Raw genomic sequence first — 114,412 nt, 5'->3', positions numbered from 1 at the left:
ACTACCCGTTATAGTGAATGAAGAAGCGTGCTTGCCTGTCAATTCGCCGCAATGGCCGGATTGGTTACAGCCGCCGGCAAAATTAGTGATATTTATTTTTTTCAACGCCTGTCACCAAAGGCCTGCATGCAACGAATACCTGTAAGCGAGCACCTGCATGGCACGGAATTGCGGCTGCATGGCTTGATGCTGCGCGGGCTCGACGGCGATGCGGCGGCGTATCGCAGTTTCTTGCAGGCCAGCAGCAGCCATTTGCGCGCATTCCTGCGGCGCCGCCTGCAGCGCTGGCCGGACGAGGTGGAAGACCTGGTGCAGGAGTGCCTGCTGGCCATCCACAACCAGCGGCTGACGTATGACACGGGCGTGCCGCTGACGTCGTGGATCCATGCGATCGCCCGCTATAAATTGATCGACTGGCTGCGCCGGCATGGACGGCGCGAAGCGCAGCACTTGCCGTACGACGAAGAAGATAGCGCGCAGGAACTGTTTTCCAGCGCCGATGCCGAGGCGGCCGAAGCCAGCCACGACCTGGGCAAATTGCTGGCCAGCTTGCCGGCGCAGCAGCGCGACGCCATCGTGCATACCAAGCTCGACGGCTGGTCCGTGCGCGACACGGCGGCGGCCATGCAGATTTCGGAAGCCAGCGTCAAAGTGGCCGTGCATCGCGGCTTGAAGGCACTGGCAGCCAACTTGAGGATAAGGACACGATGAAAACCGATGACTTGATCGCCATGCTGGCCAGCGGCCCCGACGTGGCCGCCGCGCCGCCCCCGGGCGCCCGCTGGCGCGCCGCAGGCACTTTGAGCGCCGGCGTACTGGGCAGCGTGGCGCTGATGGCCATGTTGCTGGGCGTGCGGCCCAACCTGGAACAGCTGGCCCGGCTGCCCGATTTCTGGATCAAGGTGGGTTTCGTCGCCTGCCTCTGCCTGGCGGCCTGGCATGTCGGCCGCCGCCTGTGCATGCCCGGTGCGCCGACGCGCGCGCTGCCCCTGCTGCTCGCCCTGCCCCTGCTGCTGATGTGGGCGCTGGGCGCCATCATCCTGCAGGCAGCCCCTCCCGGGCAACGCGCCGAGCTGTTCTGGGGCGCCACCTGGCGCAGTTGCCCATTGCTGATCGCCACCCTTTCCCTGCCCATTCTGGCCGCCGTGCTGCGCCTGATGCGCCAGCTGGCCCCCACGCGCCTGCGCTTGGCGGGCGCGGCCGCCGGCTTCGCGGCCGGCGCCATGGCGGCGCTCGTCTACTGCCTGCATTGCCCCGAGCTGGCGGCCAGCTTCGTCGGTTTCTGGTACGTGCTGGGCATGCTGGTGCCGACCGCCATCGGCGCGGCCCTTGGCCCCAAGGTGCTGGCCTGGTGAGCCAATGACCTCCTTTTCAAGGCAGTGAATCCGTTTTCGTTCCCCGTGCGTATAAGTCAGGCAGCCTGCAGTTTCTTGGACTTGTCTGTCAACGCTAACAAAAATCGGGAGAATCGAAATGTCCTTGTCACACTCGAAAACCGCGCTGGGCGCCGCCCTCATGGGCAACCTGCTCGCCGTATCCTTCACGTTGGCCATCGCGCCAGCGGCCCACGCTTCCAGCCACCGCGAAGCGCCATTCATCACGCAAAACCCCAAGGTCGACGCCACCGACTTCTATATGTTCCGCAGCTATGAAGCGGGCCGCGGCGCCTACACCACCCTGGTGGCCGACTACATTCCCCTGCAGGACGCCTACGGCGGCCCGAATTACTTCGCCATGGACCCCAACGCCCTGTACGAAATCCATATCGACAACAATGGCGACGGCAAGGAAGACCTCACCTTCCAGTTCCGCTTCACCAACACCATCAAGGATGGCCAGTTCACCGTGGGCGGCAAGAAAGTCTCGATTCCGCTCGTCATCAACGGCGGCGCCATCGATAGCGTCAACCCGGCCGGCCTGAACGTGCGCGAAACGTACAGCGTCACCGTGGTGCGGGGCGACCGCCGCACGGGTACCAGGAGCGCCGTCACCAACGCCAGCGGCGGCGGCACGACCTTCGACAAGCCCGTCGACAACATCGGCAACAAGGCCATCCCCAACTATGCCGCGTATGCTGCGCAACATGTGTATGCCGTCAATATTCCCGGCTGCGCCACGCCGGCGCGCATGTTCGTCGGCCAGCGCAAGGACCCGTTCGTCGTGAACCTGGGCGAAACGTTCGACTTGATCAATATCAAGGCGCCCGCTACGGAATTCGCCGCGAATGCGGAGTCGGCCGCCAAGGATGACCTGGCGCGGAAAAATGTCACGGCCATCGAGATGGAAGTGCCGACCGCCTGCCTGACGGCTGGCAGCGACCCCGTCATCGGCGGCTGGACCACGGCCAGCCTGCGCCAGGGACGCTTGCTGAACCCGGCGCCGGGCACGGCCACCACGGCTTCGAAGGAAGGCGGCGCATGGGTGCAAGTGTCGCGCCTGGGCATGCCGCTGGTGAATGAACTGGTCATCGGCCTGAAGGACAAGGACCGCTTCAACGCCAGCAAACCGTCGGGCGACGCGCAATTTGCCGACTACGTCACCAACCCGACGGCGCCGGCGCTGGTGGAAGTGCTGTTCGGCTCGGCTGGCGCCAAGGCGCCCACCAACTTCCCCCGCAACGACCTGGTGGCCACCTTTTTGACGGGCATCAAGGGCGTGAACCAGCCAGCGACGGTCGTCGCCTCTGAAATGTTGCGCCTGAACACCTCGATCGCCCCCACCGCCGTCGGCGCGCAAAAGCGCCTGGGTGTGATCGATGGCGATAACGCGGGCTTCCCGAACGGCCGCCGCCCCGGCGACGACGTGGTCGACGTGGTGCTGCGCGTGGCCATGGGCAAGCTGTGCACCCTGAACATCGGCTGCGCCCCGGCCGACGCCCCGGCCGGCGCCCTGCACTTCACGGACGGCGCTTTCCTCGATGAAACCTACTTCACGGCGGGTTTTCCCTACCTGAAAAACCCCATCGCCGGTTCGCCGCAACTGTAAGCCTACGAGGAGAATACGATGAAAAAGCTCCATGCATGCGGCGCCCTGGCGCTCACCTCCCTGCTGGCCGGCTGCGGTGGCGGCGGCAGCAGCCACGGCGGCGATAACGGCGACGGCGGCGTCACCCCTCCGCCCGTGGTCTTGCTCGACGCCTTCTATGTGGCCGTCAGCAACGTCATCCTGACCACCAGCGATGACAAGGACGGCGTCGCCATCGACGCCATCATGGCGACCTCTCCGGAAAATACGGAGCCGGTACCGTTGTAACGCGCGGTCACCGAGTGCGGGCGCCGGAGACAGCGTTCTCCGGCGCCCGCCCTTGCCGCCCTACTCCACCGTCGATGGCGTCCACGATGAAAACACCGATTTCCCTGCTGTGCGCCTGCCTGCCCGTGCTGGCGCTGGCCGCGCCCTACACGCCGAAAGACGGCAGCGCCGTCATCGAGCAATTGCCGCGCCGCGCCGACGCCACGCAGCTGGCCTTGCGCGGCCTGCGCCAGCAACTGAATGACACGCCGCAAGACCTTGCCCTGGCCACCAGCCTGGCCCAGCGCTACATTGCCCTGGCGCGCAGCGAAACAGACCCGCGCTACCTGGGCTACGCGCAAGCGGCGCTGGCGCCTTGGTGGCGGCAAGCGGCGCCGCCCCTCCCCGTGCGCCTCCTGCGCGCCACCATCCTGCAAAGCACCCACCATTTCGCTCCCGCCCTGCAAGACCTCGACGCCGTCATCGCCCAGCAGCCGCAAAACGGCCAGGCCTGGCTGACGCGCGCCACCGTCCTCACCGTGCAGGGCGACTACGCCCAGGCGACAGCGGCCTGCGCCCGGCTGTCCGCCTTGACGACGCAGCTCGTCACCGTCACCTGCCTTGCCAGTATCGCCAGCGTCACGGGCCGCGCCGCCAGCAGCGAGCGCTTGCTGGACCTGACCCTGCAACGCAGCGCCGGCGCGGCGCCCGAGCTCGACAGCTGGGCCGCAACCCTGCTGGCGGAAATGGCCACGCGGCGCGGAGAGGCGGCGCTGGCCGAGGCGCGCTACACGACGGCGCTGGCGCGGCAGCCGCGCGACAGCTATCTGCTGGGCGCCTACGCGGATTTCCTGCTCGACCGGCAGCGCCCGCAGGAAGTCGTCAAATTGCTGAAAGAGCAGCAGCGCATCGACGCCCTGCTGCTGCGCTACGCGCTGGCGCTGCAGGCGCTGCCCGGCCAGCAGACGGCCTTCCTGGCGGCAAAAGCGGAACTGGCGGCCCGTTTCAATGCCGCCATGCAACGCGGCGACACCGTGCACCAGCGGGAACAGGCCCGTTTCGCCCTGTTTTTGCAACAGGATGCGCCGGCCGCCCTGCAACTGGCGCAGAAAAACTGGGCCATCCAGAAGGAAGTGCCCGACATGCGCATCTTGCTGGAAGCATCCGTGGCCGCGCGCAACTACGCGGCGGCGCAACCGGTGCTGGCCTGGATCACGGCGCATGGCGTGGAAGACGTGGCCCTGCAGCGGCTCGTCAGGCAGCTGGGGCCGCAGGATGGGCAAAAACTTAGTGCCGCAAAGAAAGCAGGTGCGCTGTGAACGCCCGCATGCTCGCGTTGCTGCTCACCCTGTGCGCCTGGCTGGCCCCCGCGCAGGCGCACAAGCCCAGCGACAGCTACCTGAGCCTGGCCGTGCACGGCCAGCAGATCGACGGGCAATGGGATATCGCCCTGCGCGACCTCGATTTCGCCATCGGCCTCGATGGCAATGGCGACGGTGCGCTGACCTGGGATGAAATCCGCGCGCGCCACGCGGCCATCGCCGCCTACGCGCTGCAGCGCCTGCAGCTGGCCAGCGACCGGGGCGTGTGCCCCTTGAAGGCCGTCGAGCAGCTGATCGACCAGCATACGGACGGCGCCTACAGCGTGCTGCGCTTTGCGGCCACCTGCCCCGGCAACGCCGCGCCCGCCACCTTAAGCGTTGGCTACACCCTGTTCGCCGACCTCGACCCGCAGCACAAGGGCTTGCTCAAGATCGACAGCGGCGGCGCCACGCAAACGGCCATCTTCGACCCGGACAGCCCGCGCCAGACGCTGTCCCTGGCTGCACCCGACCGCTTGGCGCAGTTCGGCGCCTACGTCAAACACGGCATCTGGCATATCTGGATCGGCTACGACCATATCCTGTTCCTGCTGTCGCTGCTGCTGCCGGCCGTGCTGCTGCCGGGTTTGCGCGAACAGCGGCAAGGCTTGAAAACGGCTTTTTATGACGTGCTGAAGGTCGTCACGGCGTTCACGCTGGCCCATTCCATCACATTGACCCTGGCCAGCCTGTCGCTCGTTTCGCTGCCGTCGCGCTGGGTGGAATCGGCGATTGCCGCGTCCGTGATCCTGGCCGCGCTGAACAACCTGCTGCCCCTGTTCCGCGGCAAGCGCCCCGTGGCCGCCTTCATATTCGGGCTGATCCACGGTTTCGGCTTCGCCAGCGTGCTGCGCGACCTGGGCTTGCCGCAGGGTTCCCTGCTGGCCAGCCTGTTCGGCTTCAACGTGGGCGTGGAAATCGGCCAGCTGGCCATCGTCGCCGCCTTCCTGCCGCTCGCCTGGCTGCTGCGCAAGACGTGGCTGTACCGGCAAGTGCTGACCGTCGGCTCGCTGGCCATCGCCCTGGTCGCTTGCGTGTGGCTGGTGGAGCGGGTAGCCGATATCAAGCTGATTTCAACGTGATGGCCGCCCGATAGCGTTGCTGGACAGCCACTGCCGGGCCACAAGTCCCGGCAATCGGGCTACAATACGAACAATTCTCAATCGCATCAAGGCCTGTCTGTCCTGTGGACCGTGGCATGGAAAGGTTGCATGCTACGCCCCGAACTGGAACTGCATCGGCAAATCGAAGTCCTCTACAGCGACCACCATGGCTGGCTGCAGGGCTGGCTGCGCCGCAAGCTGGGCAACGCCTTCGACGCGGCCGACCTGGCGCACGACACGTATCTGCGCATCCTCGCGCGGGGCCGCGCGCCCGCTCCCGTCGAATCGCGCCAGCACCTGGCGCAGATCGCCAACGGCCTGGTGGTCGACCTGTTCCGCCGCCGGCATATCGAGTCAGCCTACGCGGACGCCATCGCCGCGCAGCCGGAAGCGCTCGTGCCGACGCCGGAAATGCGCGCGCTGATCGTCGAAGCGCTGATGGAAATCGACGCCATCCTGGCCAGCTTGCCGAACAAGGTGCGCGACGCCTTTTTGCTGTGCAAGCTCGAAGGCATGGCCTACGCCGACATCGCCGCGCGCCTCGACGTGTCCGTCTCCTCCGTGGAAAAATACATCGCCCGCGCGCTGCTGGCCTGCTGCATGGCGCAAGGCGCATGAACCACCATCTGGACAGTGCTCCCATCGCCCCCGCCGTGCTGCAGCGCGCCGCCGAGTGGATGGCGCGGCTGTGGGCGGAAGACGCCAGCGCGGCCGATGCCGACGCCTGCGCCGCCTGGCGCGCCGCCCATCCCGAGCACGAACGGGCCTGGGCCCGGCTGCAACGCTTCGCCCGGCAATTCGAGGCCCTGCCCCGCGAAGTGGCGCGCGGCGCGCTGGCGCCGGCCCAGCGCCATGCCGCCGGCCGCCGGCGCGCCTTGCAGCTGCTGGGATTGATCGCGGCGGGCGGCGGCACGGCCCTGCTGGCGCACGAATCGGGCCTGTGGCAGCGCGCCGCCAGCGATTACCGCACGGCTGTGGGCGAGACGCGCGCCATCGTGCTGGCCGACGGCACGCAAGTGGTGCTGGACACGGCCAGCGCCATCGATATGGCATACAGCGCCGGCGAACGGCGCATCGTGCTGCGCGCGGGCGCCATCCTCGTCACCAGCGCGCACGAAACGGCGCCTGTCTACCGTCCGCTGCTGGTGGCGACGCCGCAAGGCACGGCCACGGCGCTGGGCACGCGCTTTGGCGTGCGCCTCGATGCCGACGCCAGCAAGGTGGCCGTGTTCCAGGGCGCCGTCGCCCTGCAGCCGCGGCAGGACGGCGCCGCGCCCGTGCACCTGCAGGCGGGCCAGCAGGCCGGCTATACGCGCCGCGCAGTGCAAGACATCGGCAAGGTGGAAGACAGCGCCGCCGCCTGGGCCGATGGCCGCCTGGTGGCCGAACGCATGCCGCTGGGCGAACTGCTGGCCGAGCTGGGACGCTACCGTCACGGCGTGCTGCGCTGCGACGCCTCCATCGCCGGCCTGCGCGTGACGGGCGTGTATTCGCTGCGCGACACGGACCGCTCGCTGGCCAACCTGGCCCTGAGCCTGCCCGTGCAGCTGCGCTACCGCACGCGCTACTGGGTCAGCGTGGGGCCGCGCCAGGCGTCCTGAAAAATATAGGCAAAATAAATGAAAAAACGTTGAGGGTTTTGGCTTTTCGTTCGGAATACGGGAAGAACCGATTTTTTCCTTCCACTTTCCAAGGATCTGCACCATGCCCCCTCGCCCGACCGCCCCCAAGCTGCGTCCATTCCCCCTCGCCGTCGCCATCCAGGCCCTGTTCCTGGCTGGCGCCGCCATGGGCGCCCTGGCCGTCACGGCCCCTGCCGCCCACGCGCAAACGCTTGAGAATGCGCAAGCCAAGCGCCCCTACGCGATCCCCGCCGGGCCGCTGGAGCGGGCCTTGACCGCGTTCGCCAGCGCGGCCGGTGTGGAACTGTCGGCCGACGCGGCCCTCTTGCAGGGCAAGCGCAGCGGCGGCCTGGCGGGCAGCTATACCGTGCGCCAGGGCTTCGACGAACTGCTGCGCGGCCAGGGCGTGCGCGTCGTGGCGGGCGCCAACGGCGCCTATGCGCTGCGGGCGGACGCCTCGGCAACACCATTGCCGGCGCCTGCCAGCGCACAGGCAGCGCAGGCCAGCGCCACCCTGCCCGCCATCACCATCAATGCCACGGCCGAACGCGAAACGGCGACGGGCCCCGTGCGCGGCTACGTGGCGCGGCGCGCCGCCTCGGCCACCAAGACGGATACGGCCCTGAATGAAAACCCGCAATCCGTGTCCGTCGTCACGGCCGATGAAATCAGCGACCGCAACGCCGAATCGCTCGACGAGACCCTGCGCTACACGGCGAGCGTGACGCCGAACCAGCGCCCGCTGGGCAGCGACGATTCCTCGCTGCTGCGCGGCTTCACCATCGAAACGAACGGCATCCTGCAAGATGGCTTGCGCAATTCGGGCCGCACGTTTGGCGCCTCCATCGAGCCGTATGGCCTGGAACGCCTGGAAGTGCTGCGCGGCCCCGCGTCCGTGCTGTACGGGCAGATTCCGCCGGGCGGCATGGTCAACGCCGTCAGCAAGCGTCCCAGCGCGGACGCCGTGCGCGAAGTGGGGATCGAGTACGGCAGCTACCAGCGCCGCCAGCTGAAAGCCGACGTGGGCGGCACGCTCGACGCGCCAGGCGCCTGGACTTATCGGGTCGTCATGCTGGGCCGCGAAGCGGACACGCGGCTGGATCGCGACCGCGACAACCGCCTGTACTTCGCGCCGTCGCTCACTTGGCAGGCAGGACCGGCCACGCGTTTGACCCTGCTGGCCCGCTACGAGCAGGACAACCAGCAATACGCGTTTCCCAACCAGCTGCTGGCGCCAGGCTCGCGCGGCCAGGTCGCCCCCGGTGTCAACCTGATGGGCGACGACAACCGCTTCAAGCGCCGCAATACCATGCTCGGCTACGAGTTCGAGCATGCGTTCAACGATACGTGGTCGCTGCGCCAGAACCTGCGCTACACGCACCTGAAGAACGACCGCACGGACATGTTCCCCCTGGGCTTGAATGACGATGGCACGGTGAAGCGCTATTTCATGCCCGTCGATACGGCGTCGAAAAGCCTGTTCGCCGATACCCAGCTGCAGGCGCGCTTCGCCACGGGCAGCCTGGCGCACCAGGTGCTGCTGGGCGTCGATTACGCGAACATCCGCAACACGGACGAATACCGCCACCAGCAGGGCTTTATCGAGCCGATCGACCTGTACCAGCCCGTGTATGGCAAGCAGCCCCTGGTCCCGGCCAAGTCGCCGACCCGCGCGGACGCCCCGTCGCGCCAACTGGGCCTGTATGCGCAGGATCAAATCAAATGGGACCACTGGGTCGTGACGGCGGGCCTGCGCCGCGACAAGGCGACGCAATCGCGCGACGTCACCGACCTCCATGCCGGCAGCGTGAAAGCGGACTACCACCAGTCGCCGTCGGCCACCACGGGCCGCGTGGGCGCCGTCTACCTGTTCGATGGCGGCTGGGCGCCGTATGTCAGCTACGCCACCTCGTTCTCGCCCGAACTGGGCGTCACGGCCAACGGCGACGCCCTGAAGCCGTCGCGCGGCAAGCAATTCGAGGCTGGCGTGCGCTATGAACCCGTGGGCCAGCGCGCCAGCTACACGGCCGCCGTCTTCGACCTGGTGCGTGACAACGTCACCACCTCCGACATCGGCAACCCGGGCAGCCTGCTGCAAACGGGGCAAGTGGGCTCGCGCGGCCTGGAACTGGAAGCGCGCACGGAGTTCGCCAGCCGTCTGAGCCTGATCGCGCAATACACCTACCTCGATACGGAGGTCAGGAAAAGCAATAACGGCGACCTTGGCTTGCAGCAGTCGGGCGCGCCGCGCCACAGCGCCTCGGCCTGGGCGCGCCAGGCGTTCAACCTGGGCACGGCCTTGCCCGCGTATGCGGCGCTGGGCATGCGCTTCCTGGGCGCCATGCGCTCCAATTCGGACGGCGACAACCTGAACATCCGCAATGGCGGCCTGACGCAGTGGGATGCGGCGCTGGGCGTGTCGCGCGGGCCGTGGCAGTTTTCCCTCAACGTCAACAATGTGCTCGACAAGCAGACCCTGTATGACTGCGGCTACCTGCCGGGCCTGTGCTACCGCAATGCCGAACGCACGGCCAACGTCAGCGCGATGTACAGGTTCTGATGCCATCGCTGCACATGCGCCCCGCACTGGCGGCGCTGCACCGCTACGCCGGCCTGCTGATGGCCGGCTTCCTCATCGTGGCCGGCGCCACGGGCAGCGCGCTCGCATGGAAGGATGAGCTGGAAGCGGCCATGCTGCCCGCCGTCTTCCGCGCAGCGCCGCCAACGCCGGGCGCGGCGCCGCTCGACGCCCTGCTGCTGCGCGAGTCCATCGCCGCGCGCTTTCCCCAGGCGAGCGTCACGTACGCGCCGCTGTCCGCGCCGCCCGGCCACAGCATGGTGTTTTACCTGCGCCCGCCCGGCGACGCGCCGCTGGCCAGCGACGAAGTGTTTGTCGATCCTTATACGGGCGCCGTGCTGGGCCAGCGTCGCTGGGGCGCGATAAGCCAGGGCGCCATCAACCTGCTGCCCTTCATCGAGCGCCTGCATTACGCGCTGGCGCTGGGCGACACGGGCTTGTTCATCTTCGGCCTGGTCGCCATCGTGTGGACGGTCGATTGCTTCATCGGCGCCGCCCTGACCTTCCCCGCGCGCCTGAAAAAACGCTCGCCGGGCAGCAAGCCGTGGCTGCGGCGCTGGCGCCCGTCCTGGCTGCTGCGCCGCCATGGTGGCAGCTATAAACTGGTATTCGACCTGCACCGCGCGGGCGGCCTGTGGCTGTGGGCCATGCTGCTGGTGTTTGCCTGGAGCGGCGTCGCCTTCAACCTGTACGGCGTGTATGCGGCCGTGATGCAGCCGCTGTTCCCGCACCAGGGGGCCGAGGAAGCGGTGGCGCGGCACACGCCTTCGCCGGGCCCGCAGCTGGACTGGCCCGCTGCGCGCGCGCAGGGGCGTCTGTTGATGCACGCGCTGGCACAACGGCACGCGTTCGCCATCGTCGAGGAAAACGCGCTGTCCTACGAACGCGCGCTGGGCGTGTACAGCTACAACGTGCGCAGCAGCCGCGACGTGCGCGCCCACAAGGGATTGACCACCGTCTTCTTCGACGCGGCCAGCGGTCGGCAACTGGCCGCGTGGCTGCCCACGGGCGCGGCCAGCGGCGACACCATCCGCAGCTGGATCAGCGCCCTGCACATGGCCTCGATGTGGGGCTGGCCCTTTAAGATGTTCATCTGCGCCATGGGCTTGCTGGTGGCAGGCTTGAGCGTATCGGGCGTGCTGATCTGGCGCCGCAAGCGCCAGGGGCAAGCCAAAGCCAAAGCCTTCATTCATTAGCGCAGCTAATAAGAGCATGCCGATTCCAACGGCTTATCAATAGGTGGCAGACGCCGTAGAGTAGCTCCTGTTAATGACTGAAGGAGCTTGCGATGAACCGCGTCACCCTGAATAACGGCATCACCATGCCCGTCGCCGGCTACGGCGTCTTCCAGATTCCCGACCCCGCCGAATGCGAGCGCAGCGTCATCGACGCCATCGCCGCCGGCTACCGCCTGATCGACACGGCCGCTTCCTACCTGAACGAAGCGGCCGTCGGCCAGGGCATCGCCCGCAGCGGCGTCGCGCGCGAGGAACTGTTCGTCACCAGCAAGCTGTGGGTGCAGGACACGGGCTACGAGCGCACGGCACAGGCCATCGAGCAGTCGCTGCAGCGTTTGCAGCTCGATTACCTGGACTTGTTCCTGATCCACCAGCCGTTCGGCGACGTGCACGGTTCCTGGCGCGCCATGCAGGATGCATATCGCAGCGGCAAACTGCGGGCCATCGGCGTGAGCAATTTCCATGCGGACCGTTTGATGGACCTCATCGCCTTCAACGATATCGCGCCCGCCGTCAACCAGATCGAGATCAACCCCTTCCACCAGCAGGCGGACAGCGTGGCCTTCATGCTCGAGCACGGCGTGCAGCCGCAAGCGTGGGCGCCGTTCGCCGAGGGCCGCAACAACCTGTTCCACAATGAATCGCTGCTGGGCATCGCTGGCAAGCACGGCAAGTCCGTCGGCCAGGTGGTGCTGCGCTGGCTGACGCACCGCGGCATCGCCGTGCTGGCCAAGACCGTGCGCCGCGCGCGCATGGCGGAAAACCTGGAAATTGACGATTTCGACCTGGACGAAGCGGACATGGCCGCCATCGCCACCCTGGAAACGGGCAGCAGCAGCTTCTTTTCGCACCGCGACCCGGCCATCGTCCAGTGGATGGCCGAACGCACGCTCGATATCTGAAAGGAACGACAGCCATGCCGATGAAACAAGCAAACACGACGGGCCGCCGCGGCTTCCTGCTGGCGGCGGGCGGCCTGGCCGCCGCGCCGCTGATCGGCCAGGCGCAGGGCCGGACGGTGCAAGCAACGGTGGCGAACCGCCGCAAGCTGGGCCAGCTGGAAGTATCGAGCCTGGGCCTGGGCGTGCAAAACATGAGCCGCACCTACCAGACGACGATCCCCAGCCGCCCGGAGATGCACAGGATCATCCGCACGGCGTTCGAGCGGGGCGTCACCTTGTTTGACGCGGCCGAGGCGTATGGCCCGCACGAGGTGGAGAGGATACTGGGCGTAGGCGTGGCGCCGTTTCGCAACGACATCGTCATCGCTTCCAAATTCGGCTGGGACATCGACTTGCAGACGGGCGAGCGCCGCCCGGGCCGCAACAGCCGCCCGCCGCACATCAAGCTGGCCGTGGAAGGCATGCTCAAACGCCTGCGCACGGACCGCATCGACTTGCTGTACCAGCACCGGGTGGACCCGCAAGTGCCGATCGAGGACGTGGCCGGCGCCGTGCAAGACCTGATGCGGGAAGGAAAAGTGCTGCATTGGGGCTTGTCCGAGATGGGATTATCAACGCTGCGGCGCGCTCATGCCGCCCTGCCCGTTTCCGCCGTGCAAAGCGAATACTCGATGCTGTGGCGCGGGCCGGAAGATGGCGTGCTGGTCCTGTGCGAGGAACTGGGCATCGGCTTTGTGCCGTGGAGCCCGCTGGGCGTCGGCTTCCTGGTGGGCGCCATCGACGCGAAGACCCGCTTTGCCGACGGCGACATCCGCCAGCTCGAATCGCGTTTTTCACCGGAAAACCTGCCGCACAACTTGGCGCTGGTGGCCCTAGTGAATAGCTGGGCCACGCGCAAGCAGGTGACACCGGCGCAGATCGCCCTGGCCTGGCTGCTGGCGCAACGGCCATGGATCGTGCCCATTCCCGGCACCACGCAGATGGCGCATCTGCTCGACAATATCGGCGCGGCGGAGGTGCGGTTTACACCTGCGGAAGTGGCGGAATTGAACCAGGCCGTGGCCGCCATCCGGGTGCGAGGGGCCAGGCTGCCCGATGCCGTGCTGACCTACTCGGGCGTGGAAGCCGCAGTCCGGCCGACCCTCAGGGAAAAGTGATGAAGGCTACCGGCACGGCGTCCGCCAGCCACACGCCATTGGCCGACACGTAAAACACGTGGCCCTGCGCCTGCATGGCGGCTGCGTCCACCGTCAGCACGACGGGCTTGCCGTGGCGCGCGCCCACGGCGACGGCCGTTTCGCGGCTGGACGACAGGTGCACGTGGTTGCGCGATCCCGGCAGCAAACCGCCGGCACGAATCGCTTCGACAAAGCGGCTGGCCGTGCCGTGGTACAGCATGGCGGGCGGCGTGGCGGGCGGCAGAGCGATATCGACGGCGGCCAGGGAATGGCCCTGGTTGGCGCGGATGCGCAAGCCGTCGGCGCTGATGGCGTAGCGCGTCTTGCTGTCGCGCGCCACCACGTCATCCAATTGTTCACGGGAAAGGCGGCGGCCATGCTGGGCCGATTGCGCCAGCAACTGGCCGATGTCGGCCCAACCGTTGGTATCGAGCGCGAGGCCGATTTTTTCGGGGGCGTGGCGCAATATGAGGGAAAGAAATTTACTGGTATTTACTAAATGATCGGTCATGCCCCAGTCTACCGTTATCAGAACGCATATGACAAGGTCAGGCGTATGGAACGGGGTTCGACCGGATGGAAATGCCGGTCGTTCACCCCGTCCGCCGCCTCGCCAGGCAGGCGCGACGCATAGTAATAATCGATATCGCTGGCGCGCTTGTCAAACAGGTTGAACACGTCGAGCGACAACCGCGTCTTGCGGTTGAGCTGATACGCCAGGCGCGCATACGCCAGTGTAGTCGAAGCGGAGCGCACGCTATTGTCCTCGATCAAGGGACGGGGACCAAAATAGCGCAATTGAAAAGCGCCCGACCACGGGCCCTGGTCCGTCACCGTCACGCCGAACGAAGCCACCTTGTCGATGGCACCGGGGATATGGTTGCCCGCCGGATCGTCTTGCGTATAGCGCGAGCGCGAAGCGGCCAGGTCCAGGTCGAACAGCAGCCAGGGCGCGGCAATATAATGGTTGTTCCATTCGATGCCGTGGCGGCGGCTGGCGCGGCTCGCTTCCGTCTCGCCCGCGTCGCCGACGAACAGCAATTCCGACGCGATGTCGAGGCGCCACAGGGCCAGCGAACTTTGCAGTCCCGGCAGCCATTCCGTGCGCGCACCCAGTTCCATGCCTTTCGTCGGCACCATGGGCGTCACGGGCGTGGCAGCTTGCCCGTCAGGCAGGCGCGTCTGCGTCGTGCCCCGTGCATCGTTGCTATGAAAACCTTTTCCGTAGTTCACGAAGAATTCCGTCTTGCTCCACGGACCAAGAATCAGGGACAGCTTGGGCGACACCACGTGGTCGTTCGCCGTGCCGCTGTTGCCGTCGATACTACTATCGACTTTGAAACGGTAGGCGTCGTAGCGCAAGCCCGCCACCGAACGCAGCCACGGCAGCCATTGCACCGTGTTTTCGCCGTACAGGCCGATGCTGGCTTCGCGCACTCGGTCTTCGCGCACCGTACTCTGCCGTACTCGTTCCACCGTGTTGTACAGGCCCACGGGCGACAAGCGGTCGTAGCGGGCTTGCACGCCGACCTTGTTGCGCATGGGCAGTCCCGCCAACTCCGTGCTCCAGCTTTCGGCCGCGTTCACGCCCGCCACCGTGCGCCGCTCGCTTTGCTGGAACTGGTCGCCGGCGACCGGATTGGCGAGGAAATAGGTGAAATCGCTGTTCAATTCCAGTTGCGAGCGGATCAGGTAGGCATCCAGTTCGAACAGCCCCTTCTCCGTGCGCTTGCGCATGGCGTACGACAGGCTGTAGCGCGACGTGTCGCCGCCGTCACTGGGCGCCAGCGAGCCGAAACGGCCGATCTGGCCCGACGCCACGGCGCGCAACGGCACCTGGTCCGTGGCGTTCCAGCTGTTCTTGTACGCCATGCCCGTCACGCTGAAGCCGTCGTCCGGCGTGCCCTGGCTGTAGCGCAGCACGCCGCTATATTTGCGCACGTTTTCCGGCACGTCCCAGGGACCGTTGTTGCGGTTCACTTCCAGGCCGTACAGCAAGGTGCCAGGCCCGGCAGCGGCCGAATCGGCGACGACGCCGCGCACATAGCCGTGCTGGCCGACGGACACGCTGGCCTGGCCTTGCGACAATTTGTCGGCTAGGCGGATGCGGGCGCTGCCTGCCGAGGAAAAATCGCCTTCGCCGGCGAAATACGGCCCCTTCTTGTAATCGATGCGCTGCACCAGTTCGGGGATGAGGAAATTGAGGTCGGAATAGCCTTGCCCATGCGCATGCGTGCGCATGTTGACGGGCATGCCGTCGACGTGGGTGGCAAAATCCGTGCCATGGTCGAGGTTAAAGCCGCGCAAAAAATACTGGTTGGCCTTGCCGTCGCCGCTGTGTTGGGTGACGATCAGTCCCGGCACGAATTCCAGCAACTCGCCCGTGCGCAAGGCGGGCCGGTTGACGATCAGTTCATTGGTGATGACGCCCTGGCTGGCCGCGTCCGACGTGCCGACGGCGTTGTCATAGTGGCCCGTCACGCGCACGGTACGCGATGCCTCGGCCCCTGTGGCCCCGTCGGCCGGAACTTGCGCCGCCACTTGGCGCCCCATGCCAAACAATGCCAGTGCACAAGCTGCCACCAGTTTGCGTTTTCTCAATAGCATCGCGTCTCCCCTTTTTATGATGTCAGTACGGGCTCCTGCTGGCTATATATACGCGGCGGATGGGCGCCTGGATTCAGCCTTTTCAAGGAGCGAGCGTGAACCTGAACGACAGCACCGGCAAGGCAGGCAGTCCCCCTTCCGACGTGCGCAAGCGCGACGTGCTGCCGTATATCCTGCTGTTCATCCTGCTGGCGGGGCTGCTGGCCGTGCTGGCGGGCGCCCTGTTGCCGCCCTACTACCATGCCGTGCCGGCCCTGCTGTGGAGCCTGGGATTTTGCGTCAGCGGCATGCTGCTGGGATTCCTGTTCGGCATACCGCGCACCCTGCCCTCGGGCACCGTCAACATGGCGCCGCACGACGAGCGCAGCAATGGCAAGGACCGCGCCACGGACGAGCCGCCGGCCGCCGGGGCCGATGCGGCGACGGGCAACGCCAGCAATACCCTGTTCCTGGGCACGCCCACGCCCATGGAAATCAATTCGAATCTGGTGGAAGTGTCGGACTGGCTGACGAAAATCATCGTCGGCGTGGGCTTGATCGAGCTCAAAAGCCTGCCCGGCAGCGCGCGCAACATGGCCGCCTTCATCGCGCCGAGCCTGGACACGGACACGCCCACAGCCATGGCCGTCGTGGGCGGCATCATGCTGTTCTTTTCCGTGCATGGTTTTCTGATCGGCTACCTGCTCACGCGTATTTACCTGTCCATCATGATCAAGCGGGCCGACAGCATGGTCAAGAACGAATCCGTGCGCCTGCAAAGCGGCAAGGAAATCGAAGTGGCGGAACTGAGTCGCTTGCAGCAAAAATCGCTGGAGGACATGCAGGAAGCCGTGACGCAGCTGTTGCTGGCCCATCCGCCGTGCGAGGGCGCGGCCGTCACGGCCCTGGCCGGCATGCAGGCGGAGAAAAAACCCGCCAGCCTGGTGCTGTGGCTGGACGACCATCCGCGCAACAATACCTTGCTGGTGGAACAGCTGGAACGGGAAAACATCAAGGTAGACCAGGCGGTCTCGACGCGGCAAGCGCTGGCCATGCTGCAACAAAAGCCCTATGCGCTGCTCATCACGGACATGGCGCGGGTGGAAAACCGCCGGCGCATCAAGGATGCGGGCATACGCACGGTGCGCGAAGTGCAGCAAGCCCAGCCCGGACTGCCCATCATCGTGTATTGCAGCAAAGATACGATCGCCAGCTACGGCACGGAAGCGGAGGCGGCCGGCGCACGCTTCATCACCACCTCGGGCACCAGCCTGCTGGCCAGCGTCAACAAGCTATTGCATGAGGAACGGGGGGATGGCGCTCAATCTTCCACGCAGTAACGGTAACTGCCCACGTAATACAGCGAACTGCGCTGCGGGTGCGCCAGCTGATTCGGCGCAAACACGCACACGCTGGCATCGGCCAGCACGCCCTGCGCCTGCGCATCCGTGCATGCCTGCGCCAGCCAGCTGTCGCCATACGACGCGCCATCGAGCAGCTGCGCCAGCGGCGCGGCCGACGCCAGCATGGCGCTCTCGAAACAGGCCGGTTCATAGGACGTGAGGCCCGTTTCCAGAAAGAATGGCGACGGCACGGCATCGCCGTCTTCCGTGTACGTGGGCGACAGATAAGCCTGCAGCGCTTCCCAGCTGGGAAAGCGCCCGTTGCAGGCAAATACGTGGACGATGGGCTCGCTGTCGGACACGCTTACAGCTTTTCCATCTTTTGCCGCACGGCCGGCGCCGTCGAAGCCGTCGGCGCCAGTTCCAGATAGGTTTTATAGGCCGCTTTCGCCTTGGCGGCATCGCCGGCCTTGGCATACGCATCGCCCAGGTTCAGGTAGGCAATGGCGCGCGACGGGTCCATCTTGACCGTGTTTTCAAACCAGCGGGCCGCTTCGCGGTATTTTTCCTGCTTGTAGAAGACAAAGCCCAGGTTGTTCGCCGCCAGCGCAAAGTCGGGGCGCAATTTCAGCGCTTCCGTAAATTGCGCTTCCGCCGCCGCATACTGTTTCTCCTTGTACAGCTGCAAGCCCCGGTCGTTGGCCCGTTGCGCCAGCTGGCGCGTGGACGACGGCACGGCGCCAGGCGTGACGATCTTCTGTTCGCCGCCCTGCAAATCCTTCACCGTGACGCTGGCCGCTGCCGGTTTGGCGTCCAGCTTGCTGTTCAGGGCAATGGCTTCCGTCGACAGCTGCGTCGTGTTCGGGCTGAGGAATTCCGTCTCGCCCGGCAATTCAAAGACGAAATCGCCCCCTTCCGAGCCAGGCAGGCTGCCGAATGCGGGCGTCTGGTTCGAGACGCTGGACACGGCCGGCGCCACATAGGCGGCCAATTCCGTGGCCGTAATGAGGCCGTCGCCGTTCAAGTCGCCCTTGCCCGCCAAGCCTTGCAGCAAGGTCCACGTGAACACGGAGTGACCGTTCGGTCCGCCGTCGGCCACCAGCTGGTCGCCGCCGCCCGCCGTCAGCATTTGCCGGCCGATGCGCTTGGCGTTGTCGCGCAGGAAGGAACTGGAGCCGGCGCCGCGCGTCAGGCCCAGGCCGCTGTAGCAGGCATCCATGACGAAGAACGCGTGCTTGGCCGTCAGCGATTCCGCGATATTCTGGATTTCCGTCATCGGAATCGCATCCGTGGCGAACTGCGCCGGATCGGAATCGACGGGCACGATGTAGCCGAGGTCGCGTCCGGAACTGAGCTTGCGCGTGGCGCCATGGCCCGCGAAGAAGACGAAGATGCGGTCATTCTTTTGCACGCCGCCATGCGCCAGCTTGTCGTGGAAGGCCGCCAGGATATTGTTGCGCGTCGCTTCGCCATTTTTCAGGGTCACGACACGCTCGGGCGCAAAGGCGAATTTCTCGATCAGCGTCTCGCGGATGCCTTGCGCATCGCGCACCGCATATTGCAATTTCGGCCATTTCGCGTAATCGTCGATGCCGATCACCACGGCCCAGGAATTGGCGTAACCGGTGGTGACGGGCACCTTTTCCGGCGCCGGGGCCGTGCTTTTCGCGACCTGGAAGCTCGTGCCATCCCATCCCGCGAATTGATAGCCTTCGGCGATCAGCTTGTCGAGCACGGCCGGCAAGGCTTTCACCGTGCGCTCATGGATGTCGTGGAACAGGACGATGCCCCGTCCCGCCTTGTCGACGGATGCCAGCACGCGATTGGTGATCGAGCTGGGCACGGGGTCGGCCCAGTCCAGCGAATCGATATTCCACATCACGGATTTCAAGTGCGCATCGGCCAGCGCGGCCATGCCTTCGCTGTTGCGCGCGCCATACGGAAAGCGGAACAGCGCGGCCCGCTCGGGGCTGATGGCCTTCAACAGCGTATCGGTGCCGAGGATTTCGCCTTTCAGCTTGTCGCCCGTCTGTTTCGACAATTGTGCGTGGCTGAAACTGTGGTTGCCCACGGCATAGCCCTCTTTCATCAGCTTGCGGCTCACTTCCGCGCCCGCGCCCAGCTTGGCGTGGCCTTCCGCGTCCAGGCTGCCCAGGTTGCGGCCTACGTTGAAGAACACGGCCGGCACGCCATACTGTTTCAGGATGGCGCTGATTTCTTCCGTGTAGCGGCGGTGCGGGCCGTCGTCAAAGGTCAGCACGATGGTTTTCTTCGGCAAGCCGAGGCCGAAGATTTCCGCTTCGTCCTTCTTGGGTGCGGGCTTGGCTTCGGGCACGGAGCCAGCCGGCGGTGTTGCATACGGCACGACGATGCCGTTTTCCTTGAGAATCTGTTCGCGGCTGTAGAGTTTTTTCAGCTGCGCCACGTAATCGTCCCACCGTTCACGCTTGAGTTCGATGGCACGCTGGCCCAGGTTGCCGAAGATTTGCCGGATTTCCTTCTCGTAGTTGCGCTCGATCTCGCCCAGCGCGTCGAGGTCTTCCGAGATGCGCTTGTGCAGCTTGATCGCGGGCAGGGACGAATCCTTGGCCACGTCGGCCAGCATGCTTTGCAGCAGTTCGCGGAACGCCAGGCGGTCCGCGTCGTACAGGCCGGGATCGGATTCGATATAGGTCAATAAAATGTCGAGCGCCTCGAAGCGGCCCGGATTGGTGGGCGCCGTCAATTGATCCAGCACAAGATCGAGCCTGGCGATGCGCTCCTGGTTTTCATGGAACAGCGCCTGCCCCACTTTGCGGGCTTCGTCGCGCGCCCCTTCGGGCAGACTTTGCTCGTCGGCCAGCAGCACGATAATCTTGCGGAAATTGCCCAGCAAATCGCGGAATTGGGCGGCCACCGCGGCCGTGTCGACGGTCGATTGGGGCGCGGCGGCCGGATTGCCCGCGGCGGGAGCGCCCGGCGCGGCGGTGGCGGCGGGACGGGTGTACGTATAAATGCCGGCCCCAGCGGCGAGTGCCACGACAACGGTGGCGGCGATCTTGATCGGCTTGGAAGTCACAGGCTTGTCATTCCCTTCACATACTATGCATAGCATTCAGATGGCGCGGATGCGCAAGATGCATAATTGTAAAGCACGCCTGGCACAAGCTCAGCCCGCACACATGAATTTCGGCAATAATATGGCTGTAAATATGACAACCAAGCTCCATCGAGCATAAAAACGGAAAAGACGATGCACAAGAAACTCTGCGCAGCCGCGCTGATGCTGGGCGTGGCCCTGATGCTGCTGCAACTGCGCGCACATGCGGGCGACGACGTGATCAACGTGGCGGGACGCGTGTGCCTGCCCCATTGAGCCGCGTCCCGCGCTGACGCTACACCTTGGCCGGCTCCCAGTAATTGGCCAGCCCCAGCTTTTTCAAGCCGGCCGCGACGAAACGCGGCTCCAGCAATTCTTCCGCCGTCAACGGTTGCCGGATCAGCTTTTGTTCCTGCGCAAACGCCAGCACCCGGCGGTAATGGCGGTACACGGCGTCATCGTACAGGGGCGACCAGCGCTCCTTCCACTGCAAGCCCGGATCGTCGTAGCTGCGCCGCACCACGCTGTCGGGCGTGCCGTTGCGCGTGCCATCCTTGATGACGGCTTCGCGGTTGCCGTCGAGCGCCGCCCAGTGCTGGGCCCGCAGCCAGGCCGTGGCCACGAGTTCCGCGATGTCGGGATGGGCTTGCGTAAAATCGCGCCGCGCCCACAGTTCCGCCCGCATTTTACGCTCGGGTAAGCCCTTGCTGGACCAGATGATACGGCCGATGCCCTTGTCTTCCAGCGGATAGCCATTGATCATGAACAAGGCGTCGACGGCGCCCGTGGCCAGCGCGGCCGTGCCCGGTTTGAGGTCCATATTAATCAGGCGGAAATCCGTGGGCGACATGCGCTGGTCGGCGATCAGCTGGCGCAAGCCCAGTTCCCACGGCCGGCCCCGGTGCACGCTGATGCGCTTGCCTTTCAGCTCGGCCAGGGACGTGGCGCGCGAACCGGTGGGCACCAACAGGAACTGGTCCGTGCCCCGCCCCGCCGGCACGATCACCTGCGTGCGCACGCCGCCCGCGTTGAGTATGACGGACGGCAAGTCGCCATACGCGGCCATGTCGATGCGTCCGCTGGCGAACGCTTCATTCATCGTCGCGCCCGTGTCGCCCGTGACGGGCAGCCATTCCAGCCGCACGCCCCGCTGCTTCAGTTCGCGCGCCAGCCAGCCTTCCTGCTGCACCCGGTAGGCGATGCCGCCCAGTTCCGCCTTGCCATTCTCTGCAAAACCCGTCGAGGCGATGCGCAGGGCTGCCGGCGGCGCCCCCGCCTTCGCCGCCGACACTGCCTGTCCCGCCAGGGGCAGCAGCGCCAGCCCGCCCATCACCGTGCGTCGCCGCATCGCATTCTCCTCATCATCAAGCATGGCCACTGTTGACGTACTTCCCGCTCAAGCCGCCCGGCGCGCGAGCGCCAGCGCCGCTTCGAAAGGACGGGGGTCGATCCACGCGCGCACGTCGACCTTGCTGGGCAGGAAGTTCCAGCGGAACAGGAAATCGCTGAAATCCTGCAAGCCCGCGATCGACGTTTCCGCCAGGTCCGTGTCCAGGCGCAAATGCGCATCCTTGCCGTAAGCCACTTGCACCCAGTGCTCGCTGGCATTCGATTCGCGCGCGAGGAAACGGCGCGTCTCGTCCGCATGGCCGCGCGCCCACGCTTCGGCCCGCAGCACCTGGTCGACCAGGGTGACGGCGGAAGCAAAATGGTTGTCCAGCAAGTGCGCATCCACGCTCAGGGTGCGCGGCGTGCCGTTGTTGGCGCGGATCAAGGGTTCCGGATGGCTACCCGTGTCGATCACCGTATGCAAGCCGAACTGCTGCGCCAGCTGGGCGGCCGACGCGCCTTTCAGGAAGATGGCGTCCACCTCGCCCCGCAAGAGGCCCAGCAATTCCGGGCTTTGGCCGCCGCGCCGGGCGCCGCTGAACAGGTTTGTTGCCGCGCCCTTTTCCGGCGCCGCCTCGCTCTGGCCCGTGTTGACCACATAATCGACCAATTCCACGTCCGCCACGGCCAGCCCTTCCAGGCTCAGCGCATTTTCCAGCCCGCGCAAGGCTTGCGCGCGCGCAAAGTCGATCTGCGCCTTGCTCCACAACGGCAAGCCGAAACGCCGGCCCTTCAAGTCGCGCACCGTCTGGATGCCGCTGCCGGGCAAGGTCAATATCAGCTGCGTCTCGTCCGACCACGACAGGCCGATCACGCGCGTGTCGCGCCCCGCCGCGCGCGCCCACAGGGCAGGAATATTGCCGCCGTGACGCACGGAATTTTGCAGGGTATGGTCGAAATGCGATTCGCGCACGGCTTCCTGGTCCGACTCGCGCAGCGAGCGCAAGCCGGTGCCGTCGGCGCGCAAGGCTTCTTCCAGCCAGCCTTGCTGCAGGGCTATCCCCAGGCCCGTCGGGACGGGGCAGCGCGTGTACCACAGGGTGTCGAGTGCGTTGCTATTGCTCATCTTGTATCTCCGAGTTGATGGATATCAAAAAAACTACAGCGCCATCCTGCGCGCCCATTCATTGCCATCCCACGAGCTGCTGGGGTGTTCTTCCCGCGCCACGGGCGCATGCGACTCGTCGAGGTCGCTGAAATCCGCATGCAAGCCGTCGCGGATGGCGACAAAGCCGGCCGAACCCCGCTGGCGCGGGTGGGCCAGCGGCACGTCCTGCACCCGCCGCACCTTGCCGGGACGCGCATCGAGCACGACGATGCGGTCGGCCAGGTAGACGGCTTCATCGATGTCATGCGTGACCATCACCATGGTGATGCCCTCGTCTTGCCACAGGCGGCGCAGCTCCTGCTGCAGGCGCAAGCGGGTCAGCGCGTCGAGCGCGCCCAGCGGTTCGTCCAGCAGCAGCACGTCGGGCCGCCCCACGAGGGCGCGGGCAATCGCCGCCCGCTGCGACATGCCGCCAGATAACTGATGCGGATAGGCATCCGCATAGCCATCGAGGCCCACGCGCGTGATTTCCGCCGCCACGCGCGCGGCCCGCTCGGCCAGCGGCACCTTGGTATTGCTGAAAGCCACGGCCACGTTTTGCTGCACCGTCAGCCAGGGGAACAGGCGGTGATCCTGGAACACGAGGCCCCGGCGCAGATCCGTGCCACGGATGGGCGCGCCATCGTGCAGCAGCAAACCCGTGTAATCCGTGTCCAGGCCCGCCAGCAGGCGCAGCAGGGTTGATTTACCGCAACCGGACGCGCCCACGATGGCGACGAATTCGCCCGGCGCGATGGTCAGCGAAATATCGTCGAGCACGGGCAGCGGCGCGCCTTTCAGGGAAAACGACTTGCTCACGTGCTGCACTTGCAAGCCGCCGCTCAGGTGCTGCTGTTGCGGCGACAAGGTCGATGGGGAAACAAAATCATTCATGGCGCACTCTCTGCGGTGGGGGCGAGGGAAGGAATGGCGGCGGGCGGCGAGCGGCGCAGCCAGCGGCTGCCGTGGAAAACCAGCCAGGCGGCCAGCCAGGGAAATAGCCAGATCAGGAACACATTGCGCAAGCCCGTCAAGTCGGCCAGGCGGCCCGCCGCCAGCGCGCCGGCCGTGCCGCCCACCATGCCGAACAGGGTCAAATGGGCGGAAACGCGGGCCTTGTCGACGGGCGCGCGGGCGATATTGTCTGTATTGACGAGGTTATTCACGCCCAGGCCCAGTCCCAGCAGCACGGAGGCGCCCAGGTAGGCGATGCTGGAAGGCCACAGGCCGAGGATCAGCAAGGCCGCCATGATGGCCAGGTGGGCGCCGCCATACAGTTGCTCGCGGTAGCGGCTGGCTAGCACGAAGCGCCCCAGGAACAGCAGCACGAGCACGCAGCTGAGTCCCTGCACGGCCATCAGCCAGACGGAGTGGTGCGCAGGCCAGCGCAGCACGCGGATGGCCAGCAAGATGGAAAACACGCCCACGCTGGACGCCGTGAAGCTGGCGAGGATTTCAAACAGATAAGTCACGCGCACGATGGGCAGGCGCAGCAGTTCGCGCAGGCTGGCCGCGCCCGGCAGCGTGGAGTGCCCGGCCTGCTTGCGCGGCGCCGTATTGTCAGGCAACACTTGCCAGCCCAGCACGGCCAGGATGGCGAACATCAGGGCCGAGATCAAAAATCCCGCCTTCAGCCCCAGTTGCGCGATCAGGTAATTGCCGCACAGGGGTCCAAGAAACTGCATGCCGAGAATTAATGTTCCCTTGTACCAGCCCGCCTTGCCCTGCCCCAGTTCCGGCAGGCGCACGAGAAACACGGTGCTCATGGCCACGATGCGCAGCGAAATGCACAAGCCCACCAAAAACATCAGCAGGGCCACCCATTGCCAGCCGGGCAGCCACGGCAGCACGCAAAAGGCCAGCGCCAGGCTCAGGCTGACACCAGCGTACAGATGCTTCGGATTGCCGCGCGACAAGATGTAGCCGGCAGGAATGGTGCCCAGCGCCATGGCCAGGGTTTCCGCGCTGCTGATCGCGGCCAGCTGGAAATTGCTCACGTGCAAATGCAAGCCCAGCAAGGTGGCCAGCACCTTGTTCATGCCGATGGTCACGCCCGACAGCAGGGTCAGGCCGATAAAGCGCAGCAAGAAGGCGCGCAGCTCCCCTTCGCGGGCGCCGACGGCCGCGTCCGGTTGGAATGGCAAGGATTCACTCACTGCTGCGCCCCTTCACCAGCAGGCGCGCGAGGCGTGCAAACGCCACGTTCATCGCTTGCGCCAGCAAGGCGATCACGAGCACGGCCAGCAGCACCACATCCATGCGGCCCGACACTTCGCCGTTGAGCAGCAATGAACCCATGCCGGGGCCGGTTGAAAACAGCAGTTCGCCGCCCAGGCAAGCGAGCCAGGCAAACGCCAGCGCATGCGTGACACCCGTGACGATGGCTGGCATGGCGCCCGGCAGCAGGATCTGGCGCAAGGTCTGCCAGCGCGTCAGGGTCAGCACCTGTCCCACTTCGCGCAAGCGCCCTTCCACCTGGCGCATGCCCGCATAGGTGTTGAGCACGGTGGGATAGAAGGCGGCGATGGCGATCACCAGCAGCTTGGCGCCGTCGCCATTGCCCACCCACAAGCCCAACAAGGGAATCAGGCCCAGCAAGGGAACTTGCCGGATGCTGTGGAACAGGGGGCCGATCAATCGGTCCGCCAGCGGCGACTGCGCCATCAGCGCGCCCGTGACGATGCCGGCGCTGCCGCCCAGCAACAGGCCGGCCAGGGTACGGCCAAGGCTGGCGCGCAGGTGCACCCACAGCTCGCCCGTGATCACCAGGTCGCACAAGCTGTGCGCCAGGTCGCCCAGAGAAACAAAGATATACGCGGCAGCCGCGCCCTGGCCGGACGCCCATTGCCAGGCGCCCAGCAAGGCCAGTGGCAACAGCGCGCCCTTGATGATCTGGATCAAACGTTGTTTCATGCGGCGCCTCCCTTACCATCGCCACTACGCTTCCAGCGCATCAGCCGTGCTTCCAGCGCGTGGCAAGCCCGGTCCAGGCCGAAGCCGATCACGCCCGTCAGCACCACGCCGACCATCACCACGTCGAGGCGGAACATTTGGCGGCCCATTTCCATCATCTGGCCCAGGCCGCTGTCGGCGGCCAGCAATTCCGCGCCCACCAGCACCATCCACGAGCGCGACAGGGCGATGCGCATGCCCGTCAGCGCTGCCGGCACGATAGCCGGCAAGACGATCAGGCGGATGCGCTGCCAGCGCGAGAAGCAATACACTTGCGCTACCTCAAAGTAGCGCAGCGACAGGTTGCGGATGGCGTCATGCACGGCCAGCGCGACGATGAAGAAGCTGGCCTTGGCAACGATAAACACCTTGAAACTCTCGCCGATGCCGAACAGCAGGATGAACAAGGGAATCAAGGCGACGGTCGGCAACTGGCGCAAGACATTGAAGGTGGGGTCGACATAGGCGCGCAAGCCGGGCGACAGGCCCAGCACGACGCCAAAGGCCAGGCCCGCGCTGGCGCCCAGGCCGAAACCGGCCAGCAGGCGGAACAGGCTGATGCCCAGGTGCTGGCCCAGTTCGCCGCTTTCGGCCAGGTCGCGCGCCGTCAGCAGTACTTGCCATGGCGACATCAAGATGTGCGCAGGCATCCACTCGAAGGTGGTGGCGGCCGTCCACAGCAGCAGCAAGGCCAGCGGCGACGCCCACACGGACCAGGGTGAACGGATAAAGCGCTGCAGCAAGGGGACTGAGGCTGCGCGCGCTGGCGCGGGGGTGCGCGGCAAGGCGATGGCGCGGGCGATGGAAGTCATGGCGCCCAGTACGTTTGCAGTTTCAGCTGCGCCAGCGCCGCGTTGACGAACTGGGGCGCGAACAGGCTGTCGACTTGCAGGGGCCGCCCGATCAGGCCCGCGCTCTTCGCATATGCCGCCTCGCCCACGTAATGCTGGCGCAGGCTGGCCGTAAACAAGGGCGACCAGCGCGCCTGCCATGGCGTGTGGTCGCCCGCCAGTTCGCGCCGCACCACGCTTTCCACCTGGCCCGCGGCCGCCTCGGTGCGCACGTATTCCTCTTCGCCACCGGCGCCGGCGGCCCGGTGGTGTTCGCGCACATAGGCCGTCACCACCAGCTGGGCCAGCTGCGGCCAGCGTTGCAGGAAGCCGCTGTCGGCCCACAGTTCGGCGCGCATCTTCCAATCCTGCGGCGGCGCCTTGCTGGACCAGATGATCTTGCCCACCTTTTTATCTTCCAGCAAGAAGGCGTCGCTGAGGGTAAAGAAGGCGTCCGCGCCGCCCGTCGCCACGGCCGCCGCGCCCGCCTGCGGATTGAGGTTGAGGATCTTGACGTCGCGCAAGGTCATGCCATTCGCTTCCAGCAGGCGGGCAAATGGGTATTCCCACGGCCGGCCCCGGTGCAGGGCGATCTTCTTGCCCTTCAAATCCTTGATCGAACGGGCCGTGGAACCGTTCGGCACCACGAGATAGGTATTGTTGGCGCTGCCGCCGGGCAGGATCAGCCGCGTCTGCAAGCCCGATGCATTGGCGATAATCGATGGCAAGTCGCCATACTGGGCCAGGTCGATCGAATGGTTGGCAAACGCTTCGTTGACCTGCGTCGCCACGGAATTGGTGGTGACGGGCACCCATTCCAGCTTCACGCCCAGCTTGCCCAGTTCGGCCGCCAGCCAGCCCGTCGACGCCACCTGGGCGGCCGAGCCGGCAAACACGGTCTTGCCGGACGGCGCCGTGCGGGCCACGACGGCGATGCGCACGGCGGCCGGCAACGGCTCGGCCGCCACAGCGATGGCTGGCGCCAGCAGGCTGGCCGCCACGATGACGGCAGACAGCTTGCGCCAGCTCAAACGTAAGAATTTCAGTGACATCTGGGGCCTGTTCTTGAAAGTTATACCAGGTCGGTGGCGGGTAACAAGGACAGCGAGCGCGCCGTGTCAATCAGCTTGCTCATCTTCCATTGCTGCAGCAGCACGCCGGGACCGAAATCGCGCGAACCGCCGATGGCCTCGGCCGCGATCTGGATCTTCGCGCCCTCTTCCAGCAGCAGGATGAATTCGGCCAGCTTCAGCAAGCCCTGCTTGCCCCACACGGTGGCGCCGCCATTCGCTTCCAAGATGGCCGTCGCATGCGTGTTGCGGGCGATTTCGCCGAGGATGAAATCGACTTCCGGCTGGCGGCGGTCGATATAGATGGGAATTTCGCGCACCAGCTGGTAGCGCTGCACGGGCACGTAGCGGATCGGCAGGGTGCGGTGCGTCTGCGCCCACGCGCCCAGCGACGGCGAGTGCACGTGCGAGATCGACGTGACCTCCGGGCGCTCGCGGAACAGTTTTAAGTAGCGCGCGCCGCCGTTGTTCGCGTCGCCCGCGAGCACCGTGCCGTCGAGCGCCAGCACGGCCGCCTTCAGGGCCTGGCCGCGGCGGAACGGGCCCGGATCGTTGACCACCACCACCTTGTCGCCGGCGGGCGTGCGCTCGACGAAACCCACCGTACCATTGGCCGTCAGGCTGCCCGTCTCGCGCAAGCCGTCGAAGGCGATCTGCGCATCGCGGCGCACCTGCTCCACGAAGGCCAGTTCGGCCGCCGTCAACTCCTGCACCTGTACTTGTTGTGCTTCCGCTTGTGCCACGTCCGTCATGTCATGCTCCATTCGTTGGGGTTGGAATACGGGTCAGTCCTGTCTCTACTTTCGCAAGACGCGTGCCAGCGCCAGCGCGGGGAAAATGGTGCATGGCTGCTGCCTGCGCAACAGCGGCTGCTGGCGCGGCAGCAGCACCGTCCGCACGCGCTGTCGGCCAGCCAGCAAGCGGCGCGGGCACGTTTCCTGCACGGTTACAGGCTTCCACCACCACGAAGGAATCCCATGACTACCGCACCATCCCCCGCCGTCGATACCGTCTGGTTCACGCGCTGCCCCGTGCCCACGGCCACGGGCCTGGCCTATAAACTGGGCTGGCTGGACGAGGAATTCGCCCGCGACGGCATCGCGTTAAAGACCCTGCAGGAAGTGGGCGGCGAACTGGCGCGCCACCACTACGACCACGGCTTGTCCACGCTCGTGCGCGAAGGCGGCAACCTGCTGGCCCTGCCCGCGCGCGCGCAAGGGGCGCCCACGCGCCTGATCGGCCTGACCTGGATCGACGAGTGGCAAGCCATCCTCGTGCGCCCCGGCTCCGGCATCGCGACGCCCGCGCAGCTGCAGGGCAAACGTCTGGCGCTGCCCGTGTTCCGCGCCGAGGACTTGCGCGACAACCGGCGCGGGCGCAGCATCGCGCGCGGCATGAGCCTGGCCGGCTACAAGGGCGTGCTGGCGTCGGCCGGCCTCACGCTCGACGATGTGCATCTGGTGGAAGTGGGCGGCGAGGCGCCGGCGCAAGTCAATCTGGGCGCGGGACTGTGGCAAGGCATCGCGCCGCTGCTGCGCGGGGAAGTCGATGCCGTCTACGTAAAAGGCGCGGCGGCGGCCGAGGCGGCCCGCGCGGCGGGGCTGGAAGTGGGCATAGACATCGACGCCCTGCCCGACCGGCGCTTCCGCGTGAATAACGGCACGCCGCGGCCGATCACCGTGCATGAGACCATGCTGGAACAGCATTTCGAACTGGTCGTGCGCTTCCTGACGCAAACCCTGCGCGCCGCGCACTGGGCCCGCAGCCACAAGGAAGACGTGCTGGCCATCCTGCAGGGCGAGACGCGGGCCGGCGCCGACGCCGTGGCCAAAGCCTACCGCGACGGTTTTCACCTGACCCTGGCGCCCGACCTGTCGGAAGAAAAAGTGGCGCTGTTCCGCCAGCAGAAGGATTTCCAGCTGCAGCACGGTTTCCTCGACCGCGACGTCGATATCGAGGCGTGGATCGACCGCCGGCCTTTGGAAAAGGCGCAGCGGCGGCTCGACGCGCTGCTGCAAGCGGCGGCGTAAGCTGGCGCCATAAACGACAAGGCCGGCGCAATCGCCGGCCTTTTTACATCAGGCGGTCACGCTCAGAACTGCAGCGTGTACGACGCCCCCACCGTGCGGCCCTGGCCGATGATGACGGTGTCGCCATTCACGGCGCCCGGCACGAAGCTGGTGAGCGTGTGGTTGCGATAGACCTTGTCGGCCAGGTTGTTCGCATATGCCGTGATGCGCTGCTTGCCGCCCGGGAGCACGTACGACAGGCGCGCATTGGCCAGCGCGAAGCCGCCCTGGTTCAGCAGGTCGCGCGCGGCATTTTGCGGGTCGACATAGTAGTACTGCTTCGACGTGTAGCGCACGTCGCCGCTGAAGACCAGCTGCGCGCCATTGCCCAGCGGGTAGCGGTAGTCGGCAGCCAGCAAGGCCGTCACGTGGGGCGAGCGCACGAATTCATTGCCGGAGCGGTCGCCGCCATTGTTCTGGATGGCGAAATCGTCGAATTCCGTGCGCAGCAGGCCGATATTGGCGTTGAGGTGCAGGTTGTCCGTCGGCTGCGCCTCGAGTTCGAATTCCGCGCCGTTCACGTGGGCCTTGCGCACGTTTTGCAGGTAATTGACGCTTTGCGTGGGGTCGCCGTTGTACACGCCCGTGATATTCACCTGCACGTTCTTGTAGTCATAGTGGAAGACGTTGGCGTTGAAATTCAGGCGCCCGTCCAGCCATTCCGACTTGATGCCCGCCTCGAAGGAATTCAGGGTTTCCGGCTTCACCGTATTCAATGCTCGCACATCCGTGGCGCTCGTATTGTAGCCGCCGGACTTGATGCCGTGCGCGTATTTCAGGTAGCCGCGCAGGGTGCGGCTGAAGCGGTATTCGGGCGTCACGTCGTACGTCAGCGCATTCCACGTGGTCGACGGATTCGACGTGAAATTGTTGTTGGCCACCGAGGCGGCCGCGTAATTGCCGCCCTTGACCGTGTTCCACCAGTTCGATGCATCGCCAAACGCCACCGTGTTCGATGCGGCCTGCACGCGCTGCAAATCGAGGTCCTTGGTTTCCGTCGTCCAGCGCAGGCCGAAGGTGGACAGGAACTGCTCGCTGAAGTTGACGGTCGTGCTGCCGAAGATGGCCGCGCTGCGCGCCTTGTGCCGGTAGACGGTGCGGTTGTAGCCGACTGGCTGGGTGCTGCCCGCCAGCGCCGGCACGGTGCCGTTGGGCAGGCGCGCGCCGGCCGAATCGGAATCGATCTTTTCATTGAAGTAGAACAGGCCCGCCACCCAGCTCACGGCGCCATTCTGCGGCGATGTCAGGCGCAGCTCCTGCGACACCTGGCGGCTGCTCGCCTTCGAGCGGCTGCGGCCCACTTCCAGCGGCGTGTTGTCGCTGTCGCCCGTCGCTTCGTTGCGGAAGTTTTCATAGCCGGTGATCGACGTCAGGGTCAGCTCGCCCAGCGCGTATTCCAGGTTCAGCTGCGCGCCGCCCTGCTTCACGTCGCTGTCGGCCGGCGCATTCGTGCTCACGTCATCGGAATTCGTGCTGGGGACGTAGCCATTGCGGTACACGCCATTCGCGCCATAGCTGGCCACGGTGGTGGTGGCGCCCTTGGTCGTGTAGTCGCGATAATGCAGGTTCAGATTGGCCGTCAGGTCGCGTCCGATCAGGGCCTTGAGCTGGCCGCGGATGGCGCTGTCCTTGAGCTTTCCATCGCGTTCGCCCGTAAACTGGTTGTGGAAGCGGCCCTTGTCCTGCTGCTCCGTATGGAAGGACAAGCGCCCCGCCAGCACCTCGTCGACCAGCGCGCCGCCGATGGCCCCTTCGGCCAGCTTGGTGTCGTTGCTGCTGTAATCGACCTTGGCGTAGCCGCTGGACTTGAACGACGGTTTGCGCGAAATCACGTTGATGGCGCCGCCCGTCGTGTTCTTGCCCCACAGGGTGCCTTGCGGGCCGCGCAGCACTTCCACCCGATCCAGGTCGAACAAGGGAAAGCCCGTGGCGCTGGAATTGCTGATGTAGACGTCGTCGAGGTAAAAGCCGACGGGATTCGGAAAATCGATCTGCTGCTGGCCCGCGCCCACGCCGCGTATCCACCAGCGCGGACGGCCATGCTGCTGCGTGCCGGCCGAGGCGTTCGGCACGTAATTGAGGATTTCGCTGGCCGAGCGGCCGATGCCCGTGTCGAGCAGCTCCTTGCCGCCCAGGACCGTGATCGCGCTGGGCACCTTCTGCGCGGATTCTTCGCGTTTTTGCGCCGTCACCGTCACCGATTGCAGCGCGGCACCCTCGCCGGCACCGTTCGCATCGGCCGCGGCGATGACCTCTGCACCGGGCGCTTCGGCATGGGCCATGCCATGGACGAGCATCAGGCCGCCGATGGCAAAGGCCGAGCGCAGCGCGCGGCGCACTGGCGTCAAGTGAAAGGGGAAAGAGGAAAAGGCGGCGGGGGCAGTCGAACGGCGCATGGGTGATTATCCTTGAGTAAAGTCAAAACGCGAGATGGTGATGACCTGTATTGCAAGGGGCATGCCCGCTGCCGCAGCGCAGCAAAATCGTCGTTAAGTGATTGATTTAAAAGGAAGACTATCGGAGTGATAGTGCTGTTGATTTGGCAGCAGCGGCGCCGCCGCGTGCTGCCTGCGCGACAGCAGGCGGTGGCGCTGCTGTCGCGGCAACAGGGGATACTCAGGCGGCGCGCAGCAGTGCCGCCGTGTGGCCACGCACGAGGGGCAGCACTTCCTCGCCCACGCGGTACGCTTCTTCCAGGTGCGGCGTGCTGGCCAGGATGAAGGCGTCGGCGCCCAGCTGCACCAGTTCGTCGAGGCGTTCGGCCACTTGCTGGTAGCTGCCGACGATGCCCTGCGTCTGCCCGCCCCGCAGCAGGTTGAAGCCGGACCAGATGTTCGGCGCCGTGATCAAGTCCCTGTAACTGTTCAGGGTCGTCGGGCGGTTGCCGCGCTGGCGCGCCGCGCCCACGGAATCGCCGCCATCGGCACCGAGGAACTGGCGCAGGGTGGCCGCATCGACGGCCTCGAAACCCTTGCGCACTTCGTCCCACGCTTCTTCTTCCGTGGCGCGGGCGACGATGTCGACGCGCACGGCGCACTTGATCTTGCGGCCCAGCAGCGCCGTCTTTTCATGCACGCGGGCGAATTTCTCGCGCAGCTGCTCGAACGGTTCCAGCCACGTCAGGTAGTAATCGGCATGCTTGGACGCGGAACCGAGGGCCGCGTCGGACGAGCCGGAGAAATAAATCTCGGGGAAATCCTGCTCCGACAGCGGCGTGGCCAGGCCCGCATCCTCCACCTGGTAAAACTTGCCCTGGTAGGAAAACGGCCCGCCGCGCCACACGCCGCGCACCACGTCGAGAAATTCCGTCGTGCGCGTGTAGCGGTCGTCGTGGCCGGCCGAATCGCCCCACCACAGCTGCGCCGGCCCGCCGCCGCCCGTGATCACGTTGTACAGCGCGCGCCCGCCCGTGGCCCGCTGCAGGCTGGCCGTCATGCGCGCGGCCACCACGGGGTTCAGGAAGCCGGGCTGGAACGGGATCATGAAGCGGAAAGTGCTCGTTTCGCGCGCCAGCAGCGCGGAAATGGCCCACGGTTCGTCCGTCATGGGGAAGGATGGAATCAAACCGCCCTGGAAGCCGGACAATTCGGCCGCACGGGCGATTTCCGCCAGGTAGTCGATGTAAGTAAAACCGTCGGCGCCGCCGCCACCGAGGCCGGCCTGGCGCAGGTTGTCATTGCCGGGAAACCAGTCGCCGCGAAACGGCGTGCGGGCGCGGTGCGAACTCGGTTCGCCATGCGTGGGGATGCGCCAGAAAAAATCGATAGCCATGTAAGGTACTCCTTGAATAGGTTGGATACGGGGACTCAAGCCGCTTGCAGCTGCGCGCTCAACGCCGCACGCACGCGGGGCAGCACGTGTTCGCCGATGCGGTAGGCTTCCTCGAAATGGGGAATGGCCGCCAGCACGAAGCTGGACACACCGGCTTGCGCGTAGGATTCGAGCGCTGCGGCGACCTGTGCATGGCTGCCGACCAGGGCCCCGCGGGCGCCCGTTTGCGCTTGCGCAAAGCCGGGCCAGAACAAGGCTGCACCGCCCGCCGTGCCATCAGCCGACGGAGCATCGTCAGGCAGGCCCGCCCCGCTGCAGTAGCGGCGCGCGTCGCGCAAGGCTTCGTCGAACGTTTCGCGGGCCAGCACGTCGATGCGCAAGCCCGCCGCCACGGCGCGGCCCAACTGGCGCGCCTGCGTGTGCAGGCTGGCGATGGCGGGCTGCAAATCCTTCACGGGCGCCGCGTCGAAGACGTGCACGTCGGCCTGGCGCGCCGACAGGGCCAGCGCCTCCGGCGACTCGCCGGTCAGATAGATGCCGTTGACGGGATGGTGCGCCAGCGGCCCCTTGAAGCCGCCGTCCTGTACTTCGAAGAACTTGCCCTTGAAGCTGAACGGCGATGTATTCTGCACGCCGCGCGCCACCGTGATGAATTCATCGATGCGAGGCAGGATGTCGGCATCCGGCGCTGAATCGCCCTGGCGCCGGCGCGCTGCCGCGTCGCCGCCATGGCCGATCTGCCAGGCGAAGCGTCCCCCCGTGAAGCGCTGGAAGCTGACGGCGTTCTTTGCCGCATACACGGCCGAACCCCAGGCCGCGTCGAATTCCGCGATCAGTTTCAGGTGGCGCGTGCTGCGGGCCAGGTAGCCGGCGACGATCCAGCTTTCATCGCCCTGCGTATCGTGGCGCACCTGGATACCGTCGAAGCCGGAAAGATCGGCCGCGCGGGCGATCTGGTGCAGATAATCGAAATAGTTAAAGGGCGGACGCGCGCCGCGCGGGTCGCTCACGCCCGCCTGCAGGGGGCTGGGCGCGCCGGCGGCCCGTTCGCCACGGCGCGTGATGCCGGGCGCCGCGTAACGGCCATCGCCGCTGGTGGGCAATTGCCAGATGAATTCTATGGTCATGCGTGGACTCCTGTCGTGGGTCGAAGAAAAGACCGTACGCGCATCGCGCAGCGGCCTGCCCTACCCTCCTCGCAGAAAACATGCCATGCCCAGGATGCCCGCCGCGGCCCGCCGCTGTTGATTTGGCAGCAATCCGCTGCCCCCATGGCAGCAATGTGCTGCGCGCGCAGCAGCCATGAAAAAAGCCGGAGCCGCATCGCTGCGGGTCCGGCTCCGGGAGGTCGCTCATGCGCCTAATCGATGGCGCCCGCCTTTTTCAGGAAAGTACGCAGGATGTTGCGGCTCAGGTTCAGGTGTTTGGCCGTGCGCACCTGGTTGCGCTCATTGCGCTCCCACGCGGCGCGCACCAGTTCCTGCTGCATCGCTTCGAATTCCACGGCTTCGCCCGAGTCGAGCAAGGCTTGCCAGGCGCGGGCAAAGCGCTCGGCCGCCAATAAATCGTCCTGGCCGGGCGCGCCGTGGGCCGCGTAGGCGATGTCGGCGCCGCCCGCCCAGGCGTCTGGCACAGGCACGGAGACAGGTGCGGAGACAGGTACGGCAGCTGGCGCCCTGTGCCAGCCCGACAGGCTCAAATCTTCGGCCCGCACGACGCCGCTGCGGCAGACGAGCAGCGCGCGGTGAATGACGTTTTCCAGTTCGCGGATATTGCCAGGCCACGGATAGGCCAGCAAGGCCTCTTGCGCGTCCAGGCCCAGTTCCACCTCGCCCAGGTGCAGGCGCTGCGCATAGATGGCCATGAAGTGGCGCGTCAGCGGCATGACGTCGCCCGGCCGCTCGCGCAGGGGACGCAGCGGCAGGCCGATCACCTGCAGCCGGTAATACAGGTCTTCGCGGAAGCGCCCCGCCCGCACGGCTTCGGCCAGGTCCACGTTGGTGGCGGCGATCAGGCGCACGTCGATGGGGATGGCGCGCCGCGCGCCCAGGCGCACCACTTCGCGCTCCTGCAGCACGCGCAGCAGCTTGACCTGCATCGCCAGCGGCAAGTCGCCGATCTCATCGAGGAACAGGGTGCCGCCGCTGGCCGTCTCGAACCAGCCAGGCTTGCCCTGCTGCGCGCCCGTAAACGCGCCTTTTTCATAGCCAAACAGCTCGCTCTCGACGAGGGTTTCGGAAAACGCGCCGCAATTGATCGCCACGAAGGTCTGTTCGGCGCGGCCGCTCAAGCCGTGCACGTGGCGCGCAATCAGTTCTTTTCCCGTCCCCGTTTCGCCCGTGATCAGCACCGTCGCCTCGCTGGGGGCAATGCGTTCGATCAGCTCGTGCAACTGGCGCGAACGGGGGTCGGCAAAGACAAAGGCCGTGGCGCGTACCAGCAAGCTCATTTGCTGCGGGTCGCGGAAGGCGACCAGCGCCTCGCTATCACCGTCGTCGCCCGCGCCGCGGGCCAGGTGGGCGCTGCGCGCGAAATCGCTGCTGAAATTGTGGGCTAAGAGTTCCATGGGCCGACTATACCGCGCTCCATCTCCAGGCGTGAACGAATGGTGCCGCGCTAGCTTATCCGGAATTTGCATATGCGGGCGCTGCTCCCATGCTGGCCCGAAGCTTGCATGGTCACGGCAAAACGCCATGTCGCCAATCCACCACGGAGTTCCTCCCATGCCAGCACGCCAGCTTGTCCTGAACGTTTTTTTGCAACGCCACGGCCACCATCCCGCCGCCTGGCGCCATCCATCGGCCAGCGCCAGCGGACGGCCCGACCTGGCCTGGTGGCTAAACGCCGCCAGACTGGCCGAGGCGGCCAAGTTCGACAGTTTTTTTATCGCCGACTTCATCGGCCGCGCCGGCGACGTCACGCCGGAGACGGGCCGCGCCGCCATCGGCCTGCCGTTCGAGCCATTTACCCTGCTGTCAGCCATTGCCGCCGTCACCCGCCATATCGGCCTGATCGCGACCGTCAACACCAATTACGAGCATCCGTACCACGTGGCGCGCAAATTCAGTTCGCTCGACCACCTGAGCGGCGGGCGCGCGGGCTGGAACATCGTCTCCTCGTTTGGCGAACACACGGCGCGCAATTTCGGCATCGATACACCGCGCAGCCACGCCGAGCGCTATGCGCGCGCCGATGAATTCGTGGCCCTGTCCAAGATGCTGTGGGATAGCTGGGATGACGATGCCTTCGACCGGCCCGACCGCGCCAGCGGCCAGTTCTACCAGCCGGCAGCGGGCCATGCGCTCGATTTCCAGGGCCAGTACTTTGCCTCGCAAGGCTTGCTGGACTTGCCCCGCCCCGTGCAGGGCCACCCGGTGCTGGTCCAGGCAGGCAATTCCGAGACGGGCCGCGAATTTGCCGCGCGCCTGGGCGAGATGGTGTACTGCTCGGCCACCTCGCTGCCCGTGGCGCAGGCGTACTACGCGGACGTGAAGGGCCGCATGGCCAAGTATGGCCGCGCCGAGGATCAATTGAAAGTGACGCCGGGATTATCGGTGGTAGTAGCCGAATCGGACCAGCAGGCGCAGGACCAGTTCGGCGAGCTGCAGGCACTGGTCGATTTCAGTAATCTGGAATTTGGCGGTTTTGATTTATCCGGCTATCCGCTCGACGGCCCCCTGCCCGACCTGCCCTACCAGGCGCCCGAAAACGGCAAGGGACGCTTCCTGCAGCAACTGGAGCTGGCCCGCCGCGAGAACCTGACCTTACGCCAGCTGGTGCTGCGCTTCCGCGTGGCGCGCGGCCATTTGCAGGCGATCGGCTCCGTCAAGACGGTGGCCGACCTGATGGAACAGTGGTTCGTGGAACGGGGCGCGGACGGCTTCAACGTCGTGCCGCCCCTGCTGCCGCAAGGCTTCGAGGCATTTACAAGGCTGGTGGTGCCGGAATTGCAGCGGCGCGGCTTGTTCCGCACCAACTATGCGGCCAGCACCCTGCGCGGACATTTGGGACTGGCGCGGCCCGCCAACCCGCAGACGGTAGCGCGGGCGCGGGCCGCCTGAGCAGCGATGGCCTACGCCTGCTCTGGATCGAAATGCTTGCGCAAGCCTTGCCAGCACGCGAAATAGTCGTTTTGCAGCAGGCCGCCGTCCAGCGCGAATGGCGTCGGCTTGAGGATGGTGCGCGTCTCGAACATGAAGGCCATGGTGTCGCCCACCTTCACGGGCGCGGACGTGTCGCTGTGCGACGCCTTGTCGAAGGTCTGCGCATCGGGGCCGTGACCGGACATGCAGTTGTGCAGGCTGGCGCCGCCCGGCACGAAACCGGCCGCCTTGGCGTCGTACACGCCGTGGATCAGCCCCATGAATTCGCTGGCCACGTTGCGGTGGAACCACGGCGGGCGGAAGGTATGCTCGGCCGCCAGCCAGCGCGGCGGGAAGATGGCGAAGTCGATGGCACCGAACAGGGGATTTTCGCTGGGCGCCTGCAGCACGAGGAAGATCGACGGATCCGGGTGGTCGTAGCTGATCGAGCCGATGGTGTTGAAGCGACGCAGGTCATATTTGTACGGCGCGTAATTGCCATGCCATGCCACCACGTCCAGCGGCGAATGGTCCAGGGTCGTGCGCCACAAATGGCCGCCGAACTTGGCCAGCAGTTCGCATGCGCCGTCGATGTCTTCATACGCCGCGTGCGGCGTGAGGAAATCGCGGCTGTTGGCCAGGCCGTTCGAGCCGATGGGGCCCATGTCGGGCAGGCGGAAGGCCGTGCCGAAGTTTTCGCACACATAACCGCGCGCCTGGCCGTCCGGCAGGGTCACGCGGAAGCGTACGCCGCGGGGGATGACGGCGATTTCCTGCGGTTCCAGCTCGATCAAGCCCAGTTCCGTGGCAATGGCCAGCCGGCCTTGCTGCGGCACGACCAGCAATTCGCCATCTGCCGAGTAAAAGAAGCGCTGCATGGAGCGGTTGGCCGCATACACGTGGATGGCGCAACCGCTCATCGCTTCGGCGCTGCCGTTGCCGGCCATGGTCTGCCAGCCGTCGATGAAATCCACCGCCGTGGCGCCGTCGGGCAGCGGTAACGGGTCCCAGCGCAACTGGTTCGGCGGCGTCGGCGGCATGGCGTGGAAGTCGCTGACGATGCGGGTGTTTTCCAGCAAGGTAAATGGCGGATGCTGGCTGGCGGGGCGGATGCGGTACAGCCACGAGCGCCGGTTCTGCGCGCGCGGCGCCGTGAAGGCCGTGCCCGACAATTGTTCCGCGTACAGGCCCAGAGGCGCCTGCTGCGGCGAATTCTGCCCCTGCGGCAAGGCGCCGGGCACGGCTTCCGTGGCAAACTCGTTGCCGAAGCCGCTTTGGTAGCCGGCGCCTATCATGCGCGCTCCCCCAGGCCGTCGGCCGCGTCGCGCAGCAAGCCCTGCACCACATCGGCCTTGCCGATGGCACCCATCGCCAGCAAGGCGAAACGGGCGAGGAACAGGGGCGAACGCTGTTCGCCCAGGCCGCCCATGGTGTGGCACAGCTCCGTGTACAAATTATCCAGTTCGATATCGGTCATATTGTCTCCTTGTTACTTCGATTGGGCGATGCCGGCCGCCGCCAGCGCTGCCGCCACCTGCACCGCCTGCACTTGCCGCCAGCGCCCCAGCACATGCCCATCGGGGCGCACGAGGTAAAACGTCCCAGGCTGCGCGTCGAATAGCGAGAATACCTGCGCAGTGTGGTCCCAGGCGCACTCCTGCGCCCCGCTGCGGGAAATCGCCACGGTCGTCAGCGGCAAGGTGTCGCCCAGCGCCGCCAGTGCGGATGGCACAGACCCGTCCTCGCTGAAGTACAGTCCCGTGAAATGGCCATCGGCGCGGTTCAGCAGATCGGTAATATACCCCGCTTTTTGCCCGCCGTCGTATGGCAGCGCCAGCGGGCATTCCGGCAAGACCGTGCCCGGCGCGGGGCCGGCGGCAAACGTGTCGCGGTCCGGCGCATTCAGGGCCGACTGCTCATACGCGATGGCGCTCGTCTGGCGCGGGTTGATCAGGGAGCGCACGTGCGCATGCTTGCCCGCCAGGCCCAGCACGGCCGTGCGCATCAAATCAAAAGCGAAAGTAGGCGGTGCCATGAATTCCGTGCTTTTCGTGCCGTGGCGCAGGTTTTCATGGGCGGCGAACACGCGCTCGTCCGAATAGCTGTCCAGCAAGGCATGCGGCGCCTGGCCCTTGACCACGTAGGCCAGCTTCCAGGCCAGGTTGTCCGCATCGTCGATGCCGGAATTGGCTCCGCGCACGCCGAAGATGGGCACGAGGTGGGCCGCATCGCCCGCGAACAGCACGGGGCCGTGCCGGTATTTTTCCAGGGTCAGCGCATTGGCCTTGTAGATGGTGATCCACACGGGATGCCACGGCGCCGTTTCGCCCATCATGGCCAGCAGGCTGTCCACGCGGGGCGCCACGTTTTCCAGCAGCACGGCCGCCTGCGCATCCTCGTCGTCGCGCAACTGGTAATCGATGCGCCAGATATCGTCGGGCTGCTTGTGCACCAGCACGGTCGAACCGGGATTCGACGGCGGGTCGAAATACGCGAGGCGCTCCGTCGGGCGCTCGCTCTTCAGGTGGATATCGACGATCACATAGCGCCCTTCATAGCTGGTGCCCTGCAATTTGAGCCCCAGCGCCTCGCGCACGGTGCTGCGCCCGCCGTCGGCCGCCACCAGCCAGTCCGCCTCGATTTTATAGGTTTCATCGGGCGTCGCCACGGTAACGCTGGCGCCGTCGGCGCGCTTGTCCACGCCAGTCACCCGCGTTTGCCAGCGGATATCGATCAATTCCGGCTGGCGCTCGGCCGCATCGAGCAGGAATTGCTCGATATGGTATTGCGCCAGGTTAACCATCGGCGGCAACTTCTGGTTCGCGTCTTGCGGCATCGTAAAGTGCAGCACTTCCTCGTCGCGGTAAAAACTGCGGCCGCCCACCCACGGCAAACCCTTGCTGATAAAGCCGTCGAGCGCGCCCAGGCGTTCGATGATTTCCAGGCTGCGCCGCGAGATGCAGATGGCGCGGCTGCCCGTGCACACGCCGTCGTCCGCTTCGATCAGCACCGAGGGTACGCCGTGGCGGGCCAGGCCCAGGGCCGTGGCCAGGCCCACGGGGCCGCCGCCGACGATCAGCACCGGGACATGCTGCGTGGCGGCACCGGCCGGTTTGCCGGGCGGATACACCTTCGGCACATGGGGGTAAGGGTGAAACGTGTCGCTCATGATGGGTCCTCTTCGATCAAGTATGGTCTTTGCCGCCGCGCGCGATGGGCAGGGTCAGCACGATGGCCGCGCCCGCCACCAGCAGGACGCTGGCGTACAGCAAGCCGGTGGCAAAGCTGTGCGTGATATCCTTCAGCCAGCCCACGACGACGGGATTCAGGGCCGAGCCGATATTGCCTGTGGCATTGATGACGGCGATGCCGATGGCGCGCGCACCCAGGCTCAAGGCCCGGTCCGGCGTCGTCCAGAAGACGGACATGGCCGTATAAGCGCCCGTTGACGCCATGCACACGCCCAGCAGCTGCAGCACGGGGTTGGCCGAGTACGCCGTGCACAGCCAGCCGGCGGCCGACAGCAGCATGGGCCAGACGATGTGCCAGCGGCGTTCCTGCAGGCGGTCCGAGCGGCGCCCCCAGGCGATCATGCCGATCACGGTGCACACTTGCGGGATGGCCGCCAGCAAGCCGATCTGCGTGTTGCTGGCATTGCTATTGAAACTTTTCACGATCAATGGCGTCCACACGGCCACCATCGCCAGGGTGTTAACCAGGCAGAAATAGGCGATGCCGAATTTCAGCACGGTGGGCGACAGCATTTCCGCCAGCACCGAGGTTTTTTGCTGCGACGCAACAGGCTTCTGCTCGGCCGCCAGCATGCGCGCCAGCACTTGCTGCTCCAGCTTGCCCAGCCAGTTCGCCTTGGCGGGCGAGTCGTCCAGGTAGCCGTACACGGCCAGGCCCAGCAGCACGGACGGCATGCCTTCGAGCAAGAACAGCCATTGCCAGCCCTTCAAGCCCCAGTGACCATCGAGCCCCAGGATCAGGCCCGACAGGGCAGAGCCGATGGCGGCCGTGACGGGCATGGCGATCATGAACAGGGCGTTCGCCCGCGCCCGATAGGCGCTGGGAAACCAGTAGGTCAGATACAGCAGCATGCCGGGCAGGAAGCCCGCCTCCGTCACGCCAACGAGGAAGCGCAGCGCATACAGGCTGGCCGGGCCGCTGGCGAACAGGGTCGCCGTCGAGGCCAGGCCCCAGGCGATCATCATGGAGCCTATCCATTGACGGGCGCCGATGCGGGCCAGCACGATGTTGCTGGGAATGCTGCAAGCGATGTAGGCGATGTAGAACAGGGTGGTGGCAAAACCGAACTGGGTGCCGGACAGGCCCAGGTCTTGCATCATGGTCAAGCCGGCGAAGCCGATGTTGATACGGTCCAGAAAGGAAAACACGAACAGCAGGAATAAGAATCCCAGCAAATGGCGCGACACCTTGCGCATCACTTGCTGTTCCAGTTGATTGGTGGCCGCGTCGAGGACGGGCGTGGCGGGGGTGGCCGCGGGGGCGATGGTCATGCTGGTCTCCATAAGGTGTCGCTCTCCCCTTGCTATTGTTATTGGGTGAGAGCGGCCGGGTGATCCCGGCTTGCAACACAGTATGCAGACGCGCGCCGCAAACCCTGTCCCCATTTTGGGGACGTTTCGCGGCTAAAACAGTCAAAAAGGCGAAGCCAGCCCTACGCCAAAAGGACTAAGGGGCTGGCGCCATGCATAGCGCAAACAGTTGCCGCTGGCTGGAAATGCCCAGGCGTTTATAGGCGCGCTTCTGGTAGGTGATGACGCTCGATGGCTGCACACCCATGGTCTCGGCAATTTCCACAGCCGTGAGACCTTCGAGCACGCAGCGCAGCACGTCCAGTTCGCGCTTGCTCAAGGCGGGGCAATGCTGGCGCAGCCTTGCCAGCATCAGCGGCGCGACGCCTTGCGTGGCCTGGCCCTTCAAACTGTAGTGATGCTTGACGGCATGGGCAAACAGCGGTGACAGGGTTTCGATGCCCGCCACTTCGCCGGGCTGGAACTGGCCCTGGCTGCTGTCGCGGTAGAAATTGACGGACAGCCAGATATCGCCGGCCGGCTGCAGCAGCAGGGACAGGCGGTCCGACACATTCGGCTTCTGGTAGCAGACGGCGCGGTAGCCGGGATGGTCGATCTCGTCGCTGGCCTGCTGGTGCAGCACGATGGCGGGATCGATTTTCCGCCCCGGCGCCGGGGCGATCACGCGCTGGTTGCCATCGAGCGCATAGTAATGGCGGGCGTAGCTGTCGGCGATATCCTGCAAAAAGCGCCCGCCGCGCCGGTCGGCCACGGCGACGGTGCGGGGACGGTTGCCGAATTCATAGGCAAAGATCGTGCACTGGGCAATGGGCGCGACCGTGCTGACCGTCTTCAGGATGGCCCCGGCGACGGCGTTCACGTCCGCATGGCCGATGGCCGCCATCAGCTCCAGGGTACGCCCGAAGTCCAGCTGCCCTTCCGCCGGCGGCCGCTCGACGCGCCAGTAACGCATGCCCGGCTCCTTACTGCCCGCGTTGCGGCAAGACCCAGTCCGGCCGGATGTAATGGCAAGTGTAGCCGTGCGGCAAGCGCTGCAGATAATCCTGGTGCTCCGGTTCCGCTTCCCAAAACGGGCCGGCCGGCGCCACTTCCGTCACCACCTTGCCGGGCCACAGGCCGGAAGCGTCGACGTCGCGGATCGTGTCCTCGGCCACCCGTTTTTGCTCATCGCTGGTATAAAAGATGGCCGAGCGGTAGCTGGTGCCGCGGTCATTGCCCTGGCGGTTTTCCGTGCTGGGGTCGTGGATCTGGAAGAAAAATTCCAGGATCTTGCGGTAGCTGATGGTGTTCGGGTCGAAAATGATCTCGATCGCTTCCGCATGCGTGCCATGGTTGCGGTAGGTGGCGTTGGCCACGTCGCCGCCGCTGTAGCCCACGCGCGTGGCGATCACGCCCGGATAGCGGCGCAGCAAGTCTTGCACGCCCCAGAAGCAGCCGCCGGCCAGGATCGCGGTTTCCTTGTTTTGTGTCATGTTGATCATTCCTTGCTCTGAGATACTGGGATTAATCGTTTATCTTACCCTGTCGCGCGATTTTCTTCAGCGGGCCAGCAAGCGCTTGAGCTGCGCCGCCTGATAGGCGCCGATGGCGTCGTTGAACAGGCAACGGATCAAGGGATCGTCGACGGTGTCGGCTTCCACCAGTTCGGCGCGCGTAGCTTCGTCGAAAGGACCATCGTTGATGCGCATGTACATCGACGTCAGCGATTCACCGAGCACCAGCGCCGCGTGGCATTTCACCAGCGGCACTTGCGTCGTCCAGCCCGGCGCCTCGCCCGTGTCCGGCACGAGGTCGATCAAGTCGCCATGCGTGCGGTAATGCAGGATGGTGGCCGCGCCGTCATGGCCGTACAGCGCCAGGCGCCACACGCGCGGGGCCTGGAAATAACTGTCCTCGGGCAGCTCCATGTCGCGGTAGCGTTCGAGCAAGCCGCGATGGCAGAAGTCCAGCACCAGCGCCGTGTCGGCATCGTTCAAGGGCGCGAAACGGCGGGCGATGTCCGCCGTGGCGGGCGCAAGCGCCTCCGGGCGGTAGTCGAAATCCACGTCCTGCGGCCCCACGGGAATGACCCAGGGCAGCGGCGCGGCCGGCGCCATGCCCTGCGCGTCGAGCAGCACGGCCGTCGATGGATCGAGGCGGAAGATGTGCGTCTCGGGCAGCGCGGCGCCCATTTCATCGGCAAAGCGGCGGTAGGTAATCGGGAACATCGCATGGTTGTACCAGGACCAGTCTTCCTGCACGAACTGGCAAGAGCTGGGCACGAGGTAACGGGGCGCCAGGGCGCGCAGCTGCGGCACCCAGTCGTCGGGAAGTTCCACCGGCCCCCGCGCCGCCTGCGACGGTGCGATGACGGCGATCTCGCGCATGGTCTGGAATGGCCACAGCACCATGTCCCAGGGCGCGAAGGCGGCCAGCTGCGCCAGTGTTTCGGGGCCGATCCAGGAATCGACGACGTTGAGCACATTCAAGCCAGCTGCGCGCACCTGGAACAGCGAGTCGACATCGTCATCCAGCGCGCGGCGCGGGATCACCTCGATGCTGCCCACCTGCACGGGCACGTCCACGTGCAGCTTCTCTACTTGCGTGAAATCGAGCGCGCGCAGCATCGCGAACAGTTCGTCGAAGACGCAGTACAGGTAGATGGGCGTGGCGCGGTCCAGCGCATCGAGGCTGTCGAGCGAGCAGTGGTCGTCGTGGAAGTGCGAGATGAAGACGGCATCCCAGCGCAGCCGGCGCACGGCGTCCAGGTCGAAGCGCACGGGCGGAAACGCGTGGCAGTTGCGGCTGAACGGGTTTTCGACGATGGGGTCGAAGGCGATGGCCGTGCCTTCGCATTCGAGGACATAGCCGGCGTGCAGGATGCGGGAGATTTTCAGGGGCATAAGCAAATTCAGGTTGGGCAGCGCGCCATGATAGCTGAAAAGGCGGCCGCCCTGCCCCGTGTTTACTTAGTACGGATTATTCAGCACATCCATCGCGAAATACGTAAAGATCATGTCCGCGCCCGCGCGCTTGATGGCGCCCAGGGTTTCCTGCACCACGCGGCGCTCGTCAATGGCGCCCGCCTGCGCGGCGAACTTGATCATCGCGTACTCGCCGCTGACCTGGTAGGCGCCGATCGGCAAACGCGTCGCTTCGCGCAGGTCGCGGATGATGTCCAGGTAGGCGCCGGCCGGTTTCACCATCAGCGCGTCGGCGCCTTCGGCTTCGTCGATCAGCGATTCGCGCACCGCTTCGCGGCGGTTCATCGGGTCCATCTGGTAGGTCTTGCGGTCGCCCTTCAGGGTGCTGCCGGCCGCGTCGCGGAACGGGCCATACAGGCCGGAGGCGAACTTGGTGGAATACGCCATCACGGGCGTGTCGTGGAAACCGGCCGCGTCGAGCGCGCCGCGGATGGCCGCTACCTGGCCATCCATGGCCGCCGACGGGGCGATGATGTCGGCTCCCGCCTGGGCGGCGATGACGGCCTGCTTGCCCAGGTTGAGCACCGTGCTGTCATTGTCGACCGTGTCGCCATGCAGGATGCCGCAATGGCCGTGGTCCGTGTATTCGCAGAAGCAGGTGTCGGACATGACCACCATTTCCGGCACGGCGTCCTTGATGATGCGCGACATGCGCGCCACCAGGCCGTCCGGGTTCAGAGTGTCCGTGCCGTGGCTGTCCTTGTGGTGCGAAATGCCGAAGGTCATGACGGAGCGCAGGCCGGCGCGCGCATAGCGCTCGACTTCCTGCGCCAGCTTCGCTTCGGGAATGCGGCGCACGCCGGGCATGGACTTGATGTCGATGAATTCGCTGCTGCCTTCGTCGACGAAGATCGGCAGGACCAGGTCGCGCGGATTGATCTCGGTTTCGCGGAACAGCTCGCGCAGTTGCGGGGTCGCGCGCAAGCGGCGCATGCGCGAAGTGGGGAATTGTGCTGGCATGGGATGACTGGCTTCAGGTTAACAACGCCAGCAAGTATACGCCGATCGCGCCGATTACGCCGGGCTGCCCGGCAAAAAAAGCCGCGCAGGTCAAGAAACCCCGCCCTGCGCCGTCATTGCGCGTGCAGCAGGGCCGCCACTTGCCAGCGCATGTCGGCCGCCAGCTGCACCAGCATGGCGCCGCGGCGGCGCGCATCGGCGCGCTTTTTCGACGGCACCAGCTCCAGCTCCGGCATCCGGCAAGGGCCGCAAGGCAGGCGGTAATTGCCGTCGCTGGTGGGCAACGCATGCAGTTCCTGCCACGCCAGGTCGTAGTCGCAGGAGATATGGCGGCGCCGGCGCCAGTTCAGCGCGATGCGGTTGACGTTGCTGACCAGGTCCAGGTGGCCGCAGCCGAAAAAGTCGCCCAGGTCGCGCAAGGCGGCCACCATCAGGTTTTTCGGCCGGCAGCCGTGCAGCGCCCGCGTGGCCTCCTTCACCGCCTGCGCGCCGGCGGGCGAGCGCAAGCCCTGCAAGGCGCCCAGCTGGATGACGGCGCCGCCAGGCTGGGGCCGGAACAGGAAACTGGCCAGGTACAACGGCACGCCGTCGCGCGTCAGGCGCAGGCACAGCTCCCCTTCGCGGTGGCTGTCATGGATGGCCGTCAGCTGCAAGCGATAGCTGGCGCCGTCCTTGCCTTCGATGGTGGCCAGCACCAGCGCGCGCCGCGCCGCGTACTCCACCAGCGGCCGCGCGCCCGCCTGCCACAGGAAACGGTAATGCCCGCACAGCAGGTCCACCCTCGCCGCGCAGCCCAGCTGGCGGCTGGCGTAGGGACGATATATCTTGTAGCGCAGGCTGGGATGGGCTTGCGCCAGCGCCGCCAGGCCCGGCGTCGCGGCGATGACCGCTTGCCAGCGCGCGCGCTGCAGGGGGAACACGAGCGCGCCCAGCGCCGCCTTGATCCGGTGGCCATGCTGGCGCAGTGGCGCCGGTTGCGGCGCGGCGTTGTCGCCGGTGGCGGTAAATGTATGCATGAAACGGCTCTACTGAACGGGACGCGGCGACGGCCGCAGGCAGCCCGGCACGGGCCGCTGCGCGCACGCAGCCGCTCTACGCGGGGTAGAACGGATGATAGGGGGAGGCGAAAATGAAGGGGGTTACAAGTTGGTAATGTGCGGATATGCCACGGGCACTGGCAAGCTAGCGCAGCAGCCGCAAGCGCAGGCGCAGGCCCGGCGCCGCATCCTCGATATCCAGGCTGCCGCCATGCAGGGCCGCGATGGCCGCCACGATGGACAGGCCCAGGCCATTGCCGGGCAAATGTCGGCTCTTGTCGAGCCGGTAAAAGCGCTGCGTCAGCTTCGGCAATTCTTCCGTCGGCACGCCGGGGCCGTTGTCGCGCACGGCCAGCCAGCAGCCCCGTTCATCGCTGCCGGCCGACACTTCCACCGTGGCGCCCGGGCCCGCGTACTTGATGGCGTTGTCGACCAGGCTGGCCAGGGCGCTGCCCAGCAGATTGCGGTCGCCGCGCGCCGGCACAGCCTCGCCATACATCTGCACCAGCAGCACGCCCTGCTCGTCGGCCGTGGCTTCGTACATTTCCACGATGTCGGCGCCGATCTGCTGCAAGTCGATGTCGTCGAAATTCTCGGGACGCATGCCCGATTCGGCCGCCGCGATCTGCAGCAGCTTGTCGAACACGCGCGTCAGGTCGTCGATGTCGTCGATGGCCGCCTGCGCCGCACTCTCGTAGCCGGCCACGTCCTGCTGCTGGCGCAAGGCGCCATCGAGCTTGTTGCGGATGCGCGCCAGCGGCGTGCGCAAGTCGTGCGCGATGGCGTTCGACACGTGGCGCACGCCTTCCATCAAATGTTCGATGCGGTCGAGCATGCGGTTGATGTCGCGGCTCAGCAAGCCGAATTCATCCTCGCTGGAGACGGGAATGCGCCGGCTCAGGTCGCCCGCCTCGATTTCCCCTGCCGTGCGGCGGATCTGCCCGATGCGCGCCTCGAGCTGGCGGCGGAACAGCCACGCGCCCGCCACCACCAGCAGGATGGCCACCCCGCCGCCATAGGCCAGCGAGCGCAGCACCAGGGTGCGGATCGACTTGCCCTCTTCCATGTCGCGCCCGACGAACAGGCGCGCGCCGCCCTCCAGGTCGCGGATCAGCATGCGCGCGGGCACCCGGCGTCCTTCCCGCGTGACGTCGCGGTGCAGCAAGCGGCCCACGGGGCTGCCCACGTCGGGCCAGGACGACAGATTGCCCGCCACGCGGCGGCCGTCGGCGCCCACCAGCAGGAAGATTTCCGTGTCGCTGTCGGTGCGGTCGGTCAGCAAATGGGCGATTTCCGCCGTCGTGCGGCTGGCGTCGTCCTGCTGGTACAGGGCGGCGAGGCGCTCCGAGAGCAGGGTCAGCTTGCGGTCCACGCTGCGATCGAGCACGCCGATGGTGCCGAAATAGAAGACGGCGCAGACGATGCTGATCGAGACGACCACCAGCACGCCATAGCCGAGCGCCAGGCGGGCCGCGATCGAGCGGTGCCAGTTACGCACTGTCGATCACGCCCAGGGTGTAGCCGACGCCGCGCACCGTGTGGATCAGCGGTGGCGAAAATTCCTTGTCCACCTTGGTGCGCAAGCGGCTCACCTGCACGTCGATGACGTTGGTCTGCGGGTCGAAATGGTAGTCCCACACGGCTTCGAGCAGCATGGCGCGCGTGACGGACTGGCCCTGGTGGCGCATCAGATATTCGAGCAAACGGAATTCGCGCGGCTGCAGGGCGATTTGCCGGTTGGCGCGCGTCACGCGCATGGTGCGCATGTCGAGCACCAGGTCGGCCACCTGCAGCTGCGTCGATTCGGGCACGGGCGCGGCGCGCCGCAGCAGCGCCTCGATGCGCGCCAGCAGTTCGGCGATGGCGAACGGTTTCGACAAATAATCGTCGCCGCCGCTGCGCAAGCCGCGCACGCGCTCGTCGACGCTGGACAGGGCCGACAGCACCAGCACGGGCGTGTTGCGGCCCATGCCGCGCAGGCGCGCGACGATGGCCAGGCCGTCGATCTCGCCGGGCAGCAGGCGGTCGAGCACCAGCGCATCCCAGTCTTCGCCGCAGGCCAGGCGCATGCCGTCGATGCCATTGTCGCAGGCGGTGACGTCGTGGCCAGCCTCGCGCAGGCCGGCACAGATATAGCGGGAAGTTTCAGCTTCGTCTTCGATGACCAGGCAGCGCACGGGAATTCCTTGTAAAGAGCGGGACAGCAAACATGCGCAGCATACGCCAGGCGCGCGCCACTTGCCAGCCCCGCCGGGCGGTGTTCCCCTGCTAGTTACATTTTCCGCGCAGTTTGGCGATCGCCACGAAGGGCAAGGCATATACGCCGCCGATGGCGAGCGGGCCGATGCCGGTGGGCTGGCGCTTCAAGCCATCGGCGTGCAGGCAGTCTGGCACCTTCGCTTCGGCAAAGGCGGCGGCAAACTGCTCATATTTTCTGTCGGCGCGTATCGTCACCTGCTGCATGGCCGGCTGCGGCAGAGAGTCGCGCACCTGCGCCTCTTCCGCCAGCACGGCGCGCACGGCATCGCGTATCATCTTTTGCGTCAGTTGCGGTGCCGGCCCAGGACCCTGTACCGGCGCCGCTTCGGGCGCCTGCGCGCCCGCTGGCGCCGCACCGCACAGCCATATCAGAGTAACAAGCTTGCGTGCCATTTTCATCGTCATCATCCATGCATGCCAGGTTTGCAATATTTCTCATAATATAGCAGCATTCATGCGCGCCGCCGCGTGCGGCGAACGATGGCAGGGTCGGGTACAATACAGCCTCGACAATTTTTGGCCGCGCCCGCGCGCGCATGTGCGCAGGTTTATCGGCGCCTCCCGGCTTGCCGCGGCCTGCATAGCCACCACTGCCATTAACGAACAGCAGGCACGCCCGGCGCGCGCCACAGACAAATACAGCCATGAAACCGACCCACTCTCTCGCACTGGCGCTGGCCATCACCTGCGGCAGCGCCGCCGCCGCAGACACCAAGCAAAGCATGCTGTTCGATGAAATCCCCATCGGCAGCTGGAGCACTTCCGCCGAACTGGGCGCCATCACCACCTCGGGCAACACGGTCGGCACCTCCGTCACGGGCAAGATCGACGCGCGCCAGGAGCTCGATGACTGGAGCAACCAGTACATCTTCAGCGGCTACTTCAAGGAAGACGAAACGACGAACGACGACGGCGAGAAAGTGCGCGAACGCTCGGCGGAACGCTTTTCCGCCTCCGCCAAGGCCGCCTACAAGCTGATGGCCGACCATGAAAAACTGTTCGTGCTGGCCTCGCACGTGAACGACAAGTTCGGCGCCTACACCAAGTACTCGACCCTGGCCGTCGGTCATGGCTCGCGCTGGTACCAGTCGAGCGACAAAAGCGTCGACGTGGAAATCGGTCCTGGCTATTTCAGCGGCACCAACGACGCGGGCGAATCGGAACACGGCCTGACGGTGCGCGGCGCGGCCGCCATGAAGTGGAAGATCAGCCAGTCGGCCATGTTTACGCAAACGATCAGCGTGGAACGGGGCACCTCGAACACCCACTCGATCGCCGAGACGGCCCTCAGCACGAAAATCAACGGCACCATGCAGATGAAGGCCGCCTTCAGCGCCCGCAACGACACGCGCGTACCGGACGACAAGAAGAACACGGATACGCAAACGTCGCTGACCCTGGTCTACTCGTTCTAGGCGCGGACTGGCCATGCTGATGCGGCGTCTGCGCGTATGCGCCCTCCTGTGCGCCGCGGCGCTCCTGAGCGGCTGCGCCGCCGTCACCGTCAGCGCGATCTCGCCGGCCGACTACCTGCAGCAGCGGCGCGGCGACATCCTCACCACGGGAAAATTGAGCGCCGCGGCCAGCGAGGTGCTGCGCATCATCGGCAGCGACATCGCCGCCTGCGAAGCCAATACGGGCAGCTGCCGCGCCGACCTGGCCCGCTCCGAGCTGCTCAGCGACGAGCAGCGCCTGGCGACCCTGTCCGAATTGTGGCTGGAAAGCGCGCTGGCGGAAGAAAAACAGGGCGGCCACGCCAGCGCCGAACTGCTGGCCGCCTGGCTCGAATCGGCCCGCTACGCGTATGCCTACCTGTTCTACACGACGCGCACGCCGGGCCAGCGCGCCTTCGAGGAACGCCAGACGCAGATCCGCGACTACTATAACTATGCCGTGCAAAAAGCCGTCGGCAACCTGTTCCGCCACCGCGGCGAATACCGGCCCGACGGCCATGTGATCCGCGTCGCCGGCTGGCAGATCGACAGCGAATTGTCGGCCCTGCGCCTGCCCGAGGACGGCACCTTGCCCGAAGAACTGCTGCCGGCCACCTCGCTGTCGTTTTCCGGCCTGCGCAATGTGTACCGGCGCGACGGCTTCGGCGCCGACCTGGTGGCCGTCATGCCCAAGCCCCAGGCGTCGAAAGGCGACTATGTACCCTACCAGGAAACCCGCTTCCCCGTCGTCACGGCGCTGATCCGCTTCGACGGCAACAGCCTGCAGGAAGTGCTGGCGACGCAGCAGTTGCTGGTGATGCTGGTCGACCCGACGCGCAACGAATCGACGCGCATGGCGGGCCAGGAACTGCCGGTGGCCGCCAATTTCACGGCCGGCTATGGCTTGTGGCTGGCCCGTTCCGGCTTCGGCGTGCAGGCGCTGCGCACCCTGTTCGGCCGCGCCGACGGCATTTCGCGCCCGCAGGTGCACCTGATGCAGCCCTACGACCCGAACAAGCGCACCATCGTCATGCTGCACGGCCTGGCCAGCAGCCCGGAAGCGTGGATCAACGTGGCGAATGAGCTGATGGGCGACGAGCAGCTGCGCCGCCGCTACCAGATCTGGCAAGTATACTACCCGAGCAATGCACCGCTGGCGGCCAACAACGCCGCCATCCGCCAGGCGCTTGCCGCCACCCTGGCGCAGTTCGACCCGGCTGGCAAGGCGGACGCCGCCAACGACATGGTCTTGATCGGCCACAGCATGGGCGGCGTGCTGGCGCGCCTGATGGTGTCCGACGCCAGCAACACCCTGCTCGACGCCATCACGGAAGAATACAATTTGAAGGGCAAGAAGGCGGAAAAAGTGCGCGCGGGCCTGGCGCCCTACCTGAATTTCACGGCCATGCCGCAGGTGAACCGCGCCATCTTCATCGCCGCGCCGCACCGCGGCACCTCGTTCGCCAACCACAAGGTGGCGCGCTGGATCGCCAACCTCGTCACCTTGCCCATCACCATGCTCGACCAGTTGTCCGACGCGGCCGGCAGCCTGGCGCAGCTCGACACGGGCAGCAGCGAGCCGCTGCGCATCCCCAACAGCATCGATAACCTCAGCGACAAGGACCCGTTCGTGCGCCTGGTGGCCGACCTGCCCATCAACCCGAAAGTGCGCTATTACTCCATCATGGGCAACGACACGCCGGACCTGCCGCTGGCCGAATCGAGCGACGGCGTGGTGCCCTACGCCAGCGCCCACCTCGACGGCGCGCAGTCGGAAAAAGTCATCCCGTCCTGGCACAGCGTACAGGAAAGCCCGCAGGCGATCCTGGAGATACGGCGGATTTTGCGGCTGCCGGACAGCTTGCCATAAGGCATCGCAGGTCGAATGCGCGGAGCAGCACCCTGCGCAATCCCACCTACCCGGCCTGCCTGCCTCCAGCCCTTGCTCATCAGCATCGCCACGGCGCCGTTCAAGAGGCAAGAAAGCAATGACCATGACCGCGCGGCCGCATATCCAGCTGCCTGATGCGGGAAAAGTGCGCTGCTCGCTTGATAAAGTTGCGAAACATGATAATCTTGTGAGTGAGATGTCAGCCGCATTTATCCGAGGAGTGAACATGACAGCACATCTGACTCACAGCACCCTGGCGCCCGACCTACAGGAATGGACAGATAGGGACTTGCGGGCAGTGGAACAATTCTCGCAGTTGGTGGGTGCGCAACTCGACATGCTGGCGCACGGTCCCGAGCGCGAGCGCCTGATCGACCTGGCCACACGCGCGCTCAATGCGGCGCGCGCCTCGCTGGTCGCCACGCCGCCATCGATCCTGCTGCAACTTCCTGCATCAAAACTCAAGGTTTCAGAAGTCATTGGCCAGGGATGGGTGGAACTGTCGCAAGCGTCGCTGTATCGCGCCGTGGAAAGCCAGCGGTTTTATTGCGTGACGCCCAAGGGACGCAGTATCGGCAAGGAGTTTCCGGCTTGGCAATTTGTGCAGCCCGTGCCGGAATTGATCGCGCCCGTGCTGGCCATCCTGGCCGGCCAGCCAAGCAGTGAAATCCATGCTTTCTGGATCAGCAGCGCAGACGAACTCAACGAACTTTCGCCAGCAGAGATGCTTGCAGGCAAATCGTTTGAAACGCGGCCCGCAGTGCATCCCAGCCAGCAGACGCTGCTGGATCTGCCGGCCAGCGAGAGATTACGCAAGGTCATGGCATCGGCAAAGTGGCAGCATAGGGGGATGGCTGACATCATAGGCTAGTCCCGCATGACGTCTGAACTGCAAGAAACACCAATTCCGCCAGACATGGCCGCACGCCTGCCGGCATTGGCATCGCTGCGCACTGAATTATTGAGCAATATCATCATCCTTCAGGCCGGCCAGGCCCTCGTGCGCGCGGCGTGGAACACGGCATCCATCTGGCCGGCGAAGGTTGAACGTACCTACCGCTTCGGTCCGCCCGCCGAGCTGGCCAATGCGCACGGCTTCCCCTATCACTGGGTATATATTGCGGACGATGCCTACACGGCAGCCTGGGAAGCCCAGCTTTGCCGTAACGATGCCACGCGCCCGGGCACCTTTTACATCGCGCACAACGCGCAACAAGCGCTGATCGCGACGCTGTCATTCAGCGTGCCACTGCGGCTGCTCGATCTGACGGGCCTGGCCGCCAGCCGGCTGGGCATCTATGACCAATTGCGCAGCCCCGATCACGGCTGGTGCCAATGGCTGGGCTGGCAGCTGGATCGGATCATTGCGCAGGAAGCCGGCGCGATTCACGGTTTCATGTATCCATCGCGCCACATGAGCAAGCTGGGCAGCGACATGGCGTGCCAACACGTGCGATTCGGCGACACCGCGGCCTGTGCACGCCTGCTTGCCGATCGCCTGCGCGTGGATCCGCCCTGACCTGCCTCCCCTACGCCGGCTCGCGCCACTTGTCCTTGATTTCCAGCATGGCCGGCAGCTGTTCGATGAACAGCGCCAGCAGCTGCGGGTCGAAGTGCGTGCCGCTGTCGCGCTGCATGGTGGCGATGGCTTCGTCGACCGTCCAGGCGCGCTTGTACGGGCGTTCGCTGGTAAGGGCGTCGAAGACGTCGGCGATGGCGACGATGCGGCCTTCGTGGGGGATTTCCTCGCCCTTCAAGCCTTGCGGATAGCCGCTGCCGTCCCATTTTTCGTGGTGCGTCAAGGCGATGGTGCGCGCCATTTTCAACAGGCCGCCCGCGTGCTCGCCGATGATGGCCGCGCCGATTTCCGCGTGGCTGCGCATGACTTTCCATTCGTCCGCATCGAGCTTGCCCGGTTTTTGCAGGATGGCGTCGGGGATGCCGATCTTGCCCACGTCGTGCATAGGCGCCGCGTTGAGCAAGTCTTCCGCCCTGCCCGCGCTGTAGCCGGCCGCCAGCGCCAGCTGGCGCGCATAATAGCTCATGCGGATGACGTGCATGCCCGTCTCGTTGTCCTTGTACTCGGCCGCCTGGCCCAGGGTCTGGATCACCTGCAGGCGCGAGCGGCGCAATTCCTCGGCGTCCACCAGCGACAGATGCGTGCGCACGCGGGCGCGCACGATGGGCGGGCTGACGGGTTTCGTGATGTAGTCGACGGCGCCCGCGTCGAAGCCGTCCGCCTCGTCCTTCACGTCGCACAGGGCCGTCACAAAAATGACGGGGATGGACGCGGTGGCCGGCATGGCCTTCAGCTGGCGGCACACCTCATAGCCCGTCATGGCGGGCATCATGATGTCGAGCAGGATCAGTTCGACAGGATTGTTCTGCGCCAGTTCCAGCGCCTTCTCGCCATCCTTGGCATACAGCAGGCGGTAATCGTCCTGCAAAATCTGGCGCAGCACCTGCAGATTCGTCGCTTCATCGTCGACCAGCAGCAGGATCGGTTTGTCTTCGTGTAAGGTCATCGTTAGCCCAATATCAGGAAAGGTCGGCAGGCGTTGGCGCTTCCAGCCACGCCAGCAGCTGGCGCAGCACGCCCGCGGCACGCGCAAATTCAAAGTCGTCGATGGCGCTGGCCAGCGCCTGCAGGCGCGGCTGCTGGCCGTGCGGCGCCAGCATGGCGGCGATCTGCGCCATCAAGGCATCGTCCAGCTGCCCGCCTTCCAAGCTGGCAATGGCTTGCCGCAGCAAGGCGCCAGCGGCGGCTGCATCGAGGGGCGCGCTGGCGGCCGGCGCCTGCATGGCCACGGCCGGCATGCCCGCCTCTTCCAGCTCGCCGGCCAGCGCCATGAAGGCGGCCGCCAGCTGCACCAGCAATTCGGTCACCGGCAACTGGCGCGCAATCGCTTGTTCGATGCGCCCCAGCAGGCTTTCGACCTGCACCAGGCACAGGTTGCCCGCCGCGCCCTTGATACGGTGCAGCAGGTGGCCGGCCACGCTGCTGCCGCCCCGTTCCAGTTCCGCCGCCAGCATGGCGGCGCAGTCGCCATTGGCCTGCACGAAGCGCGCGATGGCGCGCTGCAGGGCTTCGCGTCCACCCCACAGGGCGATGCCGCGCTGCCAGTCCACCTGGCCGGCAGCGGCGCGCGCCGCCGCACCGGCCGCCGGCGGCGGCATGGCCACGGCGATATCGAGCAGGCGGGCGATTTCCGCCGTCAGCTTGTGCATTTCCAGCGGCTTCGAGGCGAAACCGTTCATGCCGGCCGTCTGCGCGGCGCGCCGGTCCTGTTCCAACACGCTGGCCGTCAGGGCGATGATGGGCGTCGCCTTCAAGCCCTGCTCGCGCTCGTGCACGCGGATCAGGCGCGTCGCTTCCAGGCCATCCATGCGCGGCATCTGCACGTCCATCAGGACGATGTCGAAGCTGCCCTTGCCGAATTCGCGCACGGCGCTCTCGCCATCGCTGGCGGCGATCACCTGGTGGCCGGCCGCGCCCAGGCTGATCAGGAGCAGCTCCACGTTCTGCGGCACGTCGTCGGCCGCCAGGATGCGCAGCGGCGGCAAGGCCACCACGGGCTGCTCGCTGCGGCGCGCCACGGCCTTGCCCGGCGCCAGCGGCAACAGCACGTGGAACACGCTGCCCACGCCCAGAGTGCTTTCCACCGTGATGGTGCCTTTCATCAGCTCGACGAGCTGCAGCGAAATCGTCGTGCCCAGGCCCGTGCCGCCAAAGCGCCGGCTCATCGAGGAATCGGCTTGCGTGAACGGCGCGAAGATCTTGTCCAGGCGGTCGGCGGGAATGCCGATGCCCGTGTCGTGCACGGCGATATGCACCTGCTCGCCCTGCATGCCGACGGCCACGCGCACATGGCCCACTTCCGTGAACTTGACGGCGTTGCCGATCAAATTCGTCAGCACCTGCTGCACCCGGCGCGCGTCGCCCAGGAAGAACTGGCCCATGCCCGGGTCGATGTCGACATGCAGCACCAGGTCGCGCGCATGCGCCGTGATGCGCAGCGACGCGGCCACGTGGTCGACCAGGTCCGGCAGCGAAAAGTCCACCAGTTCCAGCTCGGTGGCGCCTTTTTCCAGCTTGGCCGTGTCGAGGATGTCGTTGAGCAGTTCAAGCAGGGAACGGGCCGACTGGCGCACCGTGCCCAGGTGGCGGCGCTGCAGGCTGTCCAGGGCGGTCCCCAGCAGCACTTCCGTAAAGCCGATGATGGCGTTCATCGGCGTGCGGATTTCATGGCTCATGTTGGCCAGGAAGCTGGTCTTCGATTCGGCGGCCAGCTCGGCGCGGTCTTTGGCCGCGCGCAGGTTTTCCTGCATGGCGCGCCGTTCGCTCACGTCGGTGGCCAGCTTGACCACCTTGAACGGCTTGCCGTCCGTATTGAAGATCGGGTTGTACGACGCCTGTATCCACACTTCCCGGCCATCCTTGCCGATGCGCTTGTACTCGCCCGTGTTGAATTCACCCTGCGCCAGGTGCTGCCAGAACGCGATGTAGTCGGGCGAGGTCACATAGCCCGGCTCGCAGAAGATGCTGTGGTGCAAGCCCAGCACGTCGTCGGACCGGTAGCCGATCAGGTCGAGGAAGTTCTCGTTGGCCGCCAGGATGCGCCCCTGCAGGTCGAATTCCGCGACGGCCGTCGCGCGCGAGATGGCCGTCACCTTGCCTTCGTACTCGGCGTTGCGCAATTCGCTTTCCGTGATGTCGAGGATGACGCCGTCGATCCAGCGCACCACGCCGTCGTTGTCAAGCACGGGGCCGCTGCTTTCGCGCACCCAGCGTTCGCGCCCGTCGCGGTGGATCAGGCGGTAGACGTTCTCGAAGTCGCGCTTTTCGCCGGCCGCCTGCACGCAGGTGTCGTTGACGCGCTGGCGGTCGTCCGGGTGCACGAGGTCGAACAGCCTGACGCGGCCCTCGACGAAGTCCTGCGGCATCCAGCCCGTCAGGTTGAAGACGGCGTCGCTGATGAAGATCATCTTCCATTCGGGCGCAAAGCTGCAGTGGAAGGACACGCCGGGGATATTGCGGATCAGGGTGCGGTACTGGCGCTCGCTGTCCTTGAGCGCCTGCTCCATGCTGCGCGACGAGCGCATGTCCGTGACAAACGCAACGAACAGGGGTTGGCCCGGCGTGTCGATCTTGCCGATCGCCACGCGCATGGGCAGCACGGCGCCATCCTTGTGGCAGCCATCGAGCTCGCGTCCGCTGTCGAGGATGCGCGAGGCGCCCGTTTCCAGGTAGTCGCGCAGATAACCCTCGTACTCGGCCGCGTCGGACGGCTGCAGCAGCACGCTGGCGTCGCGCCCCACGATCTCCGCTTCGCGCCAGCCGAACAGGCTTTCCGCGGCGGGATTGAAGGAGCGCACCTTGCCCTGGCCATCGATGGTGATCAAGCCGTCGGCCGCCGTATCGACGATGGCGCGCAGGCGCGATTCGCTGGCGCTCGCATGACGCAGCAGCTGGCGGTAGCGCAGCAAGCCGTTCGCGGCGGCGACAAACACCGTCAGGGTGACGGTGATCAGGGCCACGGCCAAGGCCACGAACGAAGCTTGCACCGTGATCGTGTTGTCGCCTGCCGTGGGGGTGCCGGAAAAGCGCGCCGCCAGCATGCCCGTGTAATGCATGCCGGAAATGGCCAAGCCCATGACGGCACTGCTGACCAGCAAGGACGCCAGGGGACTCATGCGCAAACGCATGGCGCTCAGGCCGAAGCGTATCCACAGCGCCAGCATGGCCATGACGACGGCCACCACCAGCGACAAGGCAAACAGCCAGGGCTGGTAATGCAGGGTCAGCGACGTCTGCATGGCGGCCATGCCGCTGTAATGCATGGAGCCGATGCCCACGCCGACGAGCACGCCGCCCACCACCAGCTGGCGCCAGTTGATGCTCGGGCGCGCCAGCATGTGCAGCGCCACCCACGATGCCGCCACGCCGGGCAGCATGGAGAGCAGGGTCAGGCTGGGGTCGAAGGAGACACGCGTGCAGATGTCGAAAGCCAGCATGCCGATGAAGTGCATCGACCAGATGCCGCCGCCGAGCGCGATGGCGCCCGTGATGATGGCCGTCTGGCGCTGGAAGCCGCGCTCGCTGCTGCGCGCCATGCCGGCGATCTGCAAGGCCATGAACGAGGCAAAGATGGCGATCCCGATGGAAAACAGCACCAGCCAGGCGTTGTGCGTGCCGTAGATGTACTGCATGGTATCGGTCGATACGGCAAAGATGGAACTAAACATACTGTCGTGGCATAAGGTGAGTGAAACGTGACGTCGCAAAACATGACGGCGCACCGCGCGCGCCGGCGCCACGCTTTTTACTAAAGCGGCAACACAGCGGAAATGACAACGGTAGCAGTCGACCAGGGCAAGGCTCGGTCATCACGCCCGCGCCTGCCGCGCGGGGGAAAGGTGCTTTTTACAGAGTGAAAAAGCGGAATGCGTACGAACTCTGGCGCGGATGGCTGGCCGCCAGCGTGACGATGATTTTTTAAAGAGCCATGAGTATAGTTGCTTTGCGAACATATTCATAGGACTTCAGCAATACTATAGCAAGAAACACAATATTCTGAGGTCGCGATGCGACAGCACTCGCCCGTTCAGGCTGGCGGCCACAGCGCGCGTATGGCGGAAGAGGCCTGATAGGTCGCACCGGCGCGCTCGGTCACAGGGATACCGGCCAGTGTACAGCGGCGGCCCAGCTCGTCCTTGATCTGCCGCAACGACCAGCGCTGCGGCACGGGCAGATCCATGCCCACCACGCGGATCAGCGGGCAATCGTCGAGGGTCGTGTGCAGCAGCAGCTCCACGCGCGCCATCGGCGGCCCGCCGCGGTAGACATCCACCGCGCCCGCGTAGGTGACCACCTCCAGCGCGCGCATCTGCTGCGGCGCCAGTTGCAGCACCTTGTCATGGCCGGGCAAGCCCCGCGCCAGCCGGCGCAGCAACACGCCCGCATCATTGATCTCGACATGAAAAGACAGATCGGGGCCCGGCAGAAAAAGCACGCCGACGATCCAGGCGGTCAGCGCCGGCAGGCCCAGCAGCACCGCCTCGCCCGCATACGGCACGTCGCGCCAGACGGCTTGCACGATGAAGGCAAGGATCAGCACGCAGCCGCCCAGCAGCACGCTGCGCCACAGCACGGGGCGCATATTGGCCATCATCGCCGCATGGCAGCTGGCATCGTCGGCCGGCGCAAAGCGTACCCATTCGGCGCGCGCCGGCTTGCAAGGCCTGGCGGGAATACCGCTCAAGCGTTCTGCGCCAGCATGCCGCGGAACCATGCCAGTTGCTCGCGCGTCAGGTAATTGGCGCCATCGCCATGCAGCAGGACGATCTCGATCTCGGGAGGAATCGAGGCGAGCAGTTGCGCGCCCGTAACGGGAATCTTGGGAAAATTGATGCCGGCCAGGAAGGCGGGATCTTCCGCCACCGTCACGCAGCGGCGCTCGGGATTCGGCGACGGCACGAGGAACAGGTCGATCTGCTCGCTTTGCCCGCCGATGACGACGTGCAATTGCGCGGCCAGCAGTTCGGGCAGGATCAGCTCGATGTTATTCTCGGCGCGCGATTGCTGGAAAGCGCTTTTCAGGGGCGTGAGGAGAGGAATGGCGGTCATGGCAAAGTGGAAAGATAAAGACGGCGGCAGTGTAGCAGAGGCGCCCGGACGGGCGCGCTCCGCTGGCGCAACGGCTACATCTTGTAGTTCAACGAGACAAGTACGCTGCGCGGCGCGCCGTAGCGCGCCAGCCCGCCGGACCAGGAATAGCCGAGCGCCTGGTAGTAGCGGCGATCGAGCACGTTGTCGATGCTCGCGCGCAGCTGCAGCTGCTCGCTGATCCGATAGCCGGCCGTCAGCCCGACGATGGCGTACCCGCCCTGCTGCGTCAGGTAAGCCTTGTCGCGGCGGTCGATCTTGTCCTGCGCATACACGGAGGCGCCCAGGTTCCAGCGCGCCAGGCTGCCGCTCAGCTGCACGTTCGTGTACAGCTTGAACAATTGCTTCGGCTCGTCCGTGGCGATGCGCTGACCGATGTTCGCGGCCACGCTGTCCTTCGTGTACTTGGCCAGCACATGGGTGTAACCACCCGAGATCTGCCAGCCAGGCAATGGCGAGCCCGACAATTGCAAGTCGACGCCTTCGCTCTGCACCTGCCCCGCCGCGCGGGCGCAATAGATGGGACCGCCCGTGGGGCAATTGACTTCATCGGTCATGGCGCGGTTGTTTTGCTTGATGCGGAACAAGGCGCCGCTGGCATTGAGCCTGCCGCCAAAATATTCGCCCTTGACGCCCACTTCCAGGTTGGTGCCGCTCAACGGCGGCAAGCCATTGCCTTTGACATCGAGCACGCTTTGCGGCTGGAATATCTGCGTGCCGCTCGCATACACGGAGTGATGCGGGTCCAGGTCGTAGACGAGGCCCGCGTACGGCGTGAATTTCGCGTTTTCCGTCAGGTCGCGGCGCCACGTCGGATTGGTGGCATACCAGCCCGTGACATCCTGCGCATACCAGCCGAAGCGCCCGCCCAGCACCAGGCGCAGCGGATCGGCCAGGCTGAAGTTGCCGGCCGCATACAGCCCCTTCTCGTCCGTCTTGCGGCCCCAGTTGTAGGGCTCGAACGGCGCGCCGTTCATGCGGTAGGCGCGCGGATTCCAGTGACGGATGTCGATCACGCGCGTTCCCGCGCCTTCCCAGCTCTGGGCCGCGTCCGAATCGTCGTGGCGGTAGCTGGCGCCGACGATGACGTCATGCTGGCGGCCGAACCAGGTGACAGGGCCGCTCAAGCGCCAGTCCGCCACCACTTGCTCCGTGTTGTACTTCCAGCCTGTTTCCGACTGTTCCAGCAAAAACGTTTCGCCAGCGACGCGGCCGTTGGTGGTATTGCGCGTGCTCGACGAGGCGTCGATATGCGTGATGGCGAAGCGGCTGCGCCAGCCCTTCTCCAGCTTCGTCTCCAGGTCGGCGAAGACGACGTTGTTGTCGCGCTTCTGGAAGGAATCGGCATTGTTCAGGAAAGTCGAGCGGGGCAAGTCCATGTGGCGGCCATCGGGCAAGGTCGGCAAGCCGACGAACACGCCGTCAGTGCGGCTGTGCTGGCGCGAAAAGCCGATGCCGGCCGTGGTCGATGGCGTCAGATCCGCCTCGACGATCGCATACACGGTGCTGTTCTTGTTGTTGACCACGTCGACGAAGCTGTCGCTGTCGCGCAGACTGGCCGCCACGCGCCCGCGCACGCTGCCCGATTCGTTCAGGGCATTGCTGGCGTCCACCGTCAATTGCCGGTCCTTCCAGCTGCCCAGGTGAATGGATGCGTCCAGCAAGGGCGTGGCCGTGGGACGCTTGCGTATCATGTTGATGCTGCCCGACGGCGCGCCTGCCCCTTCCATCAGGCCGGTGGCGCCGCGCACCACTTCCACGCGGTCGTACATCAGCATGTCGGCGGAGACGTTGCGCTCATTGAAATCCGTCACGTCCAGCGGCAAGCCATCGACATTGATGTGGCTCAAGGCGAAGCCGCGCGCAAAATACCTGGTTTCCTGGTCGGACACGCCCTGCGTCTTGCCATACAGGCCGGGCGTGGCGCGCGCCACGTCCTGCAGGGTGGTCAGATCGAAATCTTCCATTTGCTGGCGCGAAATGACGCTGACCGTTTGCGGCGTGTGGCGCTGCGACAGGTTCAAGCCCGTCGCCGTCGACAGATTGCGCGAGGTATACAAGCCCGTGCCTTCCGTGGCGCCGTCCGCCTCGGCGCTGACGACCACGGCGGGCATGCTGGCCAGGCCGCCATCGGCCGTATTGGTATTGATCTTGCGCAACAGATAATTGCCGTTGCCACCGTCCGTCACCTCCAGGCCGCTGCCTTGCAGCAATTGTTGAAGGCCGGCGGCAACGCCATGACGCCCCTGCAAGCCCGGCGTCGCCAGGCCGTCGAGCGCCACGCCCTGGGTGGACAGGTTCACGCCGGCGGCGATGGCGAACGATGCCAAGGCGCTGCGCAGGCTGCCGGCGGGAATGCTGTAATCGCGCACGCTTGCGGACGAGGTGGCTTCAGCGGCCAGCGCTGTCTGCGGCAAGCCGGCGCCAGCCGCGCCCACGGCCAGCAGCAAGACCAGTGCGGCGCGCACGGCGCCCGTGGTGGGATGGAGCGCGAGCGGCGTCCACGGGGAAAATAAGCGGTGCTGCACAGCCATGTAAAACCCTTTCGATGGTTCGGATTGTTCGTTCTCTACCTTGTATGACGAAGCAATCTCAAAAAAGGGACAGGCAAGCGGCAAATAATTTCTTCAGGCTGCCTCGACACTGATCCAGTAGCGCGTGCGGCGCGCCAGCCGGATCGGCAGGGAACGCTGCAGCAAGAGCAGGATGTTGTCCGGGTCGTTCAACTGGAAAATACCGTCCACGGGCAAGGCCGCCAGCGCCGGATCGCAGCGCAGCACGCCAAAGCGATAGCGCGCCACCTGTTCCAGCACCTCCCCTAGCGGCATGCGTTCGGCGATCAGCACGCCCCGCAGCCAGGCGTCCGCATGGGGTGACGACGGCGTCAAGGCCGACACGGCCACGTCGTCGAAACTGCCCTGCCGGCCCGCATTGATCGTGCGCAAGCCGTCGGGCGCCTGCGATGGCTGGATCTCGACGGCGCCTTCGCTGACGCTCACCTCGGTGCGCGGCGCCAGCACGCTGCCAAGGTGGCGCACGCTGAAGTGCGTGCCCAGCGCGCGCACGGTGCCATTGCTGCTGCGCACGAGGAACGGTCGCGCCGGCACGGCCGCATCGTGTGCCGTGGCAACGTGGATTTCGCCCGCATGCAAGGCCACCAGCCGCGCCGCGTCGTCAAAACGCACGTCGATGGCCGTGTCCGTATTGAGCACCAGTTGCGTGCCGTCGGGTAATGCCATATGCCGGATTTCACCGCGCGCCGTGCGGATCGCGGCGCGCCACGCTTGCCAGGGCGCCGACTGGCTGGCCAGCCACAGCGCGGGTCCGGCCGCGATCAGCCCGGCCAGGCCGTAGAGCACGGCACGCCGCCGCGGCGATTGCGGCGCCGCGTCCGCCGCCTGCCGCAGCGCGGGCGGCACGCCGGCCAGGGTGCTGCACACCAGCTCGGCCCGCTGCCAGGCCGCTTCGTGCGCGGGATCGCTGGCGCGCCAGGCCTGGAACGCCTGCTGCTCGCTTGGAGTCAAGGGGCCCGCGTGCAGGCGCACCAGCCATTGCGCCGCCGCCCGCGCGGCGCGGGGATCGATGGCCGCCGTGCTGGCGGTGCTCACAGGATCAGCAGGATGCAGCGCTCGAACGCCTGCACCATGTAGCGCTTGATGCTGCGCTCGCTCACGGCCAGGCGCCGGGCGATTTCCCCGTAGCTAAGGCCGTCGACATGGGCCAGCAGGAAGGCATTGCGCACCAGCGGCGGCAAGCCGTCGAGCATGGCATCGATGCGCTGCAGGGCTTCGCGCACGAGCAAGCGCTCCTCGGGCGACTGCATCAGCAGATCGGGCTGCTGCGCCAGGGTTTCCAGCCACGCCTGCTCCAGCGACAGGCGCCGGTAATGGTCGATCAGCAGGCGCTGCGCCACGGTGGTCAGGTAGGCGCGCGGCTCGCGCATGGTCTGCCGGCCTTCCGGCGGCGCCGTCAGCAGGCGCACGAAGGTATCCTGCGCCAGGTCGGCCGCATGGTCGGCGCACTGCAGCTTGGCGCGCAGCCAGCGCATCAGCCAGCCGTGGTGATTGCTGTAAATGACTGCGATCGATTCGCCGGATTGCGCAATGTTCACTAGGGACTCCGATGCGCTCAAGGCAAGGCGCGGCCAGGACGATGGCCGGCCGCAAGGCAAGCGACTCAATTGATAATAATTCTCATTATCACAAATCATTGCCCGCGGCGTCAATGCCGGCGCCCGTCCCGTCCGGCAAACTGTTGTTTCAGCGCGGCGGCTGGCCGTTCAGCGCGTATCGCTTGCCGTGGCGATCGGTTACGCCAGACGAGGTTTCTGGGACTTGGCCGCCAGCACGAAGGGAATGGCAAACGGCCCCAGAAATACCACCAGGATGGCCCTGAGAGCAGTTGTTTTCAAGGAACGGCGTTTGGCGATGAAGAGACAGGCGAAGGCCGACAGGGACCAGATCAGGGCCGGCAGGTAGGTAGTCATCATGAACTCCGGAAGCGCCTTGGAAGGCAGGAAACCATGCTGACACGGAAATATGAGCATCGCAATGGCAAATCAGGCATCTGCCATTGCGATGGGCGGCCACGCACCCCGCTTTCAGTCATTCTTAAGACTGCAGGCGGCGGCCGGCCGGCGATGCGCTCAGTGCTGGCCGATCTTCATGATCTTCAGCGCATTCGTGCCGCCGACCTTGCCCATCGGCTCGCCCCAGGTCAGCACGACGGTATCGCCCTTGGCCACGACTTTATGTTCCACCAGCAAATCTTCCGCCTGTTGCAAGACCTTGTCGCGGTCCGTGCCGGACGTCAATTCCAGCGTGCTGACGTTGCGGTACAGGGCCAGCTTGCGGCGCGTGCCCACGCTCGGGGTCAGCGCGACGATGGGGATGTCGATATTGCAACGGCTCATCCACAACGCCGTGGAACCCGATTCCGTCAGGGTAGCGATGGCTTTTACGCGCAGGTGATGGGCCGTAAACAGGGCGCCGTAGGCGATCGACTGGTCGATGCGCGAGAACGTGGCGTTGAGGAAATCGGCGTCCAGCTTGCAGGTATCCCACTTTTCCGCGTCCAGGCAGATGGCGGCCATCGCTTCCACCGTTTCGATCGGGTAACGGCCCGACGCCGTTTCCGCCGACGTCATGACGGCATCCGTGCCGTCCAGCACGGCATTGGCCACGTCGGACACTTCCGCGCGGGTCGGCACGGCGTTGACGATCATCGATTCCATCATCTGCGTGGCCGTGATCGCCAACTTGTTCGACGCGCGCGCCATCTTGATCATGCGCTTTTGCAGGGCCGGCACGGCCGCATTGCCCACCTCGACCGCCAGGTCGCCGCGGGCCACCATGATGCCGTCGGACGCGTCGAGAATTTCTTGCAGCGCAGGAATAGCTTCCGCGCGCTCGATCTTGGCGATCATCATCGGCTTGTGGTCCCACGCTTCGCCCGCGATATTGGCCAGTTGGCGCGCCATGACCATGTCGGTGGCGTTTTTCGGGAAGGACACGGCCACGTAATCGGCCTGGAAACTCATCGCCGTCTTGACGTCTTCCATGTCTTTCGCCGTCAGGGCCGGGGCAGACAAGCCGCCGCCCTGGCGGTTGATGCCCTTGTTGTTCGACAATTCGCCGCCGATTTTCACGGTCGTATGGATTTCGCTGCCGACGACCTTGTCCACCGTCAAGACGATAAGACCATCGTTGAGCAACAATACGTCAGCGGCGCGCAAGTCGCGCGGCAATTCCTTGTAATCGAGGCCGCAGCGCTCGATGTTGCCCAGTTCGCCGTTTTCGCCCCATTTCGCGTCGAGGATGAACTTGGCGCCGTTTTCCAGGAAAATCTTGCCTTCTTCAAACTTGCCGACGCGAATCTTCGGGCCTTGCAAGTCGGCCATGATGGCCACTTCGCGGCCGCACAGGGCTGCCGCTTCGCGCACCATGCGGGCGCGGTCGATATGGTCTTGCGCCTTGCCATGCGAAAAGTTCAGGCGCACGACGTCGACGCCGGCCTTGAACATGCGGACCAGGGTATCGATATCGTTCGAAGCGGGGCCGATGGTGGAAACGATCTTGGTGGCGCGTTGCTGTACTTGCATGGTCATGGTGTGCTGCTTTCTATAAAGTTCGTGCTGCTACAAGGGCCGGCCTTGTGGGCCGGCCGTCCTGGTGCGCTGGATCAGCGGTACTACGTTCTTACTTGGCCGCCATCAGGGCGACCGTGGTGTCCAACATGCGGTTCGAGAAGCCCCACTCGTTGTCGTACCACGACGACACTTTCACGAGGCGGCCCGAGACCTTGGTCAGGGTCGAATCGAAGTTCGACGAGGCCGGGTTATGGTTGAAATCGATGGAAACGAGCGGTTCCGTCTGGTACGTGAGAATGCCCTTCAAGGCGCCTTCCGATGCCGTTTTCAGCAAGGCGTTGACTTCCTCGACGGTCGTATCGCGCTTGGCGATGAAGGACAGGTCGACCAGCGACACGTTGATCGTCGGCACGCGCACGGCAAAGCCGTCGAGCTTGCCATTCAGTTCCGGCAAGACGAGGCCGACAGCGGCCGCCGCGCCCGTCTTGGTGGGGATCATCGAATGCGTGGCCGAACGGGCGCGGCGCAAGTCTTCATGCATCACATCGGACAGCACCTGGTCATTCGTGTAGGCGTGCACGGTGGTCATCAGGCCCGATTCGATGCCGATGGCGTCGTTCAGTGGTTTCACCAAGGGCGCGAGGCAATTCGTCGTGCACGAGGCATTCGAAATGACCGTATCCGAGGCTTTCAAGACGTGCTGGTTGACGCCGAACACGATGGTGGCGTCCACGTCCTTGCCGCCCGGCGCGGAAATGATGACTTTCTTTGCGCCCCCCTTCAAGTGGGCCGAGGCTTTTTCCTTGGTCGTGAAGAAACCCGTGCATTCGAGCACGACGTCGACACCGAGTTCGCCCCAGGGGATCAGGGCCGGGTCGCGCTGCGCGAAGACGCGGATGCGGTCGCCATTGACGAGCATATTGTCGCCGTCGATGGTGACGACGCCGGGAAACTTGCCGTGCACCGTGTCGTAGCGCGTCAGGTGCGCATTCGACTTGGCGTCGCCCAGGTCGTTGATGGCGACGATCTCGATATCCTGCTGCTTGCCGCCTTCATAAAACGCGCGCAAGACATTGCGGCCGATGCGGCCATAGCCATTGATGGCAACTTTGATGGTCATGCTGTCTCCTTGATATTGTTTGAATGACTTACTTAACCACTATTTCTCAGTCCCGCCGCGATGCCATTGATCGACAAATGAATCCCCGTGCGCGCCGCCGCGTCCTGCTTGCCCTCGCGGAAGCGTTTCAGCAGTTCCACCTGCACGTGGTTGAGCGGATCGATATACGGGAAACGGTTGCGTATCGAGCGCTGCATCAGCGGATTGGCTTGCTGCAACTCTTCCTGACCCGTGATCAGTTTCAAGGCGTCCAGGGTGGCCGCGTATTCGGCGCGGATGCGCGTAAAGATGGCGTCGCGCAAGGCCTTGTCCTTGACCAGTTCCGCATACTTGCCGGCGATGGCGATATCGCTCTTGGCCAGGACCATGTCCATGTTCGACAGCAAGGACGTGAAGAAAGGCCAATCCGTGTACATGCCGCGCAGCACGGCCGCCCCGTCAGCGGGATGGGCGGCCAGGTAGGCTTGCACGGCGGAACCGAAACCGAACCAGCCCGGCAGCATCAAACGGCATTGCGCCCAGCTCAAGACCCAGGGAATGGCGCGCAAATCCTCGATGGACGTGGATTTCTTGCGCGAGGCGGGACGGCTGCCGATATTCAGCGCGGCAATTTCCGCGATCACCGTCGATTCCCAGAAATACTGCTCGAAACCCTCCGTGCCGTAGACGAGGTCGCGGTAGGCGTTCAGTGCCGTGCCGGACAGCTCCTCCATGGCAGCCAAATGGCCCGCGCCGGCCGAGGCTTTCGGCTGCAATTGCGCCTGCGGCAGCAGGGTCGACTGGATGGTGGCGGCCACCAGCACTTCCAGGTTGCGGCGCCCTACTTCCGGGTTCGCATACTTGGCCGTGATGACTTCGCCCTGCTCCGTCAATCGGATCTGTCCCTGCACGGCGCCGGCCGGCTGGGCCAGGATGGCTTCGTAGCTGGGTCCGCCGCCACGTCCCACGGAACCGCCGCGGCCGTGGAACAGGCGCAGCTTGATCTGGTATTGCTTGAAGACCGTCACCAACTCGATCTCGGCCTTGTAGAGCTCCCAGCCGGACGTGAGGAAACCGCCGTCCTTGTTGCTGTCCGAGTAGCCGAGCATGACTTCCTGCTGGTTCGCGCGCGATGCCAGCAAGCCACGGTAGAACGGCAAGCCGAAGGCGCGCGCCATGATGGCGGGGCCGGCGCGCAAGTCGTCGATGGTTTCGAACAGGGGGATGATGTTGACGTCCACTTCGCGGCTGCCCTGGCGCAGCAAGCCCACTTCCTTCAGCAGCAAGGCCACTTCCAGCAAGTCCGAGACGCTGGCCGCCTTGGAGATGATGCAGTTCGGCACCGATTCGCGGCCGTACTTGACGTGGGCCTCGCGCACGGCGCGGAAGATGTCGAGTTCGGACGTCGTTTCCTCCGAGTACTGCGCATACGGCGACGTCAGCAGGCGTGGCGACTCCAGTTCGGCCAACAGCAAGCTGATGCGTTGCTCTTCATCAAGGTCCAGGTAGACGAGGCCAGGCTGGGCGCCCGCGAACAGTTCGCCCACGACGCGCTCGTGCACGTCGGAATTCTGGCGCAGATCGAGCGGCGCCAGCGAAAAGCCGAACACCTTGACGGCGCGGCGCAACTGGCGCAGCCGGCCACGGGCCAGCGCGCGCAAGCCATTGCTGACGAGCGAATGCTGGACCACGTCCAGGTCGGCCAGCAGGTCGGATGCCGCAGCGTAAGGCTGCACGCCGTCTGCCTGCTTGCCCTTGCCGGACAGCACGACGCGCGTGGCGTCCAGGCGCGCGTGGATGCCGTGCAAGGCGCGGCGGTACGGCTCGTCGACCCGGTGTGGGGACGCATCGGCCGAACGCTCGGCCAGCGCGCGCAGCGGCTCGCTGCACGCGTTCAATATTTGCGCCAGCGACAGTTGCGAAGCGAGCTTGCGCAATTCGCCCAGGTAAAAATCGAGTACCTTGTCGGCCTGCGTCTGCAGGGTGCTGCGCAGGATGTCGGCCGTGACGAACGGGTTGCCGTCGCGATCGCCGCCTATCCAGCTGCCGACCTTCATGAAATTGGGCAATTCCGCATCTTCCCAGCGGGCATCGCGCTGGGCCAGCATGGTTTCCAGCGAGGAATACAGTTTCGGCAATTCGCGCAAGATCGTGTGGTCGTAGAACGACAGGCCATTGGCCACTTCATCCATGACGGACAGTTTGCTCGTACGCAGCAGACGCGTCTGCCACAGGGTGACGATGCCGCGGCCCAGCGCTTCTTCGTTCTGTTCCGCTTCTTCCGGCGTCATTTGCACGCGGTCGCGCTCGCTCAACAGGCGCGCGATAGCCATCTGGCAATTCTGGATGCTCTTGCGCTGCACTTCCGTCGGATGCGCCGTGAAGACGGGACTGACGAACGCATCTTCGAAGAACGTTTCCAGCGCATCGGCCTTGCCGGCGTCAAACACATTGCCGACGGCATGGCTGAGGCTACCCTGGCGCGGCGGCGAGCCGGCGATCAGATGGGCGCGCGTGCGGCGGATGTGATGTTGATCTTCCGCAATATTGGCCAGCAGCGAGAAATAGCTGAAAGCGCGCGTCAATTGCGTGGTTTCTTCCTGCGACAGCGCTTGCAGCGCGTCCGACAGCTGCGCGCGCGCCGCCTCATCATTGTCGCGGCGGAAACGGATGGCCAGCTGGCGCACATGTTCGATGCGCTCGAAGGCGGGGTCGCCCAGGTGGTTGCGGATGGCGTCGCCCAGCAGACGGCCCAGCTGGCGGATATCGCTGCTCAGCAGCTCGTCTTTCACTTCATTCATTTGCATGGTATTCATTTCCTGGGGCGGCCACGGCGGCACCGCACAGATTGCGTAGTACGCGCTTCCCGGCCCGGGAAACGCCCATCGTCGAATTTGTAGTAAATTTACCTTATTGCTTCACCATCCTCTTGATTTCCATCAATAAAAATCATATCCAAAGGGCCGACAAGGGCTTACGAGCTGTTTGCCAGGGCAACAATATGAAAATTTACTACGCATTTAAGCGAAAGGCAATCAACTTTTGTCTTTCGAGGCTGAAAAGTGACGGCGCAACACACATGGCCGGCGCTCTCCTGTATGCTGGCGGCTGAAACAAGGATGTAATCCACATCTTTCACACACCGGACAAAACCGTAGCGAGCGGATGTGAGTTGTGGCCGAGAAGCGGAGCTGTGCGGATGCACAGTGAGCATCGGAGGCCGCAAGTCGCGACGCGCAGCAGGTTTGTCGGGTGTTTTACTCCCTTCTCCCATGCGACTGACTGCCTACACTGACTACACCCTGCGCACCCTGATGTACCTGGGCGTGCACCGCGACCGGCTCGTGACCATCCAGGACATTGCCGACCTGCACTCCATCTCGAAAAATCATTTGATGAAGGTGGTGCACCAGCTGGGCCTGTCGGGCATCGTGGAAACGGTGCGTGGAAGAAATGGCGGCCTGCGCCTGGCGCGCGACCCGGCCGAGATCAATATCGGCACCGTCGTGCGCGAAACGGAAAACGATTTTTTCATGGCGGAATGTTTCAACAAGGAAAATAATACCTGTCCGCTCACGCCCGATTGCCTGCTGAAGGCTAAGCTGGGCCAGGCCACGGCCGCCTTCCTGGCCGTGCTCGACACGGTGACGCTGGCATCGATACTCGACGCGACGCCGGGCGCGCCGGCGCTGGCGGCGGGCGTCATCCCCCTGCGCGTGGCAAAGTAAGCGCACCAAAAACAACAATGCCCGGCGAACCGGGCATTGTTTCCTTCAGCAACTCCTGTTTACATCAATGCGCGCTGGCGCCTGCCGCGCCGATGCCCGTTTCCGAACGCATTTGCTGCGCTTCGTAACCGGCGCGGTCGATGCGCGCGCGGGGGCTCTTGTCGAGCACCGAGAACAGCCAGATGCCGACGAAGCCGGCCGTCATCGAGAACAGCGCCGGCGAGGCATACGGGAACAGCGCTTCGCCATGGCCCAGCACGTCGACCCACACGGACTTCGACACCACCGTCAGCGCGACGGCCGTGATCAAGCCCAGGAAGCCGCCGATGGTGGCACCCCGCGTGGTGCAATCCTTCCACAGCACCGACATGAACAGCACGGGGAAGTTGGCCGAGGCGGCAATGGCAAAAGCCAGCGAAACCATGAAGGCGATGTTCTGCTTTTCAAAGGCGATGCCCAGCACCACGGCGATAATGCCCAGCACGATCGTCGTCACGCGCGACACTTTCAATTCATTGGCACCCGTGGCCTTGCCCTTCTTGATGACGGTGGCATACAGGTCGTGCGACACGGCCGACGCGCCCGACAGGGTCAGGCCCGCCACGACGGCCAGGATGGTGGCAAACGCGACCGCCGACATGAAGCCGAGGAAGACATTGCCGCCCACGGCCTTGGCCAGGTGCACGGCCGCCATGTTGTTACCACCCAGCAATTTACCTGCGGCATCCTTGAACTCGGGATTGGTGCTCACCAGCACGATGGCGCCAAAGCCGATGATGAAGGTCAGAATGTAGAAGTAGGCGATCCAGGTGGTGGCCCAGAACACGGATTTGCGCGCTTCCTTGGCGCTGGGCACCGTGAAGAAACGCATCAGGATGTGCGGCAAGCCGGCCGTGCCGAACATCAGCGCCATGCCGAACGAGATGGCGGAAATAGGATCCTTGATGAAGGAACCGGGGCCCATGATGGCTTCCTTGGTGGCGTGCACGTCCACCGACTTGGCGAACAGCGCTTCCGGGCTGAAGTTGAACTGCGCCAGCACGGCCACGGCCATGAAGGTGGCGCCGCCCAGCAGCATCACGGCCTTGATGATCTGTACCCAGGTGGTGGCCGTCATGCCGCCAAACAGCACGTAAATCATCATCAGGGTGCCGACCAGGACGACGGCGATCCAGTATTCCAGGCCGAATAGCAGCTTGATCAGCTGGCCCGCGCCCACCATCTGCGCGATCAGATAAAAGGCCACGACGACCAGGGTGCCGGACGCGGAGAAAATGCGGATCGGCGCCTGCTTGAAGCGGTAGGCGGCCACGTCGGCAAAGGTGAAGCGGCCCAGGTTGCGCAGGCGCTCGGCCATCAGGAAGGTGATGACGGGCCAGCCGACGAGAAAGCCGATGGCGTAGATCAGGCCATCGTAGCCGTTCAAAAAGACGGCGGCGGAAATGCCGAGGAAGGAAGCGGCCGACATGTAGTCGCCCGCGATGGCCAGGCCGTTCTGGAAGCCTGTGATGCCGCCGCCGGCCGTATAGAAATCGGAAGCCGACTTGGTTTTCGCGGCCGCCCACTTGGTGACGAACAGCGTGAAGATGACGAAGACGGCGAACATGATGATCGCCGTCCAGTTGGTCGGCTGCTTGACCGCCTGGCCCAGGTCGGCGCCGGCCGCCAGCACGCTGCTGCTGGCGCCCGCCAGCAAGGCCAGGCTTGCCAGGCAGGAGAGTTTGCGTTGCGTCAATGTGGTGCCGCTCATGCTTGCACCCGTGCCTGGATGGCGTTGCTCAAGTCATCGAATTGCTTGTTGGCGCGGCGCACATAGATGCCCGTGACCAGCACGGTAAACACGATGACGAACAGGCCGATCGGCATGCCCCAGGTCATCACGCCGGTACCCGTCTTAGTGGCGAGGAATTCCTTGTCGAAGGCGATGAGCAGGATGTAGCCATAGTACACCAGCATCATCAGGCCCGTCAGCGCCCAGCCGAAGCGGGAACGCACCTTGACCAGTTGATGATAGTTGGGGTCGCTCTTGATTTTTTGAACGAGATCGTCATGCATTGTGTTGCCTCCTGTTATGTAAAAGCTGCTCTGTTGTTTTCGAGCTTGGATTCACAGTACAGCGCGAGGCTTACCCGCCCCTTACGGCAACGTTTTTTCTCGCCGGGGCAACACAAGGCAGAGAAAATCAGTTCAAGGCGGCCGCCGGCCCGAAGAACTCGTGGTGCGTCTGCTGTTCCGGCACGCCCAGTTCGCGCAAGTATTGCTTGACGGCCCGCATGAATGGCTGCGGCCCCAGGAAGTAGGCATCGACGTCGCGCGAGACCGGCAGCCAGCTGTTCAACTGCTCTTTATTCAGCAAGCCGACGGCGTCCGGCGCGGCGGCACCCGGCGCATCGTGTTCGCCGCCATGTTCCGCATAGCAGTAATAACGCTGCAGCTGCGGGTGCTGCGCGGCCAGTGCATCGATCTGCGCGCGGAATGCATGCACGCCGTGGTTGCGCGCCGCGTGGATGAAATGCACGGGACGCTTGCCGCGCAGGGCCGCCGTCAGCATGGCCAGGGTCGGCGTGATGCCCACGCCGCCGCTGATCAGCACCAGCGGCTTGTCGCTCTCCGTCAGCACGAAGTCGCCCGATGGCGGCGTCAGCTGCACGGTGTCGCCCGCCTGCACGTGGTCGTGGAAGAAATTCGATACCTTGCCGCCCTCTTCGCGCTTGACGCTGATGCGGTAAGTCTGGCCATTGCTGGCGGCCGACAGGGAATACTGGCGGCGCATGGGCACGCCATCGACGGTGGTCACCACGCCAATGTATTGACCTGGCGCAAAGTCGGGCACGGGCTGGCCATCGGCGGGCGCCAGCAGGAAGGAGGTGATCTCGGCGCTTTCCACGCTCTTGCTGCGCACGGTAAAGTCGCGCGCGCCGCTCCAGCCGCCTGGCGCGGCCGCTTGCGCCTTGTAGATGCGCCCTTCCTCGCCGGCCAGGATGTCGGCCAGCTGGCCGTAGGCCGCGCCCCAGGCATCGATGACGGCGTCGCTGGCCACTTCTTCGCCCAGCACTTCGCGGATGGCTTGCAACAGGCTGGCACCCACCAGCGGATAGTGCTCGGCGCGAATCTGCAAGGCCACGTGCTTGTTGACGATGGTGGCCACCAGGTCGCCCAGCGCCGCAAGCTTGTCGATATTTTTGGCATACATCAGCACGCCATTGGCCAGCGCCCGCTGCTGGTCGCCGCTGTGCTGGTGCGCCTGGTTAAAGTACGGCAGCACTTCGGGATGGTCGCGGAACAGATTCTTGTAGAAATGGCGGGTCAGCGCTTCGCCGCCCTGCTCGAGGATGGGGACGGTGGCAGTGATGATGGCGCGTTGTTCCTGGGTCAGCATGTAAAACTCCTGTGTATCTATTAATGGATCTATTAGTAAGCGGTGTCAGGCCAGCGATTCAATGGCCGGGTACAGATCGTGGTCTTCGCGCCGCATGCGCTGGAACAGCGCGTGCAGCACGGTATTGGCTTCGCTGCGGAAGGCGTCCGGTTCGGCTTCCAGGCGCACGGGCGTATTCCAGCGGCCGGCGAAATCCAGGTAGGCGCCGGCGATGCCGTGCATCTCGTTTTCGTACTGGCGTCCCAGCCGGGCCACCTCGGCCACGCCGCACGCTTGCGCGGCCGGATACAGGTAGCGCTGCTCGACGGCCAGGTGCAGCTTGATCAAGCCGCTCATGGCGATGATCTGGTCGGCAATGGCCTGCGCCTGCGCGGCGACACCGCCGCGCGCCAGCTGGCGCAAGTCATCGATGGCGGCCAGGATGGCCAGGTGCTGCTGTTTGAATTTGTCGATATTCATGATGTTTTTCTCTTGTTGAGTGTTCCCAGTGTAGCGGAATTCGCTTAAACATGCAAATTACATGCATCTTTAAAGGCGCAAATGTTTCCCACAAGAATGTACATCGACATGCGCCACTATGTGCGGCACAGAACACAAGCTATGGCCACGCCTGCCTATAATTTATTCATCACAGCGCGTGCCCGCTTGCGGCCGCGCCGCACCCTCCACTCCAGCCAAGGATGAGCATGAGTATGAAGACGGACACGGTCAAGACGGGCACGAGCCAGGCGCAGCAACTGGCCGGCATCATCAACGAACACCACACGGCATTGCTGGACGGGTGGATGGCCGGCCTGATCGCCCGCCTGGTGCGGCGCGACAAGATCGCCGAAAACGAGCTGCGCCAGCAGGCATCGCAATTCCTGCCGCTGCTGGCGGGCGCGCTGGAAAACGGCGACTCGTTCGACATCGAAGGCGGCGCCTGGGACGACACGCGCCAGCTGCTCGCGGAAATATCGCAGTCGCGCGTGCGCCAGGGCTATTCGCCGATCGACACGGCAAGCTTCATGTTCTCGCTCAAGGAACCGCTGTTCGCCTACCTGCGCCAAGAAATCACGGCGCAGCCGCAGGAACTGGGCGACGCCATCGTCAGCACCAGCAAATTGTTCGACGAGCTGGGTTTGCTCACCATCGCCATCTACCAGAAGGCGCGCGAACAGGTGATATTGCGCCAGCAGCAGGAATTGCTGGAACTGTCCACGCCCGTGGTGCAGCTGTGGCAAAACGTGCTGGCCCTGCCCCTGATCGGCACCCTCGACAGCGCGCGCACGCAGGTGGTGATGGAAAGCCTGCTGCAAAAGATCGTCGACACGGGCGCGCTGATCGCCATCATCGACATCACGGGCGTGCCCACGGTCGACACCCTGGTGGCGCAGCACCTGCTGAAAACCATCGCCGCTGCGCGCCTGATGGGCGCCGACTGCATCATCAGCGGCATCCGTCCGCAGATCGCGCAAACCATCGTGCACCTGGGCGTGAACCTGGAAGACGTGATGACCAAGGCTACCCTGGCCGACGCCTTCGTCGTGGCCCTGAAGCGCACGGGCTCCAGCATCACCTACCAGCAGCAAACACACTGAGGCGCCTATGGAAAGAATCCCCATTTTACGCATGGGCCGGCTGCTGCTGGTGACGATCCAGGTGGACATGCACGACCGCCTGGCGATGACCTTGCAGGACGACCTGACCACCCGCATCGTGACGGACCGCGCCACGGGCGTGCTGATCGACATTTCCGCGCTCGACATCGTCGATTCCTTCATCGGCCGCATGATCAGCAACACGGCGGCGATGGCGAAAATCCTCGACGCGGGCACCGTCGTCGTCGGCATGCAGCCGGCCGTCGCCATCACCCTGGTGGAACTGGGCCTGACCCTGGAAGGCGTCAGCACGGCGCTCAACGTGGAACGGGGGATCAAGCTGCTGGAACGGGGCGGCGCATGCGCATGACGGGGGCGCCGTGCTAGGCGCGCAGGCACAGGAGCTGGCGCAGGCCGGAGTGCAGCAGATTCTGCCCCTGCACAGCGACGAAGACGTCGTGCGGCTGCGCAAGCAGGTGCGCGACAGCATGGTCGCCATGGGTTTTGGCCTGATCGAACAGACCAAGATCATCACGGCGGCCAGCGAACTGGCGCGCAACACCCTGCGCTACGGCGGCGGCGGCGAAGCGCGCATCGCGCGCGTCTGCGATGGCGCGCGCCAGGGACTGGAACTGCGCTTTGTCGATGCGGGACCTGGCATCGACGATATTCCCCTGGCGCTGACCGATGGCTATACCAGCGGCGGCGGGCTGGGACTGGGGCTGGGTGGCGCCAAGCGCCTGGCCGACGCCTTTCACATCGACACGGCGCCCGGCGCGGGCACCACTGTCACCATCGCGAAATGGAAGCTGTTTTGAACCACCTCGAGCAAGCCCCTGACATTGCCAGGCAACGCCGTTTTTCCGTCGGCGAACCGAGCGAAATCGCCACGGCGCGCCGCGCCGGCAACGAACTGGCGCGCCACATCGGCTTCGACGACGTGCGCACGGGCCAGCTGGCCATCATCATCAGCGAAGCGGCGACCAACATCGTCAAGCACGCGCAGCGCGGTGAAATCCTGCTGCGCAAGGTGCTGCGCGGCGGCACCAGCGGCATCGAAGTGCTGGCCATCGACAACGGCCCCGGCATGGCGAATGTACGCCAGCACATGCAGGATGGCCATTCCACCACGGGCACCTACGGCGTGGGACTGGGCGCGATACGCCGCCTGAGCCAGGAATTCGACCTGTACACGGCGCCCGGCAAGGGCACGGTGCTGATGATGGTGGTCTGGGGGCCGAACGCCAGCAGCGCCATCCCGGCCAGCCCGAACTGGCAGATCGGCGCCGTGTGCCTGCCGCTGGCCTCGGAACAGGTATGCGGCGACGCCTGGAACGTCGTCTGCGAAGGCCATGAACTGAGCCTGATGGTGGCCGATGGCCTGGGCCACGGCCCGCTGGCGGCGCGCGCATCGGAACGCGCCAGCGCCCTGCTGGAACACGACACGCCGGGACTGCCGCCGCTGCCCGCCCCCTTCATCGAGCTGGCCAACGGCGCCCTGCGCGCCACGCGCGGCGCGGCCCTGGCCCTGGCGCATATCGACAGCGCGCGCCGCCAGTTGCGCTACGCGGGCGTGGGCAATATCGCCGCCTGCGCCTTCGATGCGCGGCAGCGCCGGCATTTGCTGTCGCACAACGGCATCGTCGGCAGCAACCTGCGCAAGGTGCAGGAATTCTGCTATCCGTGGCAGCCTGGCGCGACCTTGATCATGCATAGCGACGGCCTGCACACGCGCTGGGACCTGGAACAGTATCCGGGCCTGGCGCACTGCCACCCCAGCCTCGTCGCCGCCGTGCTGTACCGCGATTTTGCGCGCGGGCGCGACGACGTCACGGTGGTGGTGCTGCGCGAACATGAGGAACAGCAGGCCGTGACGGGGGAAAGGAGCGAAACGACATGACACGACGCATATTGACGGCCCATATCGGCAGCGAACTCGATGTGGTGGGCGCGCGCCAGCGCGCGCGGCAGATCGCCGCCCTGTGCGGCTTCGGCGTGCAGGACCAGGTGCGCATCGCCACGGCCGTATCGGAACTGGCGCGCAACGTCTACAACTACGCCGGCAGCGGCAAGGTGCATTTCGCCATCGATGGCCAGACGGCGCCGCAGGTGCTCAGCATCCGCATCGAGGACCAGGGCCCCGGCATCGCGCAGCTGGAACAGATACTGGCCGGCACCTACCGCTCGCCGACGGGTATGGGCCTGGGCATCCTGGGCGCCCAGCGCCTGATGGACCGCTGCCATATCCGCAGCGCGCCAGGCGACGGCACGCAGATCACCCTGCACAAGCTGTTCCCGCGCGACGCGCCCCTGCTCGACGGCGGCAAGATCGGCACGCTGTCGGGCAGCCTGCAGGCGCTGCCGTCGGACATCACACTGTCGGAAGTGCAGCAGCAGAACCGCGAGCTGCTGACCACTCTGGCCGAACTGAAGACGCGCCAGGACGACCTGCTGCAGCTGACGCGCGAACTGGAAGACACCAACCGCGGCGTGGTGGCGCTGTTCGCGGAACTGGACGAAAAAGCCGACCACCTGCGCCGCGCCGACCAGATGAAATCGCGCTTCCTGTCGAACATGAGCCATGAATTCCGCACGCCGCTCAGCTCCATCCGCGCCCTGTCCAAGCTGCTGCTCGACCGCATCGACGGCGATCTGTCGGAAGAGCAGGAAAAGCAGGTGCTGTTCATCCTGCAAAGCGCCGTCAGCCTGAGCGACCTGGTGAACGACTTGCTGGACCTGGCCAAGATCGAGGCGGGCAAGGTCGACGTGCACGCCAACAGTTTCCAGGTGGCGGACCTGTTCAGCGCCCTGCGCGGCATGCTGCGCCCGCTGCTGGTGTCCGATACGCTCACCTTGACCTTCATCGACCCCGATCCGGCGCTGCACATCCACACGGATGAAGGCAAGCTGTCGCAAATCCTGCGCAACTTCATTTCCAATGCCCTCAAGTTCACGGAAGCCGGCGCCATCATCGTCAGCGCCACGCCCTTGCCGGAGCAGGACGCGATCCGCTTTTCCGTCTCCGACACGGGCCTGGGCATCGCCGCCGAAGACGTGCAGATGATCTTCGAGGAATTCAGCCAGGTGGAAAACCACATGCAGCGCAAGGTCAAGGGCACGGGCCTGGGCTTGCCCCTGTGCCGCAACCTGGCCACCCTGCTCAATGGCACGGTGAGCGTGGAAAGCACGCCGGGCCACGGTTCGCTGTTTTCCGTCGTCCTGCCCGCCAGCTACCACGCGCCCGAAGGCAGCCTGCCCCCGTGCGCGCCGGCCAACGACAATGGCAACGACCAGCGCATCGCCGTGCTGGTGGTGGAAGACAATCCGCCCGTGCGCCTGCTGTATGAAAAATTCCTGGCCGGCAGCGAATTTCGCGTCGTCCCCGCGCGCAGCGTGCGCGAGGCGCAGGAGCGCTGGGAACAGCAGCGCCCCGCCGCCGTCATCCTCGATATCCTGCTGCACGGCGAAACGGCCTGGCACTGGCTGGCCGAGCTGAAAAACGACCCGCTGCGGCGCCAGGTGCCCGTCATCGTCGCCACCGAGATCGACGACGTGCGCAAGGGCCTGGCCCTGGGCGCCGACGCCTACTACGTGAAACCGCTGCCGCGCCAGCAATTGCTGGCGACACTGCGCGCGCTGATCGGCAATCCACACCACCGGCAAGAGCCGGTCCCGCCGCAAGGCACAACCACCTGGGACAATGCGCATGCTACCGGATAACAACAGCGATGCTCTGATCCTGAACGTCGATGACAGCGATGGCGCACGCTACGCCAAGTCGCGCATCCTCCAACGCGCCGGTTTCAAGGTCATCGAAGCGTCGAACGGCGGCGACGCGCTGCTGCGCGCCCGCCACGACCGCCCCAACCTGATCCTGCTCGACGTCAAGCTGCCCGACATCAACGGCCTGGAAGTGTGCCGCCAGTTGAAGGGCGGCGCCGAGACGAACACCATCCTGGTGCTGCAAACCTCAGCTTCCTGCATCGGCACGGCCGACAAGATCCGCGCCCTGGACGGCGGCGCCGACAATTACCTGGTCGAGCCGATCGAGGCCGATGAACTGATCGCCAACGTCAAGGCCCTGCTGCGCCTGGGCCGCGTCGAGCGCGCGCTGCGCGACGTGGACCGCCGCAAGGATGAATTCCTGGCCACCCTGGCACACGAATTGCGCAACCCGCTGGGCCCCATCCGCACGGCGCTGGCCCTGCTGTGCAAGCTCGATCCCGTCGTGCCGGCCGTGCAGGACAATGCGCGCCGCACCATCGCCCGCCATACCGATCACCTGGTGCGCCTGGTGGACGACCTGCTCGACGTGTCGCGCATTTCGCAGGGCAAAATCTCGCTGCAATGGGAAAGCGTGAGCCTGGCCAGCGTCATCCGCAGCGCGCTGGAAACGAGTTCGCACAGCATCGAGGCGCGCGGCCATGCGCTGGACGTGAACCTGCCCCGGGAAGAACTGTGGGTCTGCGGCGACGCCGTGCGCCTGTCGCAGATCGTCGCCAACCTGCTGCTCAATGCGGCCAAGTTCACGGCGCCGGGCGGGCGCATCGCCATTACTGCCGAACGCGAAGGCGACAATGTGCGCATCCGCCTCAGCGACAACGGCATCGGCATCGCCGCGGCCAGCATCGACAGCATCTTCGGCCTGTTCGAGCAGAGCGGCCACTCGCCCGACCGGGTGCAGGATGGCCTGGGCATCGGCCTGTCGCTGGTGCGCAACCTGGTGACCCTGCACGGCGGCCAGGTCAGCGTGCGCAGCCCCGGCGTGGGACTGGGCAGCACCTTCGAAGTCCTGCTGCCGCTCGACGCCAACGTGCCGCTGCCGGCCGCGCCGGCACCGCAGACCGCCACCGGCGGCAGCCAGCGCATCCTCGTCGTCGACGATAACCGCGATGCGGCCGATACCCTGGCCGAACTGCTGGAAATGTACGGCCACACGGTGCGCACGGCCTACACGGGCGCGCAAGCCACCGAGCGCACGCTGGAATTCAAGCCCGACATCGTCTTTCTCGATATCGGCCTGCCCGACATGAGCGGCTACGACGTGGCCGTCAAAATGCGCCAGTTGCCGATACCGCAGCAATTCCTGCTCGTCGCGCTGACCGGCTACGGCCAGGAACACGACCGCCAGGCGGCCCTGCAGGCCGGTTTCAACGAACATTTCGCCAAACCCGTCGATTTCGGCAAGCTGGCCATGCTGGGATTGCATATCGCCCCCTGAGCGGGGTGGCGGCTGCCTGCGGCCAAGGCGTCGGCTATAATCGGCGGCCGCCTCACCTCTGGAAGCATGACATGACAACCCGCACGCCGCTGCTGCGCATCACCATGATACTGGGCGCCCTGCACGCCCTCCTGGGCTGGCTGCTGCTGCCGTCGCTCCCCGTCGGCCTGGCCGGCTGGCTGCTGGGCGGCCTGGTCCTGCTGGCGTCGACCATGCTCATGCCGATGACCATCTTCGCCCGCGCCGTCACCAACGATGCACGCCTGGCCGACCGTCTGAGCTGGGCCGGTTCGCTTTGCATGGGCTTTTTTTCCTCGCTGTTCGTGCTGACCGCGCTGCGCGCACTGCTGATGCTGATTCCCGCCACCCGCCCGCACGCGCAGGCGTCCGCCATGCTTGTGCTGCTCCTGGCGCTGCTGGCCACCGTCGTCGGCTTCATCAACGCCCGCCGGGTGGCGCGCGTGCGCGACGTCGACGTGCCCATCGCGGGCCTGCCGGCTGCCCTGCAGGGCTACACCATCGTGCAACTGAGCGACATCCACGTGGGCGCCACCATCAAGCGCGCCTACGTGCAGGCCATCGTCGCGCGCGCCAACGGCTTGCAGGCGGACCTCATCGCCATCACGGGCGACGTGGTCGACGGCACGGTGGCGCAACTGGGCAGCCACACGGCGCCGCTGGCCGAGCTGCGCGCGCGCCACGGCGTCTTCCTCGTCACGGGCAACCACGAATACTATTCGGGCGCCGCGCCGTGGGTGGCGGAATTTCGCCGCCTGGGCTTGCGCGTGCTGATGAATGAACATGTCGTCCTCGACCGCGACGACGCGCGCCTGGCATTGGCCGGCGTCACCGACTTCAACGCGGCCGCCTTCGATCCGGCGCAGAAAAGCGACCCGCAAGCGGCCATCGCCGGCGCGCCGGCCGATATCCCCCGCATCCTGCTGGCGCACCAGCCGCGCAGCGCGCCCGAGGCGGAAGCGGCCGGCTACGACCTGCAATTGTCCGGCCACACGCACGGCGGCCAATTCTGGCCGTGGAACCTGTTCGTGCCGCTGCAGCAGCCCTACGTGGCGGGCCTGCACCGGCAAGGCCGCCTGTGGATTTATGTGAGCCGCGGCACGGGCTACTGGGGGCCGCCGAAACGCATCGGCGCGCCGGCGGAGATTACAAGGCTCAGGCTGGTGGCGCACAACGGCTGACCAGGCCTGGGGCGTGGCCAGTTCCCTCATCGCTGCCGCAGTCAGAGCCTGCCGGCAAACAAGGCAATTCCGGCGGCACAGCCCGCGCTCGCCACAACCAGGGTGGCAATCAGCCAGCGCCGCACAGATTGTGTCGAGGCCGCCAGCTGTTCCGCCCATGTGCTTGCCCACGCCTCCTGCTGCATCGCCAGCGCGGTCAATTGCATTTGCTGCTCGGCAAACGCCAATTGCATCTGCGCCACGGACTGCACCAGCGGCGCCAGCTCGGCCTCGTTAAGACGCGCAACCTCCATGAGCAATGCCGCCGCCTGCGTGCCCAGCTCATGGCGCTGCTGCGCCATCAGTTCCTGTAGCTGAACGAAGGATTGCTTGCCGGACTCGCCTTGCTGCACCAGCTGTCCCGACAATTTCTCCACTGAGTCGCGGTGGGCAGTTACCGTGCCCTGTTCCAGCGTATTCTGGACCTGGTGCAGCATGGGTTGCAACGACAGGCGAATTTCGCGCGGCGTCTCTTCGGCCAGCGATTTGAGCGAGCGAATCTGCGTGAGCGCGTCATCCGCACTCATATTGGTGCCCTGGATAATCGCCTGTAAATCTCCCAGCAGCGATTCAAACTGGTCCAGCCGTTTGTCCAACTCGCGGACCGACTTCGTCACAGGCGCCAGCGGTTCCTGCATTACCTTTTGCAATAGTTCCTGAAATTCGTGTTCCTGGCGTACGATATCGTGTTGATTGTTCATGGTCTTGGTCAATATGAGGTAAATGTAAATTAAATGGCAGCGGGTTCGATGTGCAACAGGACTTGCTTGCGTATATCAGCAAGCCGCACGGCAGCCAGCAAGCCCAGAAAGGCGGTAACGCGGTTGCCGGCGGTGCATATCGCCTGCCGCCGCTGTTCCAGCTCAGCGACATATTCCGCGTCGAGCAGCGCCGCAAAGCGGCGACTCTCCACCAGATCGTTTTCCATCCGCTGTTCAAACAACTCGCGCGCCTGCGTATGCTGCGCCAGTTTCTCCTCCAGCAGCCTGATCGGCGCAATGCCGCCGTCGGCAAGCCGTTGAAAGTCGTCGCGTTTGTAGCGCTGTTCCTCCAGCTCCTCCAGCAAGCCTTCCCGCCAGGCGTGAGCGGCGGCCAGCCAGCGTTTGCGGGCAAGCGCCTTGAGCTCTGCCTGGGCTTCGTCGATACAGCGCCTGAAGGTCCTGAGATCCCTGGCATAGTCGCTGCCCTCGCCGGTGCTCCAGTATTTGTCCACCCAGTACGCATTGAGAGTGGAGAGGAAACTGCTGAACGCATCGTCCAGTATGTCGTCGCTGCCGCTGACGCCATCCTTCAACGCCACACGGCGCCAGAACAGCTGCGTGCCTGACATCCGAGCCGTGTCTGGATGACTGGACAGCAATGCCTGCCGCAGGGATGTCTTCGCGCGCCGGATCACGGCCTTGAAGCCGTCGACACTTTCGTATGGATCGCCAGGCGCCGTCGCGGCAAAAACAAAATGCCGCGCGATGTCTTTCGACAAAACCTCGTCCGTCAATGCTTCCTGCGCCTGCGCCAGGCTGGCGCATTGTTCGCCGATATTCTTGGCCGCAAGTTGCGCCTGTTGTTGTTCCTCCTGCGCCCGCCGCAACGCCGCCTGCAGCGCATCGCTCTCACCACGCAGCACTTCCTGGCGTTTTTCCTTCACCCTGGCAATCACCACGTGCGCGTCGACGGCAACACGCAGACGCGCCAATGGCGTGGTCGACGCCTGTATATCGCTCAGCAACTGCTGCTTGAGTGTCAGCATCATCGGCTGTACCCGCTCATACAGGAGGGGCTCGGCTTCGCGGGCATCGAGCCACGACTGCCCGAACTCGAGCGGAAAAAAGTTCGCCGCGCGCTTGACATCCTCACTCAGCGGTATCGAGCGTTCAATCTGTTCGACCAGGCGCCGCCGGTAGAGCGGCACTTCGGCCTCGCCCGCATGCTCGCGCACCATGTCGCGCACCGACTGCGCCGTGAAGGAGTAGGTGGTGACAATCCGAAAACGCCGCGGGGCGCTTTGCCAGTCCTCGATGCCCGGCAGCGTCAGGCCGCCCCCTTGCAGGAACGACAAGTCATCACCGCGTCCCACCAGCAGGATCAGGTCGGCCAGCGGCACATATTTGCGCGCCATCGCATGCACATGCTCCTGCTCGGCCGCGTTTGCCGGTTTGTCGCCAGGAAGATCGAGCATGCGCACACCCGACTGCACGGCGTGCGCATCAAAGCATTCCTGCGGGACAAACACGACGCATGGCGCATGCGCGACCAGCTGGCGCATTTCCATCGCCGTTCGCAGCCGGCCAAGTTCCGCCTCCATGGCGAGGTCATCGTCATACCATGCGGCCGCCGCGTCATTGACTTTCAGTCCCCAGCGCTGATCCTGCGAACGGCGGTATTCCATCGTGGTGGCGGTGGCCGATTGCCCGGCCGCGCGCCCCCCCGCAAGACCCGCGCCACGCGCGGCATCTGCGTCGCCAGCACCCCCATCAACTCCATCAGCAAGGTGGTTTTGCCGACCTGGGTCTTGCCGAAAACGACCACGTAGGCTTCCGCCTGCTGATCCTTGCTGGCCAGGCGGTCGCGGATTTCAGGACTCAGCGATTCGGCAAAGCGCGTATACGCCCGGAAGGCCCAGTCCAGCCGTTCCTGGTCATGCTGTGCCCATGCTGCGCGCACGCCGGACGCTTGCTCCGGCGCCATGCTGCCCCGGCTCACGCGGCCTGATCCACTTGGAACAGCGCCATCGTATGCCCGGACCGGCCCAGTTCAAACAGCAGGTCACGCTGCAGTGAACGCACATCGGCCAAGGCCTTCGCCAGGCGGTCTTTTTCCATCAGCGCTTCATCCAGGCGATAACGCGTGCGCAGCGACTGTTCCAGCCGGCCCCGCATCTGGCCCATCATCTGATTAAAATGGTGAATGAAATGCTTGTGATGGTGTTCTTGAATGCTCTGCAACATTGATTGCGACACGAGCCGTGCCTTCTCGTCATGGATGCGCGTGGCCTGCATGGCGGAATACGCCAGATACCCCACCGCCACCGCGCCGACCACGGCGGCGCCAACGCCGCCGATGGCGGCACCGGCCGCCGCCGTTCCGCCGGTACCGGTGCCGGCAGCCGCGGCCGAGGCGGACGCCGGATTGAACATGCTCATCAGGGCTGGAATCACGTCGACATCGCCATCGCTGAGCACATCGACGGCAAAGACGGTGGCAATGCTGCGCAAGACCGTCTTGCCCAAGGTCACGCCGTCGCCCAATTGCTGCACCGCTTTTTTCATCATGTCGGCTTGATCGGACTCCTTTGCCTCCGTCAATTCCGGCGTCAGGCCCACCAGCGCAGGCATCATGCTGGCCAGGCGCGCATATTCCAGCGTCAGGACCGGCAAGAGCTTGACCGCGCTGACGACATCCTTGGTCACCAGTTCGGCTTGCCCTTCCGGCGCCCCCTTCACACCCAAGATCACCCGCAGATTTCGCTGGTCGTCCTCGTCCGGGCGCTGCCAGGCAAGCACTTGCTGGTTTGCGTCGACATAGCCCAGTTTTTGCATCGGTGTTGCGTCGCTTTTCTGCGCGATGGCGAGAACCTGCGGGCCCTGCTCACCGCGCAGTTTCTTCTGCGTCAGCCCGCCGATCATGGCAGTGTGCTTTTCCAGCACGTCGGCCTGCTCGCCCCACGATGCGCTGACGCTCTGTGCTATGTGCTGGTGGCTTTGCGTGGCGGTCCTGGCGAAGTCCTTGATTTTGTTGACGACACCCTCGTGATCGCTGATCAAGCTGCCTTCGAGCGTCTTCCAGGCTGCACCCAGATGCGCTTGCAGCAGGCTATCGATGCCTTCCAGATACTCCTCGCGCAGGCCATCCCTGGCGTCGTCGAAGGCCTCCAGGTAACTGCGCACCGCCTGCAAGCCCTCATTGCCGCTCTCGCGTTCATGAAAAAGCAGCTTGGTTTTGGTGTGCACCAGTCCCAGGACCGAGGTCAGGTCACGACTCAGCACACCCGCCAGACGGTTCAGTTGCGCCTTGCGGTCGCCGCCGCCCGAGCAGGACAGGTCCTGGATCGCCTTGGTCAAAGCTGGCAGCCAGTCTTGGCGGTAGTCCTGGTCATCCGCGCCGACGCAGATGATTCTTGTCCCGGCCAAGGCGGCCGGCACCTTGAACACTTGGGCCGCCGTATCGCGCAACGCCTGCAGACGCTCCGGCTTGCCGCGCGCGGCCTCCGTCTTACTGATCACCACCAGGGTTTGCGCGCCGCCCAATTCGCCTTGCAGCATGTCCGTGACGATGTCGACCTGCTGCTGGTTGGCCATACGCGTCTCGTCCGTGACGACGATGCAGCCGACCGCCCCGACCAAGGCCTGGCGCATCAGTTCCTGCCATGATTTGTTCTCGCGGTCCTGCGTCTCGTAGCCAGGCAGCAACAGCCAGGCCTGATTCGCCCGGTTGAAATAGCGCTGCGGCACCTTCAGCACGGGCAGCAGCACATCCATTTCCGGGTCGCATACGGCTTTCTGGAAGGTGGCGACATCGACATCGTCCTCCACCAGCACGTATTGCCCGTCCTGCTGGCGCAGGCAGCGCAGCGCGCCCTGCACTTCGGAGTGCGACGCATCTTCCAGCACCAGCACAGGCAGCTTCTCGCCCCGGCCTTCGTTAGGCTGCAGCCATTGCGCCGACTCGCCGTCCAGCGCATACAGCGAGCGCAACAGCGTCGTTTTTCCCGCCCCTTGCGAGCCGCCGATCGCCAGGATCGACGTCGTGCCCAGCACTTCGGCAAGCAACAGGCGGCGCATGATCAGCGGCATGTCGGTACGCAGGCGCTCATCGTCAATCAACTGACTGGCGCCATGCAATTCGCGTAAGGCGGCGTTCAAATCTTGCAGCAAAATTTCGGGAGAATGCATCGTGAGGACTTTCTATCAACAACGGTTTAAATAACTGTGCTCCAGGCGGTGTTGATCCCATGCCCGTAGTCGCGCGGCCAGCGCATGCGGCGATTCGTGGATGGGGTCTGTCAGGAATGGACGGCACAGACAAAAACTTTCTTTTCAGAATGTTTTCATCTTACACAAGCATAGCGACAGATCGTGTCGCTACCGCCCGCCATGCCATGTTATTTTTGAAAAGAAAGTATATTTACAACAACGCGGCGGCTAGCCCAGGCTGCACTGGCGGCAAGGGCCATCGCCATGCATTAATCGGGCCGCATCTGCGCGGCGAAATCGCGCTGGCGGAATTGCTCCAGCAGAAAATCGACGAATACGCGCGTCTTCGCGGGCAAGAGTTTCTTGCTGGGATAGTACACGGACAGGGGGCCGGAATCGGCGTGCCAGCCTGGCAGCAGGCGTACCAGCGCGCCGCTGCGCAAGTGGGCCAGCGCGTGCGGCATGGGCAGCAGCGCCACGCCAACGCCCAAGATGGCCGCCTGCGCCATCGCTTCCGGGTCGTCGAAGATGGCGCGCGGCCGGCATTCGGCCACGCCTTCGCCGCCCGCGCCGTCGCGCAATATCCAGCTGCGCAGCCTGCCGCTGCCGGCCGAGCGGCGCGCCACGCCGTCGAATTGCGCCAGGTCCGACGGATGCCTGGGCATGGCCTTGCCCTGCATGAAGGCGGGCGACGCCGTGGCGACGATGTGGGCGTGGCCCAGCTCGCGCGCCACCACGCCCGGCGTCAGCTCGATGCCGCCGCCGATGGCGACATCGAAGCCTTCGCCGATCAAGTCGACTTGCCGGTTGTCGAAATGGCAGTCGGGCACCACGCCCGGGTGGCGCGCGATGAAGTCGCCCAGCAGTGGCACCACGTAGCTGCGCCCGAACGACGGCGCCATGCTGATTTTCAGGATGCCGGCCGGCTGGCCGCCCTCTTCCGCCACGCCAGCGATCGCTTCGCGCAGGGTGGACAGGGCGCCGACTATCTGCTGCAGGAAACGCTCGCCCCCTTCCGTCAGGGTCAGGCGGCGCGTGCTGCGCTGGAACAGCCGCAATCCCAGGCTCGCTTCCAGGCGCGCCACGTTCTTGCTGACGGCAGCCGGCGTCAGGCCCAGGCGGCGCGCGGCGGCGGAAAAGCTGCCCAGCTCGGCAGACAGCACGAAGGATTGCAAGTGATTGAGGGCGTCCATGCGCCTATTCTACCCGCTCATCTGATACCAATGGTTGAAAGTGATTGTAGCGATTCATGGCTAGCGCGGCAGGAATGAAAGGCAGATACTGAACTCCTCGATTCCTCACTTAGAAAGCACATCATGCAAACCCAAACCACCACCTCCCTGCCACTGCAAGACAAGATCGCGTTTGTGACGGGCGGCTCGCGCGGCATCGGCGCCGCCATCGTGCGCCGCCTGGCCAGCCAGGGCGCCAACGTCGTCTTCACGTATCAAAGTTCGGCCGCCGAAGCGCAGGCGCTGGCCGCCACGGTGGAGGCAAGCGGCGGCAAGGCCCTGGGCGTGCAAGCCGATGCGGCTGACGCCACCGCCCTGACGGCGGCCATCGACAAGGTGGCGGCGCAGTTTGGCCGTGTCGATATCCTCGTCAACAACGCCGGCGTATTCCTGCCCGGCGCCATCGACGACTTTTCGCTGGCAGACTTCGACAAGACCGTGGCCGTCAACGTGCGCGCCGTCTTCGTCGCCATCAAGGCGGCCGTGGCGCACATGCAGACGGGCGGGCGCATCATCAACATCGGCAGCACGAATGCGCACCGCATGCCGTTCGGCGGCGCGGCCGCCTACGCCATGAGCAAATCGGCGCTGAGCGGCCTGACGCAAGGCCTGTCGCGCGACCTGGGTCCGCGCGGCATCACCATCAACAACGTGGAGCCGGGCCCCGTCGCCACGGACATGAACCCGCCGACGGGCGACTTCGCCGACCTGATGCACGGTCTGATGGCCCTGCCCCGCCACGGCACGGCCGATGAAATCGCCGGCATGGTGGCTTACCTGGCCAGCCCGGAAGCGGCGTTCGTCACGGGCGCCGGGCTGAAGATCGATGGCGGTTTTGCCGCCTGAGCGCCAGCACGCACCACGGCCCCGGCATTAGGCCGTCGGGGTCAGTCCGAACATCAGCGAGCGGTGCGCTGCCACGCCAGCCATGGCGCCATCGGCCACCGCGAACGCCACGCTGCCGGCCATGCGGCCCGCGTCGCCGCAGCAAAAGACGCCAGGCACGCTGCTGGCCTTTTGCTCGTCGGTGCACACGAACGGCCCCATGGCCCCCTCTTCCAGCGCGCAGCCCAGCTCACCGGCCAGGGAACTGGCCAGGCGGGTGCGGGTCGCCACGAACAGGCCGGCCATCGCATGGCGGCTGCCATCCTGCATGACCACGTCGGCCACGCCGGCGATCCGCGCCACGGGCGCGCGCACCACCGTGACGCCGCGCGCGGCCAGCTGCTCCAGCTGCGCGCCATCGGGTTCGAACGCGCCATTCAGGAAAAAAGTGACCGTGCCCCAATCGGGCAGCATCAGCGCATGGTGCATGGAGAGGGGGCCGGTGGCCAGCACGCCGATGGCCCCCTGCTCCAGTTCATAGCCGTGGCAATACGGGCAGTGAAAGACGCTACCGCCCCAGCGCTCTGCCAGGCCATCGACGGGCGGCAATTCGTCGATCACCCCGGTGGCCAGCACCAGCCGGCGGCCCCGCACGAGCGTGCCGTCCGCCAGGGTCACGTCGTAGCCATCGCCAGCGCTGCTGGCCGCTGCCTGCACGGCCGTGCCATCCAGCCAGGTGACGGTGGCATACGCCAGCAGCTGCGCCTTGCCCTCGGCCGCGATGGCAGCGGTCCCGCTGCCGTCCTGGGTCAGGAAGCCGTGGGAATGGCTGGCGTAGCGGTTGCGGCGCTGGCCGCCGTCGACCACAAGTACGCGGCGGCGGGCGCGCGCCAGTTGCGTGGCGGCCGACAGGCCCGCGTAGCTGCCGCCGATGATGATGGCGTCGAACGGGGCGTCGAATGCGGCGGCAGGCGTGGCGCCGCCCTGGGATTCAGGAATGGTCATGCGGTGCTCCTTGGTGTGTGGCGTATTGTTGGCTGAAACGTTCGGCCAGGTCGGCCAGGGTGACGGCGCCAAAGCGCCGGATCAGAAGCGCCTCGGCTTCGTCGAAGGCGCCGGCCAGCGACTGGTTGACCACCTGCTCGACCAGGCAGCCCGGCTGATCGACGCGGTTGCCCATGGCGAAGACGGTGGGCGACCCCACGGCCACGTAAATGTCGTGCAGCGTGACGCGGTGCAGGTCGCAGACGATGCGCCAGCCGCCGCCGTGGCCCTTGACCGAGGCCACGTAGCCCCGCTCGCGCAAGCCGGCCATCACGCGCCGCACCAGCACGGGATTGGTATCCAGGTAAGCGGAGAGTTCCTCGGACGTCATCGGGCGTCCCGCGTGGGCCATGTGCAGCAGCACATGGAGGATCGATGATAGTTTGCTGTCGCGCCTCATGTAACTAATGATAGTACATAATTTCCATAGATGCAAACCAGTTGCAACATCAAGACGTAAAAAAGGGCCGGACTATTCAGCCCGGCCCCTGCCTGTGCTTCAGCGCCTGTTGTTCGCGGCTGCTTCTACGCCTGCTTGCGCCGGCGTCCCCGCCACCACAACAGCAATGCCAGCAGCACCAGCACGCCGACGATGATGCCCGCGCGGGCCAGGCCGATCAGGTTGGACGGCGCGCCGCCGTTGCGCAGGGTCGTCACCTGCTCTGCCGTCACCTTGATTGCGGGATTGCCGTACATCTTCTGCACGTAATTGCCGAGGGTGACGATCTGCTCGTCCGACAGGGTCTGGCGGAAGGCGGGCATCAGGTGTCCCGCAGCATGATTCCCCTCGCCATCCTGGCGCTCCACGCCGTCGAGGATGGCCATCACCAGGTTGTTGCTGTTGCTGCGGCCCGTCACCGAATTGTGGAACAGCGGCGGCAAGCTGCCGTCGAAACTGCCCTCGCCCCTGGCCTGGTGGCAGCTGGCGCACTGCGCATCGTACAGCTGCGCACCCGACATCTTGTTCAGGTTTTGCGGCAGCGGCACGCCGCGGATGCTGGCCAGCTCGTCGCCCGCCTTGCCCCACTGCGTCACCGGCTGCGTGTCGGCCTTGTCGCGGATGGCCGGCACGCTCTTGACGTAGTGCGCGATGGCGTGCAAGTCCGCGTCGCTCAGGTGCTTCAGGCTATGGTCGATGGCTTCGGCCATCGGTCCCGCCGCTTGCGCCTTGTTGGCGGTGCGGCCCGTGCGCAGGTAATCGACCAGTTCCTGCTGGCTCCAGCCGCCCACGCCGCTGTTGATATCCGACGTGATGTTCGGCGCATGCCAGGTACCCAGGTCGGCGCCGCCCAGCTCCTTCGACAGCTGCTCGGCCATCAGCGCATTGCGCGGCGTATGGCAGGTGGTGCAGTGGGCCAGGCCTTGCGCCAGGTAGGCGCCCCGGTTCCACTCCATGCTTTTCGCCGTATCGGCGACGAAGGGCTTCTTGTCGAGGAAGAGCATGTTCCAGCCCGCCATCGACAAGCGGATGTTGAACGGGAACGGCAACTCCGTCGCTTGCGCCGGCGCCGCATCCACGGCCGCCACGCCGTGCATGAAGTAGTCATACAGGGCCGCCGTGTCCTCGTCCGTCACCTTGGCGTAGGCCGTGTAGGGCATGGCCGGGTACAGGTTGGCGCCGTCGGCCCGCACGCCATGGCGCACGGCGTCGGAAAACTGCTTGAGCGTGTAATTGCCGATGCCATGCGTGGTCGACGGCGTGATATTGGTGGCGACAATGGCGCCCAATGGCGTCGCCAGGGACAGCCCGCCCGCCATCGGTTTGCCGCCAGGCACGCTATGGCAGGCGATACAGTCGCCGGCCGTGGCCAGGTAGCGGCCGCGTTCGATCGCCGCCGCATCAGGCACGGCCTTGTCGGCCGCCAGCACGGGCATGGCCGCGAGGGACAGCAAGACGGCGCCCGCCGTCAGTCTGAAGGCCGCCATCATGCTGTGCCTCCCTGTTGTTCGTCGAGGATGTGCTTGACGGTGCGCAGCGCAACGGCCAGGCCGTTTTCCGTCGAATTGCAGGTGCCGGACGTGGGCAGCACGCCGGTACTGCACAGGAACAGGTTGGCGTGGTCGAAGGTGCGGCCCCACTGGTCGCACACGGCCTTGGCGGGGTCGGAACCCATCGACAGGGTGCCGCAGATGTGCTGGTTGTTGGCAAACACGCCTTCCTTGCTGTGGCGCAGATTGGTGCCGCCCATCAGCTTGGCGATCTGTTCGAAATCCTGCTTCGAACGCTCGTGGCCCCGCTTCGTGTACTCGTCGATCGAATAGTGCGCCTGCGGCTTGGGGATGCCCATGGCGTCTTTTTCGCTGCTCAGGGCAATGCGGTTTTCCGGGTTCGGCAGCACTTCCAGCACGTTTTTCAGGCTCATTTCGCGGGCCGAGCGGAAACGCAGCTGCTGCTCGAATGCTTCGCCGAACACGCCCTTGCCGATCAATTCCCTGGTGGCGCCGTCGACGCGCGAAATGTTCGTGAAATCCAGGCGGTACGGCGAGTGCTCGCTGCGGAAGTCGCCATCGCGCATGGTGTTGATGGAATTGGGGCTTTGCGGGCCCCGGCCCAGCCACAAGTCTTCATCAGCGTCGAAGGTGATCGAGGTGCTCGGATGATCCATCAGGTTGCGGCCCACCATGTCGCTGCTGTTGGCCAGGCCGTTCGGGTATTTGTCCGAGGCGGAAACGAGCAGCAAGCGCGGGCTTTCGATGCCGTTGGCGGCGAGGATAAAAGTCTTGGCCGTGACCCGGTGGCTTTTCTTGTCGACGTCGTAGTACAGCGCGGCCGTGATGCGGCCCTGCGCGTCGTGTTCCAGCTTGTAGACGTTGGCGTTGCAGACGATCTTGACGCCCGCGTCTTCCGCCTGCTGCGCGGCGATGCCGCCGTGGTATTGCGCGTCGATGGGGCAGATCGGCTGGCAGCTGTTGTTGCCGCAGCAGGCCGGGCGGCCATCGTAGCTGACGCTGTTGCGCGCCACCGTGTTGCCGACGACCTTGAACGCAGGGTCGAGGCGCTCGCGGATGCGGCGCATGGCGTACGGCTCCGTCACGGGGTCCATCGGAAACGCCTGCTTGCGCGGCGAACCCGTGTTCTCGGCACCCGAGACGCCCATGATCTCTTCCGCTTCCTGGTAAAACGGCTCCAGGTCTTCGTAGCTGATCGGCCAGTCGACGCCCACGCCATACAGGGTATGGATGCGGAAGTCGTTCGGCACGTTGCGCCAGGCCTGCGCGGCCCAGTGCCACGACGTGCCGCCGAACTGGCGGATGTATTCGGCCGGGTACGGATACGGGCCGGCCTGCACCAGGTAGCCGTTATCGGTCGGCTGGTAGATCGGGTGCGGCGCCGTGGCGACGGACGGATACGGCGACATCCAGTCGCTGCGGCGCGTCGTGTTGCGGAAACGGGCGACGATTTCGCCTCGCGACACGCGCGGCCCCGCTTCCAGAATCAGCACCGAGGCGCCGGCCAGCGCAAGCTTGCGCGCAGCCAGGGAGCCGATGATGCCGGAACCGATCACGAGGTAATCGGCAGAGAGTTCTTCAGCCATGATGGCTCCTTAAATTGGTTTTCTGGCCCAGCTGCCGTAGGCGCCGTAGGAATACGTGGGAGGTTTCAGCACGTCGGCCACGACGGCCGCGTTCAACGCCTGCTCGTAGGCAACGCAGACGGCCGCCTCGCCCGTGCCGACGATGCCCAGGTACCAGGCGCTGGCGATCTGGCGCGGCAAGGCGGCCAGCGGCGACTGGGCCGGGTCGAGCCCGTCGAGCGCTTCCTGCAGGCCGGCCGCCTGCAAGCCCTGCGCATTGATCAGCGCCAGCAGCGCGCGCACCTTCGCCGGGAAGGCCGTATCCTGCGCCACCAGCGCGTCATACAGGCGCCTGGCCAGCACGGGGTCGAGCACTTGCCGCCCCACCAGCATGGCCGACACGCCCAGGAAGGCGCCCTGCTCCGCATTGGCGACCGGTTCGGCCAGCGCCCAGGGAATCAGCGCCGCGGCCGAAGCCGACAGCAAGCCGGCCAGCACCATGCGGCGGCCGGGATTGAGAGGGCCGCGGCCCTCCTTGTGATGTGTAGCGTCCACTTGAAGCTCCCGTGAGTTCAGCAACCGTTCAGAAAGAATGCTTGAGACCGACCATGACCACCGACTGGCCGCCGGTCGACGATGGCGTGCCGTTTTGCGAATCGCCCACCGAGGCGACGGCGTTGACGATGGCGCCGTCCTGGCCCAGGGTCTGGCCGCGCGCCAGCTGGCGCGCCTCGATCAGGTAGATCGCGGTGCGCTTCGACAGCGCATACGTCTGTTCGAACGACAGCTGGCGGTAGCGCGCGCGGTCGGCGATGCCGTTGGCGTGGCTGGCGAAGGTGTCGCTGTAGCCGGCGGCCAGGAACCACTGCGGCGTCAACTGGTAGCTGGAGATCAGGCCGGCCGTGTTGAAGATGGCCGTGTCGCGGAAGGCTGAGCGGCTGCCCGCCTCGTATTGCACGTTGCTGGCGTTGGCGCCCACCATCCACTTGCCCATGGTGTAGCGCGCGCTGGCGGCGATGAATTGCACGCTTTCAGCCGAGGCGTAGCCCTGGTTGATGGCGGAAATGCCGAAGCTGCCCGAAGCATTGCCGTTCCAGCCGCCCTGGGTGCTCATGGCCATGGCGCTGGCATTGTTCTGGCCGTTTTTCAGTTTCAGGTAGCCGAGCGCGAATTCGGCTGGCGAGGTGCTGTACTTGACGGCGGCACTGAAGCTGCTGCCCACGGCATTGCCGTCTGCCGCTTCGCCAAAGCCGTACTGCGCGCTGGCCTGCAGGCCGCGCCAGGCCGGCATGCTGTAGGTGACGGAATTGCTGATGCGCACGGTCGTATCGAGGCCGTCGATATCGCCAGGATGGGCGCCGGTGGCGCCCGTCAATACGTTGCTCGACGCCAGCGAACCCACCAGCAGATAGTACGGCGTGTACTGGCGGCCGGCCGTGACGGTGCCATAGGCTGCCGATTGCAAGCCCACGTAAGCCTGGCGGTTGAACAGGGAGCTGGCCGAACTTTGCGCGCCCGTATCGCTCTCAAAGCCGTTTTCCAGCAGGAACAGCGCCTTCAGGTCGCCGCCCAGGTCTTCCACGCCCTGGAAGCCGATCTTGCTGGCGGACAAGTTGCCGCTGCGCATGTAAGTGTTCGAATTGCCGCCCTGGTTGCTGGTGTACGCCATGGCCGCGTCGACCACGCCATAAATGCTGACATTGCTCTGGGCGCAAACGTTTGCGCCGATGAGCGTGGAGACGGCCAGCGCCGCAGCGCGCATGCATGTAGTGTTCATTTTTTCCTGACTTTCCTGTTTTATAGTACGCCCGGCCGGCATTGCCGCCGTGATGGCGACATACCGGCTGTGGCGCCGCGTTGCGGCCCCATACAGCGCGTGGGGCGTCCGCTTTTCTTCTTGATTTGGATCAAGTGGAGCAAATTATACGCCTAATTACTCACATGTAAGTAATTGACTGTAAGGCGTAGTCTTATAGCAAAACTTTCTTGTGTCTTATAGCAAAACCGGCAGGCATGCGGGCGCACGCCCGGCAGGATGCGGAAATACGCGGAACAGGCATGGGGAAAGCAGCGGCGGCGCGTGTCGAAAAACACGCGCCCGGTGGCTAATCAGGCAGGCGGGAAAACGGGGGAGAAGCGGGACGGTCAGCGCAGGATGGCGGGCGCCACCGGCAGGGTTTCGAGGGCAATGAAAGCTTCCAGGGTGCGGCGCATGTCTTCGAATACTTGCTTGCCGTAGGCCGCTTCCAGGTGTTCATATTGCAGGTCGATCAGCTTGCCCATCTGCAGCAGCAGGCTGGCGCCCGCTTCCGACAGGTGCACCTTGCGGCGGCGCTGGTCGCCTTCGAACTTGCTGCGCCCGATCAAGCCGATTTCTTCCATGCGCGCCAGGATGCCGCTCATGCTGGGACTGGAAATCTGGCAGATCTCGCACAGTTCGCGCGGTTCCAGGGTCGGACTTTCGTTCAGCGCGCGCATGATGCGCCACTGCTGCTCCGTCACGCCGAAGTGGTTGAGGATGGGGCGGAAATGCTGCAGCAGGCTGTCGCGGGCCTTCAGCAGCAGTTGCGGCATGTTCGGATAACGGATCGGTAGCTGCAAGCGGAACTCCCTGGGTGGGCGGAAAATTAGCGTAATTATACGGCCCGGCCACTGCAAACGGCAGGCCGGCAACGATGTATTTTTCGCTACGTCCGCCCTGCCTCCTGCCCTGCTCCCTCCTCCTGCGCATGCCGCCGCACGGACCACAGCACGCCCGCCGTCAGCAAGACCATGGCGGCCCATTCCAGGGGGCGCGGCATGCGCTGCGCGTAGACGAAGCCGTACAGCAGCGCGAACAGGGTTTCCGACAGGATCAGCTGGCCCGACAAGGTGACCGGCACCAGGCGCGACGCCAGATTCCACAGGTAGTTGCCGATCACGGAAGCACCCAGCGCCAGCAGCAAACACACGAGCCAGTAGCGGTGCCAGTCGCGCGCCGGCGCGTCGTCGGCGCCGCCTGCCTGCTGCAGCGCCAGCATCGCGGCGCCAACGGCCAGGGCGATGACGCCGCTGGCCAGGCCATACAGCATGGCCCATTCCACGGAACTGAAATGCGCGTGGCGCTTGAGGAAACGGGCATTGTCGAGCGCATACCAGGTCCAGCAGGCGAGCGCGCCAACGGCGCACAGCACGCCGGCCAGCTTGTGCGCCAGACCGGCGCCGCCCGCGCCGCCTGCATGGCTGAAGATATCGGCATTGATACAGGCGATGCCCAGCGCTACCACCAGCAGCGGCCAGGCCAGCTGGCGCAGCGGCAGCGCGCCGTGGTCCTTGCGGCCCAGGATGGTGACGCTCAGGGGCAGCAAGCCGATGATCAGGGAAGTGGGCGCCACGCCGGCCAGCTTGACGCCGTAGGCCAGCAGCAGGTAATACACGACATTGCCGGCCAGCGCCTGGCGCAGCATGGCCAGCCAGTCGCTGCGCCGCAAGCGCCGCAGCAGGGGCACAAGGCGCGGCAGCATCAGGCCGGCCGCCAGCGCGCCGTAGCAGATGTAGCGCCCCACCATCAGCTCGACCGGGGAAAAATCCGGCAGCAAGACGGGCACAATGAAAACGGCGCCCCAAAAGGCGCCGGCCAGCACACCACATACGATCCCACGCCACATGCCTGCCACTCTCACGTTTTCATTCAAGGGCGCCAGTATGGCATGCGCAGGAGACCGCCGTCAGCCCCTGGCTTTTCTCTGTGCGGGGATGAAATGTTCGCGCACGGCCCTGGCCAGCAAGTCCGGCGGCAGCAAGCCCTGGCCCAGCAGGAAGTTGTTGAAGGCCAGGCGGTCGAATCTGTCTCCCAGCGCCAGCTCCGTCTCCGCGCGCAGCTGCAGGATGCGCGTGTAGCCATAGAAATAGCTGCCCGCCTGGCCCGGCATATTGAAGGTGTAGCGGTCCAGTTCCTGGCGCGCCATCGGTTTCGACAGCATCACCTCGTCCGTCAGGATGCGGCCCGCCTCTTCGCGCGTGACCTGCCCCAGGTTCAGCATCGGGTCCAGCATGGCGCGCGCCGCGCGCAGCATGCGGAACTGCAGCGCGATGAACTGGCCTTCGGCCGGCTCGTAGGGAATCATCTCCGCTTCCGCGTACAGCGCCCAGCCTTCCACGTTGACGCTGTTGAACGCGTACAGGCTGCGCGCCTGCGACACGCCCCGCTCCACCATGGCGCTGAACTGCAGCTCGTGGCCAGGGCGGCCCTCGTGTGCGCTCAGGGTCCAGGCGGCGCCAGCGAAATTGAAATCGTCATACGCCTCGCCCTTGCCGCTGGCGGCGGGATTGCTGACGGGGAGGACGAACTGGCCGTGTTCTCCCGTATTGCCGATCAGCGGAGGCGGACGCATATGCGGCGCCGGCTGGGCCGCCGATTCGGCGGCGGACGCCAGGCGCATGGTCATGGCGCGCGCAGGAATATCGACCACGCGCTGCCGGGCGATGCGTTCTTCGAGCTGCGTATTGACGCCTTTGTAATGCGCTTCGAGCTGCGCGTTGGGAATCGGAGCGCTTTTCAGCGCGCGCAGCACCTGGCGGTAATCGCTGCCGTCGATACCCTTGAGCGACGTTCTCTCCGCTACCACAGGCGCCAGCGCCTGCATGGCGGCGCGCGTTTCCAGGTACGCCACTTGCGCCCGTTCGACCAGCGTGCGCGGCTCGATGTCGATGCCCACCTGCTTCAGGCGAAACGCATACAGCTCGGGCGCCATGCGGAAATCCGTGCGCGACAGGGGCAGCACCACCTGCTTTTCCCACGCCGCATACTCGGTCAGCTGCTGTTCCATGGCCGCCAACGCGCTCTCCGCGCCCGCGATCTGCATGTCGGCGAACAGCTTGCGGATGCCGGCGACATACGTCGGCACGTTTTCCAGCGATTGCTCCACCTGCAGGCGCACGGGTCCCGCCAGGCCGGGCTTGCCGATTTGCTCCGTGAAGCGGGCCTTCGCCTGCTGCATGATCGGCGTGCTGCCCGGGTATTGCCCGACATAGCGCTGCAGACGTTCCAGCGCCTTGGCGCGGCGCGCGGCCGGGCGCTGTTCCTGCAGCAGGCTTTGCATGCTGCCAAAGACCATTTGCGGCACATCAACCCACGGCAAGGCGTACTTGGCTTCCAGCTGGGTGCCAGCGATTTCCTGGTCGACGGCGCCGATCAAAATCTCCAGGTCCTGGCGAATGCGTTCGTCGCGTTCAAGTTCCAGCTTTTGCTGCAATTGCGCGCGCGCCTGCTGCATGGCCGCCACCTGGCGTTCGACAATATTGGGTCCCAGGTCGGCAGCCAGGCCGTCGTACTGCACCAGGCCCGTGTCGGAAGCGTTTTCAGGCGAGAACTGCGCCTGCGCAGCCAGCACGATGGCCGCGTTGCGGTTGCTGGCCTCGACCCAGGCCGATGGGGCGGCAGCAGTTGCCGCAGCTGCGGGGGCGGCGGCCATGGCCGGCATGGCAAACGCGGTGGAGAGCAAGGCGGCAAGCACGGTCTGATGCAATTTCGGGATGACGGACATCGGGGGATTCCTTCAAAGGTGAGCGATGAGCGAAGCGGCGAGTATCGGCCAGCCTCGCATGCCTGTCAATTCAGGCCATTCAGGGCGGGCAGGTTCCACGGCGTGACGATCTGGATGGCGGACAGGCAGGCCGGCTGCGCCAATGCCGGCAGCGCGCCTTGCGCCCGCAGGATTTCCTGGCAGGCGCGGCGCATGTCCTGGCCCAGGTCGTGGTGCAGCACGGCGTGGATGGCGCCAGACTTGAGCAGCGCCAGGTTGTCCGCGTCGAGGTCATGGCCGATGAAGACCTGGCAAGGCCGGCCCGCTTTGGCGAAGGCCTGCACGATGGCGGCATTGCCGCCGCCGATGGAATACACAGCGGCGATGGCCGGATGGTCGGCCAGCGCTTGCCGCACCAGCGCGCCCGTGGCGCCGTCGATGCCGTGGCCTTCGCTCACTTCGACGACGCTCAAGTGCCGATGCCGTTCGCGCAGCGCGCGGCGAAAGCCGATCTCGCGCTCTTCCTCGCCATGAAAGCGGTTGCTGCTCAGGGTCACCAGCACCTGCTGTTTTTTTCTCACGCTGCCCAGCCACTGGCCGACCAGGTAAGCGGCCGTCTCGCCCGCCGCCCGGTTATCCATGCCCACATAGCTGCGGCGCGCGGAAGCCGGCAAGTCCGTCACCAGGGTCACCACGGGGATGCCGGCCGCCGCCAGCCGGTTCACCGCCTCGGCCACTGGCGGCACATCCGGCGCCTTGAGCAGCACGCCGTGGCTGCCGTTCTTGCGGATGCGCTCCAGCAGGTCGACGATGCCGTCCACCTCCAGGGTTTCATGCAGGTGAAAGCGCGAACGCAGCACGGCCGGATGCAGCGACGGCAGCTCCGCCTCCAGCGCGGCGCGCACGGCATCCGTAAAGCGGCGCGGCGCCACCATCAGCACGTCGAGCATGAATTTTCTGCCGGACAGGCCCACCTGCGTGCTTTGCCGCGCAAGTTCATCCAGCGCCTGCATCACGCGGCGCACCGTATTGGCGTGCACGCCGCCGCGCTGCTTGATCACGCGGTCGACCGTGGCCACGCTGACGCCGGCCTGCAGCGCCACGACCTTGACGGGGAAAGGGTGCGTCACGTGCTCTCCATTTCGGATTGATGGTTTTTTGATGGATTTTCTGATGAAAAATGCGGATTTTCATCCCTATACTGATTCTACAACTTAAATAATCAGGAGACACCGCATGCACACCACCAACGCCGGCGCCCCGCCGCCCGTCCCGTATTGGCTGACGCCGGAAAGCTGCGACCTGCAAGACTTCATCGACACCGTCAGCCGCAGCACGGCGCTAGCCGACTATCCGCACGCCGCCGCGGTGCCGGAAAATATCCTCGTCTACGACTGCGATGCAGTGCGCGAACTGGCTGCCAATCCGGCCTCGCTGCGCGCGCTGCAGGCCGAATGGGGCAAGGCGCTGATGGACGGCCCCGGCGTCATCGTGCTCAAACGGGCCGTCACCGACATGGAAACGCTGGAACAGGCGAATCGCGTGTTCCGCGACCTGATCGCCGGGCAGCATGCCAGCGGACAGGCGGGCGGCGACCATTTCGCCAGGCCGGGCGCGAATGACCGCATCTGGAACGCCCAGCAAAAGCTTTGCCTGCGCGCGCCCGTAACGTTCGCGCGCTACTACGCCAATCCCGTCTTCGCCTGGATATCCGAGGCCTGGCTGGGTCCCGCCTACCAGATGACGGCGCAAGTAAACGTCGTCAATCCCGGCGGGGCCGCCCAGGCGCCGCACCGCGACTATCACCTGGGCTTCCAGAGCGCCGCCGCCTGCGCCGCCTATCCCGCGCCCGTACACCAGATGTCTGCCCTCCTGACCCTGCAGGGCGCCGTCGCCCACTGCGACATGCCGCTGGAATCCGGTCCCACCCTGTACCTGCCTTATTCGCAGCGCTACCGGGCCGGTTTTCTCACCTGGCAGCAGCGGCCGTTCCGCGACTATTTCGCCCGGCATTGCGTGCAGCTGCCGCTGTCGAAGGGCGACGCCGTGTTCTTCAACCCGGCCCTGTTCCACGCGGCCGGGCATAACCGCTCGCCCGACATCCGCCGCATGGCCAACCTGCTGCAAGTGTCGTCGCCGTTCGGGCGCGCCATGGAAACGCTGGACCGCCGCGCCATGAGCGCAGCCCTATACCCAGCCTTGCAGGCGCTGCGCGCGCAGGGCGCCCTGGATGACGCTGGCGTCGGCCACGCGATCGCCGCCTGCGCCGAAGGCTATGCCTTTCCCAGCAACCTCGATCGCGACCAGCCCATCGACGGCATGGCGCCGCCCACGCAGCAGCAGCTCATGCGCGCAGCGCTGGCGCAGAACTGGCCCGCGGCCCGCTTCCTCGACGCCCTGGACAGCCACGCCTGGCGCCAGCAAGCCTGAACCCCTACGCGCCACCTCGGAGACTCCCTATGCAAGACATCCACATCGGCCTGATCGGCGCCGGCTACATGGGCAAGGCCCACACCATCGCCTACAAGACCGTGCGCAGCATCTTTCCCACGGCCCGCAACCCCGTCTGCGCCTGCATCGCCACCAGCAGCGAAGAAGGCGCGGCGCGCAGCGCGCGGGAACTGGGTTGGAACAGGTCCACCGGCGACTGGCGCGCGCTGGTCAATGACCCCGCCATCGACGCCATCGTCGTCGCCACGCCGCCCGTCACGCACAAGGACATCGTGCTGGCGGCGCTGGCCCTGGGCAAACCCGTGTTTTGCGAAAAGCCGCTGGGCATGACGGCCGCCGAATCCTTGCTGCTGGCGCAGGCGGCGGAAAGCGCGGGCGTGGCCAACATGGTCGGCTACAACTACATCCGCACGCCCGCCAGCCAGCTGGCGCGACAGATCATCGAATCGGGCGAAATCGGCGACATCATCCACGTCGCCGCCGAGCACGTGGAAGACTACCTGCACGACCCGCGCGCGCCTGCCTCCTGGCGCACGCGGGAAGCCACGGCAACGCGCGCCGGCGCGCTGGCCGACGTAGGGTCGCACCTGCTCAACCTGGCCCTGCGTTTGGGCGGCCCCGTCGATTCGCTGGTGGCCGACATGAATACCGTGCATGCACGGCGCGACGGCCCGCATGGCATGGAAGCGGTGGACAACGACGACCAGGGGAATCTGATGCTGCGCTTTGCCAGCGGCGCGCTGGGCGCGCTGACCTTCAGCCGCGTGGCGGCCGGGCGCAAGATGGGCTACACCTACCGTATCACGGGGACGAAAGGCGCCATTGCGTTTGATCAGGAAAACCAGAATGAGCTGTGGCTGTACGACGCCAGCCGCCCGGCGCAGCGCCAGGGTTTCCAGCGCCTGCTGATGGGCCCCGCCCACCCCGACTATCTGGCGTTCAGCCAGGGAGCCGGGCACGGCACGGGCTACAACGAGCAAATCGTCATCGAGGCGCGCGATTTTCTGCAGGCGATCGCCGGCGGCCAGCCGGTCTGGCCCACCTTCCGCGACGGCTACGAAGTGGACCGGCTGATAGCCGCCGCGCTGCGCTCCGTGCAGGAACGCAGCTGGATTACCCTGCGCTGACAGCAGGAGCGTTATCAGTACGCCAGCCCGTAACCGAACTTGTACAGCGGATGGGCCGTGTCATACGGCACGTCCGATTTCTGCACCTGCACTTCGGCCATCGACGATGGCAGTTCGAACGGCAGCTTGCCTTGCGGCTTGGCCTTGCCCGTCAAGACATCGAACAGCGCGCCGTCGCTGACGCCGAAGTTGGCGAGGATGGCGCTGGCCTTGTCCTGCACGTTGCCGAGGATGGCCGGGCGGTCCAGGTAGACCGTCACCACCGTCTTCGGCGCGAACTTCGCCGCGTTCTTGATGGCTTCGTAGTCGGCGTCGCCATCGACATAATTCAGGCGTCCTTCGTGCTGCATGCTGCCGAAGATGTAGTTCGGGTGCAGGATTTCATACGGCGCGGCCACGCGCAGCAGGGCCACGTCCGCTTCCTGGGGCGTGGCGACCACCGTGTAGCCATACTGCTTCGCCACGGCCGCATCGATGCCATACAGGTAAACCTTCTTGACGGTGGCCGCCAGCGGCAAGACCTTGTCCTTGTTTTCCAGCAAGACCAGCGAGCGGCGCTGGGCTTCCAGGCCCGCCTCGATGAAGTCCGCCTTGCCCACCGTGGTCGCCGCCTTGGCCGCATCGACGAACGGGTGTTCGAACAGGCCTTGCTTGAATTTCTGGATCAGGATGCGCCGCGCCGACGCATTGATGCGCGCTTCCGTCAACTGGCCCCGCTGCACGGCTTGCGTCAGATACGGCGCTTCCGTCACGCCGCCAAACTGGTCCATCCCTGCCGTGACGGCTTTCACGTAGCGCTCGGCCTTGGTGGCGTTTTCCATGCCCCACGGCGTGCCGAAGCCGATGAAGGAAGGCGCCACGCCGGCCGGCGTGCCGTTGCGGCAATTGGCGTCGCAATCGGAAGTGATGCCCCAGTCGGACAGGATCACGCCCTCGAAGCCGTATTTACCGCGCAGCAAGTCCGTCAGCATGGTCTTGCTGAAACCGGCCGCCACCTGCTCCAGGGTGATGCCGGCTATGGTGATGTTGCCATCCGGCAACGCATACGTGGGCATGACGGAGGCCGCCTTGGCCGTGAAGGCGCCCTCGAACGGTTTCACGTGGTAGGCGAAGTTATTGCCCGGATAAGTCATGTAGCGGCCATAGTAATTGTGGCCGTCGAAACCCTCTTTCGTGGCGCCGTAGCCGACCCAGTGCTTCACGACGGCCACCACGCTGCCGTCATGCAAGCCCGTATTGCCGTCCTGGAAGCCTTCGATATAGTGCTGCACCATGCGCTTGGCCAGATCAGCATCTTCGCCGAAGGTGCCGTTGATGCGCGACCAGCGCGGCTCGGTGGCCAGGTCCGCCTGCGGCGACAGCGCTTGCGTGATGCCAACGGCCAGGTATTCCTGGCGCGCGATATCGCCGAAACGGCGCACCAGCGCATCGTCGCCGATGGCGGCCAGGCCCAGGGTTTCCGGCCACTGGGAAAATCCCTTGGTGCCGGCGCTGGCGCCCACCGTGTACTGGAAATGGTGGCGCGGGTCCGTGCTGATAGACACGGGAATGCCGTGGCGCGACGTTTCGCTGATTTCCTGCACCTTGTTGTACTGGGACGCCATGTTGGCCGTATCGCCGGCCATGCGCGTGATGAAGGTGTTGACGTACTGCTTGACGATCAGGTCTTGCAGGGCCGTCAAGTCATACGCGCCACCGAGGCCGATGCCGGAAGGGTCGGACACGGTGGGCGCCGTGCCGTGCATCATCAGGCCCGCCTTCTCGTCGAGGCTCATGCGCGACAGCAGGTCGTCGGCGCGCGCCTCGGCGGACAGGCGCCAGTCTTCGTACGGGTCGATCTTGCCGTTGCGGTTCATGTCCTTGAAGGTATAGCCGTCGACCTTGAGCTGGCTATAGGTGGTGGCGCCGAACACGGGCTGCGTGTATTCCTCGCTGACGGTGTCGTTGCCGCAGGCGGCCAGGGCAAGCGTGGCGACGCAGCCGGCGACCATGCGGGCCATCGGTTTCATAGTGCAATTCATCATTATCTCCAAGACTGTTTTTGTAGGTATCCGGGTGGCATCAGGGCCAGCCCGAAATCAATATAGCGTGAGAATGCGTGAGTTTCTTGACCGCACAGCACGCGTTTTATACCCGCGAGAACAATTTTTGGTTAGACGGCACGACAACCAACAATCTCCTACAAAGTGCTAATATTTGTGAAAAATTACTACAACAAGCAGGAGACACCCTTGCACAAACCCGATACGCGCACGGTTTCGAACCGGATCGCGCAGCAATGCGCGCGCGCCATGCAAGCCGATGGGCACGACCCCGCCGACTTTTCCCGGCAAACGGGCATCACGCCGGCGCAGCTCGAGGAACCTGGCGGGCGCATCAACGCCGAGCGGCACCGCCGCATGACGGCCTACGCCCAGCAACTGCCGCAGCACCGCGGCTTGCTCGACCTCGACGTGACGCACTGGTTCGCGCATTACTCGGGCATCGCCCACGTCTGCTTCAACCGCCCCACCCTGCGCAGCGCCCTGCACGAGCTGCTGCACTTGCGGGGCCTGATCGGCGAATTCGACTTCATGCTGATGAGTGAGAATGGGACGCGCATCGAGATCGAATACCTGTCCGAGTTTTGCCCGCTGGGGGGCGCCATGCAGGCGCTGGCCAATTTCCGCATGCTGTCGCTGGTGGCGCGCGCCTACGACGATGGCGCAGCCACTGCCTTCCATGCCGGCTTCCAGGGCAAGGCGCCGTGGTTCGCGCCGGCCATTGGCGAGTGCTTTGGCGCCGCCGCCACGTTTGGCCAGCCGCGCAACACGCTGACGTTTGACGCGCCCGCGCTGGACCGGCCTTTCGCCCAGTTCAACGCCATGCTGGCGCCGCACGCGCTGCGGCACGCGCAGGGACAATTGCAGCAGTTGCAGGGCGCGCAGCTGTTTTCGGCCCGCGTGGAGCAAGCCATCATCGATTTGCTGGGCCAGCAAGCCAACGCCGATGGCGCCGCGCTGCTGCCGGCCCTGTGCGACGGCCTGGCGATGAACCGCTGGACCCTGCAGCGCCAGCTGCAGCAGGAGAAAACGTCGTTCCGCGCGCTGGAACTGCGCGCCAAGAGCCGCGAATCGCGCCGTTTGCTGCGCGAAACGAGCCTGAGCGTGGTGGAAATCAGCGAACGCCTGGGCTTTTCCTCGCAAAGCGCGTTCACCCGCTTCTTCAAGACCCAGTTCGAACTGCCGCCGGCGCGCTACCGGCAAGACATGCAAGGTGCCCGTACCGCCGTCTGAACGGGGCTAGTCGCCCGAAGGCGGCTGGTTCGCCGCCCTCGCATCGAACGCCAGCCGCGCCGCATCGATGGCGTCGCGGTGGCCATGGGCCCAGGCGCCCAGCGCGCTGATGGGGATCAACAGCGAGCGGCCCAGGTCCGTCAAGGCGTAATCGACGCGCGGCGGCACGGTGGGAAACACGGTACGCGTCACCAGGCCGTCGCGTTCCAGCCCGCGCAGGGTCAGGGTCAGCATGCGCTGCGAGATGCCGCCGATCAGGCGGCGCATCTCGTTGAAGCGCTTGGTGCCATTGCCCAGCAATATCACCACCATCACGCTCCATTTGTCGCCCACGCGGGTCAGGATATCCGTGATCGGGCGGCAGGAAGCGGCCACGCCCGCATGGCCGCCCTCGTCGCGCATGCGCCGTTCCAGCTCCGCTCCTTGCGCGGCGGCATCGCCAATAGTCACATCCGTGTGCCCCAGTGTGGAAAAAGTGCCTTCTTGTGCGTTCATTTGATAGTCACTATATTTAACTCGGTTACAAAAACATACCACCCGATCATACCACCCAAGAAGGCCCACATGAACATCCTGCACATCGATTCGAGCATCCTCGGCGAGCATTCCCTCAGCCGCCAATTGTCCGCCGCCATCGTCGCCCGCCTGCAAGCGGCCGCGCCGGGCGCCGCCGCCCACTACCGCGATCTGGCCGCGCAACCGTTGCCGCAATTTACGGCCGCGCCCGGCGCCGCCGACGCTGCCGCCTTGTCTGGCGCGCTGGAGCAAGTGCTGGCGGCCGACGTCATCGTCATCGGCGCGCCCATGTACAACTTCGCCATCCCCAGCCAGCTCAAATCGTGGCTCGACGCGCTGGCCGTGCCCGGCAAAACGTTCCAGTATGGCGCCAACGGCCCCGAAGGCTTGCTGGGCAGCAAGCGCGTGATCATCGCCTCGACGCGCGGCGGCTATTACGGCGCCGACACGCCGATGGCCGCCCTGGAACACCAGGAAAGCCATCTGCGCGCCTTCTTCGGCTTCCTCGGCGTCACGCAGATCGAAATCGTGCGCGCCGAAGGCGTCAAGGTCAGCGACGCCGCCAGGGCGCAGGCGTTGACGGCCGCGTTTGAACAGATCGGCGCGCTGCTGGCAGCGTAAGCGGCGGCGGATTTTCTGGCTGCGACGGAAACTGTTTCGGCGCAGCCAGACTGGACATGGCAGGCATGAAAGTCCAGGATGCGCTAAGCTGCATCCGCCCCACCACTACACAAGGACCACCATGACCCTGACCGTCGTCGCCACCATCGATGCCCAAGCCGACCATACCGACGCCGTGCGCGCCGCCCTGGAAGCCGTCGTGACGCCCAGCCGCGCCGAAAGCGGCTGCCTGCGCTACGAATTGCACCTCGACAATAAGATTCCCACACGCTTCATCATGCTGGAAGAATGGACCGACAAGGCGGCCCTGACGGCGCACTACGCGACGCCCCACTTCCTGACCCTGGTGGCCGCCACCGACGGCAAGGCCGTCAAGATCGACGTGGCGGAATTAAGCAAGCTGAAGTAACGGCCGGCGCGCCGTTCAAGCGCGCGGCCATCTTGGCAAGTTGCCATCTATAATATGGCAACTTTTCTTTATGGCCATCATGACATCCTTTTCCAAGATACAAGGCGCCCTTGCGGCCGCCGCCTTTACTTTCTGCGCCGGCGCCTCGGCGCAAGCTCCCCTGACCAAACTCGTGGGCGACTACAACCTGGCCTCGTCGGCAACCGTGCCGGCCAGCACCTGGGGCTATTCCAAGGGACGCATTTCGGTCAAGCAACTCGATGACCAGCATCTGATGATCGTCCTGTCGTGCGAGTGGAAACGCGAGCCGAAAGCCGTGTGCGGCGACTATTTCTATGCCCAGCAGCGCGACGACGGCCTGTATCTGCAGGACATGAATACCTTCGCCATGCGCGTGTACTTCGATCCCGCCTCGCGCAAGCTCACCATCATATCGCGCGGCGCCGATGCGAAACAGAGCGTGCGGCACGACGTGTTCGCCGCCACGACGGCGCCGCTCACGGACCCCGCCCTCGTGCGGCGCATGAAGCGCGAAGTGTCGAATGCCGACAGCAAGGAAAACCGGCGCGTGTTCGGGCCCTATACCAAGTGGGCTTATCAAGAAAACCGCATCGAATTCCAGCGTCAGGACTTGACGGCGCCGTGATGCCGGACCTGGTCCAGCCCCTGCGGCGCCAGCTGCTGCGCCTCGCCGGCGCCCTGCTGTGTTCGCCCATGCTCGCGCGCGCGGCCGACGGCGGCCTGCCGCGCGACGTGCGCCAGCGCATCCTGGCCACCCTCGACGCTCCGCTGCCCAAGGTGCTCAATGTGCACCACCTGGCGCTGATACGGCGCTTCAACATCGGCTGGTCGCCCGTGGAAAGCGGCGCGCCCATGCTCAATCCGGAGCACCCGCTGGGCAATGGCGATACCCTGCAACTGGCCATGCAAGCCGTCGCCGGCAAGGATGCGGCCCTGGCCGCGCAGCGCCTGATGGAGGCATCGCTGCTGCTGCCCCACTTCGTGCAGATGGCCGACCTGAAGCCCGGCGGCTATGCCTACGGCAGGGCCCCGTTCGTCCTGACAGCACAGCATGTGACGCTGCTGCGCCAGCAGTCGTGGCTGACGGTGGAAATGCTGGGCATGGGCAGTGCGGAGGATTACTTGGCCGAAGGCTATTGGCCCACCCCGTACGTGGACGGCAAGCGGCCGTATGGCAACTTCACGAATTACCCGGTAGAAATGGCGCAAGCGCTGGGCCTGCCCGTGCGCCGGCAGGCAGATGGCAGCCTGGCCGTCACGCCAGCACTGGCAGCGAAACTGCAAGCGCTGCACGAACAAACCATGGCCGCGCTGCAAGTGTTTGTGCGGGAAGCGGGCTTGCGGCGCAATACGGTATAAAAAGAAACGCAAAAAAACAGGCTGGCCAGCTATGCCTGAGCCGCCGCCTGCCGTATCAGCACTTCGGCCGGAATACCCAGCTCCTTATGCAAGCGGCGGATCATCGGCAGAGTAAGCTGGCGCTTGCCATTGAGAATCTCGTACACGCGATTCAGGTGCCCTATCATCGGTTCAAGATCCTTGGGCGCCAGTGACTTTTGCTCCATGCTGAATTTAATGGCATCGATAGGATCTGGAAATTCCATGACAAAATGGCACGCCTCATAGGCATCGACGAGCGTAGCGAGCACATCCAGGCGATCACCTTCAGGCGAACCGAACTTGGCAGACATTAAAGACTCGACTTCCCGCAACGCGGCGCGATAGTCGTCTTCGGTGCGAATAGGTTTGATGTGCATCATATTGTCCTAAATTGTTTGTGCATCGATAGCGTCATAGTGGCGGTGCGTACCAACAAATTTGATGTACACAATGCCATAGGCATAGTTGATCGACGTAACAAGACGGTATTTATTACCTCCAATATTGAACACAACCCGCCCCTCTTTCAGGATGCTCGCCGTAGCAAAGTCCACTTTCACGGCCGCCGGGCCCGGCCATGACGCCCTGAGCACATGGCCATACCATGACAACAAAGGTGCCTTCGAATCTGCGTAGATCGCCTGCTCATAAAAGGCAATCAAGGTCGGCTTGGCCAAAATGCGCATGACTTGATTTTAGTCCCATTTTGGGACTAACGTCAATCAGGCAGCCGCTCAACTGGCCAAGCCAACTGCTTCTGTTATCCCTGCGGCACAGGAACGGGTGCCGGAGCGGGCTGCGGTGCGGGAACCGCCTCCGGCACCGCCTTCCCATGCGATTCCTGTCCGCCCTCGCCTTCGGCCGGCATGGCCAGCGGCGCGGCCGGTGCGCCTTCCTGCAGCAAATCGCCCGGCTCTTCCACGGGTTCGTCCTCGGGCTCGTCGACAGGTTCCACATGGCGCAGCGGAGGTGGTGGCTTGCCGCCAGGGAAGATCGCGTCGCGCGACAGTTTTCCCGTGTCGAGCGCCGTCTTGAAGAAGTCGCCCACCACCAGCACGGCATTGTGGCCGCCCTGGCCCCAGTAATTGCTGCGCATGGTGACCCTGGCGTCATTGAAACCGACCCAGGCGCCGCCCACCAGTTCCGGGTGCATCAGGATGAACCAGCCGTCCGCATTGTTTTGCGTGGTGCCGCTCTTGCCCGCCACGTCGGAGCGGATGCCGAAACGGCTGCGGATGGCCGTGCCCGTGCCGCGGTCGATGACGCCGCGCATCATGTCCGTCAGGGTGGCCGCCGATTCCACCTTCATCGCGCGCTGCGGCTTGTCTTCGCCAAAGCGGGCGATGACCTTGCCTTCGCGGTCCGTGATGTGCGTGACGACGAACGGCAGGCGCGCCTCGCCCTGGGCCGCGATGCTGGCGTAGGCGTTGACCATTTCCAATAAAGTGACGGGACTGGTGCCCAGCGCCAGCGACGGCACTTTTTCCAGCTTGCTGTCGCGGATGCCCAGCGCGCGCGCCAGCTTGATGATCGGCGGCAAGCCGACGTCCTGCATCACTTGCGCCGTGATGGTGTTTTTCGAGTACACGAGGCCGTCGCGCATGGTCATGTCGCGCCCCGTCGTGCCGCTCATGTCCGTCGGACGCCATATCGTGCCGTCGGACGCCTTGATATCCATCACGGCATCGCGGTAGACGTGCTCGGGGCTCAGGCCCTTTTCCAGCGCCGCGCCATACACGATGGGCTTGAAGGTGGAACCGGGCTGGCGCGCCGCCTGCGACACGTGATCGAATTGTTCGCGCGCAAAGTCGCGGCTGCCCACCCAGGCGCGCACGGCGCCCGTGGCCGGGTCCATGGCCGCAAAGCCCGCTTCCAGGCGCGTCTTCGACTTGCGCAGGGCCGCCATGAAGGCGCGGTCGCCCTTCAGTTGCGCCAGCGCGTCGTCCGGCGTAGCGCCGGCAGCAGTCAGCTTGCGGTAGTCGCCCGACTCGCGCACGAAGGCGTCGAGCAGGGCCGGATGCGATTTCCAGAAATAATCGAATGGCACGCTGCCGCCCTGCATGCCCGCATACATGCCTGTCGACGTGGATGACGGCACGCCGGCGCGGCTCCATTCCACGTCGGCGATCGCCTGCAAGGCATTCGCCTGGCGCTCGACGGCGCGCTCGGCCGCCTGCTGCAGATCCTGGTCCAGCGTCGTGTGCACGATCAAGCCGTCGCGCTCCAGGTTGTAGTCGTTCTCGTCGGCCCAGTCGATCAGCCACTTGCGCACATACGCCGTGAAATGGCTGTCCGATTGCGCCCGCTCGCTCTGGCGCTCGAAATGCAGGCGCAGGGGACGCTTGATCAACTGCCTGTAGCGCGCCTCGTCGATGACATCATGTTTGCGCATTTGCCCCAGCACCACATTGCGCCGCTGCAAGGATCGTTCGGGATTACCGACGGGATTGTAGTAGTTCGTGCCCTTGAGCATGCCGACCAGGGTGGCGCTTTCCAGGATGTCGAGGCGCGACGCAGGCTTGTCGAAGTAGGTACGGGCCGCCATTTCGATGCCATAGGTGTTGTACAGGAAGGGTACCGTGTTCAGGTAGGCTTCCAGGATTTCCGTCTTGCTGTAGGTGGCCTCGATTTTGAGGGCCGTGATGAGTTCCTTCAGCTTGCGGTTCAGGTTGCGCGAGCGGCCGATTTCCTCGGGGAACATATTGCGCGCCAGTTGCTGCGTGATGGTGGAGCCGCCCTGGGGGTTGCCTCCCGCCGTATGCAGGACGGCGCCCGCCGTGCGCGTGAAATCGATGCCGTGATGTTCATAGAAACGGTGGTCTTCCGTCGAGATCAGCGCGCTGACCACATTCGGCGAAATCTGTTTTAACGTGACCCGTTCCTGCAAGCCCTGGTCGAAGCGGGCCAGTTCCTCGCCATCCGCGCTGACCATAGTGCTCGGCGCGGCCGCGCGCGCCTGGCGCAAGTCGTGGATGCTCGGCGTCAAGGGGATCAGCAGCAGCATGTACAGGATCACCAGCGCCAGCACGGCCAGGAACGACCATAGCCCCAGCACCAGCGCGCGCCGCACGGGCGGCAAGGTCATCAGGTGCGCGTGGCCGCGCCGGTACAGCGCCACCGCCTTTGTCCACGCCACTCCCGCCACGCGCACGGCTTGCGCGCGCGTCCATGTCCATGCCTGCCGTGCTTTTTCCTGAAACTGCTCCATGCCTGATGCCATGCTTGTAACCTTGTCTGATGCCGGATGATCCGTTTCAGCAAGTATATAGGGCGGGCAACAAAGCGGGCCGGATTTTACGCCAGGCAAGCATCCAGGCGCGCCAGCGTAACGCCCACGTACGCGCCCACGCAGCGCGCATCATGCGTCGTAAACGGGTTTTCCAGCTGCAGCAAGCCGCAATCGCAGATGACGGGATCGACCTGGGTCACGACGCCCAGCGCCAGGTAGCGCCAGCCATCGAGCCGGCGCACGCCCTTTACGCAGCCGGGGTTGGCGCCGAAGATGGCGTCCCAGTCGTCCAGCTCGCTGGTCATGGGCCACAGTTCGAGCCGGACTTGCGTGCCGGCGGCCAGTTGCCCACCGCCGAACTCGTCCATCACGTGCAGGCGCTGGCCCTCCACCTCGATGACGGCTTCCAGGTACTCGCCGTCGGAAGCGATGAAGGTGGCGGCGACGATGCTGACCGTCACTTCTGTGCCTGCTCCAGCAGGGCCGGCAATTCCTTCAGCATGGCGTCGCGCGTGCGCAAGCCTGCAGACTGCTGTCCCTTCTGCTCATCCTGCACCAGGCGCGCAAACACGATGCTGCGCTCGCCCTTGCTGGCCCAGCCCACGAACCAGCCGTAGCCATGCGCTTCGTCAAAGCTGCCGTCGGCCTTGCGCGGGAAGGCCGCGCCCGTCTTGCCATGCACTTGCCAGCCGCCCACGTCCGCCAGGCGGGTCAGGCGGCGCGTCTGTTCCATCGCCTGCTTGGTGACGGGCAACTGATCGTTGACCAGCTTGCGCAAAAAGCCCAGCTGTTCCAGCGGAGAGATCTTCAGCGAAGAACTGATCCACGAGCGCTCCAGGCTATTCTCCTTGCCCGGATCGCCCGAGACGTCCGCATTGCCGTAGCGCAAAGCCTTCGCATATTTCTGGAAGCGCTCGGCGCCCAGCGCCTGCGTGATCTGCTGCGAATACCAGACGACGGAATACTGCATCCAACGCGACGGATCCGTCTCCTGGCGCCACGCTTCGCCGCCCCAGTCCACATAGCCCTGGCGGTACGGCAGGGTCGGCTTGTGCTCGTCCTTGAGGAAGCCGGCGTCATAGCCCATCAGGCTGAGTGCGATCTTGAACGTGGAGGCGGGGGTGACACGGTCGAGGCAATTACCCTCTTGCAGCAAGACGGTGCCCGTTTTGGCGTCCGCCATGGCGGTGCAGATGGTGGCGGCCTGGGCTTGCGAGGCGGCCAGGACGGCGCCTGTCAGGCCGAGGATGAACGAAAAAAATGCGCGATATTTCATGGGCCTCCGGGGTTGGGGGAGCAGGACAAAGCGAAATTGTACCGGCCAGCGACGCGCGATGCCAGCGATGATCGCGCCGCCTTGACTCCCGCGCCTGACGCTAGCGCTCCGCCGGCCCGCCGGGCTGGCGTTCCCGCTTCAGGTGCTCCTCTTCCAGCTCGTCCACGCCCAGCTTTTCCTCGTCGATCAGCGCATGCTCGCGCCGTTCGCGCTCCAGTTCCTCTTCCAGGCTGTCATCGTTGACGTCCCGCTCGGTTTTCTCCGGCATGTTGCCCTCCTCCACGGTGGTTGACTACCAATCTCCGGCAAGCTTGCCCGCCTGCGCCACGGCATCGTGCGGATGCAGGCTTTCCATATGCCGTACGGTAACACGCGCCTGCGCATACGGTGGCACCAATGGTGCCAGCGCCGCCTGCACGCGGCGGGCCGCATCCTCCACATACATCAGGTTAGCACCATTGAGGCGCGCGAACGCCTGCTCGTCGGCCCGTTTCACGGCCGT

Annotated in this window: 103 protein-coding genes (1 of these 103 running past the window's edge); 36 read left to right on the top strand and 67 right to left on the bottom strand. The window is 65.3% G+C overall.

The window, feature by feature from the left end:
• The first annotated feature begins 126 nt into the window (after positions 1 to 126).
• From OX459_RS26315 to OX459_RS26260, 12 genes are all read left to right on the top strand, one after another.
• Entirely contained in the window at positions 127 to 711 is a 585-nt protein-coding gene (locus tag OX459_RS26315; RefSeq protein WP_289907200.1) for a sigma-70 family RNA polymerase sigma factor, read from the top strand.
• Positions 708 to 1,355, top strand: a complete 648-nt coding sequence (locus tag OX459_RS26310) for a DUF1109 domain-containing protein (protein ID WP_289907199.1) — start codon at positions 708 to 710, stop codon at positions 1,353 to 1,355. The genes OX459_RS26315 and OX459_RS26310 overlap by 4 nt, the downstream gene beginning before the upstream one ends.
• Before the next feature lie 118 nt (positions 1,356 to 1,473).
• Positions 1,474 to 2,985 (top strand): DUF4331 domain-containing protein, encoded by a 1,512-nt coding sequence (locus OX459_RS26305; protein WP_289907198.1) that lies wholly within the window; start codon positions 1,474 to 1,476, stop codon positions 2,983 to 2,985.
• An 18-nt stretch (positions 2,986 to 3,003) separates the two neighbouring features.
• Positions 3,004 to 3,252 carry a hypothetical protein gene (locus OX459_RS26300; RefSeq protein WP_289907197.1) on the top strand — a complete coding sequence of 83 codons (249 nt, stop codon included), beginning with the start codon at positions 3,004 to 3,006 and terminating at the stop codon, positions 3,250 to 3,252.
• Positions 3,253 to 3,338: 86 nt separating this feature from the next.
• Positions 3,339 to 4,550 (top strand): hypothetical protein, encoded by a 1,212-nt coding sequence (locus tag OX459_RS26295; RefSeq protein WP_289907196.1) that lies wholly within the window; start codon positions 3,339 to 3,341, stop codon positions 4,548 to 4,550.
• 8 nt (positions 4,551 to 4,558) lie between these two features.
• The gene (locus OX459_RS26290; RefSeq protein WP_289907195.1) at positions 4,559 to 5,674 is read left to right on the top strand and encodes a HupE/UreJ family protein; all 1,116 of its coding nucleotides are present in this window, start codon (positions 4,559 to 4,561) and stop codon (positions 5,672 to 5,674) included.
• Positions 5,675 to 5,803: 129 nt separating this feature from the next.
• Positions 5,804 to 6,313, top strand: coding sequence for a sigma-70 family RNA polymerase sigma factor (locus OX459_RS26285; RefSeq protein WP_289907194.1), 510 nt, complete (start codon positions 5,804 to 5,806; stop codon positions 6,311 to 6,313).
• Positions 6,310 to 7,296, top strand: a complete 987-nt coding sequence (locus tag OX459_RS26280; RefSeq protein ID WP_289907193.1) for a FecR domain-containing protein — start codon at positions 6,310 to 6,312, stop codon at positions 7,294 to 7,296. The genes OX459_RS26285 and OX459_RS26280 overlap by 4 nt, the downstream gene beginning before the upstream one ends.
• 103 nt (positions 7,297 to 7,399) lie before the next feature.
• Complete coding sequence (locus OX459_RS26275; protein ID WP_289907192.1) at positions 7,400 to 9,877, top strand: TonB-dependent siderophore receptor; 2,478 nt, start codon at positions 7,400 to 7,402, stop codon at positions 9,875 to 9,877.
• Positions 9,877 to 11,091 (top strand): PepSY-associated TM helix domain-containing protein, encoded by a 1,215-nt coding sequence (locus tag OX459_RS26270; RefSeq protein WP_289907191.1) that lies wholly within the window; start codon positions 9,877 to 9,879, stop codon positions 11,089 to 11,091. Before OX459_RS26275 ends, OX459_RS26270 begins: the two co-directional genes overlap by 1 nt.
• A gap of 92 nt (positions 11,092 to 11,183) precedes the next feature.
• The gene (locus OX459_RS26265; protein ID WP_289907190.1) at positions 11,184 to 12,035 is read left to right on the top strand and encodes an aldo/keto reductase; all 852 of its coding nucleotides are present in this window, start codon (positions 11,184 to 11,186) and stop codon (positions 12,033 to 12,035) included.
• Between the two features lie 14 nt (positions 12,036 to 12,049).
• A complete protein-coding gene (locus OX459_RS26260) occupies positions 12,050 to 13,192 on the top strand; it encodes an aldo/keto reductase (protein WP_289907189.1) in 1,143 nt (380 codons plus the stop codon).
• On the opposite strand, the gene OX459_RS26255 is transcribed toward OX459_RS26260, so the two are convergent.
• Together OX459_RS26255 and OX459_RS26250 are read right to left on the bottom strand one after the other, a co-directional pair.
• Positions 13,179 to 13,724 carry an RNA 2'-phosphotransferase gene (locus OX459_RS26255; RefSeq protein WP_289907188.1) on the bottom strand — a complete coding sequence of 182 codons (546 nt, stop codon included), beginning with the start codon at positions 13,722 to 13,724 and terminating at the stop codon, positions 13,179 to 13,181. The two genes, OX459_RS26260 and OX459_RS26255, sit on opposite strands and share 14 nt — an antisense overlap.
• A gap of 17 nt (positions 13,725 to 13,741) precedes the next feature.
• Entirely contained in the window at positions 13,742 to 15,820 is a 2,079-nt protein-coding gene (locus OX459_RS26250; RefSeq protein WP_289907187.1) for a TonB-dependent receptor, read from the bottom strand.
• 95 nt (positions 15,821 to 15,915) lie between these two features.
• On the opposite strand from OX459_RS26250, the gene OX459_RS26245 reads away from it, so the two are divergent.
• The gene (locus OX459_RS26245; RefSeq protein ID WP_289907186.1) at positions 15,916 to 17,139 is read left to right on the top strand and encodes a response regulator; all 1,224 of its coding nucleotides are present in this window, start codon (positions 15,916 to 15,918) and stop codon (positions 17,137 to 17,139) included.
• Here OX459_RS26245 and OX459_RS26240 read toward each other — a convergent pair.
• Together OX459_RS26240 and OX459_RS26235 are read right to left on the bottom strand one after the other, a co-directional pair.
• Positions 17,121 to 17,504: an immunity 22 family protein gene (locus OX459_RS26240; protein WP_289907185.1), complete on the bottom strand. Its 384-nt coding sequence runs from the start codon at positions 17,502 to 17,504 to the stop codon at positions 17,121 to 17,123. The two genes, OX459_RS26245 and OX459_RS26240, sit on opposite strands and share 19 nt — an antisense overlap.
• A gap of 2 nt (positions 17,505 to 17,506) precedes the next feature.
• A complete protein-coding gene (locus tag OX459_RS26235; RefSeq protein WP_289907184.1) occupies positions 17,507 to 20,200 on the bottom strand; it encodes a polysaccharide deacetylase family protein in 2,694 nt (897 codons plus the stop codon).
• Positions 20,201 to 20,374: 174 nt separating this feature from the next.
• On the opposite strand from OX459_RS26235, the gene OX459_RS26230 reads away from it, so the two are divergent.
• The gene (locus tag OX459_RS26230; RefSeq protein WP_255206395.1) at positions 20,375 to 20,497 is read left to right on the top strand and encodes a hypothetical protein; all 123 of its coding nucleotides are present in this window, start codon (positions 20,375 to 20,377) and stop codon (positions 20,495 to 20,497) included.
• Between the two features lie 19 nt (positions 20,498 to 20,516).
• On the opposite strand, the gene OX459_RS26225 is transcribed toward OX459_RS26230, so the two are convergent.
• From OX459_RS26225 to OX459_RS26190, 8 genes are read right to left on the bottom strand one after another with little or no spacing between them, the layout of a single operon-like run.
• The gene (locus OX459_RS26225; protein ID WP_180278778.1) at positions 20,517 to 21,569 is read right to left on the bottom strand and encodes an ABC transporter substrate-binding protein; all 1,053 of its coding nucleotides are present in this window, start codon (positions 21,567 to 21,569) and stop codon (positions 20,517 to 20,519) included.
• A 48-nt stretch (positions 21,570 to 21,617) separates the two neighbouring features.
• Positions 21,618 to 22,676: an ABC transporter substrate-binding protein gene (locus OX459_RS26220; protein WP_289907183.1), complete on the bottom strand. Its 1,059-nt coding sequence runs from the start codon at positions 22,674 to 22,676 to the stop codon at positions 21,618 to 21,620.
• A 33-nt stretch (positions 22,677 to 22,709) separates the two neighbouring features.
• Complete coding sequence (locus OX459_RS26215) at positions 22,710 to 23,591, bottom strand: ABC transporter ATP-binding protein (RefSeq protein WP_289907182.1); 882 nt, start codon at positions 23,589 to 23,591, stop codon at positions 22,710 to 22,712.
• A complete protein-coding gene (locus OX459_RS26210; protein WP_289907181.1) occupies positions 23,588 to 24,853 on the bottom strand; it encodes an MFS transporter in 1,266 nt (421 codons plus the stop codon). Before OX459_RS26210 ends, OX459_RS26215 begins: the two co-directional genes overlap by 4 nt.
• Complete coding sequence (locus OX459_RS26205) at positions 24,846 to 25,610, bottom strand: ABC transporter permease subunit (RefSeq protein ID WP_289907180.1); 765 nt, start codon at positions 25,608 to 25,610, stop codon at positions 24,846 to 24,848. The genes OX459_RS26210 and OX459_RS26205 overlap by 8 nt, the downstream gene beginning before the upstream one ends.
• A complete protein-coding gene (locus OX459_RS26200; RefSeq protein WP_289907179.1) occupies positions 25,607 to 26,461 on the bottom strand; it encodes an ABC transporter permease in 855 nt (284 codons plus the stop codon). Before OX459_RS26200 ends, OX459_RS26205 begins: the two co-directional genes overlap by 4 nt.
• Positions 26,458 to 27,531 carry a PhnD/SsuA/transferrin family substrate-binding protein gene (locus OX459_RS26195; protein WP_289907178.1) on the bottom strand — a complete coding sequence of 358 codons (1,074 nt, stop codon included), beginning with the start codon at positions 27,529 to 27,531 and terminating at the stop codon, positions 26,458 to 26,460. The genes OX459_RS26200 and OX459_RS26195 overlap by 4 nt, the downstream gene beginning before the upstream one ends.
• A gap of 20 nt (positions 27,532 to 27,551) precedes the next feature.
• On the bottom strand, positions 27,552 to 28,301 hold the full coding sequence (locus tag OX459_RS26190) for a class II aldolase/adducin family protein (protein WP_289907177.1): 750 nt from the start codon (positions 28,299 to 28,301) through the stop codon (positions 27,552 to 27,554).
• Positions 28,302 to 28,526: 225 nt separating this feature from the next.
• Between OX459_RS26190 and OX459_RS26185 the strand changes: the two genes are divergently transcribed.
• Entirely contained in the window at positions 28,527 to 29,579 is a 1,053-nt protein-coding gene (locus tag OX459_RS26185; protein ID WP_289907176.1) for an ABC transporter substrate-binding protein, read from the top strand.
• 62 nt (positions 29,580 to 29,641) lie between these two features.
• Here OX459_RS26185 and OX459_RS26180 read toward each other — a convergent pair whose 3' ends face one another.
• The 4 genes from OX459_RS26180 to OX459_RS26165 form a co-directional block, all read right to left on the bottom strand.
• On the bottom strand, positions 29,642 to 32,014 hold the full coding sequence (locus OX459_RS26180; protein WP_289907175.1) for a TonB-dependent receptor: 2,373 nt from the start codon (positions 32,012 to 32,014) through the stop codon (positions 29,642 to 29,644).
• 220 nt (positions 32,015 to 32,234) lie between these two features.
• Positions 32,235 to 33,389, bottom strand: coding sequence for an LLM class flavin-dependent oxidoreductase (locus OX459_RS26175; protein WP_289907174.1), 1,155 nt, complete (start codon positions 33,387 to 33,389; stop codon positions 32,235 to 32,237).
• A gap of 35 nt (positions 33,390 to 33,424) precedes the next feature.
• Positions 33,425 to 34,516 (bottom strand): LLM class flavin-dependent oxidoreductase, encoded by a 1,092-nt coding sequence (locus OX459_RS26170; protein ID WP_289907173.1) that lies wholly within the window; start codon positions 34,514 to 34,516, stop codon positions 33,425 to 33,427.
• 233 nt (positions 34,517 to 34,749) lie between these two features.
• Entirely contained in the window at positions 34,750 to 35,955 is a 1,206-nt protein-coding gene (locus OX459_RS26165; RefSeq protein WP_289907172.1) for a sigma 54-interacting transcriptional regulator, read from the bottom strand.
• 157 nt (positions 35,956 to 36,112) lie between these two features.
• Here OX459_RS26165 and OX459_RS26160 point away from each other — a divergent pair, with 157 nt between their 5' ends.
• Positions 36,113 to 37,450, top strand: a complete 1,338-nt coding sequence (locus tag OX459_RS26160) for an LLM class flavin-dependent oxidoreductase (protein ID WP_289907171.1) — start codon at positions 36,113 to 36,115, stop codon at positions 37,448 to 37,450.
• An 11-nt stretch (positions 37,451 to 37,461) separates the two neighbouring features.
• On the opposite strand, the gene hmgA is transcribed toward OX459_RS26160, so the two are convergent.
• The 12 genes from hmgA to OX459_RS26100 form a co-directional block, all read right to left on the bottom strand.
• On the bottom strand, positions 37,462 to 38,766 hold the full coding sequence (hmgA, locus tag OX459_RS26155) for a homogentisate 1,2-dioxygenase (RefSeq protein WP_289907170.1): 1,305 nt from the start codon (positions 38,764 to 38,766) through the stop codon (positions 37,462 to 37,464).
• Positions 38,763 to 38,948, bottom strand: coding sequence for a DUF2783 domain-containing protein (locus OX459_RS26150; RefSeq protein WP_034785812.1), 186 nt, complete (start codon positions 38,946 to 38,948; stop codon positions 38,763 to 38,765). Before OX459_RS26150 ends, hmgA begins: the two co-directional genes overlap by 4 nt.
• A 12-nt stretch (positions 38,949 to 38,960) precedes the next feature.
• The gene (locus OX459_RS26145; RefSeq protein WP_289907169.1) at positions 38,961 to 40,640 is read right to left on the bottom strand and encodes an FAD-dependent oxidoreductase; all 1,680 of its coding nucleotides are present in this window, start codon (positions 40,638 to 40,640) and stop codon (positions 38,961 to 38,963) included.
• 16 nt (positions 40,641 to 40,656) lie between these two features.
• Positions 40,657 to 41,994 carry an MFS transporter gene (locus tag OX459_RS26140; RefSeq protein ID WP_289907168.1) on the bottom strand — a complete coding sequence of 446 codons (1,338 nt, stop codon included), beginning with the start codon at positions 41,992 to 41,994 and terminating at the stop codon, positions 40,657 to 40,659.
• A 175-nt stretch (positions 41,995 to 42,169) separates the two neighbouring features.
• Positions 42,170 to 42,985: a helix-turn-helix transcriptional regulator gene (locus OX459_RS26135; RefSeq protein WP_289907167.1), complete on the bottom strand. Its 816-nt coding sequence runs from the start codon at positions 42,983 to 42,985 to the stop codon at positions 42,170 to 42,172.
• A 10-nt stretch (positions 42,986 to 42,995) separates the two neighbouring features.
• The gene (msrA, locus tag OX459_RS26130; protein ID WP_289907166.1) at positions 42,996 to 43,505 is read right to left on the bottom strand and encodes a peptide-methionine (S)-S-oxide reductase MsrA; all 510 of its coding nucleotides are present in this window, start codon (positions 43,503 to 43,505) and stop codon (positions 42,996 to 42,998) included.
• Positions 43,506 to 43,571: 66 nt separating this feature from the next.
• Positions 43,572 to 44,915, bottom strand: coding sequence for an MBL fold metallo-hydrolase (locus OX459_RS26125; RefSeq protein ID WP_289907165.1), 1,344 nt, complete (start codon positions 44,913 to 44,915; stop codon positions 43,572 to 43,574).
• Positions 44,916 to 44,981: 66 nt separating this feature from the next.
• Complete coding sequence (hemB, locus tag OX459_RS26120) at positions 44,982 to 45,956, bottom strand: porphobilinogen synthase (RefSeq protein ID WP_289907164.1); 975 nt, start codon at positions 45,954 to 45,956, stop codon at positions 44,982 to 44,984.
• A gap of 113 nt (positions 45,957 to 46,069) precedes the next feature.
• Positions 46,070 to 46,972 carry a DUF535 family protein gene (locus tag OX459_RS26115; RefSeq protein ID WP_289907163.1) on the bottom strand — a complete coding sequence of 301 codons (903 nt, stop codon included), beginning with the start codon at positions 46,970 to 46,972 and terminating at the stop codon, positions 46,070 to 46,072.
• Between the two features lie 166 nt (positions 46,973 to 47,138).
• On the bottom strand, positions 47,139 to 48,491 hold the full coding sequence (locus tag OX459_RS26110) for a HAMP domain-containing sensor histidine kinase (protein ID WP_289907162.1): 1,353 nt from the start codon (positions 48,489 to 48,491) through the stop codon (positions 47,139 to 47,141).
• On the bottom strand, positions 48,484 to 49,170 hold the full coding sequence (locus tag OX459_RS26105; protein WP_034785794.1) for a winged helix-turn-helix domain-containing protein: 687 nt from the start codon (positions 49,168 to 49,170) through the stop codon (positions 48,484 to 48,486). Before OX459_RS26105 ends, OX459_RS26110 begins: the two co-directional genes overlap by 8 nt.
• Before the next feature lie 91 nt (positions 49,171 to 49,261).
• A complete protein-coding gene (locus tag OX459_RS26100; protein WP_289907161.1) occupies positions 49,262 to 49,651 on the bottom strand; it encodes a hypothetical protein in 390 nt (129 codons plus the stop codon).
• Positions 49,652 to 49,896: 245 nt separating this feature from the next.
• On the opposite strand from OX459_RS26100, the gene OX459_RS26095 reads away from it, so the two are divergent.
• The 4 genes from OX459_RS26095 (at position 49,897) to OX459_RS26080 (ending at position 54,095) form a co-directional block, all read left to right on the top strand.
• A complete protein-coding gene (locus OX459_RS26095) occupies positions 49,897 to 50,667 on the top strand; it encodes a DUF481 domain-containing protein (protein ID WP_289897710.1) in 771 nt (256 codons plus the stop codon).
• 13 nt (positions 50,668 to 50,680) lie between these two features.
• A complete protein-coding gene (locus OX459_RS26090) occupies positions 50,681 to 52,555 on the top strand; it encodes an alpha/beta hydrolase (protein ID WP_289907160.1) in 1,875 nt (624 codons plus the stop codon).
• Positions 52,556 to 52,673: 118 nt separating this feature from the next.
• A complete protein-coding gene (locus tag OX459_RS26085; RefSeq protein WP_289907159.1) occupies positions 52,674 to 53,447 on the top strand; it encodes a hypothetical protein in 774 nt (257 codons plus the stop codon).
• Between the two features lie 6 nt (positions 53,448 to 53,453).
• Entirely contained in the window at positions 53,454 to 54,095 is a 642-nt protein-coding gene (locus OX459_RS26080; protein WP_289907158.1) for an RES domain-containing protein, read from the top strand.
• A gap of 10 nt (positions 54,096 to 54,105) precedes the next feature.
• On the opposite strand, the gene OX459_RS26075 is transcribed toward OX459_RS26080, so the two are convergent.
• The 11 genes from OX459_RS26075 to ppc form a co-directional block, all read right to left on the bottom strand.
• Positions 54,106 to 55,101, bottom strand: a complete 996-nt coding sequence (locus tag OX459_RS26075; protein ID WP_289897706.1) for an HD domain-containing phosphohydrolase — start codon at positions 55,099 to 55,101, stop codon at positions 54,106 to 54,108.
• Between the two features lie 13 nt (positions 55,102 to 55,114).
• Positions 55,115 to 58,822: a PAS domain S-box protein gene (locus OX459_RS26070; protein ID WP_289907157.1), complete on the bottom strand. Its 3,708-nt coding sequence runs from the start codon at positions 58,820 to 58,822 to the stop codon at positions 55,115 to 55,117.
• Positions 58,823 to 59,181: 359 nt separating this feature from the next.
• Positions 59,182 to 59,838, bottom strand: a complete 657-nt coding sequence (locus OX459_RS26065; protein WP_289907156.1) for a hypothetical protein — start codon at positions 59,836 to 59,838, stop codon at positions 59,182 to 59,184.
• Complete coding sequence (locus OX459_RS26060; protein ID WP_099667770.1) at positions 59,835 to 60,203, bottom strand: hypothetical protein; 369 nt, start codon at positions 60,201 to 60,203, stop codon at positions 59,835 to 59,837. The genes OX459_RS26065 and OX459_RS26060 overlap by 4 nt, the downstream gene beginning before the upstream one ends.
• Before the next feature lie 74 nt (positions 60,204 to 60,277).
• Positions 60,278 to 62,776, bottom strand: coding sequence for a TonB-dependent receptor (locus tag OX459_RS26055; protein WP_289907155.1), 2,499 nt, complete (start codon positions 62,774 to 62,776; stop codon positions 60,278 to 60,280).
• A gap of 93 nt (positions 62,777 to 62,869) precedes the next feature.
• Positions 62,870 to 63,850, bottom strand: a complete 981-nt coding sequence (locus OX459_RS26050) for a FecR family protein (protein ID WP_289907154.1) — start codon at positions 63,848 to 63,850, stop codon at positions 62,870 to 62,872.
• The gene (locus OX459_RS26045; RefSeq protein WP_257219004.1) at positions 63,847 to 64,353 is read right to left on the bottom strand and encodes a sigma-70 family RNA polymerase sigma factor; all 507 of its coding nucleotides are present in this window, start codon (positions 64,351 to 64,353) and stop codon (positions 63,847 to 63,849) included. The genes OX459_RS26050 and OX459_RS26045 overlap by 4 nt, the downstream gene beginning before the upstream one ends.
• A 198-nt stretch (positions 64,354 to 64,551) precedes the next feature.
• A complete protein-coding gene (locus OX459_RS26040; protein ID WP_289907153.1) occupies positions 64,552 to 64,731 on the bottom strand; it encodes a hypothetical protein in 180 nt (59 codons plus the stop codon).
• 156 nt (positions 64,732 to 64,887) lie between these two features.
• The gene (gene pyk / locus OX459_RS26035) at positions 64,888 to 66,348 is read right to left on the bottom strand and encodes a pyruvate kinase (protein WP_083292642.1); all 1,461 of its coding nucleotides are present in this window, start codon (positions 66,346 to 66,348) and stop codon (positions 64,888 to 64,890) included.
• A 91-nt stretch (positions 66,349 to 66,439) separates the two neighbouring features.
• Positions 66,440 to 67,450, bottom strand: a complete 1,011-nt coding sequence (gap, locus tag OX459_RS26030) for a type I glyceraldehyde-3-phosphate dehydrogenase (protein WP_099667765.1) — start codon at positions 67,448 to 67,450, stop codon at positions 66,440 to 66,442.
• A 32-nt stretch (positions 67,451 to 67,482) separates the two neighbouring features.
• Positions 67,483 to 70,236, bottom strand: coding sequence for a phosphoenolpyruvate carboxylase (gene ppc, locus OX459_RS26025; RefSeq protein WP_289907152.1), 2,754 nt, complete (start codon positions 70,234 to 70,236; stop codon positions 67,483 to 67,485).
• Positions 70,237 to 70,701: 465 nt separating this feature from the next.
• Between ppc and OX459_RS26020 the strand changes: the two genes are divergently transcribed.
• Entirely contained in the window at positions 70,702 to 71,157 is a 456-nt protein-coding gene (locus OX459_RS26020; RefSeq protein WP_251348507.1) for an Rrf2 family transcriptional regulator, read from the top strand.
• Between the two features lie 64 nt (positions 71,158 to 71,221).
• Here the strand turns inward: OX459_RS26020 and OX459_RS26015 are convergent, their stop codons facing one another.
• From OX459_RS26015 to OX459_RS26000, 4 genes are all read right to left on the bottom strand, one after another.
• Positions 71,222 to 72,907: a cation acetate symporter gene (locus OX459_RS26015; protein ID WP_289907151.1), complete on the bottom strand. Its 1,686-nt coding sequence runs from the start codon at positions 72,905 to 72,907 to the stop codon at positions 71,222 to 71,224.
• Positions 72,904 to 73,212 (bottom strand): DUF485 domain-containing protein, encoded by a 309-nt coding sequence (locus tag OX459_RS26010; protein ID WP_152281460.1) that lies wholly within the window; start codon positions 73,210 to 73,212, stop codon positions 72,904 to 72,906. The genes OX459_RS26015 and OX459_RS26010 overlap by 4 nt, the downstream gene beginning before the upstream one ends.
• A 127-nt stretch (positions 73,213 to 73,339) precedes the next feature.
• Positions 73,340 to 74,536, bottom strand: a complete 1,197-nt coding sequence (gene hmpA, locus OX459_RS26005) for an NO-inducible flavohemoprotein (protein WP_289907150.1) — start codon at positions 74,534 to 74,536, stop codon at positions 73,340 to 73,342.
• 45 nt (positions 74,537 to 74,581) lie between these two features.
• Positions 74,582 to 74,995, bottom strand: coding sequence for a hemerythrin domain-containing protein (locus tag OX459_RS26000; protein WP_289907149.1), 414 nt, complete (start codon positions 74,993 to 74,995; stop codon positions 74,582 to 74,584).
• 227 nt (positions 74,996 to 75,222) lie between these two features.
• Here OX459_RS26000 and OX459_RS25995 point away from each other — a divergent pair, with 227 nt between their 5' ends.
• The 7 genes from OX459_RS25995 to OX459_RS25965 all read left to right on the top strand — a co-directional run bounded on the left by OX459_RS25995 (position 75,223) and on the right by OX459_RS25965 (position 82,536).
• The gene (locus OX459_RS25995; RefSeq protein ID WP_289907148.1) at positions 75,223 to 76,116 is read left to right on the top strand and encodes an STAS domain-containing protein; all 894 of its coding nucleotides are present in this window, start codon (positions 75,223 to 75,225) and stop codon (positions 76,114 to 76,116) included.
• 7 nt (positions 76,117 to 76,123) lie between these two features.
• Positions 76,124 to 76,486 carry an STAS domain-containing protein gene (locus OX459_RS25990; protein ID WP_289907147.1) on the top strand — a complete coding sequence of 121 codons (363 nt, stop codon included), beginning with the start codon at positions 76,124 to 76,126 and terminating at the stop codon, positions 76,484 to 76,486.
• Between the two features lie 10 nt (positions 76,487 to 76,496).
• Complete coding sequence (locus OX459_RS25985) at positions 76,497 to 76,934, top strand: ATP-binding protein (protein ID WP_289907146.1); 438 nt, start codon at positions 76,497 to 76,499, stop codon at positions 76,932 to 76,934.
• The gene (locus tag OX459_RS25980; protein WP_257219001.1) at positions 76,931 to 78,016 is read left to right on the top strand and encodes an ATP-binding SpoIIE family protein phosphatase; all 1,086 of its coding nucleotides are present in this window, start codon (positions 76,931 to 76,933) and stop codon (positions 78,014 to 78,016) included. Before OX459_RS25985 ends, OX459_RS25980 begins: the two co-directional genes overlap by 4 nt.
• Positions 78,013 to 79,836, top strand: a complete 1,824-nt coding sequence (locus OX459_RS25975) for an ATP-binding protein (RefSeq protein ID WP_289907145.1) — start codon at positions 78,013 to 78,015, stop codon at positions 79,834 to 79,836. Before OX459_RS25980 ends, OX459_RS25975 begins: the two co-directional genes overlap by 4 nt.
• Positions 79,823 to 81,337 carry a response regulator gene (locus tag OX459_RS25970; protein ID WP_289907144.1) on the top strand — a complete coding sequence of 505 codons (1,515 nt, stop codon included), beginning with the start codon at positions 79,823 to 79,825 and terminating at the stop codon, positions 81,335 to 81,337. Before OX459_RS25975 ends, OX459_RS25970 begins: the two co-directional genes overlap by 14 nt.
• A gap of 71 nt (positions 81,338 to 81,408) precedes the next feature.
• The gene (locus OX459_RS25965) at positions 81,409 to 82,536 is read left to right on the top strand and encodes a metallophosphoesterase (protein WP_289907143.1); all 1,128 of its coding nucleotides are present in this window, start codon (positions 81,409 to 81,411) and stop codon (positions 82,534 to 82,536) included.
• Between the two features lie 41 nt (positions 82,537 to 82,577).
• Here OX459_RS25965 and OX459_RS25960 read toward each other — a convergent pair whose 3' ends face one another.
• From OX459_RS25960 to OX459_RS25940, 5 genes are all read right to left on the bottom strand, one after another.
• Complete coding sequence (locus OX459_RS25960) at positions 82,578 to 83,276, bottom strand: hypothetical protein (RefSeq protein ID WP_289907142.1); 699 nt, start codon at positions 83,274 to 83,276, stop codon at positions 82,578 to 82,580.
• Positions 83,277 to 83,305: 29 nt separating this feature from the next.
• Entirely contained in the window at positions 83,306 to 84,961 is a 1,656-nt protein-coding gene (locus tag OX459_RS25955; protein ID WP_289907141.1) for a hypothetical protein, read from the bottom strand.
• Entirely contained in the window at positions 84,922 to 85,275 is a 354-nt protein-coding gene (locus tag OX459_RS25950) for a hypothetical protein (protein WP_289907140.1), read from the bottom strand. Before OX459_RS25950 ends, OX459_RS25955 begins: the two co-directional genes overlap by 40 nt.
• Positions 85,272 to 87,464 carry a hypothetical protein gene (locus tag OX459_RS25945; protein WP_289907139.1) on the bottom strand — a complete coding sequence of 731 codons (2,193 nt, stop codon included), beginning with the start codon at positions 87,462 to 87,464 and terminating at the stop codon, positions 85,272 to 85,274. Before OX459_RS25945 ends, OX459_RS25950 begins: the two co-directional genes overlap by 4 nt.
• A gap of 290 nt (positions 87,465 to 87,754) precedes the next feature.
• Positions 87,755 to 88,678, bottom strand: coding sequence for a LysR family transcriptional regulator (locus OX459_RS25940; RefSeq protein ID WP_289907138.1), 924 nt, complete (start codon positions 88,676 to 88,678; stop codon positions 87,755 to 87,757).
• A gap of 123 nt (positions 88,679 to 88,801) precedes the next feature.
• Between OX459_RS25940 and OX459_RS25935 the strand changes: the two genes are divergently transcribed.
• Complete coding sequence (locus OX459_RS25935; RefSeq protein ID WP_251348496.1) at positions 88,802 to 89,563, top strand: SDR family oxidoreductase; 762 nt, start codon at positions 88,802 to 88,804, stop codon at positions 89,561 to 89,563.
• Between the two features lie 27 nt (positions 89,564 to 89,590).
• Here the strand turns inward: OX459_RS25935 and OX459_RS25930 are convergent, their stop codons facing one another.
• From OX459_RS25930 to OX459_RS25885, 10 genes are all read right to left on the bottom strand, one after another.
• On the bottom strand, positions 89,591 to 90,547 hold the full coding sequence (locus tag OX459_RS25930; RefSeq protein WP_289907137.1) for an NAD(P)/FAD-dependent oxidoreductase: 957 nt from the start codon (positions 90,545 to 90,547) through the stop codon (positions 89,591 to 89,593).
• Entirely contained in the window at positions 90,534 to 90,986 is a 453-nt protein-coding gene (locus tag OX459_RS25925) for an Rrf2 family transcriptional regulator (RefSeq protein ID WP_251348494.1), read from the bottom strand. The genes OX459_RS25930 and OX459_RS25925 overlap by 14 nt, the downstream gene beginning before the upstream one ends.
• A 125-nt stretch (positions 90,987 to 91,111) precedes the next feature.
• Entirely contained in the window at positions 91,112 to 92,515 is a 1,404-nt protein-coding gene (locus OX459_RS25920) for a cytochrome c (RefSeq protein ID WP_289907136.1), read from the bottom strand.
• Entirely contained in the window at positions 92,512 to 94,122 is a 1,611-nt protein-coding gene (locus OX459_RS25915; RefSeq protein ID WP_251348492.1) for a GMC family oxidoreductase, read from the bottom strand. Before OX459_RS25915 ends, OX459_RS25920 begins: the two co-directional genes overlap by 4 nt.
• Positions 94,123 to 94,131: 9 nt before the next feature.
• Positions 94,132 to 94,656: a sorbitol dehydrogenase family protein gene (locus tag OX459_RS25910; RefSeq protein WP_251348491.1), complete on the bottom strand. Its 525-nt coding sequence runs from the start codon at positions 94,654 to 94,656 to the stop codon at positions 94,132 to 94,134.
• A gap of 28 nt (positions 94,657 to 94,684) precedes the next feature.
• Positions 94,685 to 95,878, bottom strand: a complete 1,194-nt coding sequence (locus OX459_RS25905; RefSeq protein ID WP_354669682.1) for a porin — start codon at positions 95,876 to 95,878, stop codon at positions 94,685 to 94,687.
• Positions 95,879 to 96,246: 368 nt separating this feature from the next.
• Positions 96,247 to 96,702: a homoprotocatechuate degradation operon regulator HpaR gene (gene hpaR / locus OX459_RS25900; protein ID WP_251348489.1), complete on the bottom strand. Its 456-nt coding sequence runs from the start codon at positions 96,700 to 96,702 to the stop codon at positions 96,247 to 96,249.
• A gap of 86 nt (positions 96,703 to 96,788) precedes the next feature.
• A complete protein-coding gene (locus OX459_RS25895) occupies positions 96,789 to 97,748 on the bottom strand; it encodes a DMT family transporter (RefSeq protein WP_289907135.1) in 960 nt (319 codons plus the stop codon).
• A 60-nt stretch (positions 97,749 to 97,808) separates the two neighbouring features.
• Complete coding sequence (locus tag OX459_RS25890) at positions 97,809 to 99,626, bottom strand: DUF885 domain-containing protein (protein ID WP_289907134.1); 1,818 nt, start codon at positions 99,624 to 99,626, stop codon at positions 97,809 to 97,811.
• 65 nt (positions 99,627 to 99,691) lie between these two features.
• Positions 99,692 to 100,735, bottom strand: coding sequence for a LacI family DNA-binding transcriptional regulator (locus tag OX459_RS25885; protein WP_289907133.1), 1,044 nt, complete (start codon positions 100,733 to 100,735; stop codon positions 99,692 to 99,694).
• A gap of 106 nt (positions 100,736 to 100,841) precedes the next feature.
• Here OX459_RS25885 and OX459_RS25880 point away from each other — a divergent pair, with 106 nt between their 5' ends.
• Both OX459_RS25880 and OX459_RS25875 read left to right on the top strand, forming a co-directional pair.
• On the top strand, positions 100,842 to 102,035 hold the full coding sequence (locus tag OX459_RS25880; protein ID WP_289907132.1) for a phytanoyl-CoA dioxygenase family protein: 1,194 nt from the start codon (positions 100,842 to 100,844) through the stop codon (positions 102,033 to 102,035).
• Between the two features lie 29 nt (positions 102,036 to 102,064).
• The gene (locus tag OX459_RS25875; protein ID WP_289907130.1) at positions 102,065 to 103,183 is read left to right on the top strand and encodes a Gfo/Idh/MocA family oxidoreductase; all 1,119 of its coding nucleotides are present in this window, start codon (positions 102,065 to 102,067) and stop codon (positions 103,181 to 103,183) included.
• A gap of 14 nt (positions 103,184 to 103,197) precedes the next feature.
• On the opposite strand, the gene OX459_RS25870 is transcribed toward OX459_RS25875, so the two are convergent.
• Entirely contained in the window at positions 103,198 to 105,192 is a 1,995-nt protein-coding gene (locus tag OX459_RS25870; protein WP_289907129.1) for a glycoside hydrolase family 3 N-terminal domain-containing protein, read from the bottom strand.
• Positions 105,193 to 105,414: 222 nt separating this feature from the next.
• On the opposite strand from OX459_RS25870, the gene OX459_RS25865 reads away from it, so the two are divergent.
• The gene (locus OX459_RS25865; RefSeq protein WP_289907128.1) at positions 105,415 to 106,458 is read left to right on the top strand and encodes an AraC family transcriptional regulator; all 1,044 of its coding nucleotides are present in this window, start codon (positions 105,415 to 105,417) and stop codon (positions 106,456 to 106,458) included.
• A gap of 6 nt (positions 106,459 to 106,464) precedes the next feature.
• Here OX459_RS25865 and OX459_RS25860 read toward each other — a convergent pair whose 3' ends face one another.
• Complete coding sequence (locus OX459_RS25860) at positions 106,465 to 106,860, bottom strand: helix-turn-helix domain-containing protein (RefSeq protein ID WP_289907223.1); 396 nt, start codon at positions 106,858 to 106,860, stop codon at positions 106,465 to 106,467.
• A gap of 162 nt (positions 106,861 to 107,022) precedes the next feature.
• Here OX459_RS25860 and OX459_RS25855 point away from each other — a divergent pair, with 162 nt between their 5' ends.
• The 4 genes from OX459_RS25855 (at position 107,023) to OX459_RS25840 (ending at position 109,384) form a co-directional block, all read left to right on the top strand.
• Complete coding sequence (locus tag OX459_RS25855) at positions 107,023 to 107,595, top strand: NAD(P)H-dependent oxidoreductase (RefSeq protein WP_289907127.1); 573 nt, start codon at positions 107,023 to 107,025, stop codon at positions 107,593 to 107,595.
• A gap of 121 nt (positions 107,596 to 107,716) precedes the next feature.
• Positions 107,717 to 108,004, top strand: coding sequence for a putative quinol monooxygenase (locus tag OX459_RS25850; RefSeq protein WP_289897673.1), 288 nt, complete (start codon positions 107,717 to 107,719; stop codon positions 108,002 to 108,004).
• A 79-nt stretch (positions 108,005 to 108,083) separates the two neighbouring features.
• Positions 108,084 to 108,650, top strand: coding sequence for a hypothetical protein (locus OX459_RS25845; protein ID WP_289897672.1), 567 nt, complete (start codon positions 108,084 to 108,086; stop codon positions 108,648 to 108,650).
• On the top strand, positions 108,650 to 109,384 hold the full coding sequence (locus tag OX459_RS25840; RefSeq protein WP_289907125.1) for a hypothetical protein: 735 nt from the start codon (positions 108,650 to 108,652) through the stop codon (positions 109,382 to 109,384). The genes OX459_RS25845 and OX459_RS25840 overlap by 1 nt, the downstream gene beginning before the upstream one ends.
• Before the next feature lie 29 nt (positions 109,385 to 109,413).
• Here the strand turns inward: OX459_RS25840 and OX459_RS25835 are convergent, their stop codons facing one another.
• The 7 genes from OX459_RS25835 to folE2 form a co-directional block, all read right to left on the bottom strand.
• Complete coding sequence (locus OX459_RS25835) at positions 109,414 to 109,782, bottom strand: transcriptional regulator (RefSeq protein ID WP_289907222.1); 369 nt, start codon at positions 109,780 to 109,782, stop codon at positions 109,414 to 109,416.
• 9 nt (positions 109,783 to 109,791) lie between these two features.
• The gene (locus tag OX459_RS25830) at positions 109,792 to 110,091 is read right to left on the bottom strand and encodes a type II toxin-antitoxin system HigB family toxin (RefSeq protein ID WP_289907123.1); all 300 of its coding nucleotides are present in this window, start codon (positions 110,089 to 110,091) and stop codon (positions 109,792 to 109,794) included.
• A 74-nt stretch (positions 110,092 to 110,165) separates the two neighbouring features.
• Entirely contained in the window at positions 110,166 to 112,613 is a 2,448-nt protein-coding gene (locus OX459_RS25825) for a transglycosylase domain-containing protein (protein WP_289907122.1), read from the bottom strand.
• 86 nt (positions 112,614 to 112,699) lie between these two features.
• Positions 112,700 to 113,095 carry a hypothetical protein gene (locus OX459_RS25820; RefSeq protein ID WP_289907121.1) on the bottom strand — a complete coding sequence of 132 codons (396 nt, stop codon included), beginning with the start codon at positions 113,093 to 113,095 and terminating at the stop codon, positions 112,700 to 112,702.
• Positions 113,092 to 113,910: a class D beta-lactamase gene (gene blaOXA / locus OX459_RS25815; RefSeq protein WP_289907120.1), complete on the bottom strand. Its 819-nt coding sequence runs from the start codon at positions 113,908 to 113,910 to the stop codon at positions 113,092 to 113,094. The genes OX459_RS25820 and blaOXA overlap by 4 nt, the downstream gene beginning before the upstream one ends.
• A gap of 100 nt (positions 113,911 to 114,010) precedes the next feature.
• Positions 114,011 to 114,178: a hypothetical protein gene (locus tag OX459_RS25810; protein WP_289907119.1), complete on the bottom strand. Its 168-nt coding sequence runs from the start codon at positions 114,176 to 114,178 to the stop codon at positions 114,011 to 114,013.
• A 24-nt stretch (positions 114,179 to 114,202) separates the two neighbouring features.
• Positions 114,203 to 114,412: the 3' end of a GTP cyclohydrolase FolE2 gene (gene folE2, locus OX459_RS25805; protein ID WP_289907116.1), read on the bottom strand. 720 nt of this gene lie beyond the right edge of the window; 210 of the gene's 930 nt are visible here — the last part of the coding sequence; its start codon lies beyond the right edge, outside the window; the stop codon is at positions 114,203 to 114,205.

Origin of the sequence: Janthinobacterium sp. SUN026, from assembly GCF_030397625.1 — a bacterium.
GTDB lineage: Bacteria > Pseudomonadota > Gammaproteobacteria > Burkholderiales > Burkholderiaceae_D > Janthinobacterium > Janthinobacterium kumbetense.
Note: the sequence above shows the minus strand (reverse complement) of the source record. Positions and strands in the feature narration are given on the sequence as shown.

What these genes read in the sequence shown, in the direction of transcription:
- OX459_RS26315 (WP_289907200.1), top strand. Translation starts at nt 127, where the DNA reads ATGCAACGAATACCTGTAAGCGAGCACCTGCATGGCACGGAATTGCGG.
- OX459_RS26310 (WP_289907199.1), top strand. Translation starts at nt 708, where the DNA reads ATGAAAACCGATGACTTGATCGCCATGCTGGCCAGCGGCCCCGACGTG.
- OX459_RS26305 (WP_289907198.1), top strand. Translation starts at nt 1,474, where the DNA reads ATGTCCTTGTCACACTCGAAAACCGCGCTGGGCGCCGCCCTCATGGGC.
- OX459_RS26300 (WP_289907197.1), top strand. Translation starts at nt 3,004, where the DNA reads ATGAAAAAGCTCCATGCATGCGGCGCCCTGGCGCTCACCTCCCTGCTG.
- OX459_RS26295 (WP_289907196.1), top strand. Translation starts at nt 3,339, where the DNA reads ATGAAAACACCGATTTCCCTGCTGTGCGCCTGCCTGCCCGTGCTGGCG.
- OX459_RS26290 (WP_289907195.1), top strand. Translation starts at nt 4,559, where the DNA reads ATGCTCGCGTTGCTGCTCACCCTGTGCGCCTGGCTGGCCCCCGCGCAG.
- OX459_RS26285 (WP_289907194.1), top strand. Translation starts at nt 5,804, where the DNA reads ATGCTACGCCCCGAACTGGAACTGCATCGGCAAATCGAAGTCCTCTAC.
- OX459_RS26280 (WP_289907193.1), top strand. Translation starts at nt 6,310, where the DNA reads ATGAACCACCATCTGGACAGTGCTCCCATCGCCCCCGCCGTGCTGCAG.
- OX459_RS26275 (WP_289907192.1), top strand. Translation starts at nt 7,400, where the DNA reads ATGCCCCCTCGCCCGACCGCCCCCAAGCTGCGTCCATTCCCCCTCGCC.
- OX459_RS26270 (WP_289907191.1), top strand. Translation starts at nt 9,877, where the DNA reads ATGCCATCGCTGCACATGCGCCCCGCACTGGCGGCGCTGCACCGCTAC.
- OX459_RS26265 (WP_289907190.1), top strand. Translation starts at nt 11,184, where the DNA reads ATGAACCGCGTCACCCTGAATAACGGCATCACCATGCCCGTCGCCGGC.
- OX459_RS26260 (WP_289907189.1), top strand. Translation starts at nt 12,050, where the DNA reads ATGCCGATGAAACAAGCAAACACGACGGGCCGCCGCGGCTTCCTGCTG.
- OX459_RS26255 (WP_289907188.1), bottom strand. Translation starts at nt 13,724, where the DNA reads ATGACCGATCATTTAGTAAATACCAGTAAATTTCTTTCCCTCATATTG.
- OX459_RS26250 (WP_289907187.1), bottom strand. Translation starts at nt 15,820, where the DNA reads ATGCTATTGAGAAAACGCAAACTGGTGGCAGCTTGTGCACTGGCATTG.
- OX459_RS26230 (WP_255206395.1), top strand. Translation starts at nt 20,375, where the DNA reads ATGCACAAGAAACTCTGCGCAGCCGCGCTGATGCTGGGCGTGGCCCTG.
- OX459_RS26225 (WP_180278778.1), bottom strand. Translation starts at nt 21,569, where the DNA reads ATGCGGCGACGCACGGTGATGGGCGGGCTGGCGCTGCTGCCCCTGGCG.
- OX459_RS26220 (WP_289907183.1), bottom strand. Translation starts at nt 22,676, where the DNA reads ATGAGCAATAGCAACGCACTCGACACCCTGTGGTACACGCGCTGCCCC.
- OX459_RS26215 (WP_289907182.1), bottom strand. Translation starts at nt 23,591, where the DNA reads ATGAATGATTTTGTTTCCCCATCGACCTTGTCGCCGCAACAGCAGCAC.
- OX459_RS26205 (WP_289907180.1), bottom strand. Translation starts at nt 25,610, where the DNA reads ATGAAACAACGTTTGATCCAGATCATCAAGGGCGCGCTGTTGCCACTG.
- OX459_RS26200 (WP_289907179.1), bottom strand. Translation starts at nt 26,461, where the DNA reads ATGACTTCCATCGCCCGCGCCATCGCCTTGCCGCGCACCCCCGCGCCA.
- OX459_RS26195 (WP_289907178.1), bottom strand. Translation starts at nt 27,531, where the DNA reads ATGTCACTGAAATTCTTACGTTTGAGCTGGCGCAAGCTGTCTGCCGTC.
- OX459_RS26190 (WP_289907177.1), bottom strand. Translation starts at nt 28,301, where the DNA reads ATGACGGACGTGGCACAAGCGGAAGCACAACAAGTACAGGTGCAGGAG.
- OX459_RS26185 (WP_289907176.1), top strand. Translation starts at nt 28,527, where the DNA reads ATGACTACCGCACCATCCCCCGCCGTCGATACCGTCTGGTTCACGCGC.
- OX459_RS26180 (WP_289907175.1), bottom strand. Translation starts at nt 32,014, where the DNA reads ATGCGCCGTTCGACTGCCCCCGCCGCCTTTTCCTCTTTCCCCTTTCAC.
- OX459_RS26175 (WP_289907174.1), bottom strand. Translation starts at nt 33,389, where the DNA reads ATGGCTATCGATTTTTTCTGGCGCATCCCCACGCATGGCGAACCGAGT.
- OX459_RS26170 (WP_289907173.1), bottom strand. Translation starts at nt 34,516, where the DNA reads ATGACCATAGAATTCATCTGGCAATTGCCCACCAGCGGCGATGGCCGT.
- OX459_RS26165 (WP_289907172.1), bottom strand. Translation starts at nt 35,955, where the DNA reads ATGGAACTCTTAGCCCACAATTTCAGCAGCGATTTCGCGCGCAGCGCC.
- OX459_RS26160 (WP_289907171.1), top strand. Translation starts at nt 36,113, where the DNA reads ATGCCAGCACGCCAGCTTGTCCTGAACGTTTTTTTGCAACGCCACGGC.
- hmgA (WP_289907170.1), bottom strand. Translation starts at nt 38,766, where the DNA reads ATGATAGGCGCCGGCTACCAAAGCGGCTTCGGCAACGAGTTTGCCACG.
- OX459_RS26150 (WP_034785812.1), bottom strand. Translation starts at nt 38,948, where the DNA reads ATGACCGATATCGAACTGGATAATTTGTACACGGAGCTGTGCCACACC.
- OX459_RS26145 (WP_289907169.1), bottom strand. Translation starts at nt 40,640, where the DNA reads ATGAGCGACACGTTTCACCCTTACCCCCATGTGCCGAAGGTGTATCCG.
- OX459_RS26140 (WP_289907168.1), bottom strand. Translation starts at nt 41,994, where the DNA reads ATGACCATCGCCCCCGCGGCCACCCCCGCCACGCCCGTCCTCGACGCG.
- OX459_RS26135 (WP_289907167.1), bottom strand. Translation starts at nt 42,985, where the DNA reads ATGCGTTACTGGCGCGTCGAGCGGCCGCCGGCGGAAGGGCAGCTGGAC.
- msrA (WP_289907166.1), bottom strand. Translation starts at nt 43,505, where the DNA reads ATGACACAAAACAAGGAAACCGCGATCCTGGCCGGCGGCTGCTTCTGG.
- OX459_RS26125 (WP_289907165.1), bottom strand. Translation starts at nt 44,915, where the DNA reads ATGCCCCTGAAAATCTCCCGCATCCTGCACGCCGGCTATGTCCTCGAA.
- hemB (WP_289907164.1), bottom strand. Translation starts at nt 45,956, where the DNA reads ATGCCAGCACAATTCCCCACTTCGCGCATGCGCCGCTTGCGCGCGACC.
- OX459_RS26115 (WP_289907163.1), bottom strand. Translation starts at nt 46,972, where the DNA reads ATGCATACATTTACCGCCACCGGCGACAACGCCGCGCCGCAACCGGCG.
- OX459_RS26100 (WP_289907161.1), bottom strand. Translation starts at nt 49,651, where the DNA reads ATGAAAATGGCACGCAAGCTTGTTACTCTGATATGGCTGTGCGGTGCG.
- OX459_RS26095 (WP_289897710.1), top strand. Translation starts at nt 49,897, where the DNA reads ATGAAACCGACCCACTCTCTCGCACTGGCGCTGGCCATCACCTGCGGC.
- OX459_RS26090 (WP_289907160.1), top strand. Translation starts at nt 50,681, where the DNA reads ATGCTGATGCGGCGTCTGCGCGTATGCGCCCTCCTGTGCGCCGCGGCG.
- OX459_RS26085 (WP_289907159.1), top strand. Translation starts at nt 52,674, where the DNA reads ATGACCATGACCGCGCGGCCGCATATCCAGCTGCCTGATGCGGGAAAA.
- OX459_RS26080 (WP_289907158.1), top strand. Translation starts at nt 53,454, where the DNA reads ATGACGTCTGAACTGCAAGAAACACCAATTCCGCCAGACATGGCCGCA.
- OX459_RS26075 (WP_289897706.1), bottom strand. Translation starts at nt 55,101, where the DNA reads ATGACCTTACACGAAGACAAACCGATCCTGCTGCTGGTCGACGATGAA.
- OX459_RS26070 (WP_289907157.1), bottom strand. Translation starts at nt 58,822, where the DNA reads ATGTTTAGTTCCATCTTTGCCGTATCGACCGATACCATGCAGTACATC.
- OX459_RS26060 (WP_099667770.1), bottom strand. Translation starts at nt 60,203, where the DNA reads ATGACCGCCATTCCTCTCCTCACGCCCCTGAAAAGCGCTTTCCAGCAA.
- OX459_RS26055 (WP_289907155.1), bottom strand. Translation starts at nt 62,776, where the DNA reads ATGGCTGTGCAGCACCGCTTATTTTCCCCGTGGACGCCGCTCGCGCTC.
- OX459_RS26040 (WP_289907153.1), bottom strand. Translation starts at nt 64,731, where the DNA reads ATGATGACTACCTACCTGCCGGCCCTGATCTGGTCCCTGTCGGCCTTC.
- pyk (WP_083292642.1), bottom strand. Translation starts at nt 66,348, where the DNA reads ATGACCATGCAAGTACAGCAACGCGCCACCAAGATCGTTTCCACCATC.
- gap (WP_099667765.1), bottom strand. Translation starts at nt 67,450, where the DNA reads ATGACCATCAAAGTTGCCATCAATGGCTATGGCCGCATCGGCCGCAAT.
- ppc (WP_289907152.1), bottom strand. Translation starts at nt 70,236, where the DNA reads ATGCAAATGAATGAAGTGAAAGACGAGCTGCTGAGCAGCGATATCCGC.
- OX459_RS26020 (WP_251348507.1), top strand. Translation starts at nt 70,702, where the DNA reads ATGCGACTGACTGCCTACACTGACTACACCCTGCGCACCCTGATGTAC.
- OX459_RS26015 (WP_289907151.1), bottom strand. Translation starts at nt 72,907, where the DNA reads ATGAGCGGCACCACATTGACGCAACGCAAACTCTCCTGCCTGGCAAGC.
- OX459_RS26010 (WP_152281460.1), bottom strand. Translation starts at nt 73,212, where the DNA reads ATGCATGACGATCTCGTTCAAAAAATCAAGAGCGACCCCAACTATCAT.
- hmpA (WP_289907150.1), bottom strand. Translation starts at nt 74,536, where the DNA reads ATGCTGACCCAGGAACAACGCGCCATCATCACTGCCACCGTCCCCATC.
- OX459_RS26000 (WP_289907149.1), bottom strand. Translation starts at nt 74,995, where the DNA reads ATGAATATCGACAAATTCAAACAGCAGCACCTGGCCATCCTGGCCGCC.
- OX459_RS25995 (WP_289907148.1), top strand. Translation starts at nt 75,223, where the DNA reads ATGAGTATGAAGACGGACACGGTCAAGACGGGCACGAGCCAGGCGCAG.
- OX459_RS25990 (WP_289907147.1), top strand. Translation starts at nt 76,124, where the DNA reads ATGGAAAGAATCCCCATTTTACGCATGGGCCGGCTGCTGCTGGTGACG.
- OX459_RS25975 (WP_289907145.1), top strand. Translation starts at nt 78,013, where the DNA reads ATGACACGACGCATATTGACGGCCCATATCGGCAGCGAACTCGATGTG.
- OX459_RS25970 (WP_289907144.1), top strand. Translation starts at nt 79,823, where the DNA reads ATGCTACCGGATAACAACAGCGATGCTCTGATCCTGAACGTCGATGAC.
- OX459_RS25965 (WP_289907143.1), top strand. Translation starts at nt 81,409, where the DNA reads ATGACAACCCGCACGCCGCTGCTGCGCATCACCATGATACTGGGCGCC.
- OX459_RS25960 (WP_289907142.1), bottom strand. Translation starts at nt 83,276, where the DNA reads ATGAACAATCAACACGATATCGTACGCCAGGAACACGAATTTCAGGAA.
- OX459_RS25955 (WP_289907141.1), bottom strand. Translation starts at nt 84,961, where the DNA reads ATGGAATACCGCCGTTCGCAGGATCAGCGCTGGGGACTGAAAGTCAAT.
- OX459_RS25945 (WP_289907139.1), bottom strand. Translation starts at nt 87,464, where the DNA reads ATGCATTCTCCCGAAATTTTGCTGCAAGATTTGAACGCCGCCTTACGC.
- OX459_RS25940 (WP_289907138.1), bottom strand. Translation starts at nt 88,678, where the DNA reads ATGGACGCCCTCAATCACTTGCAATCCTTCGTGCTGTCTGCCGAGCTG.
- OX459_RS25935 (WP_251348496.1), top strand. Translation starts at nt 88,802, where the DNA reads ATGCAAACCCAAACCACCACCTCCCTGCCACTGCAAGACAAGATCGCG.
- OX459_RS25930 (WP_289907137.1), bottom strand. Translation starts at nt 90,547, where the DNA reads ATGACCATTCCTGAATCCCAGGGCGGCGCCACGCCTGCCGCCGCATTC.
- OX459_RS25925 (WP_251348494.1), bottom strand. Translation starts at nt 90,986, where the DNA reads ATGAGGCGCGACAGCAAACTATCATCGATCCTCCATGTGCTGCTGCAC.
- OX459_RS25920 (WP_289907136.1), bottom strand. Translation starts at nt 92,515, where the DNA reads ATGATGGCGGCCTTCAGACTGACGGCGGGCGCCGTCTTGCTGTCCCTC.
- OX459_RS25915 (WP_251348492.1), bottom strand. Translation starts at nt 94,122, where the DNA reads ATGGCTGAAGAACTCTCTGCCGATTACCTCGTGATCGGTTCCGGCATC.
- OX459_RS25905 (WP_354669682.1), bottom strand. Translation starts at nt 95,878, where the DNA reads ATGAACACTACATGCATGCGCGCTGCGGCGCTGGCCGTCTCCACGCTC.
- OX459_RS25895 (WP_289907135.1), bottom strand. Translation starts at nt 97,748, where the DNA reads ATGTGGCGTGGGATCGTATGTGGTGTGCTGGCCGGCGCCTTTTGGGGC.
- OX459_RS25890 (WP_289907134.1), bottom strand. Translation starts at nt 99,626, where the DNA reads ATGTCCGTCATCCCGAAATTGCATCAGACCGTGCTTGCCGCCTTGCTC.
- OX459_RS25880 (WP_289907132.1), top strand. Translation starts at nt 100,842, where the DNA reads ATGCACACCACCAACGCCGGCGCCCCGCCGCCCGTCCCGTATTGGCTG.
- OX459_RS25875 (WP_289907130.1), top strand. Translation starts at nt 102,065, where the DNA reads ATGCAAGACATCCACATCGGCCTGATCGGCGCCGGCTACATGGGCAAG.
- OX459_RS25870 (WP_289907129.1), bottom strand. Translation starts at nt 105,192, where the DNA reads ATGAAACCGATGGCCCGCATGGTCGCCGGCTGCGTCGCCACGCTTGCC.
- OX459_RS25860 (WP_289907223.1), bottom strand. Translation starts at nt 106,860, where the DNA reads ATGCGCGACGAGGGCGGCCATGCGGGCGTGGCCGCTTCCTGCCGCCCG.
- OX459_RS25855 (WP_289907127.1), top strand. Translation starts at nt 107,023, where the DNA reads ATGAACATCCTGCACATCGATTCGAGCATCCTCGGCGAGCATTCCCTC.
- OX459_RS25850 (WP_289897673.1), top strand. Translation starts at nt 107,717, where the DNA reads ATGACCCTGACCGTCGTCGCCACCATCGATGCCCAAGCCGACCATACC.
- OX459_RS25845 (WP_289897672.1), top strand. Translation starts at nt 108,084, where the DNA reads ATGACATCCTTTTCCAAGATACAAGGCGCCCTTGCGGCCGCCGCCTTT.
- OX459_RS25840 (WP_289907125.1), top strand. Translation starts at nt 108,650, where the DNA reads ATGCCGGACCTGGTCCAGCCCCTGCGGCGCCAGCTGCTGCGCCTCGCC.
- OX459_RS25835 (WP_289907222.1), bottom strand. Translation starts at nt 109,782, where the DNA reads ATGCACATCAAACCTATTCGCACCGAAGACGACTATCGCGCCGCGTTG.
- OX459_RS25830 (WP_289907123.1), bottom strand. Translation starts at nt 110,091, where the DNA reads ATGCGCATTTTGGCCAAGCCGACCTTGATTGCCTTTTATGAGCAGGCG.
- OX459_RS25825 (WP_289907122.1), bottom strand. Translation starts at nt 112,613, where the DNA reads ATGGAGCAGTTTCAGGAAAAAGCACGGCAGGCATGGACATGGACGCGC.
- blaOXA (WP_289907120.1), bottom strand. Translation starts at nt 113,910, where the DNA reads ATGAAATATCGCGCATTTTTTTCGTTCATCCTCGGCCTGACAGGCGCC.
- OX459_RS25810 (WP_289907119.1), bottom strand. Translation starts at nt 114,178, where the DNA reads ATGCCGGAGAAAACCGAGCGGGACGTCAACGATGACAGCCTGGAAGAG.